Raw genomic sequence first — 115343 nt, forward strand, 5'->3', positions numbered from 1 at the left:
GCGGATTGCGCACCTGGTAGAGACGTCGATAAATACGCTGGAACGCCACGTCCTGGTCGGACGGCGTGCGATAAGTCTTGAGAAAGCGATCGATACTGGCCCGCAGCATCGAGGCATCCTGGCGCACAAACCAGTATTCATCACCCGGTGCGCTGATGACCACCTGCCGATCAAAACGTAACTTGGGCAGGATTTTCGACCAGCGCTCGGCAATCGGTTTTTCAACGATGGTGAGGTGGAAGATCCCGGCCTGGACCATCTCCAATACGTCCTCGACGGCCAGCGTCGGGTCCACCCACTCCACCTTCACGGGCGGGCGCTTGTGCAGCGCCAGTTGCTGGTTGACCTGACTGATCGCATCCGCCGCCGCACTGCCGGTGGTCAACGCCAGGGTGCGCCCGGACAATTGCTCCAGCTTGGTAAACCGCCGCTCACCCTTCACGCCCACCAGCCATAGCGGCACACCACTGGCAATCGGGTCGCTGGTGCTGATCTTGTGCGTGGCCTTCACATCGAGCAATTCACCCGGCGCCACCAGGTCGCCTTCGCCACGGGCCAACGCGCCGAGCAATTGGTCCTTGGCCTTGGGAATGATCTTGAGGTTGATGGCTTCTCCATCCCGGGCGTGGCCGTTCAGGTATTGCTCGAAGGCTCGCAGGCGATGGTATTCGACCCCGATGGCCTGGCCCTGGACCTCACCGGAACTGTTACGGCTCTGGTTGACCAGCACACGCAGGGTGCGGCTGGAGCGGATCTGCGCCAAATCACGGACCTTGCCGGGCTTGGTCACCTCCAGCGGCCCGTCGAGACGCGCGACCGCCGCCGTGGGCAGCAGTAACGTGAGGCACAACATAAGCAACGCCGAGGGTCGGATCATCCGCTCTCCGGAAAGAATACTGGCCAGCCCTCTCGTGAAAGACGAGAAGCTGGAGGTCAGAAACAGAGCGCTTCAAGCGCTGGCAAGGCACGCAACGGTGGCGTCGGGGCAGGCAGTCAGCCAACCACAATGTCACTTGCGACGTTCAAAGACAGCTATAACGCGTTGTAGTTCTTAGTTTTTCTTATAAATCTACAGCTCTGATATGCTTTCCGGCCGCAGGCGGAGCTAGCACCATGCAACTCATTGATATCGGCGTCAACCTGACCAACCCCAGTTTCGACGAGAGGCACCAGGCCGTTCTCGACCGAGCCTACGCCGCCGGCGTGCAACAATTGGTGCTCACCGGCACCAGCGTCGACGGCAGCGAACAGGCTCTGGAACTGTGCGTAAAACTCGATGACAGCGGCCAACGCCTGTTCAGCACCGCCGGCATTCACCCGCACTCGGCCAGTGACTGGAACGGCGACAGCGCCCAGCGTTTGCGCGGGTTGCTCAACGAAAGCCGCGTGCGTGCGGTGGGCGAATGCGGGCTGGACTTCAACCGGGACTTTTCCCCGCGCCCGCAGCAGGAAAAAGTCCTCGAAGAGCACCTGGCACTGGCGGTCGAGCTGAAACTGCCGGTGTTCCTGCACGAACGTGACGCCAACCAGCGCCTGCTGGAGATTCTCAAGGATTACCGCGATCACCTGACCGCCGCCGTGGTGCATTGCTTTACTGGCGAGCAACAGGCGCTGTTCAGCTACCTCGACCTCGACTTGCATATCGGCATCACCGGCTGGATCTGCGACGAGCGCCGTGGCACACACCTGCATCCACTGGTCAGGGAAATTCCCCGTGGCCGCCTGATGCTGGAAAGCGATGCGCCGTACTTGCTACCGCGCACCCTGCGGCCGAAGCCGAAAAATGGCCGCAATGAACCGGCTTATTTGCCCGAAGTGCTGCGTGAAGTGGCCCTGCATCGCAATGAAACGCCGGAAGACCTGGCCGAGCACAGCACCGCCTGCTCCCGTGCGTTTTTTGGGCTGCCCCCAGTGGATTGATGCGGCGCATTGACCCATGTCAAAAACGCTTTCCTGAGTAGCGGCACAATAATGGCACCTTGCCAATGCTGTTTCCGCTATCAGAGAAAACCTTCCATGGGTGCCTGGCTTAGCAATATCTCGCTGAAATACAAATTCTGGGCCGTGAATGCGGTCGCCTTCATCACCACCCTGCTGCTGGTGCTGTACGCCGTGCAGCTCGAGCAACAGGCCCGCAGCGATGCGTCCCGGGCCTCGGCGCAGGCCCAGGCGCGACTACTGGGTGCCTGGCCGGCCGACACGCCATTACCCAAAGATGAACATTGGCTGACCTTTGCCCGCGGCCAAACCCCAGCGCTGGCTGATCGGGATCTGTCCGCCTTGAGTACCGCCAGCGGTTGGGTCGAACTCAATCACATGCCCTTGTTCGGGGATAACCCACTGATCGGTGCCGACGTCCTCACACGGGCCAATGGCCAACAGATCGCCGTGCTGGCCTACGGCCGCAGCCTCAGCCAAGTCTTCGGCGAACGCTTCGCCAACTACGCCGTGGCCGTGTTGATCCTGATGCTGGCGATGCTCGGGGCCTCGCAGTTGCTGATCCGCTTCCTGCTCAGCCAACTCAACACCCTCAAGGACGTGATGCTGCACGTGGAGAAGACCGGCGACCTGGCGGCCCGCGTGCCCCTGGCGTGCAAGGACGAGGTGGGCCAGATGGCCAGCGCCTTCAACGCCATGCAAGCCGGTTATCAGCGCGTGGTCAGTACCGTGGCGCGCACCGCCCAGCAACTCGACGATGGCGCCGCACGCCTGGCCAGCAGCATGAACGAGGTGCAGCACGGCATGCTCGGCCAGCAAAGCGAAACCGACCAGGCGGCCACCGCCATCAATGAGATGACCGCCACCGTCTACCATATCGCCCAGCATGCCGGCGCTACCCGCGACCTGTCCCAGACCGCCGACACCCTCGCCGGCAGCGGCCAGGAAGTAGTCACCCGGGTGCAACGCTCTATCGCAGGCCTGTCCACCGGCGTGCAGCAGACGGCCGAAATGATCCAGAAACTCGCCGAAGACAGTCAGAAAATCAACGGTGTGGTCGGCGTGATCCACAGCATCGCCGAACAAACCAACCTGCTCGCCCTCAACGCCGCCATCGAAGCCGCCCGCGCCGGCGAAATGGGCCGTGGTTTTGCCGTGGTCGCCGACGAAGTACGCAACCTGGCCAAGCGCGTGCAAAGCTCCACCGACGAAATCACCCGCATGGTCTCGGCGCTGCAAGCCGGCACCCGCGACGCGGTGGACTTCATGCAGGAAAGCTCGTTCAAGGCCGACGACTGTGTGCAACAGGCCCAGGATGCCGGTGCCGCACTGGCCGAAATCACCAGCGCCGTGGCCCAGATGCGCGAAAGCAACACCCAGATTGCCGTGGCCGCCGAACAGCAGAGCCATGTTGCCGAAGAGATGAACCGCGCGGTGGTGAGCATTCGCGATGTGACCGAGAACACCGTGCAGCAGACGGTAGAGTCGGCCACCACCAGCAATCAGCTGGCGACCTTGGCCGGGGAATTGAGCAAGGCGATCGGGCAATTGAAGCTATAAGCCAAACAAGGCTGGCTATGGCCTCCATAGCGAGCCTTGATTCGCCGTCCCAGGTGCCTGCGACCTAAACTTTGTCCATGTTGTTTCAACGGACAGAGGATTGATCATCATGGGCAAACGTCACCCCAACTTCCCCGCCTGGCAATGGCGCACTCAGCCACAGGCTCACCAGCACCCCACCAACCTGGGCCTGCAACTGCTTGCCGTGCCTTTGCTGATCATTGGTTTTCTGTTGATGGTCTCAGGCGTGTTCAGCTTCAGCCTGGCCAGTGTTGCCATCGGCGTCGTCGGCCTGTTGGCGGGCGTGGCACTGCAACGCCACGGCCGCACGCTGGAAGCCCAGGGCAGCCAGCACTTCTGAGGCTCAGGCGAAGACCACCACAGTCTGGCGGCTGATGGCGATCAACTCGCCGCTCGGGCTCCACAGCGCGGCAGCGGCATGGCCGTAGCCGTCGCGGGCGTGCTCGATGTTGACGTAGTACTGGCACCAGTCGAGGGTGGTCAGGTTTTGCAGCGGCTGGATAAACTCGATGGTCCAGGTCAGGGTGCTGCCCGGCGCGGGCTTGGTCAGGTGTGGCAGCAAGGCCGGTGGCCAGGCGTCGACCAGGGCAAGAATATGCGACTCGGTCAGCGGTTCTTCCTTCACGTCCCCACGCAAACGCACCCAACCGCCCATGTCGCGGGATTTATTACCGGTAAACGGCAGGCCGCCGACACTCCAGCGCATCGCCAGGTGGCGCATGAATTCGGGGGTAACCCCTTTGATATAGGGCAGCTCCTGGCACTCATCCCAGTGTTTGAACACCGGCGGCGGCTCGCTCGCCACCTCAATGACCGACTCGCGGGCTGCGCCAAAGCTGGCTTGTACCAAGGTCGCCACTTCGCCGTTCTGCACCACACGGCCGAGTAACTGGCTGACTGCTTTGCCTTCGCGCAGCACTTCGACCTGATAACTGGCGGGTACATCCGGGGCGACCGGGCCGACAAAGGTGATGGCCAGTGAGCGCAAAGGCCGCTCCGAAGGCACTTTGGCGCGCAAGGCTTCGTGTTGCAACGCAGCCACCAGGCCACCAAACGTCGCGCGGCCCTGGGCCCATTCGGCGGGGATGGTCACTTCCAGCGGGTTGTTACGGGCGGCATCGAGCAAATCACTAAAGCGCATGGCAACCTCACATCCAGAAAACCGATGCCGGGATCTTAACCAGCAGGCTGGCCAGGCACAGCGCCTATTCCGGCCAAAAGCCGGACCGGTTCAGAAACAATCCGCGCCGAGCTTGTCCAGCACCCGATCCGCCTGGCCTTCAGCCTTGGCCATGGTGCGCTGCCAAACCGCAACGCACGGCTGCAGGTCGGGTTGATGTTCAGCCTGGGCCAGCCATTGCCAGCAATCGTGCCAATCGCCGAGGGCGCCTTGCGCTTGCTTGAGGCGTTGCATCGCCTTGGCAGGCAGTTTGTCCAGTTCGGGGTAGGCTTCGGCCGCGTAACGCACGCGCTTGATCAGCAGGCGCAGACGGTGGCGGTCATGATCGGGGTCTTTGAGGGCGTCATCGAGCTTCTGCCATTGCTTGGCCAAGCGCTTCTCGATGCGCGGGCGCAGGCCCTTGAGCAGTTTCTGGTGTTGGGAGGCGCGGATAAACCGCGGGAAGGCATCCAGGATCAGCAGCAAATGCGCGAGTTCCGGGCTTTGCGCCACCTGGCGATAAGCATCGGCCTGCAAGCGCAGGCGCCGGTCGGCCGCCGCGTGATGGCCGTGCTGGTGCAGGTATGCCGCCAGCACCTCGCGGTCGCGCAGCGGCGTGGTCAATTGGCCGACCGTGCTGGCGGCCAATTCAAGCTGCTCGACACCCGGCAGCCCGCGCAAGGGGCGCAACAAACTGCGCAGGCGTCGCACGGTGGTGCGCAGGTCGTGCAAGGCTTCATCGTCGGTGACGGCGGCAAGGCGAGCCTGGCAGCTCAGTAACCCTACTTCCAGGCCAATGACCTGAGCGACTAACTGATCAACCAGCGCTGACATCCCTTCCCCCTTAACGATAAAACCCTAGGCTCCGCTAACCGATCAACGCCCAGCGCGCGATTCACGAATGTAGAAGCGCGCTTTCTCGGCCTTGTTGGAACAGCCTTCAAACGCTTCGAATTGCTGCTGGGTCTTGGCGCCGGTCAACAGCGACAAAGCCTTAGAGTAGCTCACGGTGCCGGCAAAGCCTTCGGCCTTGGCCAAATCCAACTCGTGCCAGGCCGCATCCAATTGCGTGCCACAGCTGTCACGGTATGCGGTTTTGCCGGCACAACCGGCCAGGGCCAACACGATCACAGGCACACACATCCAGGCTTTCATCAATGACACCTCAAATATAGAAAAACAGTCGTAGGCTGTAGACGTTGCCTCCAAGGAAAAGTGCCTTGTGGGCCGCCTGAAATCAGAAGTGTCCATTCAAACGTGCTTTCAGAAGTGCCTGCTCGGAAATGCCTACCGCCAGAGCATACCCGAGCGTTATGGCTATTCTGGAAAAATATTTTGATGCCCTCGGCCGGTAAGCGCATTGTGGGCCACTGTTTTACGAAGGATCAGCTCATGAAAAAACGTGTTGCCTTGGTGCTCGGTTCCGGCGGCGCCCGCGGTTACGCCCACATCGGCGTGATCGAGGAAATCGAACGGCGCGGCTACGACATCGCCTGTATCGCCGGCTGCTCCATGGGCGCCGTTGTCGGCGGCATCTACGCCGCCGGCAAGCTCGACGAATACCGCAACTGGATCGAGAGCCTCGACTACCTGGACGTGCTGCGCCTGGTGGACGTGAGCTTTCGACTGGGGGCGATTCGTGGCGAAAAAGTCTTCGGGCAAATCCGCAAGATCGTCGGCGAGATCAATATCGAAGAACTGCGGATTCCCTACACCGCCGTGGCCACTGACCTCACCAACCAACAGGAAATCTGGTTCCAGGAAGGCTGCCTGCACCAGGCCATGCGCGCTTCGGCGGCGATTCCCAGCCTGTTCACGCCGGTGATGCAAGGCAACCGCATGCTGGTGGACGGCGGCCTGCTCAACCCGCTGCCGATCGTGCCGGTGGTGTCGAGCCATTGCGACTTGATCATCGCGGTCAACCTCAACGCCACCAACCAGAAGCACTACCACCTGCCAGTGATCCAGCGCCCGCCGGCGTTCAAGAGCCGCTTTAACAGCCTGGCCAAATCACTGGGTTCGCACCTGCCGTTTCGGCGCAAACAGGCCGAGCAACTGATGAAGCTGGAGCAGGAAGCCTTGCAGTCCCAGGCCGCCGACATCAACCCGTGGCTGGAGTCGGCCGAACCCGAGGCCCAACAACCTGCGGCCGCCCCTGAAAAACAAGGTGCGCCGAAGTCCGCCACCGGCTCGTTCATCATCGATAACGTCGGGCCCGCGTCACTGCTGGACCTGATCAACCAGAGTTTCGAAGTGATGCAGACCTCGTTGGCGCAGTACAAGATCGCCGGTTACCCGCCGGACGTACTGATCAACGTGCCGAAGCGGGTGTGTCGGTTTTTCGAGTTTTACAAGGCGCCGGAGTTGATCGCGTTGGGGCGGGAAATTGCCAGTGATACGTTGGATCGGTATGAGAGTGAGCAACACTAAGATAGGCGGTGTGGTTGATGGCCCTATCGCAGGCAAGCCAGCTCCCACCTTTGAATGTATTCACAAATCAAAAGGTGGGAGCTGGCTTGCCTGCGATAGGGCCGGTTCAGGCACCGATAAATTCAGGCATTCAACAACCGATACCCCACACCCGCCTCGGTCACGATAAACCGTGGCTGCGTCGGATCATCCGCCAGTTTCTGTCGCAGATGGCCCACCACAATGCGCAGGTAATGGCTGTCTTCGGTATGGGTCGGCCCCCAGATATCCTTGAGCAATTGCTGCTGGGTGATCACCCGCCCAGGATGCCGCGCCAGTTGCGCCAGCACCGCATATTCCTTGCGGGTCAGGGCCACCTCGACACCGTCCAGCAGCACCCGGCGATAGGCCAGGTCCACCGTCAACGGGCCGAAACTCAGCGCCGCTTCCTGAGCCTCTCCCGCCGGCGCCTGGCGCAGCAAGGCGCGTACACGGGCGAGAAACTCCTGGATGCCAAAGGGCTTGGTCACGTAGTCATTGGCGCCGCTGTCCAGGGCTTCGACTTTTTGCACTTCGCTGGCGCGCACCGACAGCACCAACACCGGCACCGTCGACCACTCGCGAAACTCGCGCAACACTTGCTGGCCGTCCATGTCAGGCAAGCCAAGGTCGAGCACCAGCAAGTCCGGTTTGCTCAATGCCGCTTGGGCCAGGCCTTCGTTGCCGGTGCCGGCCTCGATCACCTTGTAGCCCTGGGAGGCCAGGCTGATACGCAGGAATTTGCGGATCTGCGGTTCGTCATCAATGACTAGAATCGTCGCGGTCTGGCTCATGGTGTCCAATCAAAATCCGTGGAGAAAAGAGGGTAGCTCAAGGCTCGCGCTCCGGGCCAGGTTGCGTCGGTAACGGCAGGAACAAGCTGATGCAGGTGCCTCGCCCTTCTATACCATCCTCGACGCGGATATGCCCGCCGTGTGCGCCCACCATGCCCTGGCAGATCGCCAGGCCAAGGCCTGTGCCCTGTCCGCCGCGATCACCACGGGCGGCGGTGTAGAACATATCGAAAATCTTCGCACGCTCGTCCTCGGGGATCCCCGGCCCCTCGTCGGCCACTGCAAAAAACAGCTGCTCATCCACCACGCCGGCACTCACCTGCAAACGGCCGTGGGGCGGTGAAAACCGCGCGGCGTTTTCCAGCACATTGACCAAGGCCTGCTCGATCAACGCCGCGTGTACATACAGCAGCGGCAGCTGCGCCGGCACGTCGGTGTGTACCTGCAACGGCGCCAGCACTGCGCGCAAACGGCCCAGGGCGCTGCCGACGATATCACCCGGCGACACCCAGTCGCGCGCCAGTTTCAGCGCGCCGTGGCCCAGGCGTGTCATGTCCAGCAGGTTCTGTATATAGCGGTCCAGGCGCTCGGCCTCATCGCGGGTGCCTTCCAGCAATTCGCGGCGGTCCTCCAGCGGGATGGCTTCGCCAAGCGCCAGCAGGCTGTCGATGCTGCCGCGCATCGAGGTCAACGGCGTGCGCAAATCGTGGGACACCGAGGCCAGCAAGGCGCTGCGCAGTTGTTCGGTTTCGCCGTGCAGGCGCGCCGATTCCAGTTCCTGCGCCAGTTGCGCGCGCGCCAGAGCTTGCGCCAATGGCTGGCTCAATGCGGTGAGCAGACGACGGCGCTGGCCGCTCAATTCCAGGCCGGGTTTGGGGCTTACGCCGAGCAGGCCCAATGGCCCCTCCTCCCCCGACAGCGGCCACCACCACCAACGCCCAAACGGCAAGGTGCCGGTGCCCATGCCGGCCGGTTGATCATGCTGCCAGGCCCAATCGGCGGCAGCTCGCTCGGCTTCGGTAAGGTTAAGCGCGGCGCCGGTTTCAACCTTCCAGCCGCCCTGGCCGTCGCGGTTCAGCAGACACAGCTCCAGATCACTCCAGCCTTGCAGATGATGGGCCGCCGCACTGATCACCGCCTGGCGATCAGTGGCCGCCGTGAGCTTGCGCGACAGGTCGAGCAGTTCGCTGGTTTCTTCCTGGGTGTCGCGCAAGGCCTGCAACTGCCGACGCTGACGCGCCGCGAGGTTGCCGGTCAACGCCGCCATCAGCAAGAAAAACAACAGGGTCAGCACGTCTTCTTCGCGCTGGATGGAAAAGGAAAAATTCGGCGGGATAAACAGGAAATCATAAGTCAGGAACGACAGCGCCGCGCACACCAGCGACGGTCCCAGGCTGCTGCGCACGCCGACCAGCAGCACTGCGGCGAGAAACACCAACGAGATATTCGGCAGCGGCAACACACTGGCTACCGCCCAGGCCAACGCAGCTGCGACGATGGTCGCCACCACCGCCAGGCCATAGTCGAACCACACCAGCCCGCGTACATCCGGCAGGCGCGGCGGCGCGGGCATGTCGTCGCTGTCGAGCACGTTGATCTCCAGACCCCGGGCATTGCGCAGCAAGCGTGCCGCCAAGCCACCCCCGAACAACCGGCGCCGCCAGCGCATCCGCGACTGCCCCACCAGTACCAGGCTGGCGCGGCGTTCGGCGGCATGCTGGATCAGCGTCTTGGCCACTTCACCGGCGCGCAGCAACACCACTTCGCCGCCCAGCCGTTCGGCCAGTTGCTGGGCATTTTGCAGGCGCAGGCGCGATTGCTCATCGCGCGCACGGCCGTTATCGATATGCACCAGGCTCCACGGCAAATGCCGGCGCTGGGCCACGCGGCTGGCGTGACGCACCAGGCGTTCGGCCTGCGCATCACCGTCCACGCCCACCAGCAAACGTCCGCGCACTGCCGGGGCAGCCTGGCCGAGCTGGCGGTAGCCTTGGGCCAGATCGTCATCGACATGGGCAGCGGCGGTTTGCATGGCCAGCTCGCGCAAGGCCATCAGGTTGGTCTGGGTGAAGAATGCGTCGATGGCGGCGCGCGCCTGTTCCGGCACATACACCTTGCCGTCGCGCAGGCGCTCCAGCAGTTCGCGGGACGGCAGGTCGATCAGCAGCAGTTCGTCGGCCTCTTGCAGCACCCAGTCCGGCAGGGTTTCGCGCACGTGCACGCCAGTGATGCCGCGCACCTGATCGTTCAAACTTTCCAGGTGCTGGACGTTGACCGTGGTGAACACGTTGATGCCGGCGGCGAGCAGTTCCTGGATGTCTTGCCAGCGTTTTTCATGGCGGCTGCCGGGGGCGTTGCTGTGGGCCAGCTCATCCACCAGTACCAGCTTGGGCTTGGCGGCGAGCAGGCCGTCGAGGTCCATTTCTTCGAGCATCACGCCACGGTATTCGCTGCGCAACAAGGGTTGCTGCGGCAGGCCGCTGAGCAAGGCTTCGGTCTCGGCGCGGCCGTGGGTTTCCACCACGCCTGCGATCAGGCGCACACCCTGGCGCAGTTGGGTGTGGGCGGCCTGGAGCATGGCGTAGGTCTTGCCCACTCCGGGCGCGGCGCCGAGGAAGACTTTGAGCCGTCCACGGCCGTCCCGTGGCAGATCGGCTAGCAGGGCATCGGCGCGGCCGGAGTCGCTCATGCTTTAGAGTTCCTTCAGGTGTTTATTTGGAATCCTTCAGGCCGTCATCGCGGGCAAGCCCGCTCCCACATTTGGAATGCATTTCCCTGTGGGAGCGGGCTTGCCCGCGATGACGGCACCACGGCTTACAACTTTTCCAGCGCCATGTTCAGCGCCAGCACATTCACCACCGGCGGCCCCACCAGCGGGCTTTCGATGTGCTCATCGAGCAAGCGCTGCAGTGTAGACACCGGCACATTTCGCGCCGCCGCCACTCGCGCCAGTTGATAGGCAATCGCCGCCGGTGGCAAGTGTGGATCAAGACCGCTGCCGGAGGTCGTCAGGGAGGCCAAAGGCACCGGCCCCTGGCCTGGCACCAACTGTTTATTCGCGTCATCAAAAATACGCGTGGCCAATGCCGGGTTGCTTGGGGCCAGGTTGCTGGCGCTGCTGGAGACCGTGGCAAACGCGCCGGCCGATGGCCGTGGGTGGAACCAGCTGTCACCGGTAAAATCCTGAGCGATCAGGCTGGAACCGCGCACTTTACCGTCGGCGTCACGCACCAGGCTGCCGTTGGCCTGGTCGGGGAACGCAACTTGGGCAACGCCGGTGACCACCAGTGGGTAGGCGACGCCGGTGATCAGGGTCATGAGGACCAGCAGGCTCAGGGCCGGGCGGATCAGGGTGGACATTTCAAATTCCTCGATTCGTTTTCAGCGCAGGACGCGGAGCGTCCGGGGCGGCGTTCCCACGCTGAGCATGGGAACGATCCAAAAAGTGCGATCCAGTTACACCAGGTGCAGCGCGGTCAGGAGCATGTCGATCGCCTTGATGCCCACGAACGGCACCAAAAGCCCGCCCAGCCCGTAGATCAGCAGGTTGCGGCGCAGCAACGCCGCCGCACTCGCCGCCTGTACGCGCACACCGCGCAGTGCCAGGGGAATCAACACCACAATGATCAGCGCGTTGAAGACGATGGCCGAGAGAATCGCGCTCTGCGGGCTCTGCAAATGCATCACGTTGAGCACGCCCAGTTGCGGGTAGATCGCGGCAAACAGCGCCGGCAAAATCGCGAAGTATTTGGCCACGTCGTTGGCAATGGAAAAGGTCGTCAACGCGCCGCGAGTCACCAGCAGTTCCTTGCCGATCTGCACCACGTCCAGCAGCTTGGTCGGGTCGCTGTCGAGGTCGACCATGTTGGCGGCTTCGCGAGCAGCCTGAGTGCCGTCGTTCATCGCCATGCCGACATCGGCCTGGGCCAGTGCCGGGGCGTCGTTGGCGCCGTCGCCGCACATGGCAACCAGGCGACCGTCGTTCTGCTCGTGGCGGATGCGTGCGAGTTTTTTCTCTGGCGTGGCTTCGGCCAGCACGTCGTCCACACCGGCTTCTGCGGCAATTGCGGCGGCGGTCAACGGGTTGTCGCCGGTGACCATCACGGTGCGAATCCCGAGCTTGCGCAACTCTGCAAAACGTTCGCGGATGCCGGGCTTGACCACGTCCTTGAGGTGGATCGCGCCGAGCAGTTTGCCGTCGGCGCATACCAGCAATGGCGTGCCGCCGCTTTGGGCGATCTTGTCGATTTCCCGCGAGAGTGCCGGTTGCAGGTCACCGCGTTGTTGGCCGATAAACGCCAGCAGGGAATCGACCGCGCCTTTGCGGAACACACGGCCTTGGTAGTCGACACCGGACAAGCGCGTTTCGGCACTGAACGGCACGGAGGTCAGCTCATCCAGGGTTGGCTCGGCCTGAGGGTGCAGCGTGCGCAGGTATTCGACGATGGATTTGCCTTCCGCCGTGTCGTCCGCCAGGGACGCCAGCAGGGCGCCTTCGGCCAGGTCGCGACCGCTGACGCCTGGTGCTGCGATCACGGCGGCACAGCGACGGTTGCCGAAGGTGATGGTGCCGGTCTTGTCCAGCAGCAACACATGCACGTCACCCGCCGCTTCCACGGCACGCCCGGATTTAGCGATGACGTTGAGGCGTACCAGGCGATCCATACCGGCAATACCGATGGCCGACAACAGGCCGCCAATGGTGGTCGGGATCAACGTCACCAGCAGCGCGACCAGGAACACCAGCGGCAAGCTGCCATTGGCGAAGTGGGCGAACGGCTGCAGGGTCACCACCACCAGCAGGAAGATCAGCGTAAGACCGATCAGCAGGATATCCAGCGCCACTTCGTTGGGGGTTTTCTGGCGTTTGGCGCCTTCCACCAGCGCGATCATGCGGTCCAGGGTGGACTCGCCGGGGTTGACGGTGATACGCACCAGCAACCAGTCCGACACCAGCCGCGTGTTACCGGTGACGGCCGAACGGTCGCCGCCGGATTCACGAATGACCGGCGCGGATTCACCGGTGATCGCCGCCTCGTTGACCGCCGCAATACCTTCGATGACCTCGCCGTCACCGGGGATCATTTCCCCGGCGGTGACGCGCACCACGTCACCTTTGCGCAGGCTGGTGGCGGGCACGACTTTGAAGCTGCCGTCGGCCTCTTTGCGGCGTGCACTGAGGCCTTCGCTGCCGGCTTTGAGGCTGTCGGCGCGGGCCTTGCCGCGACCTTCGGCCAAGGCTTCGGCGAAGTTGGCGAACAGCACGGTGAACCACAGCCACACGGCGATTTGTACGGCGACAAAAGTCGGCACGTTGATGTCCGGCACAAAGCACAGCACGGTGGTGAGGATCGCGGTCAACTCGACCACCAGCATCACCGGCGAGCGTTGCAGTTGGCGTGGGTCGAGCTTGACGAACGCCTGGACCAGCGCCGGACGCCACAAGGCGGAGATCGCAGTTTTTGGCGGTTCCTGGGTGTTCACAGGAGCGGCGTTTTTTGCAGGCATATTCATTGTCATATCCCCTTTAGCTCTTTATTTAGGAGCAGCCATGCTCAGGTGTTCAGCAATGGGGCCCAGCGCCAGCGTTGGCAGGAAAGTCAGGCCGCCCACCAGCAAAATGGTCACGGTCAACAGGGTCACGAACAGCGGGCCATGGGTGGGGAAGCTGTTCTGGCCAATCGGTGCGGTTTTCTTCATCGCCAGGCTGCCGGCCAGGGCCAGTACCGGGAGGATGTAGCCGAAGCGGCCGAGCAGCATGCCCAGGCCCAGCATCAGGTTGTGGAACGGCGTGTTGGCGCTGAAACCGCCGAATGCCGAGCCGTTGTTGGCACTGGCCGAGGTGTAGGCATAGAGCAACTGGCTGAACCCGTGGGGGCCAGGGTTACTGATGGCACCGGCCGGGCCGGGCAGGCTGGCGGCAATGGCGCCGAGCACCAGCACGCCAACCGGCATGACCAGGAGAGTCACGACCAGCAATTGCACTTCCTTGGCCTGCAGCTTCTTGCCCAGGTATTCCGGGGTACGGCCGATCATCAGGCCGGCGAGGAACACCGCGATCAACACGTTGAGCAACATGCCGTACATACCGGCGCCGACGCCGCCGAAGATCACTTCGCCGACCATCATGTTGACCAGCGAGACCATCCCGGCCAGCGGGTTGAGGCTGTCTTGCATGCCATTGACCGAACCGTTGGACGCCGCCGTGGTGGTCACCGACCACAACACCGTGCCGGTGGTGCCAAAGCGCGCTTCCTTGCCTTCCAGCGGTGCGGTTTGCTCGACCGCCGGGTTGTTCAGGGTCGGGTTGGGCTGGTATTCGGCCCACAGCGACGTCGCGCCGCCGATCAGGAACAGCGCCAGCATGCAGCCGAGAATCGCGCGGCTCTGACGCAGGTCCTTCACGTAGTGGCCGAAGGTAAACACCAACGCCACCGGAATCAGGATGATTGCCGACACCTCGAACAGGTTGGCCCAGGCCGTCGGGTCTTCAAACGGGTGCGCCGAGTTGACGCCAAAGAAGCCGCCGCCATTGGTGCCCAGTTGCTTGATCGCAATCTGGCTGGCAGCCGGGCCGAGTGGGATCACTTGGTCCACGCCCTGCATCGTCACGGCATTCACATAGTGCGCGAAGGTTTGCGGCACGCCCTGCCACACCAGGAACAACGCGAACACCAGGCACAACGGCAGCAGGCCGTAGAGGGTGGCGCGGGTCATGTCGACCCAGAAGTTGCCCAGGGTCTTGGTGGACTTGCGCCCGATACCACGGCACAGCGCGACCAGTACAGCCAGGCCGGTGGCAGCGCTGACGAAGTTCTGCACGGTGAGGCCGATCATCTGGCTGAGGTAGCTCAGGGAAGCTTCACCGCTGTAGTTCTGCCAGTTGGTGTTGGTCATGAAACTGACCGCGGTGTTGAAGGCCAGCGTCCATTCCTGCCCCGGCAATTTCTGCGGGTTGAGTGGCAGATATTCCTGGAACAACAGCACGGCGAACAGCAACACGAAACCGGCCAGGTTAAACGCCAGCAGCGCCAGCGTGTACTTCTGCCAGCTCTGTTCCTGGTGCTCGTCCACCCCGGACAGGCGATAACAGGCGCGCTCGACCGGGCCAAGCACCGGCGAGAGCCAGGTGCGCTGACCTTCCATCACCTTGTAGTAGAACCGCCCCAGGAACGGTGCCGGCACCAGCACCATGGCAAAGAAGGCGATGATCAGCCAATAGTCATAACTGTGCATAGCCTGCTCCTAGTTCCGATCCGCGCGTAACAGCGCAACCAGCAGATAAATGAACAGCGCCACGGCCAATAGCAGTGACACCCCGTCCAGAACGCTCATGGAAGTCTCTCCGTTTTGCGGCGATTGCCGCGTGTGGGGCAATTGTCGGCAGGAGTGGTGTAAAGGAACGAGAGCGAAGGTTTGGGCGGGGCGTAAAGACGGCGTAAAGAGTGGGTTTATGCGGGGTTTACAGAGGGATTAGTGGTGGCTTTGCGGGCCTCTTCGCGAGCAAGCCCGCTCCCACACTTAACCGCGTACCTCCTGCTCAAACGCAGTCGAGTGTGGGAGCGGGCTTGCTCGCGAAAGCGTCAGGCCGGGCACCGCCGCTTTATTCTTGTGCACCAAATGAAGCATTCAAACGCAAAACCGTTCCCCTCACGACACTGTCTGCGCTTTACGACACGCTTCTATGGGCTGGCATGGCCACTGCAACACCCAGAACCATTCCAACCAGTTCAGGGAGCGCCACACGATGAACACACAACTCAAACCCACCTTGGGCACCCTGCATTTATGGGGCATTGCCGTCGGGCTGGTGATTTCCGGCGAATACTTCGGCTGGAGCTATGGCTGGGGCGTCGCCGGAACGCTGGGTTTTCTGGTGACCTCGTTGATGGTCGCCGCCATGTACACCTGCTTTATATTCAGTTTTACCGAACTGACCACCGCGATTCCTCACGCGGGCGGGCCGTTTGCCTACAGCCGTCGCGCCTTCGGCGAAAAAGGCGGCTTGATCGCGGGCCTGGCGACATTGATCGAATTTGTCTTCGCACCGCCCGCGATTGCCTTGGCCATCGGCGCTTACCTGAACGTGCAGTTCCCGGCACTCGACCCGAAGCACGCCGCCGTGGGGGCTTACATCGTATTCATGGGCCTGAATATCCTCGGGGTGAAGCTCGCCGCGACCTTTGAACTGGTGGTGTGCGTGCTCGCCGTCGCTGAGTTGCTGGTATTTATGGGCGTGGTCGCGCCAGCGTTCAGCTTCAGCAACTTCGCCCTGAACGGCTGGGCAGGTTCCGACACCTTCGGCGCGCCGGCGATTGCCGGGATGTTTGCGGCCATTCCTTTCGCCATCTGGTTCTTCCTCGCCATCGAAGGCGCAGCCATGGCGGCTGAAGAGGCGAAAGACCCCAAGCGCACCATTCCAAAAGCCTATATCAGTGGCATCCTGACCTTGGTGATCCTGGCCATGGGCGTGATGTTCTTCGCCGGTGGCGTGGGCGACTGGCGCACCCTGTCGAACATCAACGACCCGTTACCCCAGGCGATGAAAAGCGTGGTGGGCACCGGCTCCGGCTGGCTGCACATGCTGGTGTGGATCGGTTTGTTTGGCCTGGTAGCGAGCTTTCACGGGATCATCCTTGGCTATTCGCGCCAGTTCTTTGCCCTGGCCCGTGCCGGTTACTTGCCGCCGTTCCTGGCCAAACTCTCGCGTTTTCAAACACCGCACCGGGCAATCATCGCCGGCGGTGTGGTCGGTATCGCCGCGATCTACAGCGATGGCCTGATCAACCTGGGTGGCATGACGCTGACCGCAGCGATGATCACCATGGCGGTGTTCGGCGCCATCGTGATGTACATCATGAGCATGCTCAGCCTGTTCAAGCTGCGTAAGACCGAACCACTGCTGGAGCGCACATTCCGCGCGCCGGGTTATCCGGTCGTGCCCGCTATCGCGCTGGTACTGGCGCTGGTGTGCCTGGTGGCCATGGCCTGGTTCAATGCGCTGATCGGCCTGATATTCCTGGGCTTTATGCTGGCGGGGTTCATCTACTTCCAGCTGACCGCCCAAGACCGTGCCGATGCACCGGCTGACGCGATGTTGACCGGGCGCTAAGGTTATCGAGGCGGAACAGGCCTACAATGAACTACTCAGAAAGCCTGTTACTCAAAGCCGTTATTAGCGTGGGAACATTCTCCGACGCTGGTCCGCCTCAAGGAGAGCCTTATGCCGTGGTATGCGTGGTTGATTTTAGTGGTAGCGATCGGGTCGATCGTCGGTGGGCTGCTGATGCTGCGTGACAGCGCCAACAAGGTGGAACTCACCGACGAACAACGCAAACGCGTGGTCGAGCGCAACGCCCAGGCAGATGCCAAGGATGCGCAGGACCGCTGAGGCGGGTTACTCGCGCCGTTTATTCCCAGTCTGCCCTGGCAATATGCAAGCCGTGCTGTCCCTTGTAGGCAGCACGCTCAGGCTGGCTCCAGCCGTTGAGCAACGCCTCCTCCAAACGATAGATCTCTACGCCCAGCGGGCGGCACACGGTCAAGGGGTCTTGTGCGTCCGGCCCCCACATCGGCAGCGACAGATCCCCGCCCGGGCACGTCGACAAGGCACAAAGCAAATCAATCTCGGCAAAAAATTCCAGGTAATCGCCCTTCTGCGCCGGACAGGCTTTCATGAAGTACATGTCGTCATGATTAAGGCCGGTGCACTGGAAAATATTCAACACGTCGTGCACATCAAACTCGGTCAGGCCATGGGGCAGCACGGCGCGGGTCAAGTTGGAATGGCAGTGGTGGTGGAAGTCTTCGCCGGTGAGCATGCGGTTCACATACGGGTCACAGCGGGTGCCGAGCAAATCGTGCAGGCGCCCGCCGTGTTCATCGATGCCATAGCTCGCCAGGCTGTCATCGGTGATGGTCACCAGGGGGCGCAGAAACGGCAGGTTCGACCATAGCCGGTCATGGGTGCTGACATGGGCGCCCTGCAACTGCCGCGTGCGTGCCGCCCACAGGCGTTCGCGCGGGTCATTGGCGTTCCACACGTTGAAATCGCCGACCTGTGGGCCTACCGGCGTCGTCACGCGAAACACATGCCCAGCCGGCACTTTCCACGCCCTGCCCGTGCGAATCGGCACTTCGAATTGCTCGATCAATGTGCGTTTATCCGCCTGGTCGCGAATACGCGCGTAGAAGGCGGTGTCCACTTGCAGCGCCGAGCCTTTGCTGACCTGATAGGCAGCCGGATAGTCTTTGTACATGGGTGCAATCCTCCATCAAGGGTAATCAAACAGCGCCAGGGACAGGCGTTCGGAATCGTGCAGGTAAAGGCTCATCGCCTCCTGCGCAGCTGATTTATTGCCGTTCGCCAGCAAGCTGTAGATCTCACGGTCACGCTCCAGCCAGGGCGATTGAAAGCGTTGTTCATCGGGCGCCGCGCAAAACACCAGGCGCAATTGAGCGATCACTTGGGCGAAGAACTCGTCGAATAATGGGCTGCGCATCAACCCGACAATGTGCTGGTGGAACACCAGGCTGTGAGTGGCCACGGCGCGCCAATCTTCACGCTCGCGCGCCAGCGTGGTGGCTTCGATGGCATGTTGCATGCGCACGTCGTGATCGCCCGCCAGCGTGCCGCTCTGGGCGATGGCCTGCAGTTCAAGGGTACGGCGTACCACGAACAGGTCACGCACTTCATCGCGTGCCACGCGCCGGACCATCACGCCTTTGTTGCGCACATAACGGGTGAGCCCCTCCTGCCCCAAACGGTGTAACGCTTCGCGAATGGTATTGCGCGAGGCGCTGTAGCGTTTGACCAGGTCCACTTCGACCAGCGCCATCCCCGGTAACAGCCGCCCACCCATGATGTCGGCGCGCAGCTCAAGGGCAATCTGATCGGCTAAAGACAAACTGAGCGTCATCACCGCGCCTCGATTGTTGAACAATGCCTGAGCCAGATGTAATCACTTTTCATGCCAGGCCTGCTCGAGGCTGTCGCTATGGGTAAAAAGGATTTAACTTCGCTAAAATGCGCACTCGTTCCAGAGGCTGCCCTATGCGTTATTCAACAGATCACAAAGCCCAGACTCACCAGCGCATCATCAAGGAAGCCTCCGTACGGTTTCGCCGCGACGGTATTGGCGCCACCGGCCTGCAGCCCTTGATGAAAGCGTTGAACCTGACACACGGCGGGTTCTATGCGCATTTCAAGTCCAAGAATGAGCTGGTGGACAAGGCCCTGCTGGCCGCCGCTGCGGAACTCGATGCCCATTGCGCAACGTTATTCAGCCAGGAACGGCCACTAGATGCGTTTATCGACAGCTACCTGTCGCCATGGCACCAGACCTCGCCGGGTGAAGGCTGCCCGCTGCCCACAATGTCGTCGGAGTTGGGCCTGCGAGGGCAGCATAGCCCGGTAACGGATGCGGTACTTGAAGCCAGGCTGACCCAGATCGACTCGGCATTGGAGCACCCGAAGGGTGACCACGAGAGCCTGGTACTGATGTCGACATTGGTGGGCGCCCTGGTATTGGCCAGAAGCGTCGAAAGCCAGGAAATGGCAGCCCGCATCATGGAAGTGGTAAGCGGGTGCTTGAAAGAACAGGTCTCGGACAAACAGAAGGCCGGTCAGTGACCGGCCTTCCGCCCAGGGTTCACACCCTTAGTTGATTGCCAGCCTGTCGCGGTTTTTCTCCAGCAACGCCTTGCCGATGCCTTTGACTTCCAGCAACTCGTCGACCGCCGTAAAAGGCCCGTTGCTGTCACGATAGGCGATGATCGCCTTGGCCTTGGCGGCGCCAATACCGAACAGGTCGCGGCGCAGGACTTCAGCGTCGGCGGTGTTGAGATTGACCTTGGTGGATTGCTCGACGTTGGCCATCTGGGCCGTAATAGCCGCTGGGGCTTCGGCTTTGATGGAAGGGGCTGCGGTGGTTGCTACGGAAAGGCTGGTGAGGACGGCAAAGATCAGGGAAGAGATATAGGCGTTTTGCATTGGTGACACTCCATGACATCGGAAGAAGAAAAGCAGCTTTCCAAAAGCTGCTTTTCTAACTTAGGCGATGTGGCGAGAGAGTCAAAAACGGGTGAGTAACAGGGTGTTAACTCACGGCTCCAAACGGCGCTGCTGGTAGATCCAATCGACGATTTCGCCGTCGGGCGAGTAGCCACTGACTGTTTCGCGCAGGATCTGACGCACACGGGTGTAGTCGTCCTCACTCACCGCGCCAAGCAATTCGCTCAGTTTGCTTTTGAGTACGTCCCACGCCAGGTGGTCCTCGTTGGCGCTCATAATCATCGGGTGCTGGGTAGCGACGACGTTGTTGCCGATCAGTAACTCCTCGTAAAGCTTTTCGCCTGGGCGCAATCCGGTGAACTCGATCGCGATATCCCCGTGAGGGTTTTTATCCGTGCGCACGCTCAGCCCGGATAAATGAATCATCTTTTCCGCAAGCTCTACAATTTTTACGGGTTCACCCATGTCCAGAACGAACACGTCCCCGCCCTGCCCCATGGAACCGGCCTGGATCACCAGCTGGGCCGCTTCGGGGATGGTCATGAAATACCGCGTAATTTTTGGGTGTGTGACGGTCAATGGGCCGCCGGCCTTGATCTGCCGGTGAAACAGCGGAATCACTGAGCCGGAAGAACCCAGAACATTGCCGAACCTGACCATCGTGAAGCGCGTTTTGTTGACGCGCGCCACGCCAGACTTGTCGCCAAACATCACCGGCGCTTTTTCCACGCTCAGGGCTTGCAGGGCTAATTCTGCAAGGCGCTTGGTACTGCCCATCACATTGGTGGGACGAACAGCCTTGTCGGTGGAAATCAGCACAAAGTTCACCACGCCGGCCTTCAAGGCTGCCTGGGCGGTATTCAAAGTACCGATGATGTTATTCAAGACACCTTCGGCGATGTTGTGCTCGACAATCGGCACATGTTTGTACGCAGCCGCATGATAAACCGTGTCGACGTGCCAGCTTTTCATGACATCAAGTAATTTATTCTCGTCGCGTACCGACCCCAGAATAGGCAATAACTTAATGGGCATCGACTCATGCGCAACGCGGTGCTCAAGTTCGGACAGGATACTGTAGAGGTTGAATTCGCTGTGTTCGAACAAAAGTAAGGTCTTGGGTTTCTGCGTCAAAATCTGCCGGCATAGTTCAGACCCAATCGACCCCCCTGCGCCAGTGACCAAAACTGACTGGCCAGCGATACAACGCGCAAGCAGGTCTTCCTGGGCTGGCACTGCATCACGCCCCAGCAAGTCGGCAATATCGACTTCTTGAATATCGTCGACCTTGACGCGACCACTGGCCAAATCCATAAAATCAGGCACGCTGCGTACATGCAGCGGAAAACGCTCAAGGTTAGAGAGAATCTCACGCCTGCGCCCGCGGCCCGCAGAAGGCACTGCAAGCAATATCTGCTGAGCGCCCGTTGTGTCGATCATCTGCTGAATATGCTTGGGCTTGAACACCTGCAGCCCGGAGATGACACGACCGGCGATACTCCCGTCGTCATCGATGAAGGCAACCGGGCGCATGACACGCCCCATGCGCAACGCAGCGACCAATTGATTACCCGCCGAGCCGGCTCCGTAAATGGCAACTTTCGTCAATCCATCATCACGATTGGTAAAGGGAACATGCTGCGCCGCGGAGAACCAATCGCCCATGAAGTACTGGCGCATCGCTAGTCTCAATCCGCCTACGGTCACCAGGCACAACCACCAATAATTGAAAATAACCGAGCGTGGAACAACGTATTGATGGTTGCTGTAAAGATAGACAGCCAAGCCAAGAATAAGTGAAGAAAGGCTCACCGCTTTGATAATAGTAATAAGTGCATCGTTACCAAAGTAACGCATGACGGCGCGGTACATGCCAAAGCGGACAAACAGGGGAATGGCGATCACCGGAGCGCTCACGAACAGCCATAAGTATCGCTGAATCGGCTGTTCCATCTCGGCAATCCCAAGTCGTACGACGAAGGCCATCCATAATGAAATCCACACCAATATAATATCAACAAGCACCTGAAGAATGCGCTTGTGGCGGCGCGGGAGATTTAATAAAAAAACTCTCATCTTATCCATGCCCTTCTCCAACACTTTTCCACGCTCCTAGAATCAAAACCGTGCCCGCGAATAGACGAAAATAGCGATCCATAATGAATAACCAGCACTGAACAAAAATCGTACAGGCGCGGCTACTGCATCAAAATCTTCCTTCAGAAAAATCGCATTCCTTTGACGACCTTTCCTTGGGTTAATAACCCCTATTCTGTACTGAAAATACCACGGTGTTACCCGACACCTACAGTAAACACCCTGAATCGGATGATACCCTTGTTGTGTGGGAAATCCTTTGAAATCCTTTGTCAGCCCCAAAAAAACCGGGACGGGTGAGCGTTGGCCCCTACGAAACCGCGGGGTTCGAGCGCTTACGAACAAAAAATGGCGAACACCTGACAAGCTGCTAGGCTTGGCCCGAGACGTTGAGTTGCAGTCGATTCATTAGCTAGCATAGCAACAGTCCCGTACAGCGAAATGTAACAAAAGTGGTCACCTTTAAAACAATGCAAGAGAGGCTGATATCACTGTCGATGTTCACTAAAGGTATAAGTCTCGCCCTCTAGAACGTCTGGCAAAAGCCCTTGGAGAGCCAAGCCGAACAGCTGTTCCATTTCAATCTTGGAAAAAACACGTCTAAAGAGGCTATACTCCGCAACGCGTTCACCTGTGCCGCTACAGCGGATACAGCGGAAAGCATTGTAGGAAAAGTCTGAAAGAATCCGTCGCAACAAAAATAACTGGATCACCAGCACTTGATGCATGACCTTAATGATAAAAATGCTAACCAGCCATCCTGCTTTAACGAAACCAAACAGCCCCAACGCGAGCGAATTGTGCCTTGGAGCCGCAAGACAGGGATACTTTAGAGTATGCGCACTACTTGCTGAGTGATCATCGCAGGTGTACATACGCACTGCCAAACTGGACGAAAGGAGGCCGCCCAAGAATCGTCACTAGCCCCAGGCAAATGGCCTGGAATTCGCACGAACCTAAACACACGGGCATGCAACTGCCTGCGAGTGGAATTCCAGAAAATAACGCATGCACTACTATCAGATGTCATGTTTCCACTATCTGATTGTGCTGTCCCGCGGCCCTGTGCCCTGGCATAGCGTGTGCAAAAACGTATCACAACTGACGGCACCCTAATCCGCGGATTATGACGTAAGCGTGCATTGATTTTTACTTTAAGTAGCGGTGTTGCGATGACTTTAAGAACCCTGTGTGTATTCGGCACACGACCTGAAGCAATCAAAATGGCTCCATTGGCGTTGAGCCTTGCAGCCGATGAGCGCTTCAATGCCAAGGTTTGCGTGACTGGACAGCACCGAGAAATGCTCGACCAGGTGCTCAATCTCTTTGAAATCAAGCCTGATTTCGATTTGAACATCATGAAGTCCGGCCAGGATCTGACCGATGTCACGAGTGCCATCTTGCAGGGAATGAAAACTGTCTTCGCAACATTCAAACCGGATATCGTCCTGGTCCATGGCGACACAGCGACGACGTTCGCCACCACATTGGCCGCTTACTATCACCAAATTCCCGTGGCTCACGTCGAAGCCGGCCTGCGCACCGGAAATCTCTATTCTCCGTGGCCTGAAGAGGCAAACCGCAAGCTGACTGGCGCTCTTGCGGCATTGCACTTCGCGCCGACTGAAACGTCCAGGCAGAATCTGCTGAGAGAGGGGGTCGCAAGCCAAAGCGTCCATGTGACCGGCAACACTGTCATTGACGCATTGCTGGATGTGGTGGGCCGAATCAAGACCCGTCCGGCCCTGCAACAGCAATTTCACCAGCAGTTCTCATTCCTGGGTGATTGCCGACGCGTGATTTTGGTCACGGGGCATCGCCGCGAGAGTTTCGGCGGCGGCTTCGAGAATATCTGCCAGGCCTTGATCAATATCGCCAGGGAGTTCCCCGATGTCGAGATTGTGTACCCCGTTCACCTGAATCCGAATGTACGCGAGCCAGTCAATCGACTGCTCAGCGACATCCAGAATATCCACCTGATCGAACCCCTGGATTATCTGCCCTTCGTATATTTGATGGATCGGTCTTATCTGATTTTGAGTGATTCAGGTGGCATTCAGGAAGAAGCCCCGTCTTTAGGCAAACCTGTGCTGGTGATGCGTGACACCACTGAGCGTCCAGAGGCGGTCGACGCAGGCACAGTAAAACTTGTCGGCACCGAAATTGAGGCCATTACCTCTAACTTGAGAGTCCTGCTGACGGATGTTGAAGCCTACGGCCAGATGAGCTTCGCTCATAACCCCTATGGTGACGGAAAAGCATCCGCACGAATTCTCGACGCACTTTCACGAATTAAAAAGGCCAATTCATGAGCTTTGAAACTGTTTCTGTAGTCGGCCTCGGCTATATAGGGCTTCCAACGGCAGCCGTTTTCGCTGCACGCAAGAAAAAAGTCATCGGCGTCGACGTAAACCCGAACACAGTTGCAACCATCAACCGCGGCGACATCCATATTATCGAACCGGATCTGGACATCGTCGTACGCGCCGCCGTCACCGAAGGCTATTTGCGAGCAACTGTAACCGCAGAGCCGGCCGACGCCTTCCTGATTGCCGTCCCGACTCCCTTCAAGGGCGATCACGAACCCGATCTTTCCTATATCGAATCAGCCAGCCGAGCCATTGCCCCCGTCCTGAAAAAAGGTGATTTGGTCGTACTGGAATCAACCTCTCCAGTCGGCGCTACCGAGCAAATATCCGCATGGCTGGCCGAAGCCCGTCCGGACCTGACCTTCCCGCAAACCCATGGCGCGGAGTCCGACATCCGCATAGCGCATTGCCCGGAGCGTGTGCTGCCGGGTCATGTACTGCGCGAGCTGATTGAAAACGATCGCATCATCGGCGGGCTTACCAGCAAATGTTCAGAGGCTGCGCGGTCTCTGTATAAAACCTTCGTTGAGGGTGAATGCATCATCACCGACGCGCGCACTGCCGAAATGTGCAAACTCACAGAAAACAGCTTTCGCGACGTGAATATCGCGTTTGCCAATGAACTGTCGATGATTTGCGACGAACTCAACATCAACGTATGGGAGCTGATCCGCCTTGCGAATCACCACCCTCGCGTAAATATCCTGCAACCTGGCCCCGGTGTGGGCGGCCACTGCATCGCTGTCGACCCCTGGTTCATTGTCAGCAAAACACCCGCCCGGGCGCGCCTGATCCGCACCGCGAGGGAAGTCAATGACAGCAAGCCAAAGTGGGTATTGGAGCAGGTTCAACTGGCCATCGGTCAATTCCTGCAGGAACACCCGTCGAAAACGGCCAAGGACGTCACGGTTGCCTGCCTCGGGCTGGCCTTCAAGCCGGACATCGACGACTTGCGTGAGAGTCCATCTGTGGAGATCACCGCGCACATTGCCCAGTCCCATCCCGGTACTGTGCTGACGGTTGAACCGAACATCGCGCACTTACCGGCTCGCCTTGAAGGTATTGCAACACTGAGCGGAATCGATCAGGCGCTGTCATCTGCGCAGGTGATTGTTCTGCTGGTCGATCACAGCGCATTCAAGAAGATCCCGGGCTCACGCCTGTCCTCGCTCAAAGTCATCGACACACGCGGTGTGTGGGCTTGATAAAAGCCTGATGAATCCCGCCTGGAAATCGACGCAAGCCGTTAGTATTGCGTCGGTTTCCGAGCACCGCGATGGGCATGTTTGTTAAATGATCATGCCATTGCATTTGTCATGATGAGGTTCAAGAGGTTCTGGCATGGTCAACCTATTGATCCAGGTGCTGACACTGATAAGTGGCCTGGTTGTTAACTTTGTGATTCCCGGACTTTACGGCCTGGAAGCGTACGGCGCATTCATCAAGGCCAACGTGCTGGTATTTTTATTTCAAAAACTCTTGGATATCGTCAATGAGCAACTGATTGCCACCGTGGAGGCCGAGTACATTCTGGTGACTTCATTATTTATGGCCGTCCTGATTTTTGTACTGTTCAGCGCTGTGAACCTGTTTGACCACATCGGCAACCCCCTCCTGCTTGGGGTGATGCTCTTGAGCTCGGCTTGCCTGTTATCGCTGTTCGGGCTGCGCCTGCAGCGCTGGATTGTGGCCTACCTGGTGCTATTTCTTGGCGTGTTTTTCACGCTCCTGTTTATCAGCTACCAACAGATAGTGCCGCTGACTATCGTCGACATACTGATTCTGACCAATTTGATTCCGTGCGTATTTGCCGTAGCGGTGCTGTTTTTCAAAGGTGCGAAACTGCCGGTCGGCAAACAGCTGTTGCAGACCTGCCAAGGTGTGCTGTTGTTATTACCCAGAATGATATCCATCACCCTGGTGTTCAACCTGTTCACCAACATCCTGCCCTTCATTCTTTCCAAGAGCCTGCCCGTGCGCGACCTTGGATTGTTCAGGGTCATCGTCTCGATCATTCAATCCGCCACCAGCCTGTTCCCCATCAACGTCAGGGCAGTCTTTGTCGCCTTCGTCTCGGGCGGGCAACGTCAAGCGCACTATAGAATCATCACGTCAGTCGCGATTTTCTACTTCGCGTTGGTGGGCTTGTCGGGGTACGCGGCGGTTTGGCTGTTCCCTCAATACTCGAACTATCTGGTGATGCTGCCCTGCCTGCCAGTGCTGTACTGGGCAGTGGTGACAGAGCGCTATCTGGTCGCCTCCGGCCTGCACCGCAAAGTCATCGTGGCAAACCTTGTCATTGCCCCACTGGCCATTACGAGCATGATTGTGTTTGTCAAAGACTTGAACCAGGCGCAGTTGTTCTACGCTATCGGGTTCTCGGCCTACTTGCTGTTCCTGCACATAAGCTGCCGCCCAGGCATTCGCTTGCCGGTGGTTTTTTGGGTCGCGTTACTTTCACCCCTGGCTATCTTTTTGACACACATAAGCTTGGTCTGGGCCGTGCTGTATATGTGCTCACTCATGATCATCGCAGTGGGCGTACTCCAGCTTCGACCCGCCGATCTTCGCACGCTGAGGTTTTAACCGTGAACGCAGTAAAACTTTATCGAGTTGGAAACTGGCTGCACCGGCATCGAGTGCCGTTATTACCAGGCCTTGTTCGAAATGTGATTTTCCTACTGTTCAACTCTTACATTCCAATCACCGCGACGATCGGAAGGGGCACGATATTCGCCTATGGCGCGATCGGCGTCGTACTGCACGCGAATGCCAAGGTTGGCGACGGCTGCGTGCTGGGCCAGGGCATCACCATCGGCGCCGCAGAGGGTTATGTCACCAGCGAGATCAATCGCTGCCCCGTCATCGGTGACAACTGCTACATAGGGGCCGGGGCAAAGATCATTGGCGACATCGTCATCGGAAACAACTGTCAAATTGGCGCTTCGGCGGTCGTATTGAAAGACGTGCCTGATAATTCAATCGTTGTGGGAATACCTGCAAAGGTGATTGGACAAACAGCCAGCGACTATAAAGCCATACGCCCTTGAACAATGGAGTGCCGCAATGAGTCAACCTGACTGCGTAAAAAATTCTATGGCGATCACGGCAGCAGCGCTCATTGCCATTTTATTTATGCTGGATCCTGGCGTGCTTTTCTACACGGCCATTATCGGCAGCGCTTTACTGGTATTGATCGCCATCCTGTCGCCTTGGCTGGGTTTATTGGCGCTGTTCCCAATGGCCTTTGCTCTTCACCCCGCGCCTACTTCGTTGGGCGCCCAGGAAATAGCGTTTGCTGCCCTGCTGATGGCGGTATTTCTCAGCGCGTTGATCAAACTGCTCCGTACTCTGGGTTTTACATCGGTCCTGCGCCTGTTCGCCGCCCCATTGCTAATAGGCCTGGGGTTTCTGGTGCTGAACCTGGTTGTAGCGATGTACCACCCTGTTCCGATGGCTGATTGGATCAGAGGGGTGGTGCCCTTTCTGTTTATCTACGCACTGATCCCGATCTGCGCACTGGTAGGCCGCGAAGAAAACAACGTTCGTTGGCTCGGCGCTTCGGTGGGAACCCTGATTTTACTGACCGCAGGCTACATCGTTGTCTATTACTTCCATCACGGCTTGTGGCAGCCGTACTGGACCCTTCAGGTCAACGGGGAGATGGTAAAAATCCCTTATGAAGAAGCGCTGCGCAACGTTAACGCACAGGGCCCCATGCGTGATCGCATTACCATGGTGCTGGCGCAAGCAACAGACGCGATCCTGCCGCTGGGCATGGTGCTCGGGTATGTCGTCGGCACGTTGACGCCTGACCGAAGGGTTGCATGGATCAGTGGCCTGATATCGTTGCTTTGCGCGGCCGCGGTGCTGATTACATTCACACGAAGCATGCTGATCAGTGCGCTTCTCGTTATTGGCTTGTTCGCGCTCTATACCTTTTTCGCGCACAAGCATTTACGGCTGAAAGTAGTATCCGGCATTGTCGTTCAAGCGCTGTTTAGCCTTGTGTTTATTTTTGCCACCGGCATGCAAGACGTATGGCTGGGGCGCATGAACTCCCTGGCGAATACTGCACTGCCTATCGCAACCTCTTCCATTGCGTCCATGGGAGAGAAACACACGCAACCTGACGCTGCGGCGCCTGTAGTCTCGGAGTCCAAGCCCGCTGCCAACGAGAAGCAGGACTTCAACGTCTCTTCCCGGGTACAGGAATATAAAATCGCCTGGCGCATGTTTCAGGACCACCCCGTGCTGGGCAATGGTATCGGGATCAAACACGAGATGCGCTGGGAGAGACCCGGCGGTGATTCATTCACGGAGTCAGTTGGCTATATCCATAACTGGCCACTGTACATGCTGATGGTCGGCGGCATCCTGGGGCTGCTGATGTACATCACTGTCCTCGGCGCTCCTGTCGTCTATCGGTTGACCTCTCTGAAGTGCGATCCCGTTCACCTCACCGTGATTCGCACGGCGGTCATAACGCTGGCGATCTACGGGTTGTTCTTCGCGGTGTTTCGCCTGATTTCCTTCAACTTACTGCTCGCAGCAGCTTGGGGCGTAATGCTGGCGCACAAACATTCAAATCAAATCATGGGTACCGCCTTGCCTGACGGGCATCCAGCGTCACTCTCCAACACCCGGCCGGTCACGGTCGTCAAAGACACCAGGGAGACGTCGGTATAATGTGTGGCCTCAGCTTTTTTGCAGTCAAAGACGGCGTACCCGAGACCCAGGCCCAGATGGAAAAAAGCCTGGCGGTTACACGGCACCGTGGCCCGGATGCATCCGGCACCTATTTCGCCAGTGTCGCGGGCTATCAGGTAGGCCTGGGACACAACAGGCTGAGCATTCTGGATTTGTCACCGACTGGCAGCCAGCCGATGTTTGCCGACAATCATGGTGTAAGCATCGTGTTCAATGGCGAGGTGTTTAACCATCACGAGTTGCGCCGGCAACTGATCGAAAAAGGCTATACCTTCAAAGGCACCTCCGATACCGAAGTTATCCTGCAATTGTACGTAGAACATCAAGAGCAGGCCTTTGCACGGCTTGAAGGCATGTTCACATTTGTCATATTGGATGAACCGCGCAAAAAAACGTTTCTGGTCAGGGACGTCGTGGGCATCAAGCCGGTGTATTGCTATACCGGCACCGACGGTTTCTACGCCTGCTCAGAAATCCGCGGCCTCAAATGTTTCTCGCAGGTAAACACCGACATCGATGCGGATGATGTCTTTGAGTTTTTCAACAACGGCTTTCTCTACGAACCCAACACTGGCTACACATCCATCAAGAAACTGATGCCCGGCACTTACTTGGCGTTCGACCTGGCAACCGGCAAGCTGACAACCCAGCGTTACCAGAGCGCGATGAACTTCAAGACCGAGCAAAGCCTCGAGCAGGATGTGCGCTCTGCCGTGACGCGCCAATTGGAAGCAGACGTACCGGTCGGGGTATTTTTCAGTGGTGGCGCAGACTCCAGCATCCTGGCAAGTTTCACCGGTGATGCTGATTTATTTTTCGCACAGTACGACGCAACGGACGACTCCACTGTCGATACGAAGTTTTCCGCCAGGATCGCCGAACACCTTGGCAAAAAGCTGGTGGTCACCGAGATTCTCGACTCAAATACAGACCCGTTCGAGTCCATCGACTTCGTGGCTGCCAACACCGAAGAACTGGTATCCGACTATACGTTCTGGGCAACCTACCGCTTGTCCACCGAAGCCAGGAAAAGTGGATATACCGTCATGCTCGGTGGCATGGGCGGAGATGAGGCGTTTGCAGGTTACCCACGCTACACAGTCCTCAAGCATCACACACTCATCAGGTGGCTGTATCCCGTATTAAGTGCACTGCTAAAGCTCAAGTTATTTCCAAAGCGGCTCGACAAAAAGTTTGAACGGTTGGTGTCCTACGCTCAGGAAAGCTATTGGCCCCTGGCGTATTCGCGCATGCTGGGGTACTTCTCCCGCCAAGAGTTGCAGGGCTTTTTTCGTGATTACAGCGAGCTTGAACGACACTACAAGCAACGCCTGTCCGGCGTAATGGATCAGTACACCGGCGCCGTTGAGGACAAAGTCAAATGTGCACAGCATTTTGACCAGACAGGCTTCTTGAGCCATAACCTGAGTGTCTCGGACAAGGCCAGTATGCTGGCCAGCATCGAACTGCGCGTCCCCTTGCTGGACGAGCGCGTGGTGGCCAGCGGTCTTGCAACCTCAAGTGCGGATTTGCTTAAAGGCGGAGCGCCAAAGGCCCCACTCAAGACGCTGCTGAAAAGTCTGCTTCCCGCCTCATTGGTTGATCGCCCCAAAACAGGCTTCAACCCACCTCTGGATGGCATTATTCAACGCATAGGCCAACAACGCCTGCTCACCGAGTTCGAGCGCATCTACGCCTACGTAGCCCGAGAGGAAGTGCAAAAGTTAGTGAACAATCATTTTTCAGGCAGCGCAAACAACACCTACAAGCTCTGGCAGATGGTGTACTTCGAGCGTTGGCTGAAAATCAATTTCCCTTAACGGGCGTCAGGCAGTACTCACTACTTTAACTTTCAAGTGATTGACCTAAGCAGGACGTTGATGCAACGAATAATCAAGCTCTACCACACCGTTAAAATGCTGCGATTGAAGCAGATCGTTTACCGTCTTTACTATCGCTTCGCTAAAGTCCGGCCTTTTTCGGCGCAAGGCTTTACCCGGCGCCCTGGAATTAACCTGGCGAAGGCTCCTCATTGGTGTGCCTCACGCTTCGGTGCCGATGAGCAGTTTGAATTCATGGGGCTGACAGCGCCGATTGATTGGCACGATCAGACACGGCCGAAAATTTGGCAGTACAACCTGCATTATCTGGATCATCTGGCAGCTTCAGGCGAGGAGCGAAGAGACTTCGACACGCGCCTGGTCAACAGTTGGATCACAAACAACGCCCCCTTTCACGGATGCGGCTGGGAACCCTATACGCTCTCTTTGCGCATCGTAAATCTGATCAAGTGGCTGCAACAACAACCGACCCTGGAACCGCACTGGCTGGACAGTTTGGCTACACAGGCCCACGCGCTGTCCGAACAGATCGAATATCACATTCTCGCCAACCATTTGTTCGTGAATGGCAAGGCACTGGTGTTTGCCGGGAGCTTTCTGAACGGCGATCGGGCAGACAGCTGGCTGTCCAAGGGGTTGAAGATCCTTGATGAGGAAATCGAGGAACAGTTTCTTGCTGACGGTGCGCACTTCGAACTTTCACCCATGTACCACGCGTATCTTCTTTGGGACATCTGCGACCTGCTGAACTTGGCCACTCACTCCGAACTGCCGGAACTTAACACTCGCAAAAACCGTTGGAAGCAGCAGATTGAGCAAGGCCTGGTCTGGTTACGCAGCCTCCAGCACCCGGATGGTGGCATTCCGTTCTTCAATGACTCGGCATTCGGCATTGCCCCCACGCTGCTGGATATAGAGGCGTACGCGTTTGAATTGGGGTGCCGTGCACGCAATGACACGTCCACCGCTACGCTTGCAGCTGTACACCAGGCTGAAAGTGGCTACGTGGCGATCGATTTTGGCGATCGGTGCAAAGCGCTGTTGAACCTGGCGCAGGTTGCGCCTGATTACCAGCCAGGTCACACCCATGCGGACACCCTGAGCTTCGAACTCAGCCTGTTTGGACAGCGCGTGTTCGTCAACTCTGGAACTTCTCAATACGGCGAAGGCGCAGAGCGTCAACGGCAACGCAGCACGGCAGCGCACAACACAATAGAAGTGAACGGTGAAAACTCATCTGAAGTCTGGGCCGGATTCAGGGTCGCACGACGCGCACGCACCACCGTGGGTGAGCTGGAACAAACAGTCGATACCGTGCGTGTCAGTGGCAGCCATGACGGCTACCTGCGCCTACCGGGGAAAAACCTGCACGTTCGCGAGTGGGTTGCGATGGCCGGTGAATTACAGGTGATCGATTGCGTATCCGGCACATTCGATCAAGCTGTCTCAAGGCTATTTTTACACCCGGATATCCGCACCACTCAACAAGGCAACAAGGTAACGATCACCCTGCCCGGCGGTCAGGTCGCTGTCGCGACACTAGAGGGCGCAACCCGGATCAATGTGGTGTCTTCCACATGGCATCCGGAATTCGGCAAGTCTGTTCCCAATCAGTGCATCGTCGCTGAAATGTCGACAGACAAACTGACCACCCGCATAACCTGGTGAGGCTTACGTGAAACTTTTGATTTTGAGCTTTTACTACCAGCCTGATCTGTCAGCCGGTTCATTCCGCACGACGGCACTGGTGGATGCACTTCTGGAACAACTGCCCGCAGACGCCCATATCGAGTTGATCACAACCCTGCCGAATCGCTACAGCTCCTTCAGCAGTCAAGCCCCGGAACTGGAGACGCACCCACGGCTCACCATCCGCCGAGTGGCCCTGCCTGGCCACAAGAGCGGGATGGTCGATCAAGCAAGAGCGTTTCTGGTGTATGCCAACGCTGCACGCAAGATTGTGCGAAACCAGGACTACGATCTTATCTATGCGACTTCTTCACGCCTGATGACCGCCACGCTGGGAGCGGTGATCGCACGCACAAAACGAACGCCGCTCTACCTGGACATACGCGATATCTTTGTCGACACGATCAAGGATGTGCTGGCCAAAGAAAAAGTCTGGTTGCTTAAACCCTTATTATCGCTGGTTGAACACTTTACCATTCATTCGGCGCAAAAGGTCAACCTGGTCTCTGAAGGTTTTCTTCCTTACTTCAAATCACGCTATCCCGATCAACGCTACTCCACCTATACGAATGGCATCGATGGCGAATTCCTGGATGCGCAACCGGTGGCTGAAGAAAAGGTGCCCAACCCGATTCTGGACATTGTCTATGCGGGAAATATCGGTGAAGGCCAGGGGCTGCACAACATTATCCCCCAACTGGCCAAACAGCTTGAAGGGAAGGTGCGATTCCGAGTGATCGGCGACGGAGGCCGGATCGGGCTGTTAAAACAAGCCCTTGTCACTCACGCCTGTACTAACGTTGAACTCTTGAAACCGGTCAAGCGCGAACAGTTGATCGAGGCTTATCAGTCGGCGGATGTGCTTTTCCTGCATTTGAACGACCACGACGCCTTCCGCAAGGTCTTGCCATCGAAAGTGTTTGAATACGCGGCACTGGGCAAACCGATCTGGGCGGGCATCTCGGGTTACGCAGCCGGTTTTGTCTCTGAACATATTGAAAACGCTGCCGTGTTTGCACCGTGTGACGCTGCCGCAGGGATCCAGTCCTTCGAGACGCTCAATATTATGACGCGCCCGCGCCATGCCTTCGTCGAGCGTTTCGCACGCGGGCGCATCATGCGCGAAATGGCGAAAGATGTTCTTTCACTCACAGGAACTCGTTGATTATGCAAATCCTCCTGACGGGAGCGAGCGGCTTTGTCGGTAGCGGGTTAATCGCACCACTGCTTAAACGCCAGCACTCGATTACCGCTGCTGTACGCGGGCTCAAGGCCGATCTCGATCCGCGCATCAACCAGCGCCTTATCGGCGGGCTGTCCGACGATCAGGATTGGCAGGTGTTGCTCAAAAGCCAGGATACGGTGATCCACCTGGCCGCCCGGGTCCATGTCATGAGTGACGCGTCCACCGATCCACTTGCCGAATACCGGCGGGTCAACGTCGAAGGCACCCTGAACCTGGCCCGCCAGGCGGCGGCTGCCGGGGTTAAACGCTTTATATTTATCAGCTCGATCAAGGTCAATGGCGAGGGCACGGCGACCGGCGCGCCGTATACGGCTGACGGTCCCACAGCCCCTACCGACCCCTACGGCATCTCCAAACAGGAAGCAGAGCAAGGCCTGCGAACACTGGCTTCTGAAACTGGCATGGAGGTGGTGATCATTCGTCCGGTATTGGTCTACGGACCCGGCGTTCAAGCGAACTTCCTGAGCATGATGCGCTGGTTGCATAAAGGCCTGCCCTTGCCCTTCGGCGCCGTGAACAATCGACGCAGCCTGGTAGCCCTGGACAACCTGGTTGATTTGATTGTGACGTGCACCGAGCACCCCGCTGCCGCCAATCAAACCTTTCTGGTCAGTGACGGCGAGGACCTCTCGACCACCGCGCTTTTGCGTCGAATGGGAACGGCCCTGAACAAGCCCGCACGCTTGCTACCTGTGCCGAGCTGGTTGCTGCAAACCGGCGCCACGGCGCTGGGTCGCCGGGCACTCGCTCAAAGGCTATGCGGCTCCCTGCAGGTCGATATTGGCAAGACTCGCGAACTACTGGGCTGGACACCGCCGAGCAGTGTTGATCAGGCACTGAGTCAAACAGGAAAACATTTTTTGGAACTGCAAACTAAATGAATATGTGGTGGTTATTACCGGCTGTGACGATTGCCGCACTCCTTTTAACCGGGGCCTTGCGTCATTACGCCCTGGCGCGAAGCCTGATCGACATCCCGAATGCGCGCAGCTCGCACGTTGTGCCTACGCCCAGGGGCGGCGGTGTCTCGATCGTCGTCAGCTTTCTGTTAGCGCTATTGCTGACCGCCAGCCTTGGCCTGATTGCATGGCCACTCACGTACGCATTGTTCGGCGCCGGGACCGGCATCGCGGTATTGGGCTTTTTAGACGACCATGGTCATATCAGCGCACGTTGGCGCCTGCTAGGGCACTTTATAGCCGCGGCATGGGCACTGTTCTGGATCGGTGGCCTGCCGCCGTTGGTGGTGGCGGGGTTCGCCGTCGACTTGGGCTGGATCGGCCATGTGCTGGCAGCGGTCTACCTGGTATGGCTGCTGAACTTGTATAACTTCATGGATGGAATTGATGGAATAGCCAGCGTCGAGGCTATTTGCGTATGCCTTGGCAGTGCGCTGCTCTATTGGCTTACAGGTCACGAGCTGATCGCGTTTACGCCGTTGTTACTGGCGTTTGCAGTCGTTGGCTTCCTGTACTGGAACTTCCCAAAAGCCCGTATCTTCATGGGCGATGCGGGCAGCGGGTTCCTGGGCATCACGCTGGGGGTGTTGTCGCTGCAGGCGGCCTGGGTCACGCCGCAGCTACTGTGGAGCTGGCTGATCCTGCTGGGTGTGTTTATCACTGACGCGACATGGACCTTGCTGCGCCGCCTGCTCAGAGGCGACAAAGTCTATGAGGCCCACCGCAGCCACGCCTACCAGTTCGCTTCTCGTCGGTTCGGTAAACATGCGCCAGTCACCCTGGCGGTAGCGGCAATCAACATTGGATGGCTGTTACCTGTGGCGCTGCTCGTGGGCAACGGCACGGTGGATGGCTTTTTGGGACTGCTGGTGGCCTATCTGCCGCTGATAGCGCTGGCCGTAAAGTTCAGGGCCGGAGAGAAAGAACCGAATTGAATACGTCCACAGGGGCGGCGATCGCCTCCCCTCCCTGCCGCCCATGAAACAGTGGCCAGGATCAAACCCGAGTCTTGCGCCGCGCCCTGGCAACCCACGCCATCAGTGGGCCAATAACCATTCCGACCAATAGAGCGAGCACTACGAAAACAGAAATTGGCAACTGCGGGGCTGCCCAACTCAGGAACTGAAGGGAAACCGACTGTTGATTTTCCAGCACAAATGCCACGATGCACAGCAGCAGCACCAACACTACCAGCAGTGCAATAACACGCTTCAATCTACTCATGCCGCCTCCCTCACGAGTATCAAACCTCGTCTTCATCCTCATTAACTCGATCGCGCAATTCCTTGCCCGGCTTGAAGTGAGGCACAAACTTGCCGTCAAGGCTGACGGATTGCCCGGTTTTCGGGTTGCGACCTACTCGCGGTGCGCGGTAGTGCAGAGAGAAACTGCCAAAACCACGGATCTCAATGCGGTCCCCGGTAGCCAGGCACTGGGACATCTGTTCAAGCATAGTCTTGATAGCCAGCTCTACATCCTTGGATGAAAGCAGCCCTTGATGGGTGACAATTCGTTCGATCAACTCCGACTTCGTCATATTTTTCCCTTCTTTTTCAAGCAGCTAGGAAAAGCGCTTCGAAGGTTTTAGCATGACTTGGTGAATTTGAACAGCCCACCTGCCAACTTATCTGCAGCATCAACGGATACCCGGAACTCATGCTTGACCCCCCTCAATTACAGATCACCAACATGGTACGAGTGACAGCGCCGGCAGGGTTCCAGCCGAACAGATAGTCACCCTCCTCGTCCTTGGCATCACTGGATCGGGTGATGACCTTGTAGCCCTGCATCTTGCACTCTCGGGCAGCGCGCTTCTCACACTTGTCCCAATTGCTGCCAAGGCCCGAGCAATCGATCTCGATGCCGCTGACGCCGCGCTTGGCGTGGGTTTTGGCACTGGTGGCAGTGCAGCCAGCCAACAGCACCACTGCGAATAAAACGATAAGCCTGTTCATTCAAATCCTTATTGAAACAACAACACGGCGTTGCATTTGTTAAGAACTATAGTCAGCTCTGACACTGGGCTGCACGCCTTGGTTCTAACTTGTTGATTCAACGAATTTCAGGCACAAAAAAGGGCGACCGAAGTCGCCCTTTTTCTATGGTCTGACAGAACTTAGTTCTGTTTTTCCATTTGTGCACGCAGCAGGTCGCCCAGAGTGGTCGGACCCGAAGCGATGTCAGAGGTAGCTGGCTTGTCGCGCAGGCTCTGGATTGCTTCTTTCTCTTCGATCTCGTCCTTGGACTTGATGGAGAGTTGGATCACGCGGCTCTTGCGGTCAACGCTGATGATCTTGGCTTCTACTTCCTGGCCTTCTTTCAGAACGTTGCGCGCGTCTTCAACGCGGTCACGGCTGATTTCGGAGGCTTTCAGAGTCGCTTCGATATCGTCGGCCAGAACGATGATGGCGCCTTTGGCGTCAACTTCTTTCACAGTGCCTTTAACGATTGCGCCTTTGTCGTTCTCTTGAACGTACTCGGAGAACGGATCGCTTTCCAGTTGCTTGATACCTAGGGAGATGCGCTCGCGCTCTGGGTCAACCGACAGGATAACGGTGTCCAGCTCGTCGCCCTTCTTGAAACGACGAACAGCTTCTTCGCCCACTTCGTTCCAGGAGATGTCGGACAGGTGAACCAGGCCGTCGATGCCGCCGTCCAGACCAATGAAGATACCGAAATCGGTGATCGACTTGATGGTGCCGGAGATTTTATCGCCCTTGTTGAACTGGCCAGAGAAATCTTCCCATGGGTTAGATTTGCACTGCTTGATGCCCAGGGAGATACGACGACGCTCTTCGTCGATGTCCAGAACCATAACTTCCACTTCGTCGCCGACTTGTACGACTTTCGAAGGGTGGATGTTCTTGTTGGTCCAGTCCATTTCGGAAACGTGTACCAGGCCTTCCACGCCTTCTTCCAGCTCTGCGAAGCAGCCGTAGTCGGTCAGGTTGGTAACACGCGCGGTTACGCGAGTGCTTTCCGGGTAACGAGCCTTGATAGCAACCCATGGATCTTCGCCCAGCTGCTTCAAGCCCAGGGAAACGCGGTTACGCTCACGATCGTACTTCAGAACCTTGACATCGATCTCGTCGCCAACGTTGACGATTTCGGAAGGATGCTTGATACGCTTCCAAGCCATGTCGGTAATGTGCAGCAGGCCATCGACGCCACCCAGATCGACGAATGCGCCGTAATCGGTGAGGTTCTTGACGATACCTTTGACTTGTTGGCCTTCCTGCAGGGATTCCAGCAGAGCTTCACGCTCGGCGGAGTTCTCTGCTTCCAGGACGCTGCGACGGGAAACGACAACGTTGTTGCGCTTCTGGTCGAGTTTGATGACCTTGAATTCGAGTTCTTTGCCTTCCAGGTGCGTGGTGTCGCGCACAGGACGAACGTCGACCAAAGAACCTGGCAGGAACGCACGGATGCCGTTAACGTCGACAGTGAAGCCGCCTTTAACCTTACCGTTGATAACGCCCTTGACCACTTCTTCAGCTGCGAAGGCTGCTTCGAGAACAATCCAGCATTCAGCGCGCTTGGCTTTTTCACGGGACAGCTTGGTTTCACCGAAACCGTCTTCAACCGAGTCCAGAGCAACGTGAACTTCGTCACCGACATTGATAGTCAGATCGCCAGCATCGTTGTAGAACTGTTCCAGCGGGATCAGAGCTTCAGACTTCAGACCAGCGTGAACGGTTACCCAGCGAGCTTGGTAATCGATATCAACGATAACACCGGTGATGATGGAGCCTGCCTGAAGGTTCAGGGTTTTTAGGCTTTCTTCAAAGAGTTCCGCAAAGCTTTCGCTCATTTTAATTCCTGTTGATAAGGGCGAAGAATACGCCCATCTCCACACCCCAGACGGTGTGGGTCAGTTTCAGTTAAAAGAAGCCACCGCAGGACTATGACTGGTCCCCTGCGGCCTTCTTGATCACCCGGCGATATCGCGAATGGCGATTTCACTCAAGATGCGTTCCAGCACCTGCTCGATGGACAACTCCGTGGAATCCAGCTGTATGGCGTCAGCCGCCGGCTTTAGCGGGGCTACCGCACGCTGGGTATCACGCTCATCGCGTGCACGGATCTCATCTAGCAGACTCGACAGACTAACACCATCGACTTTGCCCTTCAACTGCAAGTAACGGCGGCGAGCACGCTCCTCGGCGCTGGCGGTCAGGAAAATCTTCAGCGGCGCCTCGGGAAACACCACGGTGCCCATGTCACGGCCATCAGCCACCAGGCCCGGCGGCTCCTGAAACGCCCGCTGGCGCTGCAGCAATGCGTCGCGCACGGCCGGCAGCGCGGCAACCTGGGAGGCCCAGGAGCCGACTTGTTCGTTGCGCAGATCATCGGTCACGTCATCACCTTCGAGGATGATGCGTTGCGGATGACCTTCCGTCGCGCCGACGAACTGCACATCAAGGTGCGCCGCCAGCAGCTTCAGGGATTCTTCGTTGGTCAGGTCGACGCCATGGTTGCGTGCGGCAAAGGCCAGCAGGCGGTACAGCGCGCCGGAATCGAGCAGGCACCAGCCCAGGCGCTTGGCCAGAATGCCGGCGATCGTGCCTTTGCCCGAGCCGCTCGGCCCGTCGATGGTAATCACCGGTGCTTTGATATTCACAATTGAGCCTCTTGGGCAACACGGATGCCGACATGGGCACACAGTGTAAGAAAGTTCGGAAAAGACGTAGCTACATTGGCGCAGTCACGGATACGAATCGGCGCCGCCGCCCGCAAGGAGGCCACGCTGAACGCCATGGCAATGCGGTGATCACCCTGGGATTGCACTTCGCCACCGCCCATTGGGCCACCGTCAATGATAATCCCATCAGGTGTCGGTTCACACTTCACGCCAAGGGCCAACAGACCATCGGCCATGACCTGGATGCGGTCGGACTCCTTGACCCGCAGTTCTTCGGCGCCACGCAGCACGGTGCGCCCTTCGGCGCAGGCCGCCGCCACGAACAACACCGGGAATTCGTCGATCGCCAGCGGCACCAGGGCTTCGGGAATCTCGATGCCTTTTAGCGCAGCGGCGCGCACGCGCAGGTCGGCAACCGGTTCGCCACCCACTTCACGCGGGTTTTCCAGGGTGATATCCGCGCCCATCAGCCGCAGGATATCGATCACACCGGTGCGGGTCGGGTTGACGCCAACGTGCTCCAGCAACAACTCGGAGCCCTCGGCAATCGAAGCCGCCACCAGGAAAAACGCCGAAGAGGAAATATCCCCCGGCACTTCTATCTGTGTAGCGGTCAATGCATGGCCCGGTTCGACCGAGGCTGTAGCGCCCTCCACCGCCACCGGGTAACCAAACCCACGCAACATCCGCTCGGTATGGTCACGGGTCGGCGCAGGCTCGGTCACCGAGGTTTTGCCCTCGGCATACAACCCGGCCAGCAACAGGCAGGATTTCACCTGCGCACTGGCCATCGGCATCGAATAGTCCAGGCCCTTGAGCGCCTGGCCACCGCGAATCGTCAGCGGCGGATGCCCGTCCGGCCCGGTCTCGATCACCGCACCCATTTCTCGCAGCGGCTTGGCCACGCGGTTCATCGGGCGCTTGGACAGCGATGCATCACCGGTCAACACACTGTCAAAGCGCTGCCCCGCGAGCAACCCGGACAGCAAGCGCATCGACGTGCCGGAATTCCCCAGGTAGATCGGCCCCGGTGCCGGCTGCAAACCGTGCAAACCCACACCATGAATCGTCACGCGCCCGTGGTGCGGCCCTTCAATGACCACGCCCATGTCACGAAACGCCTGCAAGGTTGCCAGGGCATCTTCGCCCTCGAGGAAACCTTCGACTTCGGTCACGCCGTCGGCCAATGAACCCAGCATGATCGAGCGATGGGAGATCGACTTGTCGCCCGGCACCCGGATCTGCCCGCTCAAGCGGCCGCCCGGGTTGGCGAGAAAGGTCTGCTCATCGGCGTTCACAGCGGTTTCCATGTAGGCCCGGCGCGCCAGGATCTTGCTGAAATGTTCGCGCGCTACCCGCGCACGGGTGAACACGCCCAATAATTGGTGGCCATCACCCGCATCAACCGCATCGCGCAAGGCGTCGAGGTCGCTGCGAAAGGTGTCCAGGGTGCGCAACACCGCTTCGCGATTGGCGAGGAAGATGTCGTGCCACATCACCGGGTCACTGCCGGCAATCCGCGTGAAATCGCGAAAGCCGCCGGCGGCGTAACGGAAAATCTCAAGGTTTTCGTTGCGCTTGGCCAGAGAATCCACCAAGCCAAAGGCCAGCAAGTGCGGCAAATGGCTGGTCGCCGCCAACACTTCGTCGTGGCGCTCAACCTGCATATGCTCGACATCCGCGCCCAACTCGCGCCACAGGCGATCCACCACCGCCAAGGCCGCCGGATCGGTCTGCTCAAGCGGCGTCAGAATCACCTTGTGGCGACGGAACAACTGCGCATTGGATGCCTCGACACCGCTCTGCTCGGAACCGGCAATCGGATGGCCCGGTACAAAACGCGCCGGCATGCCACCAAACGCGAGTTTGGCGGCGCGCACCACATTGCCTTTGGCACTGCCGACGTCCGTGAGGATCGCCTGCCCGAGGTCCATGTCGGCCAGCAAGGCCAGCAACTTCTCCATCGCCAGGATCGGCACGGCGAGCTGGATCACATCCGCGCCCTGGCACGCCAGCGCCAGGTCGGCCTCACAGCGATCCACCACACCCAGCTCCACCGCCAGCTTGCGTGATTGCGGGTCCAGGTCCACACCGACCACTTCGCCGCACAGCCCGCTTTCACGCAGGCCCTTGGCGAAGGAACCACCAATCAACCCCAGGCCGACCACCACCAGGCGACCGATCATAGGCACAGCAGGTTGCAATACAGTGACATCAACCACGAGCCAGAACCTTGGCCAACGCCTCCAGGAAGCGACTGTTTTCAGCCGGCAAGCCAATGGTGATACGCAGGTGGTTCGGCATGCCATAGTTGGCCACCGGGCGCACGATCACGCCCTCACGCAGCAGGCCCTGGAACACCGGCGCAGCGACTTGGCCGAGGTCCACACAAATGAAGTTGCCCTTGGAAGGGATCCAGCCCAGGCCCAACTCACGGAAACCATCCTGCAGCTGCTGCATGCCGCTTTCGTTGATGCGACGACCTTCTTCCAGGTACTCGGCATCCTTGACCGCCGCACACGCCGCCGCCAGGGCGAGACTGTTGACGTTGAACGGCTGGCGCACGCGATTGAGCACATCGGCCACCACAGCAGTGGACAAGCCGTAACCCACGCGCAGCGACGCCAGGCCGTAAGCCTTGGAGAAGGTGCGCGACACCAGCAGGTTCGGGTAAGCCGCCAGGAAATCCAGGCCATCCGGCAGGTCACTGCCTTCGGCGTATTCGATGTAGGCCTCGTCCAGCACCACCAGCACGTGCTCGGGCACGTCCTGCAGGAAGTCGTTCAGCGCCTGAGCGTCGAACCAGGTGCCGGTCGGGTTGTTCGGGTTGGCGATAAACACCACGCGGGTTTGCGCGTCGATGGCCGCCAGCATGGCCGGCAGGTCATGGCCCCAATCCTTGGCAGGAATGACGCGGGCATCAGCGCCCACGGCCTGGGTCACGATCGGGTAGACGGCGAACGCGTGCTCACTGAACACCGCATTCAGGCCTGGGGCCAGGTACGCACGGCCGACCAGCTCAAGAATGTCGTTGGAACCGTTGCCCAGGGTGACCTGGTTCAGCTCAACGCGGCAGTTCTCGGCCAGCAGCGACTTGAGGGCGAAGCCATTGCCGTCCGGGTAGCGGGTCAGCTCAGTCAATTCTTCACGAATCGCCGCCAACACTTTTGGGCTTGGGCCCAGCGGGTTTTCGTTACTGGCCAGCTTTACGATCTTCGACGGGTCCAGATTCAACTCACGCGCCAGCTCGTCCACAGGCTTGCCTGGAACGTAAGGCGACAGTTGTTGCACGCCCGGCTGAGCCAGGGCGAGGAAGTTGCCACTCATGTTAAAGCCTCACAAAACCGCTTTCGGGTAAGAGCCCAGCACCTTGAGTGCCACGGCTTCCTGACTGATTTTCTCCAGCACACCTTTAACCAGCGGGTCGCGGTGGTGGCCGATGAAGTCGATAAAGAACACATACGTCCATTTACCGCTGCGCGAAGGGCGAGTTTCGATGCGCGTCAGGTCAATCCCGTTATCGTGGAACGGCACCAGCAATTCATGCAGCGCGCCGGGCTTGTTGCTCATGGAGACGATGATCGAGGTCTTGTCGTCGCCGGTGGGCGGCACTTCCTGGCTGCCGATCATCAAAAAGCGCGTGGAGTTATCCGGGCGGTCTTCGATTTTTTCGGCCAGGCGCGTCAGGCCGTACAGCCCCGCAGCCATGTCACCTGCGATAGCCGCCGAGTTCCACTCACCCTTGACCCGCTTGGCCGCTTCGGCGTTGCTGGACACCGCCACGCGCTCGACATTCGGGTAATGCGCGTCCAGCCACTTGCGGCACTGGGCCAGGGATTGGGCGTGGGAGTAGATACGGCTGATGCTGTCGGTCTTGGTGCTCTCGCCCACCAGCAGGTGGTGGTGAATGCGCAGTTCGACTTCGCCGCAGATCACCATGTCGTGCTCAAGGAAGCTGTCCAGCGTGTGGTTGACCGCGCCTTCGGTGGAGTTTTCCACCGGCACCACGCCAAAGTTCACCGCACCGGCCGCCACTTCGCGGAACACTTCGTCGATGGCCGCCATCGGCTTGCTGATCACCGCGTGGCCGAAATGCTTCATGGCCGCGGCTTGGGTGAAGGTGCCTTCCGGGCCGAGGTACGCCACTTTCAGCGGCTGCTCCAGCGCCAGGCACGACGACATGATTTCACGGAACAACCGCGCCATCTCTTCGTTGCCCAGCGGGCCCTTGTTGCGTTCCATCACGCGCTTGAGCACCTGGGCTTCGCGCTCAGGCCGGTAGAACACCGGCACTTCGCCTTCAGCCAGGGACGCCATCTTCACGCGGGCGACTTCCTGGGCGCAGCGCGCACGTTCACTGATCAGCTCCAGGACTTTCTCGTCCAGGCTGTCGATGCGTACACGCAGGGCCTTGAGTTCTTGCTCAGACATTAGCCGTGTTCCTTTTCGAACTCTGCCATGTAGGCAACCAGCGCGTTGATCGCGTGGATGTCGACAGCGTTGTAGATGGAGGCGCGCATGCCACCGACCGAACGGTGGCCCTTGAGGTTCAGCAGGCCACGTGCGTCGGCACCGGCCAGGAATGGCTTGTCCAGGCGGTCATCGGCCAGGCGGAACGGTACGTTCATCCACGAGCGGTCGGTGAGGTTGATCGGGTTGCTGTACAGGCCGCTGGCGTCGATGAAGTCGTACAGGGTGCGCTTCTTCTCTTCGTTGAGCTTGCCCATGGCGGCGACACCGCCCTGCTCTTTCAGCCACTCGAACACCAGGCCGGAAAGGTACCAGGCAAACGCCGGCGGGGTGTTGTACATCGAGCCGTTATCGGCCGCGACCTTGTAGTTGAGCATGGTCGGGCACAGCGAACGCGCGCGGCCCAGCAGGTCTTCGCGGATGATGTTGACCAGGATGCCGCTCGGGCCGATGTTCTTCTGCGCACCGGCGTAGATCATGCCGTATTTGGACACATCGATCGGGCGCGACAGGATGTCCGAAGACATGTCGCACACCAACGGCACGTCGCCCACTTCCGGCACCCAGTCAAACTCCAGGCCGCCGATGGTTTCGTTGGCAACGTAGTGCACGTAGGCCGCGTCTTTGGACAGCTTCCACTCGTTCTGACCGGGAATGGCGAAGTAGTCGTAAGGCTTGGCGGTGCCTGCCACGTTGACGTGACCGTAGCGCGAAGCCTCTTCAATCGCCTTCTGGCCCCAGATACCGGTGTCGATATAGTCGGCAGTGCCGTCTTCGGGCAACAGGTTCAGCGGAATCTGCGCGAACTGCTGACTCGCGCCGCCTTGCAGGAACAGCACTTTGTAGTTGGATGGGATGCCCAGCAAGTCGCGCAGATCCTGCTCGGCCTTGGTGGCGATGGACACGAACTCATCGCTGCGATGGCTCATTTCCATCACGGAGAGGCCTTTTCCATGCCAGTCGAGGAGTTCACCCTGCGCACGCTGCAGGACTGCTTCAGGAAGCGCCGCGGGACCGGCACAGAAGTTATAGGCTCTCTTGCTCACATCCAATCTCACTCTGATCTGGTTGGGGCTGCAATCATGTTCGGCAACGGCCTTGCGCTGGAGCGAGCCCATGTGGGAGCTGGCTTGCCTGCGATACAGGCACCGCGGTAGTTGCAGTGATACCGCGGTGATGCTATCGCAGGCAAGCCAGCTCCCACAGGGATCGAAGCCAGACCAAAGACCTGTATTTCAAAGGGGACACAAACAACAAGGGGGCGAATCTTCATCCGCCCCCTGTGTGTCCGCTTATTCCTGCGGTTCTTCTTCGTCTGCGGCAGCATCGAGGGTTGGCTCGTCGACGTTGTCATCGCCGGTTGCGATCACCTCGCCATCGAATACCGCACCGTCTTCGCCTTCCAGCTCTTCGCCTTCGACTTCCGATGGTTCCTGGACGCGCTCCAGGCCTACCAGCGTTTCGTCGCTGGCCAGCTTGATCAGCGTCACGCCCTGGGTGTTACGGCCCAGGCTCGAGACTTCGGCCACACGGGTACGCACCAGAGTGCCCTGGTCGGAAATCAGCATGATTTCCTCGCCATCGAGCACCTGCACCGCGCCGACCAGACGGCCGTTGCGGTCGTTGCTGACCATGGCGATCACGCCCTGGCCGCCACGCTTGTACTCCGGGAACTCGCTGATGGCGGTGCGCTTGCCGTAACCACGCGCCGAAGCGGTGAGGATCTGGCTGCCTTCTTCCGGGATCAGCATCGAAATCAGCTTCTGCCCTTCCGGCAGACGCATGCCGCGCACACCGCGGGCGGTACGGCCCATGGCGCGAACGTCGGATTCCTTGAAGCGTGTCACTTTACCGCCGTCGGAGAACAGCATGACTTCACGCTCGCCGTCGGTGATGGCCGCAGAGATCAGTACGTCGCCTTCGTCCAGCTCCAGGGCGATCAGGCCCACGCTGCGCTGACGGCTGAAGGATTCCAGCGGGGTCTTCTTCACGGTGCCTTTGGCGGTGGCCATGAAGATGAAGTGACCTTCGGTGTATTCCTCGACCGGCAACATGGTGGTGATGTATTCATCACTGTCCAGCGGCAGCAGGTTGACCAGCGGACGACCACGGGCAGCGCGGGAGGCTTCCGGGATTTCGTAGGTCTTGAGCCAGTACACCTTGCCTTTGCTGGAGAACAGCAGCAGCGTGGTGTGGCTGTTGGCAACCAGCAGGTGAGCGATGTAGTCCTCATCCTTCACGCCGGTAGCCGATTTGCCTTTACCGCCACGACGCTGAGCCTGGTATGCAGCCAATGGCTGGGTCTTGGCGTAGCCACCGTGGGAGATGGTCACCACACGCTCTTCTTCCGGGATCATGTCACCCAGGGTCAGGTCGAGGCGCGCATCGAGGATTTCGGTGCGGCGCACGTCGCCGTATTCGGCACGGATCACTTCCAGCTCTTCGCGGATCACTTCCATCAGGCGCACAGCGCTGTTGAGGATGCGGATCAGCTCGCCGATCTGGTTGAGAATCTCCTGGTATTCGGCCAGCAGTTTCTCGTGCTCCAGGCCGGTCAGGCGGTGCAAACGCAGTTCCAGGATGGCCTGGGCCTGTTCCGGCGACAGGAAGTACTTGCCGTCGCGCAGGCCGTATTGCGGGTCCAGGGTTTCCGGACGGCACGAATCGGCACCGGCACGTTCAACCATCGCCACGACGGCGCTGGATTCCCACGGCATCTTGATCAGGGCTTCCTTGGCTTCCGACGGCGTCGGCGAAGCCTTGATCAGCGCGATCACCGGGTCGATGTTCGACAGCGCTACCGCCTGGCCTTCCAGGATGTGGCCGCGCTCGCGGGCCTTGCGCAGTTCGAACACGGTGCGGCGGGTGACCACTTCGCGGCGGTGACGCACGAAGGCTTCGAGCAGGTCCTTGAGGTTCAGGATGCGCGGGCGGCCGTCGATCAGGGCCACCACGTTGATACCAAACACGCTTTGCAGCTGGGTCTGGGCGTAGAGGTTGTTGAGGATCACCTCAGGCACTTCGCCACGACGCAGCTCGATCACCACGCGCATACCGTCTTTGTCGGACTCGTCGCGCAGTTCGGTGATGCCTTCGAGCTTCTTCTCTTTAACCAGCTCGGCGATCTTCTCGATCAGACGCGCCTTGTTCAGCTGGTAAGGCAGTTCGGTGATAACGATCTGCTGGCGGCCACCGACCTTGTCGATGTCTTCGATCATCGAGCGGGCGCGCATGTAAATGCGGCCACGGCCGGTGCGGTAGGCTTCGATGATGCCGGCACGACCGTTGATGATCGCGGCGGTCGGGAAGTCCGGACCGGGGATGTATTGCATCAGCTCATCGACGGTCAGCTCAGGGTTGTCGATGAGGGCCAGGCAACCGTCGATGACTTCACCGAGGTTGTGCGGCGGGATGTTGGTGGCCATGCCCACGGCGATACCGCTGGAGCCGTTGACCAGCAGGTTGGGAATACGGGTTGGCATGACGGCCGGGATCATTTCGGTGCCGTCGTAGTTCGGCACCCAGTCCACGGTTTCTTTGTGCAGGTCGGCCAGCAGTTCGTGCGCCAGCTTGGTCATGCGCACTTCGGTGTATCGCATGGCCGCAGCATTGTCGCCGTCGACCGAACCGAAGTTGCCCTGGCCGTCTACCAGCAGGTAGCGCAGGGAAAACGGCTGGGCCATCCGAACGATGGTGTCGTACACCGCAGTGTCGCCGTGAGGGTGATACTTACCGATCACGTCACCGACAACACGGGCAGATTTCTTGTACGGCTTGTTCCAGTCGTTACCCAGCTCGCTCATCGCGAACAGCACACGCCGGTGCACGGGCTTCAAGCCATCGCGCGCATCAGGCAGTGCCCGCCCGACAATTACGCTCATCGCGTAGTCGAGGTAGGACTGTTTCAGCTCGTCTTCGATATTGACCGGGAGGATTTCTTTGGCCAGTTCGCCCATGAGAAGCCTGATTCCTTTTTCGGGTGAAACCTCGTCACATCCATATGGGACGAACGAAGCTCGCCGTTGCTGGCAGAGTGCCTGACAACGACTTACGACAAATCAACGAGTTATGACACGGATCTGCACGTTATGGGCAACCCCTCGGGGCGGCCCTGGAAACCGCCGGATGTTATCACAATCGCCGCCACGCACCTATCCCCCTGATGCGCATGGAGGCTAGTAATTTGACGGATGACAGGCTTGAGGGGGACGAGAGAGGCTCAGAGCGGGGTGGGTGCTGTTTTTTGAGGCTGGATCCAAGGGTTTTATTGACTTACAGGGCCAATCGCGGGCAAGCCCGCTCCCACATTTTGAATGTATTCACAAAACAAAGGTGGGAGCTGGCTTGCCTGCGATAGCGATCCAACAGCCACCAAAGTCCTCAATGCAGGCGCTTACGGCACATCAACTTGGCCAGCTTGGCAGTATCAGGCCGTTCGACGATGCCTTTTTCGGTCACGATCACATCAATCAGATCCGCCGGCGTCACATCGAAGACCGGATTAAACGCCGCAACCTTCAATCGCTGACCGTTAACCGCCAGCAACTCCGCCGCATCACGCTCTTCCAGGCTGACATCATCACCGGTGGCCATCATCAAATCGAGGGTCGAACTGGGCGCCACCACCATAAAACGCACGCCGTGGTGCATGGCACACACCGCCAATTGATAAGTGCCGATCGGGCCGATCACATCACCATTGGCCGCAATGCAGTCGGCGCCGACCACGACCCAGGTCACGCCTTTGGTCTTGAGGATATGCGCACCGGCCGAGTCGGCATTCACCGTGGCCGGGATACCCTCGCCCGCCAACTCCCAGGCCGTCAGCCGCGAGCCTTGCAGCCACGGGCGGGTTTCATTGACGTAGACATGTTCGACCAAACCCTCCAGGAACGCCGCGCGGATAACCCCAAGGGCGGTGCCCACACCGCCGGTGGCGAGGGCGCCCGCATTGCCATGGGTAAGGATCGCCTGGGCGTTGCCCTGGTGCTTGCGAATGCGCTCCAGGCCCAATTGGGCCATGACCAGGTTGGCTTCGCGGTCGCTTTCGTGGATCGCAATGGCTTCGGCTTCCAGCACCGCCAGCGGGTCTGCGTGCTTTTTGACCCGATCGAGGCGGTCACGCATGCGCTTCAAGGCCCAGAACAGGTTCGCGGCGGTCGGACGGCTATCGGCCAGCAGCGCGTAGTCTTCTTCCCACGCTGCCTGCCAGTCACCGCCCTCGGCGATCCGCTCGCGGGCGGCCAGCACCAGGCCGTAGGCGGCACTGATGCCGATGGCCGGCGCGCCGCGCACCGTCATGTTGCGAATGGCCTGGGCGACGTCAGCCACCGTAGTGCAGGCCACCCAGGTTTCCCGCGAGGGCAAGGCACGCTGATCGAGCAGGTGCAGTGCGCCATCACGCCAATCGATGGCCTTCACTTTCTCTGCAGCTAACAGTCGGTCGCGCATCCCTTACCCCGCACTCATGAACAAAAGCCGCCGATTATAGCGATCCGCCAGCCAAGACGCTCGGGTATACTTCGCCCTTCTTTTATAGCTGCCTGGGAAGAAGCCTGCGATGACCTCCACTGCCGCCCCGCTCGACTTATTGCTGCTGCCAACCTGGCTGGTACCTGTCGAACCCGCTGGCGTGGTGCTCAAGGAGCACGGCCTGGGCATCCGTGACGGGCGCATTGCGTTTATCGGGCCACGGGCGGCGGCCTTGAAGCTTGCGGCCAGCGAGGTTCGCGAACTGCCGGGCATGCTGCTCAGCCCCGGCTTGATCAACGCCCACGGCCACGCGGCGATGAGCCTGTTTCGCGGCCTGGCCGACGATCTGCCGCTGATGACCTGGCTGGAAAAACACATCTGGCCCGCCGAAGCCAAATGGGTCGATGAAGCCTTCGTGCGCGACGGCACCGACCTGGCCATCGCCGAGCAGCTCAAGGGCGGCATCACCTGCTTCTCGGACATGTACTTCTACCCCAAGGTCGCCAGCGACTGCGTACACAACAGCGGCATGCGCGCGCAGATCGCGCTGCCGATCCTCGACTTCCCGATTCCCGGCGCCAGCAGCGCCGATGAGGCGATCCGTCAGGGCGTGGAGCTGTTCGGCGACCTCAAGCACCACACACGCATCAAGATCACCTTCGGCCCCCACGCGCCCTACACCGTAAGCGATGAGAACCTGGAAAAAATCCGCGTGATCGCCGAAGAGCTGGACGCCGCCATCCATATGCATGTGCACGAAACCGCCTTCGAAGTGCAACAAGCCGTGGACAAGACCGGCGAACGACCGCTGGCGCGCCTGGGCCGTCTGGGCCTGCTCGGCCCACGCTTCCAGGCCGTTCATATGACCCAAATCAGCGAGGACGACCTGGCTTTGCTGGTAGAAAGTAACACCAGCGTCATCCATTGCCCGGAATCGAACCTGAAACTGGTCAGCGGCTTTTGCCCGGTGGAGCGTCTGTGGCAGGCTGGGGTGAACGTGGCTATCGGCACCGACGGCGCGGCCAGCAACAATGACCTCGACCTGCTGGGCGAAACCCGCACGGCGGCGATGCTGGCCAAGGCCGTCGCCGGCTCGGCCACCGCCCTGGACGCCCATCGCGCCCTGCGCATGGCTACGCTCAATGGGGCACGTGCCATGGGCCTGGACAGCGAGATTGGCTCGCTGGAAGTCGGCAAGGCGGCGGATATCGTCGCCTTTGATCTTTCGGGGCTGGCGCAACAACCGATCTACGACCCGGTCTCAACGCTTATATATGCCACCGGGCGCGAGTGTGTGAAACACCTTTGGGTCGCCGGCAAGCAGTTGCTCGACGACCGGCGATTGACCCGCATGGATGAACAGCAGTTGACCGCCACGGCCATCGCCTGGGGCCAACGGATCAGCGGGCACAGCGAATAACGAAGGTCTTGAACCCAGCGTTCAGGGCTGAATAACCGATTTATCAGATTTAGAGGATTCACCATGAGCAACGTCGACCACGCCGAAATCGCCAAGTTTGAAGCCCTGGCCCACCGCTGGTGGGACCGCGAAAGCGAGTTCAAACCGCTGCACGACATCAACCCGCTGCGCGTCAACTGGATTGACGAGCGCGTCAGCCTGGCCGGCAAGAAGGTGCTGGACGTCGGTTGCGGCGGCGGCATCCTCAGCGAAGCCATGGCCCAGCGCGGCGCTACCGTGATGGGCATCGACATGGGCGAAGCGCCGCTGGCCGTGGCCCAACTGCACCAGCTGGAATCCGGCGTGAGCGTCGAATACCGCCAGATCACCGCCGAAGCCCTGGCCGAAGAGATGCCCGAGCAGTTCGACGTGGTCACTTGCCTGGAGATGCTCGAGCACGTGCCAGACCCGTCTTCGGTGATCCGCGCGTGCTTCCGTATGGTCAAGCCCGGCGGCCAGGTGTTCTTCTCCACCATCAACCGCAACCCCAAGGCTTATCTGTTCGCGATCATCGGCGCCGAATACATCATGAAGTTGCTGCCGCGCGGCACCCACGACTTCAAGAAATTCATCCGCCCAAGCGAGCTGGGCGCCTGGAGCCGTCAGGCCGGGCTGACCGTCAAGGACATCATCGGCCTGACCTACAACCCGCTGACCAAGCACTACAAGCTGGCGAGCGACGTTGACGTCAATTACATGATCCAGACCCTGCGCGAGGAGTAAGCCTGTGAAGTTGCGAGCAGTTCTCTTCGACATGGACGGCACCTTGCTGGACACCGCGCCGGACTTTATCGCGATCTGCCAGGCCATGCGCGCCGACCGAGGCCTGGAGCCGATCAACCCACAGCATATCCGCGATGAAATTTCCGGCGGTGCGCGGGCGATGGTCGCCGTGACCTTCTCGATGGACCCCGAATCGCCAGGCTTTGAAGAGTTGCGCCAGGAGTTTCTGGAGCGTTACCTCAAAGGCTGCGCGATCCACAGCAAACTGTTCGACGGCATGGAAGAACTGCTGCAGGACATCGAGAAGTCCCACCTGGTGTGGGGCGTGGTCACCAACAAGCCGCTGCGTTTTGCCGAGCCGATCATGCAGCAACTGGGCCTGGCCGAACGTTCGGCGCTGCTGATCTGCCCTGACCACGTGAAGCACAGCAAGCCCGACCCCGAGCCGCTGATCCTGGCGTGCAAGATGCTCGACCTGGACCCGGCCAGCGTGCTGTTCGTGGGCGATGACCTGCGCGATATCGAGTCTGGCCGCGACGCCGGCACCCGCACCGCAGCGGTCACCTTCGGCTACATCCACCCGGACGACAACCCACGCAACTGGGGCGCCGACGTGGTGGTGGACCATCCGCTGGAACTGCGCAAGGTGCTGGATAACGCACTGTGCAGTTGCTGATTGTTCGAGCACTGAGATCACTGTGGGAGCTGGCTTGCCTGCGATAGCGGTCTGCCAGCCAGCACTAGCGGTGACTGATACTCCGCCATCGCAGGCAAGCCAGCTCCCACCTGAAATGGATTCCACTTCAAGGCCTGTATCAGCTTGAATTCTGTCGAGGTTTTTTATGTTTGATTACTCCGCACGTCCAGAACTGCTCAAAGACCGGGTAATCCTGGTGACCGGTGCCGGTCGCGGGATCGGCGCGGCGGCGGCAAAAACCTATGCCGCCCATGGCGCCACCGTGCTGTTGCTGGGCAAGACCGAAGCCAACCTGGCCCAGGTGTATGACGAGATCGAAGCGGCCGGCCAGCCGCAGCCGGTGGTGATTCCGTTCAACCTGGAAACCGCCCTGCCCCATCAATACGATGAGCTGGCAGCGATGATCGAAAAAGCATTCGGCCGTCTCGACGGCCTGCTGCACAACGCCTCGATCATCGGCCCACGCACGCCGATCGAGCAGTTGTCCGGTGAGAACTTCATGCGCGTGATGCACGTGAACGTCAACGCGATGTTCATGCTGACCAGCACACTCTTGCCACTGCTCAAGCTGTCCCAGGATGCGTCGGTGGTGTTCACCTCCAGCAGCGTCGGGCGCAAGGGTCGGGCGTATTGGGGGGCTTATGGCGTGTCGAAGTTTGCCACCGAAGGTTTGATGCAAACCCTGGCCGATGAGCTGGAAGACGTGGCATCGGTACGCGCCAACAGCATCAACCCGGGCGGTACACGCACCAGCATGCGCGCCCAGGCGTACCCGGGGGAAAACCCGATGGAAAGGCCTGCACCGGAAGACATCATGCCGGTGTACCTGTACCTGATGGGGCCGGACAGCGCGGGGATCAATGGGCAGGCGTTTGATGCGCAGTAACACCTGACACTGCACAAACCCAAAATGTGAACTGAGTTCATGTGGGAGCTGGCTTGCCTGCGATGCGGGCAACTCGGTCTATCTGTTAAACCGAGTTGATACCATCGCAGGCAAGCCAGCTCCCACACAAGCCAGCTCCCACATTTGCTTAGCGGTGACCGTTAGTTCTTCACCACTTCCTCAAGGGTAAAACGCCCCAGCGGATTCTGCAGGAAGTTGCTCACGTTCTTGCGTGAGATGTTGATGTACGGGCTGTAGTACAGGTCAATCCAGTTCACATCCTGCTTCGCCAGTTTCTGCAATTCCACGTACATTTGCTCACGCTTGACCGGGTCGGCCTCGATTCGTGCCTGCGCCACCAGTTCCTTGACCTTGTCGTTCTTGTAGCGGGTCATGTAGTTCTGGTTGGTGTCGTGGCCGAGCACGAAGGTGGTCTTCTGGTCCGGGTCGAGGATGTCGTTGGTCCAGTACATCACCGAAATATCGTACTCACCGTCCACCAGCATCTGCCAGCTTTGGGTCGGGTCGACCTTTTGCAGGTTGGCGGTCACGCCCACCTTGGCCAACTGGTCCTTGATGATCACCGCAATCTGCTCGTCGGCTTCGTTGCCGGCGTTGACCACGTAGTTGAGTTTCAAGTCCTTGGCGCCGGCTTCTTCCAGCAGTTTCTTGGCGGCGGTTGGGTCATACGGGCGTTGCAGGTTATTGGCGTAGTGGTACAGCGAGCCTTTGGGGATGTAGGAATAGGCCACGGTGCCTTGGCCGTAAGTGGCGGTCTTGACCAGCGACTGTTTGTCGATGGCCATGTCCAGCGCCTCGCGCACCTGTGGCTTGGCCAGCAGGCCGTGGGCGTGGTTGATCAGCAGGTGATCTTCGCGGGTCGACGGGTCGGCGTGGATCACCACGTTTTTGTCTTTCTTCAGCTCTTCCACGCGGGAGAACGGTACGAAGATCGCCGTGTCCAGCTCGTTGTTCTGCACCATGCGCATGCGCGTGTTGTCGTCGGTGACCGAGACCCACTCCACGCCATCCAGGCTCACATTCCTGGCCTGCCAGAAGTTCGGGTTCTTCTTGAGGATCACGCGGTCGCCCTTGCGCCATTCCTCCACGGTAAACGCGCCGGAGGTCACCGGGTTTTCCGAGTAGGCGTCTTCGCCCATCGTGGTCATGGCCTTTTCCGACAGGATCGACACCGTCGGCGAGGCCAGTTGCGAGAGGAAGGCCACAGCCGGGGTTTTCAGGGTGACCACCAGGGTCTGCGGGTCGCTGGCCTTGGCCGTGTTGATCAGGTTGAACGGATCCGCCCACAGCGACGCCTTGTTGTCGCGGATGCGCAACAGGCTGAACGCGGCGTCAGCGGCGGTGATCGCCGAGCCATCGGAGAACTTGGCGTCACGCAGCTTGAAGGTGTAGGTCAGGCCGTCCCTGGAAATCTCCCAGCTTTCGGCCAGGCCCGGCTCCATCTTGGTGCCCAGGTTATCCACGCGCACCAGGGTGTCGTAGACGTTGGCGAACACCCACGTATCGCGGTTCTGTGCGCTTTTGATCGGGTCGAACGTGGTGCTGTCTTCACGGCAGCCGATGGTCAGCACACCGGCGGCATGAGCCAGCCCGGCGGTGAGGGACCAGGCGGTCAGTGTCGCGGCGGCGAGCAACTTCAAGTGACGGGTTTGCATGTCATAACTCCTTGTCTATGAATGGCAGGAAAGGCTCAGCGGTTCTTCAAGCACGCAACTGTACCGATGCTCGTGCAGGTAATGGGTCGGCGGCAATACCACGGAACACATCGTCCGGGCGTGCCGGCAGCGCGGGTGAAAGGCGCAGCCGGTGGGCAACTTCAGCGGGCTTGGCGGCTCACCGGGCAACGGCTCTGCCGGCAACGGCCGGTGCGGATCGATCTCGGGAATCGCCTCGATCAACGCCGCCGTATACGGGTGGCGCGGCGCCGTAAACACCGCCTCCACCGGCCCTTTTTCGACGATCTTGCCCAGGTACATCACCGCCACGCGGTCGCACAGGCGCCGCACAATGGCCAGGTCATGGGCAATAAACAGGATCGCCAGGTTCATGCGCTGTTGCAGTTCCAGCAACAGGTTGATGATCTGGCCCTGGATCGACACATCCAGGGCCGCCACGCACTCATCGGCAATGATCAGGCGCGGCTCCACCGCCAGGGCGCGGGCGATGCCGACGCGCTGGCACTGGCCACCACTGAGGGAGCCGGGTTTGCGGCTGGCAAGTTCAGGGCGCAGGCCCACCAGCTCAAGCAGCTCGACCACGCGAGCCGGTATCTGCTGCGGGGCGACCTTGCGCTGCACCCGCAGCACTTCGGCGAGGGTTTCGCCAATGCTGTGGCGTGGGTTCAGGGCGGCGTAAGGGTCCTGGAAAATCATCGCGGTTTCATGCCGCAGACGGGCGATGTCGATCGCGCTGCCTCGCGCCATGTCGACGCCGTCAAATAACACCTGCCCGGCGCTGATCGGGTTGAGGTGCAAAATGGCTCGCCCCAGCGTGCTTTTGCCACTGCCGGACTCGCCCACCAACCCCAGGGTTTCGCCTGCGGCCAGGTTCAGCGACACACCATTGACCGCCCTCACCCACTGTTTATTAAGGCCCAACATCCCCGTGCCGGACGCGGCAAACCGCACCTCCAGGTCCTTGATCTGCAACAGACTCATGGGCGCTCTCCGAGCGGATAGTGGCAGGCCACGCGCGCACCTTCGGGCAGCACCTCAGTGCACAACGCCGCCGCTTGCGGGCAGCGCGGGTTGAAGCGGCAACCGTTGGGCAAGGCATCCAGTAACGGCGGCTGGCCGGGGATGGTGCGCAGCAAGGCGTGGCCGCTGCTGTGGGCGGGTTGGCAATCGATAAGGCCGGCGGTGTACGGGTGTTGTGGATGGGCCAGCACGTCGTATTTGCTCGCGTGTTCGCACAAGCGCCCGGCGTACATCACCGCGATGGAATCACAGGTCTGCGCCACCACGCCGAGGTCATGGGTGATCATGATGATCGCCAGGCCACGCTGGTCACGCAGCTCCAGTAACAGGCGCAGGATCTGCGCCTGCACCGTCACATCCAGCGCCGTGGTCGGCTCGTCGGCAATCAGCACTTGCGGGTTGCAGCCCAGGGCCACGGCGATCATCGCGCGCTGGCGCATGCCGCCGGAGAACTCATGGGGGTAGTTGTCGACCCGCGCCTTGGGATCGGGAATACCGACCTGGCGCAACACCTCGATGGCTTGCAGGCGCGCGTCTTTTTTCGACGCGCCCTGATGCAAACGGATACCTTCGGCGATCTGCTCGCCGATGCGCATCAACGGGTCCAGGTGACTGCTGGGGTTCTGGAAAATCATGCCCAGTTGCCCACCGCGTACGGCGCGCATGCCAGCCTCATCGAGTTGCAACAGGTCGCGACCAGCCAGGCGCACAGCGCCGCCTTGCACCCGCAGGTTGGGCGACGGCAACAACCGCATCAGGCCGCGACAGGCCAGGGTCTTGCCCGAGCCGCTTTCACCCACCAGGCCGAGGATTTCTCCTTCGGCCAAATCAAAGGACACACGATCAACCAGCGTGACCTCACGCCCGCCATTGTTGGCGATCACGCTGAGGTCCTGCACCTGAAGCAGGCTCATGAACGATCCCCCAACACTTGCGCCACACCATCGGCGAGCAGGCTGAAACCCATGGCCAGGGTCACAATGGCCAGGCCCGGGAAGGTGCAAAGCCACCAGGCGGTGGTGATAAACGCCTGCCCTTCGGCGACCATCGTGCCCCACTCCGCCGTCGGCGGTTGCACGCCCAGGCCCAGGTAGCTCACGGCAGCGCCGTTGAGCAGCACCAGCACGGCGTCGGACATCGAAAACACAATCGAGCCAAACATCGCATTGGGCAGCAAATGCCGGAACAGAATGCGCCCATGGCCAAAGCCCAGGCTCTTGGCGGCCAGGGCAAAGTCACTTTCCTTGAGCACCAGGATCTGTGAGCGGATCAACCGCGCATACGACACCCAGCCCACCAGCGCCATGGCGATATAAAAACTCTGCAAGCCCGGCCCGAGAATCGCCATGATCGCCAGCATCAGCACCAGGAACGGGAACGCCAGCACCACGTCGATCACGCGCATGCACAGGCTGTCGAAGCGCCCGCCGATGTAGCCGGAAACAGCGCCGATAAAAGTGCCGATCAGGAACGGGAAGATTACGCCGATGACGGCCAGTTGCAGGTCAATCCGCGCGCCCCAAATTACCCTCGAAAGGATGTCTCTACCGTAGTTATCCGTGCCAAATGGATGGGAAAGGCTGGGCGCCAACAAACTCAGATCGGTGTTCTGCGCAATCGGGTCATACGGCGCGATCCACGGCGCGAACAACGCCAGCGCCAGCCACATAAACAGGATCAGCAAGCCCCATGCGGCGGTCAGCCGGCCGTTGCGAAAACCAAACCGCAGGCGCAAACGCCACGGCGCAATCAGTGGGCGGCTGCTCATTGCATCTTCACCCGTGGGTCGAGGGCCACGGTCGCCACGTCCGCGACGAAGTTGACCACCACCGTCGCACACGCCAGCACCATGGCCACGCCCTGCACCACCATGTAGTCGCGGGTAAAAATACCGCGCACCAATAATTGGCCGATGCCGGGAATCGCGAACAGGCTTTCGATCACCACCGTGCCGCTGATCAGCCAGCCGATATTCACCGCCAGCAGGTTGACCGCCGGCACCAGGGAATTGGGTAACACATGCCGACGAAACACCGCCGCCTCCGATAACCCACGGGCGCGGGCGGCGGTGACATGGTCGGCCTGCAACTCCATCAGCATGCTCGCCCGCAGGTTGCGTACCAGCACTGCCGCCAGCGCCAGCGCAATGGTCAAACACGGCAGGACCATGTGATGGGCTTTATCTGTAAACGTGCGACCGTAGCCCGATACCGGGAACAAGCCCCACTTCACACTGAGCAACAGAATCAGCATCAAGCCCAGCCAGAAGGCCGGCATGCCCAGGCCGACCGTGGTGAACACGCGAATCAGGTTATCCGCCCAGCCGCCTTTGTTGCGCGCCGCCACGGTGGCCAGCGGCACCGCGATCAACAGCGCCAGCAGCACACTGCCGAGCACCAGCACCAGCGTCGGCTCGATACGGGTGACGATCAGTTTCAACGCGTCGACCTTATACAGCAGCGACTGGCCGAGATCGCCCTTGAACAGGTTCTTGAGGAAGTAGAAATATTGCAGCCACAAGGGCTGGTCCAGGCCGTATTGGGCGCGGATTTTCAGCAGCGCGTCCGGCGTGCTGCGCGAGCCCAGCAAGGCGCGCGCCGGGTCGCCGGGGATCGAGCGCACCAGCACAAAGGTGATCAGGCTGATGCCAAACAACACCGGCAGCAATTGCAGCGGCCGGGACAGCACGAAGCGGTAACGCGCAAGATTCATCCGTCAGCCTCGGTGGCGAGCGAGAAAGTCCAGCAGCACCGGAAAGTACGCCTGGGGCTCTTCATAAAACGGCATATGGCTGCTGTTGGGGAATACATGCAGTTCGGCGTGTGTGGCCGCAAGTTTCATGCGGTGAGCACAGGCGGGAGTAAGTTCGTCGTGCTGGCCGGTGGTGATCAGGATCGGCATCTTGAACTCGGCCATCTCCGGGATGCGGTTCCAGTCCTTCAGGTTGCCGATATAGAGGAATTCGTTGGGGCCTTGCATGGTTTCGTAAGGGCCCATGTTCCAGTCGCCGAGGGAGCGCTTGACCGGCTCCGGCCATTCATCCAGGCGGCAGACGTGGCGGTAGTTGAGCAAGGTGATGGCGGCCTGGTATTGCGGATGATCGAGGGTGCCCATGGCCTCATGGCGCTGCATCATGGCCACGGTTTCGCTGCCGAGGGCGCCGCGCAGGCGTTCAAGCTCCTGGGACAGGTGCGGAATATCGCCGACGGTGTTTTCCAGGATCAGGCTTTTCAGGGCGTCGGGATAGTGGATGGCGTACTCGATGCCCAACCAGCCGCCCCACGAATGCCCGAGCAGATGCACGCGGCCCAGGCCCAGGGCCTGGCGTACGGTTTCGACTTCTTCGACATAACGGCCAATTTCCCACAGGGAAACATCTGATGGTCTGGCTGATGCGCCCGTGCCAAGCTGATCGAATGCAACCACTCGCAGGTTATGGTCTTTGAGCCAGCCATGGGCGTCGCGCAAGTAGTCACACGGCAGGCCCGGGCCGCCGTTGAGACACAAAAGCACCTCATCGCCGTCGCCAAAGCTGTAGGCCACGAGGTTATGGCCATCGACTTGCACGTTGTACTGCTGGTCGGGGGCAATTTCACGCCACATGCATACATTCCTTGTGTTGTATCGGCCTGGCAGGTAGCGGCCGTTGATCTGGCCAACACTACCGAGGATGCCGCGTGTCCATAACCTAGTAGTTCTTATAGGTTTGGCCTGGCAGTCCTTCGCCGGGGCGTGGCATTCTACTTGCAGCAAGTCGAGATTCAAATGAATTCGGGAGCAGAACGGATGCTGTCCAAACTTACCGCCTTCAACAACCGCCTCATGCCCGGCAGGAGCCTGGATGAACAGATCGACAACACGTTTATCCTCGCCCAGCAGTTGGGCTTTGATGCGTTGGTGTATGACTACACGCCGGTGCCCATCGACCAGGACGGTTCGCTGATCACGCCTTCGGTGCTGGAGTCGCGCAACACACCGTCGGACTGGCACGCGTTATGGTGCAGCGAAGGGTTCTACCAGATCGACCCGGTGCAGCATCTGGCCTTGAGCACGGTGTCGCCGTTCGTGTGGTCCTATGAGGCCAAAGCCGACACGGCGCTGCAAAAGATCATCGACCCGTGCCATGCGCCCGTGTCCTCTTACCTGCATGAACGCCAACTCACCTGCGGCGTCACCGTGCCGATCCACCTGCCGCGTGGCGGCTTCGCGTCGCTGACCGGCCTGCGCACCGGCAAGGCCGGCACGGTGCTGGAAGATGCCCAGCAGACCTTGGCGGACTTCAGCTTGATCACCCACGCTTTGCAGGAAGCGGCCTACCCGTTGCTCAGCAAAGAGCTGCGCACCTACCCGCATATCCATCTGACCAAGCGCGAGCGCGAGTGCCTGAAATGGGCGGCCGAGGGCCTGACCGCCGCCGAGATCGCCACGCAATTGAGCCGCTCACTGGCGGTGGTCACCCTGCACCTGGCCTCGGCCATGCACAAACTGGGCGCCAAGAACCGCGTACAGGCGGTGGTGCGCGCGACCCATTACCGCCTGCTGGAAGATTGAACCGTCGGTAAAACCTAGCTGTTTTGCTAGTTACTTAAACGCCACGTGCCGACTATCGTAGCCCTGATCCTTTTTTTCAGAGCAGGGTACGAAATGGAATTCATCGAGAAAGTCCGCGAAGGTTACGCGGCGTTCGGCGCCTACCAGACCTGGTACCGCGTCACCGGCGACCTGGGCACCGGCCGCACGCCTTTGGTGATCCTCCATGGCGGCCCCGGTTGCACCCATGACTATGTAGACGCGTTCAAGGACGTCGCCGCCAGCGGCCATGCGGTGATTCACTACGACCAGATCGGCAATGGCCGCTCCACGCACTTGCCGGACAAAGACCCGTCGTTCTGGACCATCGAGCTGTTCCTCGACGAGCTGAACAACCTGCTGGACCACCTGCAGATCAGTGACAACTACGCGATCCTGGGGCAATCCTGGGGCGGCATGCTCGGTAGCGAGCACGCGATTTTGCGACCCAAGGGCCTGCGCGCGTTCATCCCGGCCAACTCGCCCACCTGCATGCGCACCTGGGTCAGCGAAGCCAACCGCCTGCGCCAGTTGTTGCCCGAAGGCGTGCACCAAACCCTGCTCAAACACGAACAGGCCGGCACTTACCAAGACCCGGACTACCTGGCAGCGGCGCGGGTTTTCTATGACCAGCACGTGTGCCGAGTAAACCCATGGCCGGAAGAAGTGGCCCGCACCTTTGCAGCCGTGGACGCCGACCCGACGGTGTACCACGCCATGAGCGGCCCGACCGAATTTCACATCATCGGCAGCTTGAAGGACTGGAGCGTGATGGGGCGCCTGTCGGCGATCAATGTGCCGACGCTGGTGATATCCGGGCGCCACGACGAGGCCACGCCCTTGGTGGTCAAGCCGTTCCTGGATGAAATCACCGACGTGCGCTGGGCGTTGTTTGAAGACTCCAGCCACATGCCCCACGTGGAAGAACGCCAGGCATGCATGGGGACGGTGGTGAAGTTTCTGGACGAGGCGTGTTCGCTGCCGCACCAAGCACTCAAGGCTGGCTGAGTGTGATCGTTCCCACGCTCCGCGTGGGAATGCCGCCCTGGACGCTCTGCGTCCGCTCTTAAGATCGTGACGCGGAGCGTCACAGGAAGCATTCCCACGCGGAGCGTGGGAACGATCATTTAAACCGTCTCGGCTTTTTGGGCCTTTCTTGGCACCTCAGCCACCACCGGAATCTCCTTCCCTTCAGCATCAAACAACTTACCGCCACTGAAGTAATCGCCATCGCGCAACGCCGCCACGTCGTGGAAGCACAAACTGCGCTCGGTCCCTGCCACAAACACCGATTGCTGGTCCGAGTTACCGGCGGTGAAGTGGTTGAAGGCCAGGTTCAGCAGAATCGCCATGATTGCCGACGAGCTGATGCCCGAATGGAAAATGGTCGCGAACCAGGTGGGGAAGTGATCGTAGAAGTTCGGCGCGGCAATCGGGATCATGCCGAAACCGATGCTCGTTGCCACGATAATCAGGTTCATGTTGTTGCGGTAGTCCACCTTGGAGAGCGTGCGAATCCCACTGGCCGCCACGGTGCCGAACAACACGATACCAGCGCCGCCCAGCACCGAAGTCGGCACGGCGGCAATCACCCGCCCCATAAACGGCAACAAGCCCAACACCACCAGGAACACGCCGCCGGTGGCCACCACAAACCGGCTTTTCACGCCAGTGACCGCCACCAGGCCGACGTTCTGGGCAAATGCGCTTTGGGTGAAGGAACCGAAGATCGGCGCAAACATGCTCGACAGCATGTCGGCACGCAGGCCATTACCCAGGCGCTTGGAGTCAACTTTGGTGTCGATAATCTCGCCGACCGCGAGGATGTCCGCCGAGGTTTCCACCAACGTCACCATCACCACGATGCACATGGAAATGATCGCCGCCACATGGAAGGTCGGCATGCCGAAATGGAAAGGTGTGGGAAAGCCGAACATCGGCCCTTGGGCGACGCCGGAGAAGTCCGCCATGCCGAGGAACACTGCGATCACGGTGCCGATCACCATGGCCAGCAGAATCGACAGGCGCGAGATGGTCGCGCTGCCGATCTTGCTCAGCAGCAACACCAGCACCAGGGTCAGCGCCGCCAGGCCAATATTCGACATGCTGCCGAAATCCGCAGCGCGGCTATTGCCGCCCATGGCCCAGCGCGCCGCCACCGGCATCAGCGTCAGGCCGATGGTGGTGATCACGATGCCAGTGACCAGCGGCGGGAAAAACTGGGTGATCCGTGAGAACACCGGCGTGATCAATAAGCCGATAAACGACGCGGCCATCACCGCCCCGAGAATCGCCGGCACCCCGCCCGCGCCATCACTGCCGACGATGGCCACCATGGTTGCCACACCGGCAAACGACACGCCCTGCACCAGCGGCAACTGGCAGCCAAAAAACGGCAGACCGAGGGTTTGCAGCAACGTGGCCAGGCCACCGGCAAACAGCGAGGCGGCGATCAGCAGGCCGATATCCGCCGGCGACAACCCGGCTGCCTGGCCGACGATCAACGGTACGGCAACGATGCCGCCATACATGGTGAGCACATGCTGCAGGCCGTAAGCCATGTTGGCCGCGACGCCGAGATTCTCATCTTCTGGCCGCTGCGGTGACGCCTTCGGGATAGTCATGGTGAGGGGTTCTCTGTTTTTGTTGTGCGAACACTGTATGCAATGTTTGGACTGGATGTCCATAGAGTTGTATACAATCAATCGAACAAGATACCCTCCATCGGCGTTACAAAAACAATCCGGCCGTCATGAGCCAGAACGCCAAAGGACCTAGAACAATGAAAAAGGCATTACAGGGCGCTACCGTTGCATTGACCCTTCTCGGCGGTGGGGAGGCCGTCGCGCTGGAATGGATGAACAACAGCGCAGGGTTTCGCTACGGCCAGCACTTCACCAACCCCAACAACCCCGACGACTTCAGCAAGCGCATCTACAGCTTCACCCACGCCAGCGGCTACCAGTACGGCAGCAACTACCTGAACCTTGATGTGTTTTTGTCCGACAGCAGCGACCCGCGCAAGGGCACCGACCACGGTGGCAGTGAGGTCTACGCCGTGTACCGACACCAGCTGTACGCTTCACGGGTATTGGATGTGCCGTTGGGTACTGGGCTGATCAAGGATTACGCCCTGACCCTGGGCTTCGACGCCAACCGCAACAACAACTTCGCCTCAGCCAAAAAGCGCGCGCTGGTGATCGGCCCGACGTTGAAGTTCAACACCGTCGGCGTGCTGGATTTGAGCCTGATGTACTACAAGGAGAAGAACCACACCGGCATCCCCGGCGCGAAAGAGTCAAACCACACCTTCGACGACACCTACATGCTCAACCTGACCTGGATGCGCCCGTTCGACATCGCCAACCACGCGGCGAAGTTTCAGGGGTTTATCAATTACGTCGGGGAAAAGGGCGAGGATTATCACGGCCGCGACACCGCGCCGGAAACCCTGATGCGTACCGCGCTGATGGTGGCGGTGCGGCCAGGTAAAAGCGTGAAGCCGAACCTGTACCTAGGGGTGGGTTACGAGTACTGGCATAACAAGTTCGGGGTGGATGGAGGCATGGGCACCCGGACCTCCACGCCTACGCTGAATATGGAAGTGACGTTCTAACTGAAGAAACCCAATCAACTGTGAGAGCTGGCTTGTGTGGGAGCTGGCTTGCCTGCGATGCAGACAACTCGGTACATCAGGTGCACCCAGTTGATGCCATCGCAGGCAAGCCAGCTCCCACAGTTTGATCGCATTCCAGCTTCAGGCGTTTGCCAGTTCCGACTTTTCGGCTTTCGGCCGCGCCAGCCAGTAACCCAGCACCGCCAGCGGCGCAGTCGCCAGCATCACAATCACGGTGATCAACAGCGGCTGGTCGATCATCGACGACACCAGCAGGCTGCTCAGAAAACAAAGACCCAATTGCAGGGTGTTCTGCAGCGCCGCCGCCTTGCCGGAATTTTCCGCAAAGGGCATCAGCGCATTCGCCACCACGATCGGGTAACTCGCGCCGTTGACCAACGCCATCAGGCAGAACGGAATCAACAAGGTGGTCAGGGTTGGCACCGTCAAGGTCGCAACCAGGTACAACGCGACCATGCTGATGCAATAAGCCACCAGCAACCACGGCAGCAGGGTTTTGCCCTGGTAATGCTGCAAGGCACTGCGACAGCTGTAACCGCCGACCAGAAAGGACAAGGTCGGCAGCACGTAACTCAAGCCGATGTCATTCGGGCTGTAACCCATGTCGCCAAGGATGAACGGCGACGCGGTGAGCCAGGCGAAGAAGCTGGCCGAACAGGCGGCGAAGATCATCACATTGCCGGTAAACACGCGGGAGGTCAGCAACTGCCCATAGCCCAGACGCGAAGGTTCGCCCTTCTCGGCCAGACGTTTCGGCATTTTGCGCAGGAACAACGTCGGCAACAGCAACAGCACTGACACCACCAGCAACACCGCGAAAATCGCCTGCCAGCCAAAGTGGTTCAGCACCATCGCGCCCAGCAGCGGCGCCAACGCCGGTGACAGCGACATCAGCGGCATGATGCTGGCGAACACGCGGTGGGCCTTGTCGGCCGGGTACCGGTCAATCACCAGCGCCTGCCAACTCACGGCGGCGGAACACACACCAATCGCCTGGATAAAGCGCAACGCCAACAACTGCGGCGCCGTCTCGACCCAGAACATCCCGGCGCAGCCCAGCACAAACAGGCTCAGCCCGGCGAGCAGCACCGGCTTGCGCCCCAGGCGGTCGGACAACGGCCCCCACAGCAACTGCCCGAGCGCAAAGCCGGCGAGGAAAATACTCAAGCTGGCGCCGACCGCGCCCGCACTGATCTGCAACTGCTCGCCCATGGCGCCAAACGCCGGCAAGTACATGTCCATGGCCAGATAACCGAGCATGCTCAGCCCCGCCAGATACCAGGTGAAACCAAAAGAATTTTTCATTGAAGCCTTGTAAGTGCTGCCATCAAACTATTTGCTGACTGGCGCCCATTATGAAGCTGACAGGCTGTGTGTGAAGCGATAATAATTGGACACTTGAATCAAATATTTTGAAGGCAGCCGCTATGTGGTCCGAATACTCACTGGATGTGGTCGATGCCGTGGCACGCCATGGCAGCTTCAGCGCCGCCGCCCAGGAATTGCACCGCGTGCCGTCAGCCATCAGCTATACGGTGCGCCAGCTGGAAGAGTGGCTGGCGGTGCCGCTGTTTGTGCGCCGACACCGCGACGTGGAGCTGACGCCCGCCGGCCGTCTATTTATAGACGAAGCGCGCGGGGTGATGAAAAAAATGCTCGGCACCCGGCGTTTGTGCCAGCAGGTGGCGAATGGCTGGAGCGGCCAGTTGAAGGTCGCGGTGGACTCCATCGTCAAACCCCAGCGCTGCCGGCAACTGGTGCTGGATTTTTATCGGCAGTTCCCCGAGGTGGAATTGCTGCTCGAATACGAGGTGTACAACGGCGTGTGGGATGCCCTGGCCGACGAGCGCACCGATATTGTGATCGGTGCCACCAGCGCCGTGCCGGTGGCCAGCCGCTTCACGTTTCGGGACATGGGCCTGCTCAACTGGCTGTGTGTGGTCAGCGCCCAGCACCCGCTGGCGAGCGTCAACGGCTTGCTCAGTGACGACCAACTGCGCCCGTTCGCCTCGCTGTGCATGACCGACACCTCGCGCAACCTGCCCAAGCGTGACACCTGGACCCTGGATAACCAGCGCCGTTTGGTCGTGCCCAACTGGGCCTCGGCACTCGACTGCCTGCGCGATGGGCTGTGCGTGGGCATGGCGCCAGCCCATCAGGTACTGCCGTGGGTCGAGCGTGGCGAGCTGGTGGCGCTGCAACTGAGCCGACCGTTTCCGGCCAGCCCGTCGTGTGTGGCGTGGGCGCAGGATAAGTTGTCACCGGCGATGAGCTGGTTGTTGGAGTACCTGGGCGATACCGAGACACTGAACCAGGAATGGCTCAATGGCCCCGATCTCTGAATTTCACGCCGATCCAATGTGGGAGCTGGCTTGCCTGCGATAGCGGTGTGTCAGCCACTGTAGTTGGCACAGACAGTCCGCTATCGCAGGCAAGCCAGCTCCCACAGTTTTATCCGGTTTCAGTCCAACAGGCGGGTGATCGCCCGCACGATCATCTCGACCTCTTTGGCATCCAGCGTCAGCGGCGGCAACAGGCGGATGATTTTGCCCCGCGTCACATTGATCAGCAGCCCATGCTCCTGGGCCGCACGCTGGGCCAGGTCACGGTAAGGCCTGGCCAGCTCGATGCCGACCATCAAGCCTTGCCCGCGAATCGCCAGCACCTGCGGGTGCTCACTCAACTCCACCCGCAAGCGCGCCAGCAGGCGCTCGCCCTGCAGCGCGGCGTTGTGCAGCAAGCCTTGTTCTTCAATGATGCCCAACACCGTGCAACCCACGCGACAGGCCAGCGGGTTACCGCCAAACGTGCTGCCATGGCTGCCTGGCGTGAACAATTGGGCCACGGCGTCCCGGGCCAGGCAGGCACCGATGGGCACGCCGTTGCCGAGGCCTTTGGCCAGGGTTATCACGTCGGGGACGATGCCTTCATGCTGGAACGCAAACCAGCGACCGGTGCGGCCGATGCCGGTCTGAATTTCATCGAGCATCATCAACCAGCCGTGGCGCGTGCAGTGGTCGCGCAGCGCCTTCAGGTAACCGGGCGGCGCGGGCAGCACGCCGCTTTCACCCTGGATCGGCTCGAGCAAGACCGCCGCGATACGCGTGCCGAATTGTTCGGTAATGGCCGCCAATGCGGCCAAGTCGCCAAAGCGCACTTTGAGAAAATCCCCCGGCAGGCGCTGGAAACCCAGGCGCACCGAAGGCCCGTCACTGGCGGCCATGGTGCCGAGGGTGCGCCCGTGAAATGCGTTCTCCATCACCACCACCAGCGGCTCTTCGATGCCTTTTTTCCAGCCATGCAGCCGCGCCAGCTTCAGCGCGGTCTCGTTGGCTTCGGCGCCGGAGTTATTGAAGAACGCACGGTCCAGGCCGGATAACTGCGCCAGCCGCTCGGCCAGGCGCTGCTGCCAGTCGATGCTGTAGAGGTTCGACGTGTGCAGCAACAGGCCCGCCTGCTCGCTGATCGCCGTGACCAATTTGGGGTGGGAGTGCCCGACATTGGTTACCGCCACACCGGCCACGGCGTCGAGGTATTCACGGCCCTGCTGGTCCCACAGGCGCGTGCCCAGGCCCCGGGTAAAGCTCAGTGCCATGGGTTGATAGGTGGTCATCAGGCAGGCGGCGGTCATGGTGGCAGGCTCCAGTGCATCGTTGTGAGGCTGCCAGTATCGTTAGCCACCTGAGCTGGATAAACTGCGCATTCCTGCAATGACTTTAAACCAGGGCTTGATAATGGATCTGTTCCAGTCGATGTCGGTGTACGTGAAAGTGGTCGAGGCCGGCAGCATGACCGCCGCCGCGCAGGAATGCGGGATGTCGACCACCATGGTCGGTAACCACTTGCGCGCGCTGGAGCAACGGCTGGGGGTCAGCTTGCTGAAGCGCACCACGCGCAAACAGAGCCTCACCGAATTTGGCGGGCAGTATTACCAGCGATGCCTGGAAGTGCTGGGGCTGGTGGCCGACTCTGAGCTATTGGCGGAGCAGATCCACAGCGAAACCCCCAAAGGCAGCCTGCGCATCACCGCGCCACCGGTGTTCGGCACCGAACGCCTCACACCGGCCTTGAGCGAATTTGCCCAGCGCTACCCGCAGATCAATCTGTATGTCGAACTCAGCAATGAGCGCATGGACCTGGTCGACAGCGGCTTCGACGTTGCGATCCGCCTGGGCGAGATGGAAACCTCAAGCCTGATCGCCCGGCCCATGCAGGCCTACACCCTGACGCTCTGCGCGTCACCGGCATACCTGGCGCGACGTGGCATTCCACAGACGCCCGACGACTTGCGCCAGCACGACTGCCTGGCGTTTGCCTACCCGGCGAACGACAACTGGCGCGACACCAGCAAACTGTGGCGCATGACCGGCGATGAGGGCGAGGTAGAGGTGCCGGTGGCCGGAGCATTGACCATCAACAGCTCCCAAGGCTTGCGCCAGGCAGCCGTGAACGGCATGGGCATCATCATGCTGGCCGATGCCCTGGTGCAACCGGACCTGGAGAGCGGCAAGCTGGTGGCGTTGCTGACCACCTATCAACTGCCCAGCCGCCCCATGCACCTGCTCTACCGACAGGACCGCTACCGCTTGCCCAAACTGCGCGCCTTCGTGGATTTCGCCATGGAAAAGTGGGCGCGCTAAAAGTTCACGCCCAACGCGCGCAAACGCGCCGCAGTGCGCTCGGCCGACACATGGTGAATGCCCTGCCAGCCGAGGGCTTCAGCGGCCTCGATATTGCCGGCAACGTCGTCGATAAAGACCACTTCACTGGGCTGGATATCCGGCAAGTGAGCGCGTACCTGGGCAAGGCTGGCGTGATAGATCGCGGGATCGGGCTTGATCAACTTCAACTCGCCGGACACGACGATATCGCGCAAGTGCTGCAGGAACGGATAGTTGGCCCGTGCGTAAGGGAAGGTTTCCGCCGACCAGTTGGTGAGCCCGAACAGCGGCATATCGGCCTTGTGCAGCGCCTCAAGAATCGCCACGCCTTCGGGCAGCGTGCCCCGCAGCATTTCGTGCCAGCGGTCGTAATAGGCCTGGATCAAGGGTTCGTGCTGCGGGTGTTGCTCGATAAGGTGGCGGGTGCCTTCGGCGAGGCTGCGGCCCGCGTCTTGCTCGGTGTTCCAGGCTTGGGTGCAGATGGTGTCGAGAAAGTGTTGCCGTTCGGCGTCGTCGGCAATCAGCTGGCGGTAAAGGTGCTGCGGGTTCCAATCGAACAGGACACCGCCAAAATCAAAAACTACTGCACGAATCGTCATCAGATCCTCCGTTAGCGTGGCTTGATAGCCGAGGGAGTCTGGCAGATTGTGAGGGTGGGTGGGAGCGCGAGAGAATGTAGGAGGGTTCTGAATTAACCCAAGGCAAATGTGGGAGCAGGCTTGTGTGGGAGCTGGCTTGCCTGCGATAGCATCGCCTCGGTGTAACTGATAGACCGAGGTGACTGTATCGCAGGCAAGCCAGCTCCCACATAAGCCAGGCTCCCACATTTTTTTTGACCGTGTTTAGGCCTGGATCAGGCCCTTGATCTTCACAGTCGGGTTCACATCCGCTTCATAGTCCACGCCGTCGATTTCAAAGCCGAACAAACGCAGGAATTCCGCCTTGTAGCCGGCGAAATCGCTGATCTCGTTGACGTTGTCGTCGGTCACCTGGTTCCACAGTGCAGCCACGGCGTCCTGAACCTTCGGTTCCAGCTCAGCCAGGTCGGCGCGCAGGCGGCCGTCGGCGTCCAGCTTCGGCTCGCTGCCGTACAGGCTGTCTTTGAACAGGCCGTAAACCTGCTCGATGCAACCTTCGTGGGTGCCCTGCTCTTTCATCACTTTAAACAGCAGCGACAGGTACAGCGGCATGATCGGGATGGCCGAGCTTGCCTGGGTAACCACGGCCTTAAGCACCGACACACGAGCGTCGCCCTTCAGCGCAGCGAGGTTGTCGCGCAGGGTCAGGACTTTTTTGTCGAGGTCTTTCTTGGCTTCGCCGATGGAACCGTTCCAGTAGATGTCCTGGGTCAGCTTCTCGCCGAGGTAGGTGAACGCGGTGGTCTTGGCGCCTTCGGCCAACACATCGGCGTCACGCAAGGCGTCGATCCACAGCTGCCAGTCTTCGCCGCCCATGACTTTCACGGTGCCGTCGATTTCTTCCTGGGTTGCAGGCTCAAGGGTGGTGTCGACCACCACGCCTTTGTCGGTGTTGATACCGCGCAGGGTCACGGCCTTGCCGATCGGCTTGAGGGTGGAGGTGTGCACCACGCCTTGCGGGTCGGTACGGCGTGGGGCGGCCAGGCTGTAAACCACCAGGTCGATCTTGCCCAGGTCTTTCTTGATGGTTTCGATGGTCAGGCGCTTGATCTCGTCAGAGAACGCGTCGCCGTTGATGCTCTTGGCGTACAGGCCTTTTTCCACGGCAAACTTCTCGAACGCCGCGCTGTTGTACCAGCCGGCGGAGCTCAGCTTGCCTTCTTCGCCTTCTTTCTCAAAAAACACGCCCAGGGTGTCGGCGCCGCAGCCAAACGCAGCACTGATGCGCGCGGCCAGGCCATAACCGGTGGAAGCGCCGAGGACCAGCACCTTCTTTGGGCCGCCTTCGATGGCGCCATGCTGGGTTACGTAGTTGATCTGCTCTTTGACGTTCGCTTCACAGCCAACAGGGTGAGCGGTCACACAGATAAAGCCACGAACCCGCGGTTTGATGATCATAAAATTTCTGCCTCTTCCAAGGGGTCGACGGCCAGTGGTGGCCATTCAACTTCAATCGTACCGGTCTATGACGCGCGAAAAACCGAAGCGTCACGATAGACGTAAATCTTCTGTTTACAAAATCCAATCGGCAAAACCGTGGGCGCACCGCACCGCCTGGTTAAAAACTGTGTCCGGCTTTCACAAATTCGCAATATTTAAAACGCCCGGCACCTTGATAACCCACTATCATGGCGGGATTGTTTCGCTTTGTTTCAGGTCCGGAGCCTCGCTTCATGAGTAAAAGTGCTGTGCAAAAAAAATTGGTCTCAGTCGCCTGGGTGCTCGGTGTACTGCTGTTCATCTATTGCTTCCCACGTACCAGCCTGGTGTTTCTGCTGCTGGTGCTGTTCTGCGGCATTTATGACTTCCTGCGCAACGGCCTGTACGACCGCGACACCATCAAGAAATACTTCGTCGGCAACGGCCGCAACACCTGGATATTGGCGCCGTTCAATACCCTGTTCGACCTGTTGAGCCTGCGCAACCGCCACGTCTACACCATGCGCGACCTGCCGCCGGCCTGGCGCGAAGACCTGCAACAAGTCATCGACGACGCCATGGCCAACAAGGACGAAATCATCAGCTACCTGGACGAGCGCATGGCCGAGAAAAAGCGCGGCATGCTGTTCTTCCAATGGTACGGCCGCCCGATCGAAACCACCCTGGACATCCCGCAACTGCGCAAGAAACTGCCGTTTGTGAAGACCATCGGCGTGTCGGTGTTCAACGAAAACCGCTCCACGTCCTTCCACTTCGGCCCGCTGCGCATGATGTTCCGCGTGCTCTACAACATGGCGCCGGCGCCGCATCACGACGGTGTCTACATCCAGGTCGGCAAGCACAAGCACTACTGGCACGATGACCCGCTGTTCATCTTCGATGACACGCTGATGCATGCCTCCTTCAACAAAAACGACGCAAAGCGTTACTGCCTGTTCATTGACATCGTGCGGCCGACCTTGCTGCCCTCGGTGCTGAATGCCGTGATTTCGGGTTTTGCCGGGCTGGTGTTTACCCTGCGTCGGGTTTTCTACAAAAACTGGAAGCTGATTCAGTAAGTTCTGCGGCATGATGGTGTTGACGGTATTTGCGCCCTGCCCCTGCGGCGGCCAAACTAACCGTCTAGTGCGACCGAGTTCGGCGCTCACCATTCTCCAGCCATCGCCGCCCCTGGCGGCTGCGATGGCTGTGCTTTCAAGGAATCAAAATGCCCCAACGTCAAGTCATCAATGCCTCCGTCAGCCCCAAGGGTAGCCTCGAAACCCTGTCCCAACGTGAAGTCCAGCAACTGAGTGAAGCCGGTACCGGCAGCATCTACACGTTGTTCCGCCAGTGCGCCCTGGCCATCCTCAACACCGGCGCGCATATCGACAACGCCAAGACCATCCTCGACGCCTACAAAGACTTTGAAGTGCGTATCCACCAGCAAGACCGTGGCGTGCGCCTGGAACTGTTGAATGCGCCCGCCGACGCCTTCGTCGATGGCGAGATGATCGCCAGCACCCGCGAAATGCTCTTCAGCGCCCTGCGCGATATCGTCTACACCGAAAACGAGCTGGACAGCCAGCGCATCGACCTGAGCAACTCCCAGGGCATCACCGACTACGTGTTCCACCTGCTGCGCAACGCCCGTACCTTGCGCCCGGGTGTCGAGCCGAAAATCGTGGTGTGCTGGGGCGGGCACTCGATCAACACCGAAGAATACAAATACACCAAGAAGGTCGGCCACGAACTGGGCCTGCGCAGCCTCGACGTGTGCACCGGCTGCGGCCCCGGCGTGATGAAAGGCCCGATGAAAGGCGCGACCATTTCCCACGCCAAGCAACGCATTACCAACGGCCGTTACCTGGGCCTGACCGAGCCGGGCATCATCGCCGCCGAAGCGCCAAACCCTATCGTTAACGAGCTGGTGATTCTGCCGGACATCGAAAAACGCCTGGAAGCCTTTGTGCGCGTGGGCCACGGCATCATCATCTTCCCGGGCGGCGCCGGCACGGCCGAAGAATTCCTGTACCTGCTGGGCATCCTGATGCACCCGGACAACCGCGACGTGCCGTTCCCGGTCATCCTCACCGGGCCGAAACAGGCCGCGCCGTACCTGCAACAGCTGCACGCGTTTGTGGGCGCCACCCTTGGCGAAGCGGCCCAGGCGCACTACCAGATCATCATTGACGACCCGGCCGAAGTGGCGCGCCAGATGACCGCCGGGCTCAAGGCCGTGAAGCAGTTCCGTCGTGAGCGCAATGACGCGTTCCACTTCAACTGGCTGCTGAAGATCGACGAAGGCTTCCAGCGCCCGTTCGACCCCACCCACGAAAACATGGCCAGCCTGCAACTGAGCCACGCGCTGCCGCCCCATGAACTGGCGGCCAACCTGCGCCGTGCGTTCTCGGGGATTGTGGCCGGTAACGTCAAGGACAAGGGCATTCGCCTGATCGAGCAGCACGGGCCGTATGAGATTCACGGTGACCCGGCGATCATGAAGCCGTTGGACGAGCTGCTGCAGGCGTTTGTCGCCCAGCACCGCATGAAGTTGCCGGGCGGCGCAGCCTATGTGCCGTGCTATCGCGTGGTGCAGTAACTAGCGCTGCACCGCCACACATTTGATTTCCACCAATAGGCCGGGGTGTGCCAGTTCGGACACCCCGATCGTGGTCCAGGCGCAATGGCCGCGTGGGAACAGGCGGTTTTTCACCTCACGGAAAACCGCCATGTGCTGGCGCATGTTCACGTGATAGGTGGTCATGTCCACCACGTCATCGAAGCTGCAACCGCCCTCCTCCAAGACGTGCCGCAGGTTTTCCCAGGCCGCGATGAATTGCGCCTCGGGATCTTCGATCACAGCCAATTGCGGCGTACGGCCGACCTGGCCTGCGCAGTAAAGAGTGTTGCCAACTTTTACCGCAGGCACGTAGCCGGCGCGTTCGACAATGGGTTGCATGGCGGCGGGAATAATGAGCTGACGTTCGGTCATAGCTTGTATCTCTTTGGGTCGCAGGCGGGCGTGTAGCGCGCAAAATTCGAGCTAGGGTTTTACCTGTTCCCACTCACTCACACCAGCCGAGCACCCTATGGACCAACGGATCTTGTCCTTCATCAATCCTTACCTTACGGTAAGGAATATCACGATGGAGATCTTCGCTATGGCCACCGCCACACTCACCTCGAAAGGGCAAATCACTATCCCCGTGCAAGTGCGCACCGCGCTTGGCCTGGAAACCGGCGACCGGGTTGAATTTGTCGAAACGGAAGACGGCAAGTTTTCCATTATCGCCGCGAGCAAAACCGTGCAGGACCTCAAGGGGCTGATCCGCAAGCCCGCACAAGCCGTGTCGATCGAAGACATGAACCGCGCCATTGCCGCGCAAGGAGCGAACGCCGGATGATCGGGCTCGATACCAATGTGCTGGTGCGCTACGTCACCCAGGATGACCCCGTGCAATCCCCCAAGGCCTCGGCGCTGATCGAGTCGCTCACCAGCGTGTCGCCGGGCTTTGTCAGCCTGGTGTCGGTGGTGGAATTGGTCTGGGTGCTGCAAAGCTGCTACCAATCGGCCAAAAGCGACGTGGTGACCGTGCTGGAAACGCTGCTGCGCACCCGTGAGCTGACCGTCGAGCACGCCGAGATCATCTGGCAGGCACTGCGTCGATTCACGGCCGGCAAAGCCGATTTCGCCGACTACCTGATCGAACGCTGCGCCCATGCAGCCGGCTGTGAATACACCGCCACCTTCGACCTTGATGCGGCAAAAGCCACGGGAATGAAGCGCCTGGCTTGAGCCGCAGCATTGCGACGAATGCCGGGCTTTGGTAAAAAACGCCACCGCCCTTGATCAAGAGAACTCACCACATGCGCACGTTGCTGCTTGTTGCCATGGCCATGGCCATGGCGCCCACCCTCGCGTTGGCCGACACCATCACCTGGCCCGACCTGCCGACAACCTGTTTCGTCAGCGGCCGCTCCGCGACGAGCGTGGACATCGACAGCGGCTGCGCGGCGTTTACGCTGAATGTGCAAGGCAAGCCAGCGGGTTCACCGATCAACGTGGATGTGCCGCAGTACGCCCTGCATGTGGATGAAGCCACCGGCAAGGAAACACCGGTGATCATCATCCAGGCCGAAGAACAAGGCGCGACCCAGATAGTCGGCTATCAGGAACTGGGCAGCGATCAACTCGGTGCCGCGTTGCTGCGCGAGGTCAAGCTGCTAGGTACCCAAAAGCCGATCTAGTCGTTTTGTAAGGTGCCAGGTTCAGCGCACCCAACCACCACCCTGCCAGTGGTAACCGTCATTGCGCTGCACCCAGTGCGGGTGTACGTAACGGTAGCCTTCGCGCACTGCCTCCCAATGGCCGTGCACCGCTACATAGCGCCCACCTTCCCAACGCCAGTAACCGCGTGACCACACATAGCCATAGCGTGCCGGCGGCTCGACTTCGATCACCTGCACCGGCGGTGGCTGTGGCGCCACCACCTCGACATACTCACGATGCACTGGCCCGCGCTCATGCACCACGCGCTCTTGTACACACCCGGACGCCGCGACGACAATCGCCGCCAATGCCGCATAACGTAGCAACATACACACCCCTCGGGCGCCAGCGCCCAACGAATACACCAGAAAAAAAATGCCCCCTTGCTGCAGCCTTGCTCCTGCTTGGCACTGGGTTATTTGTAACAGGTGGTGTCTGTCAGGTTGCTGAACCTGAGGTATTCGCACCCCAGGGCCGGTATTTGAGCGCTCAAGCAGGTCCGAATCGCCCCAGCACCGTCTCGACAAAGCGCCGCAACTTGGCCGTGCGCTGGCGGTTCGCCGTGTAGACCAGGTGCATCGAGCGGCTCGGCGCCTCAAAGCCTGGCAGCACCCGCACCAACTCGCCCTTGGCCAGTGCCGTGCGCAAGAAGTCTTCAGGGCCAAGCACGATGCCGAAACCATCCAGTGCAGCCATCATCAACGCCCGGCTTTCGTTGACCTGTAAACGGCTGGCAACCTGCACCTTGTGCACAGTGGTGCCTTGGTAAAAGACCCATTCACGCTCTGCCGGGCGTGACCAGAACGCATAGCCCAGGCATTCGTGATGCTCAAGGTCTAACGGCAGCAAAGGCACGCCCCGTGCGGCCAGGTAGGCAGGCGCGGCGCAGGCCACTAGGCGATAAGGTGCCAGCGGCCGCGCCGTAAGGCCCGTCGTGGCCAGGGGACCGATGCGAAAAGCCGCTTCATAACCCTCCTCCACCAGGTCGACAAAACGGTCGGTCAGGTGCAAGTCGATTTCCACATCCGGGTTGTCACGCAAAAACCCGGTAATCAGCGGCATCAGGCTGTAGGAGCCGAACGTCACCGGGGCGGTGACCTTCAACTTGCCGCGCGGGGTGTCATTCATGATCTGGGCGAGCGAATCAGCCGCCTCAGCCTCCGTCAGGATATGTTTGCAGCGTTCGTAGTACGCGTTACCCAACTCCGTCAGGCTTTGCCGGCGCGTGGTGCGATTGAGCAAGCGGGCACCCAGATGTTGTTCCAGTGCGGTGACATGCTTGGCCACCATCTGCGGCGACATGTTCAAGCGCTCGGAGGCGCGGGCATAAGAGCCCAACTCGGCGGCCGTGACAAACGCACTCATGCTGGTTAGACGGTCCACGATTGACTACTCCCAGTAACTACATCGACTACAAACCACCCATTTATCACCCAATGGTTGCCAATCATCATAGTCACTTCCCCACTTCGCAGGAGCAAAGCCATGAAGATCGGCGTGATTGGAGCAGGTTTCATCGGGCGCGCCGTGGCCCAACTGGCCCTGACGGCCGGGCACGCGGTGATGCTGAGCAACTCCCGTGGCCCGCAGACCATGAGCAGCGTGCGCAGCGGCATCCCCGGCGTGCAAGTGGGCAGCGCGCAGGAAGCCGCGCAGTTTGGCGACGTGGTGCTGGTGGCGATTCCCCTTGAACACTACCGCAGCGTGCCCGCGCAGTGGCTGGAAGGCAAAACGGTGCTGGACGCCAACAATTACTACCCTGAGCGCGATGGGCATATCGCGGTGCTGGATCGTTTTGAAACCACCACCAGCCGCTTGTTGGCCGAGCACTTTGCCCATTCACAGGTGGTCAAAGTGTTTAATGCGATCTTTGCCTCAGACATCAACCGCGATGCCCGGCCACACGGCGCACCTGACCGCCGCGCCCTGCCGGTGGCCGCCGATGATGCGACGGCAAAGGCGCAGGTGATTGCGCTGCTCGACGAGCTGGGTTTCGACGCCGTGGACGCGGGAACGCTGGATGACAGCTGGCGCTTTGAGCGGGCCAAGCCTGCGTACTGCGTGCCGCTGGATAAAGCCGGTTTAAAGGCCGCATTGGCCGCCGCCGAGCGCACGGTGGAACTGCCGCCAGCCGAACGCTCCCGCACCTGACCACACGCCCACAAAAAAGCCCGCTGACCGTTACCGGTTCAGCGGGCTTTTTAACATCAGGCTTGGCTTACAGCGCCAGGTCCGACGCCGGCTTGCTCGGCTCAGCCGCAGGCTTGGCAGCCTCGGTGGCTTCGGTTGCCTTTGGAGCGTTCAGCTGCGGAATGGCAGGCGGTGGGGTCAGTTGCAGGACGCCGGCCGTGTAGGCCCACTCCTTCGCAACAGCCTCAGGGCTGTCATTCAGCTTGGTGCCGTAGCTCGGTACGATCTGGTGCAGCTTGGCTTGCCACTCTGGGGTCGCCACCTTGTCCTTGAACACTTTTTGCAGCACGGTCAGCATGATCGGAGCCGCGGTGGACGCGCCTGGCGATGCACCCAACAGGCCGGCGATGGTGTTGTCGGCGGAGCTGACCACTTCGGTGCCGAGTTTCAGGACGCCGCCCTGCTCTTCGTCACGCTTGATGATCTGCACGCGCTGACCGGCTTGCCACAGGCGCCAGTCGGACTGCTTGGCGTTCGGGAAGTACTCTTGCAGCGCCTTGAAGCGGTCGTCATCGGACAGCATCAGTTGGCCGGCGAGGTACTCAACCAGTGGGTATTCACGAATACCGACTTTGGTCATTGGCCAGATGTTGTGGGTGGTGGTGCTGGTCAGCAGGTCCAGGTACGAGCCTTCTTTGAGGAACTTGGTCGAGAAGGTTGCGAATGGGCCAAACAGAATCACACGCTTGCCATCCAGCACGCGGGTGTCCAGGTGCGGAACCGACATCGGTGGCGCGCCAACCGAAGCCTTACCGTAGGCCTTGGCCATGTGCTGCTCGGCGATGGCCGGGTTATCGGTCACCAGGAACGAACCGCCAACCGGGAAGCCAGCGTATTCCTTGGCTTCAGGAATGCCCGACTTTTGCAGCAGGTGCAGTGCACCGCCGCCCGCGCCGATGAACACGAACTTGGCGTCGGTTTCGGTCTTGGTGCCGTCTTTCAGGTTTTTGTAGCTCACACGCCACGAACCGTCGGCGTTCTTGGTGATGTCCTGCACTTCGCTCGACAGTTTCAGGTCAAACTTCGGCGTGGTTTGCAGGTGCGCGACGAACTGGCGGGTGATCTCGCCAAAGTTCACGTCGGTGCCGATCGGGGTCCAGGTGGCGGCGATCTTCTGCTTCGGATCACGGCCTTCCATCATCAATGGAACCCATTTGGCGATCTGCGCCGGGTCTTCGGAGTACTGCATGCCGGCGAACAGCGGGCTGGCTTGCAGGGCTTCGTAGCGCTTTTTCAGGAACTTGATGTTGTCATCGCCCCACACAAAGCTCATGTGCGGTGTGGAGTTGATGAACGAACGCGGGTTCTTCAGCACGCCCTGCTGTACCTGCCAGGACCAGAACTGACGGGAAATCTGGAACGCTTCGTTGATCTCGACCGCTTTCGGGATCTCAACGGTGCCGTCCTTGTTTTCCGGGGTGTAGTTCAGCTCAGCCAAAGCCGAGTGACCGGTACCGGCGTTGTTCCAGCCGTTGGAGCTTTCTTCGGCCACGCCATCAAGACGCTCGACCATCTCCATCGACCAGTCCGGCTGCAGCTCGTTGAGCCAAACACCCAGGGTCGCACTCATGATGCCGCCGCCGATCAGCAGCACATCGACTTTCTTTGCCTCTTCCGCCTGAACGGACGTGATCCCCATCGACAAAGCCAGCCCCAGCAGGGCAGTGTTTACTTTCTTAAACATCAGTAGCACCTATGATAAAACGCCATCCGCCCTACCGCCCCTGACTCTGCAGGCCGTAGGGTGGGCACACAAGGCCGACGTAGCGACCTCACTGTTTTTGTCCCTTCTGCGCTGACTTCTTATCATTATTGGCTTCAGCTACCTGGGCGACAGCCAACCGCCGGGACGTATACGGGTGTACGCACCGGGGAAAGACTAGACCAAGACGGCGCGCAGAATATCACGCTGAACCGCATTTATGCGCCGTTTGGCCAATTGACAGCGCTAAATCGCGGCTTTTAACGCGCAGGTGTCAAGCGTCACAGCCGCGACCTGGGGTCACAGGGTGTTTAATCAAACTGAACGCTCGCGCAAAACGCTGTTCTAGACACTTTCGTGGCGGCTTGCGTAGCATCGGCCACTGACCTTCGTGCACTTTTTTCCTACAGAGTTACCCATGACTACCCAGCAAACACCCGGGCACGTACTGCCCGCGCGCAGCGCCGCCAAAATGGAAGCGGCCATGGCCGTGGGCGCCTTCGCGATCGGCACCGGCGAATTCGCCATCATGGGCCTGATGCCCGACATCGCCCAGAACCTGGGCTTGAGCGAACCCCAAGTCGGCCACGCCATCAGCGCCTACGCCCTCGGCGTGATGGTCGGCGCGCCACTGCTGGCGATCCTCGGCGCCAAACTGCTGCGCAAACACATGCTCTTACTGCTGATGGGCCTCTACGCCCTGGGCAACCTCGCCACCGCCTTCACCCCGACCTTCGGCTCGCTGGTGGCCTTCCGCTTTATCAGCGGCCTGCCCCACGGCGCCTACTTCGGCATCGCCGCCGTCGTCGCCTCCAGCATGGTGCCCAACGACAAACGCGCCGGCGCCGTGGCCCGCGTGATGATGGGCCTCACCTTGGCCATGCTGCTCGGCAACCCCATCGCCACCTTCCTCGGCCAACACCTGGGCTGGCGCTCGGCGTTCGCGCTGGTCAGCGCCATCGCCCTGTGCACCATCGCCCTGGTCTGGCAATTCGTCCCCGACCGCCACGACGAACCGCGCAGCGACCCGCGCAAAGAACTGCGCGCCTTCACCAAACCCCAAGTGTGGATGGCCCTGTCCATCGGCGCGATTGGCTTTGCCGGCATGTTCTGCGTGTTCAGCTACCTCGCCCCGACCATGCTCGAAGTGACCAAAGTCTCGCCCCAATGGATCCCCTTCGGCCTCGCCGCCTTTGGCGTGGGCGGCATCATCGGCAACATCGCCGGCGGCAAACTGTTCGACCGCCTGCAATTTCGCGCCGTGGGCTGGATCATGGTGTGGTCGATGGCCGTACTGATCTTCTTCACCTTCGCCGCCAGTTCGCTGTGGAGCGTACTGCTGGGCATCGGTTTGGTCGGCACCATGATTGCCATGGCCGCGCCGCTGCAAATCCGCCTGATGGACATCGCCCACGAAGCCCCGAGCCTCGCAGCAGCGTCCAACCACGCAGCGTTCAACCTCGCAAACGCGCTGGGCCCATGGTTGGGCGGAATGGCAATTACAGCGGGATATGGCTGGACCAGCACCGGCTACATCGGCGCCGCCACAGCGCTGGTCGGCCTGGGCATCTACCTCATCGCCCGCCGCATGCAAGGCGGCCACTGACATTTTACAGGCCACCCCCGCTCCAATGTGGGAGCGAGCTTGCCCGCGATAGCGGTGGGTCAGTCACCAAATCAACGACTGCCCCACCACTCCATCAATCATCATGCAACAACCCCGACCCATACTCCCCATAACTACTGCCCAACCCACTCCCGCCAAAATTCATCTTGGCCGCCTTACTCGGGCTATGGTCCCCAAACGCCTGGCATCCGCCAGTAAAACAAGGGTCACCACTCCCGCCCGACGACCCCGTCGAACAAGCGCCCAACAGCAACGTGCCAGCAATCAGCGCGACTTTAACCAGGTTCGAGATCATGTTTTCAGTTCCCTATGGGCAGGAGGCGCTGGGGTCCTCTCTTGAAGAGGATCGTAGACCTCAAAGGCGCTGGGGATTATGAAATTTTGCGCGGTGACAGCAGGGGTTCAGGTTGCCGCCTTGGGGTAAGGCGGCGGGGTTGGGGTCAGGCGGTGGCTGGGTTGGCAGCAGGCGCGACTTGCTCTTGGGCGCGGGCGACGAGTAGAACGCTTAGGTCGATGAGTTGCTGGATGCCCAGGATGATGGCGCGGTGTGGGTCTTCGAGGTCGAAGGCCAGGGTGGCGGTTATTTGGTTGGCGGAATCGAGGTGCTCGGCGGCGTTGGCTAGGAGGGTTTCGGTGTCGATGTTGGGGCTGACGGAGAATAGGTTGCCGGGTGGCTGGTCGGCGGGGGCGGCGTTGTCGTCAGATGGCGGCAAGTAATGATGAATAGCGCGCTGAGCCGCAGCGTGAAGCTTGGCATCAGTGGGTTCAGCGTTTGAGGCATGAGGCGGATTCGGTGTGACCTTGTACATGGCGAAGCTCCTTAACTGTTCAGGAACTGCCAATCTCACTTCCACATGAGGGTGGCAGCCGTACGCAGGTGTGGAAGACCAGGGCTAAGGACCCGGCGCACCGAAGTGCCCCGCGCACAGCCGCCGAAACACATGATACAGACGTAAAAAAACGTCGGTAGGTGTTTGTGACGATTGCGTCTTAGCTTGGTACGGACTTCCACATCCGGCCGCTGGGTTTCCAGCGGTTTGGGGAGGTTAGCTAGGGGTGGTCTGAGGGGCAAGCTGAGAAAAGCGTGGGAAATTTCCTATAGCATTAGGCTTATTCTCTGGATCACCCTATCTCTCCCGCGTCGTACCGTTGGTGGACTGGAGAAAGCTCCTCTGCGCCTCCCGAATTTAAAGCCGCTCAGGCCAAGATCACAAATCATGTACTAATTTGTACCAACCCGCCTGTATTGATTTCGCTAGGGAGAGTGGGGAGTCGTGAGCCTGCGATTGTGGTCTGACTTCAAAATCCGATCGAATGGAAAGCTAATGAGGCCGGTTGAGCGACCTCATTCACTTTCGACTTCCGGCTCTACCCATTACGCACGTAAGGTGGCTGAATTTGTAACCAGCTACCTAAATGCTTGACTAACGGTTGTCTAAGCCGGCATAAATGCGACCAATAAAATACTGCATGTTGAGTACTACATATGGATAGAGTTGACTACCAAGCCCTGATTATCCAGGACATCATCAACCTTGAGAGCCGAGGAGAATTAAACTTATCCCCCTGGTACCAAAGGCGCTCAGTTTGGAGCACTCCACAAAAATCATATCTAGTCAACACACTACTTGAACAAAAGCCAATACCCGCGATATATGTCAGACATTATCTTGATCTTGAAAATTCAAAAAGCATTAAAGAAATTGTTGATGGACAACAACGAACGCGAGCAATACTAAGCTACTGCAAAAACGAATTCACCGCCCGACACCCGAACTACAGCAAAAAACTTTTTTACTCCCAACTAAAGCGAGAGGAGCAACAAACACTTTTACTCACATCAATTCCAGTAGGTTACCTATTGGGAGCCACTGACGCGGATGTTATTGATATTTTCGGACGAATCAATTCGATCAGCAAAACGCTTAACCCCCAAGAAAAGAGAAATGCTGCGTTCAGCGGAGAGATGAAGCAGTTCTGTTTAGCTCAGGCCTCCTCTAGAACTCCATTTTGGAGGCAATACGAGATCTTTTCAGCTACTGACATATCTCGGATGTCCGAAGTCTTATTCATTTCAGACCTTGTTTACAACCTTATGAACGGGCTTTCAGACTATAGTCCTACCGCACTCAATAAAATGTACACTGAGTATGATGACGAGTTTGACGATCGAGATACGATAGCAGCCAAGTTAGATCGAATCTTTGATATAATTGGAGCGCTAAGCCCGGAAAAAATTACAGACACTATTTTTAACAGGCAGCCTATATTTTTCTCGCTTGTGATGGTCCTCAACGAAATCCCTAGAATTTCCACAAAACGCTTATCCACAATTATTAACGACATTGATGAAAGATTTCTTTCAGAAGAAAACAGATCGCCATCAGATGATACTTTCAAGGAAGCCTGCGCCTCTACAACACAACGTATTTCGCAACGGCGCATTCGTCACGATTACATAAAAGGCTTCTTTTAAATGGCCCTGCCGAGTCTGAGGATAACCATTCAGAATTCAGCACAGCAGATAGATAAATTGCACGCACATCAAATTGATTGCGAGAAGCTTGAGGCCAAATACCAGCACTTTATAGGTGAAATGATAATGCTACGACTATTCTCGATCTTTGAAGATACCGTAGCCGAACTCGCTTACAAAGTCGCAGCAGGGGGACTCTACCTTGATGGCTCCAGTGCAAACCTAATAAAACGTGCGGGCCGAACTCAAGACGCCAGGTATTTATTTTTAACCTATAACCGACCAAAAGCAAAAGACAACCTAAAATGGACCAAGGCAAAATTCATACGAGAAAGCATTAATAATATCATCCCAAATAATGAATCATTCATAATAAATACTCAAGCTCACGGACAGATAATCGATGAAATGCGCAAAGTAAGAAACGCACTAGCCCACAACAGCCCGTCTGCCAAGTCGGAATTTAAAGACGTACTAAGGGTGATTTATGGCTTCAATAAAAATATTTCACCTGGCGTTTTTTTGATTTCAAAAAGACATCATAACATTTGCAATCTAACCAGATACATCAGCTCTACGAAAATCGTTCTACAAACAATCGCGGGAGGAGTATGACCCCTCCACACCGACTAATTTAACCAATCAATTTGCAAACACTCCTCCCAACCATGCACCAACTTTTCAGACCTATCTTTCTCTTTTACGGAAAATAAAGGGGACGGATTCATTTGGCCCTAGTCACTTCGACTTAAGGTCTGAGCTATCAAACTCGAAGCCCCTGCGTCCTTCTTGGTAAACCCGGCCTCAAAAAAACAAGGGGACGAAGAAATAAATCTGTCCCGTTTACGCAGATGCTCCAAACCGCGCGCACAACCCTACTCACCGTACATGGAAACCTCTGCTCGCAAACTATTTGCTGTTACGAACCCGGCCAACTGCACACACACCACGACAATAACACTTAAAAAACAAGCACCACGAACAGACTGCATCCCCCATATCAAATATGATGAAAAACTCAATCTGTATAAAAAATCCATCTCCCCAACTGCACCAGCAAAAAATGCTACCAACAACAAGACAACAACCAAAAGCACATTACTAATAACCTCCCTTTTTAGATCAGTCAACGAACCAACAACAAGCGAGTATAGCTCGAAGTTCTGAACCTTTAATTTTTTCGGAACATCCTTCATAACGCCCTCAACATAATTGAAGAACGCCAAAGATAAAGCCCCAAACATCGCCCCCAAAACAAACAGGACCGAATTTATACTACCAAACACCGGACTAGCTTCTCCACCAGTCCCCCACAACAACAGATAAGAAAGGCTAAAGGATGTTAAAAAAACGAATAACAAACGAAGCATATTAACGCCTCAATAAGCCGCCTATAGCTGAATAGACTTCAGATACCATCCGAACATCATTCCCTGTACGCCCCGGAGCAGGAAGACCAGTCTCAAGCTCTAACTGCCCCTCATGCATCACTACTTCATCCGAAGGAACGTCCAGATCAATTTTTACTATAGCAGATATGCTTTTATGAATTTTTTTACCGCCGTTCTTGCCTTCAGTAGTAACACTCCACTTCCCTTCACCTTCCTCAATATAGTCCAAATAGTCATCAAGCGGAGTTTTTGGAGCCTTTAGATCCCCATACTCATTAATCAGGGTAATCTTAACCTCTTCCTGACCAAATAGCTTTTTCATCGCTGCGAGCGCATCACGGGCTTTGACATTAGTCTCTAGTATATTAGGAGAAATAAGTTCTAACTCAATCTCAAAAACCTTGTCATGAGAATTAACCACACTCCAAAACTCCCCCCTTGCTGTTTTAGGCTCAATAAATATCGAATAATTATACTCATCAAAAATAGCATTTTTTAACCCAGTATGAATGGCATTAACTATCTGCTCCTCAGTGCCAAATCGCCAATCATGCTGTACAAAAACATACTGATCAACAGTATCAACAATTGTTATTACAGGAACCCAATCATCGGCATCATGAGGAACGATGTCCCCAGGAATTTTATCGCCTACTTTGGTTATTTTATGTTTAGCAGTTTTCCCCACCAAAAACCTTCCCTTGGGAAACTCTGTACTTACCGGTTCAACATAAGAAAAACCAACAAAACTATAACGCACCTTATTTTTAACAAACTCACGGCCGTCGTCCTGGAGGGCCGAAACTACGGCTGCCCCTTTGGGGCTTGGAAGAGGCTTAGATACAAGAGCAGCTTGCTTATTTTCGATGAGCATGTACCGCAGCACCAAGAATGGCTTGATTCCTTTCACAAAAAAATCCTTGAAATGTAAATTTAGGATGGGACAGAGCGAGAAACGTACCTGTTTTACAAAGTGATCTCAATATGCAATCACAACGCCCCATGAAAGCTTACTCATACGGCTGGAAAAACCAGCCAGGCTAGCCCCTCGCCGTTCCTGTTAAACTCCAGCCCTCTGCCTCATCTACTTAGATTTTCCTCATGCCCGTAAACACGACCATACCCATTCCCCTCTCCCGCCGCTTCTCCGTCGCCCCGATGATGGATTGGACCGACCGCCACTGCCGGTACTTCCTGCGCCTGCTCTCCAAGCATGCCCTGCTCTACACCGAGATGGTCACCACTGGCGCGATCCTCCACGGCGACCACGAGCGCTTCCTGCGTCACAACGAAGCCGAGCACCCGCTTGCGCTGCAATTGGGCGGCAGCGTGCCCGCTGACCTGGCTGCCTGCGCACGTATGGCTGAGGCTGCCGGTTACGATGAAGTGAACTTGAACGTCGGCTGCCCGAGTGATCGGGTGCAGAACAATATGATCGGCGCGATCTTGATGGCGCACCCTGCCCTGGTGGCGGAGTGTGTGAAGGCGATGCGGGATGCGGTGTCGATTCCGGTGACGGTGAAGCATCGTATCGGGATTAATGGGCGCGACAGTTATGCCGAGTTGTGTGATTTCGTTGGCACGGTGAGGGATGCGGGGTGTACGAGTTTTACCGTGCATGCGCGGATCGCGATTCTGGAGGGGTTGTCGCCGAAGGAGAATCGGGATATTCCGCCGTTGCGGTATGACGTGGCGGCGCAGTTGAAGCAGGATTTCCCGGAGTTGGAGATTGTGTTGAACGGCGGGATCAAGACGCTGGAGCAGTGCCAAGAGCATTTGCAGGTGTTTGATGGGGTGATGTTGGGGCGGGAGGCTTATCACAATCCGTATGTGTTGGCGCAGGTGGATCAGCAGCTGTTTGGCAGTGCGGCGCCGGTGGTGAGTCGGGCGCAGGTGTTGGCGCAGTTGCGGCCGTATATTGCGGAGCATTTGGCCAGTGGTGGGGCGATGCATCACATTACTCGGCATGTGTTGGGGTTGGGGACTGGGTTTCCGGGGGCTCGTCGGTTCAGGCAGTTGTTGTCGGTGGATATTCATAAGGCGAGTGATCCGTTGGCGTTGCTGGATCAGGCTGGGGAGCTGTTGGAGGGTCGGTGATTTGGCAGGTTGGGTGTCAGTGGGTGGATTTGGTGGCTGACAGGCCGCTTTCGCGAGCAAGCCCGCTCCCACAGTTTTGAGTGCAGGGTGTCAGGGAGTGGTAGGTGGCTGGGCTGTTGTGGCGAGCAGGCTTGCCCTGCGTTGGGGCGCGCAGCGGCCCTGATAACTATGACGGGTTCTCATTGAAAAACTCCATCGCCTTACTGGGGCTGCTTCGCAGCCCAACGCAGGGCAAGCCTGCTCGCCACAGCAAGCCTGCTCGCCACAGGAAGCCAGCTTTCACACGGGAGCTGCGGTGGCTCGGGGAACTTGGGTTGAACCTGTCGGGGGTTTTGGTCTCCTATTCAGCAGTATGGCCGGTGATTCAAACGGCTGTTTTCAGGTTGTTGCCCGCGCAAACGACCGAATGTATTTGCGCCCTTGAGCGCTTGCCGGCGCTCGGGTAATGTCATCAGACCCACAGGACAGAGCACGCCCATGACTTCCAAGCTGGAACAACTCAAGCAATTCACCACTGTCGTAGCCGATACCGGCGATTTTTCTACCCTCGCCAAGCTCAAGCCACAAGACGCCACTACCAACCCTTCCCTGCTGCTCAAGGCCGCTTCGATCTCAGGCTATGCCAAGCTGCTGGATGAGGCTGTGAAGGACTGCAACGGCGACGTGGGCCTGGCCAGTGACCGTTTTGCGGTGGCGGTGGGTCAAGAGATTCTCAAAGTCGTACCTGGGCGTATTTCCACTGAGGTGGATGCGCGTTTGTCGTTCGATGAGGCCGCGATTCTCAAGCGTGCGCACCGTCTGATCGACCTGTACGACAAAGCTGGCGTAGGCCGTGACCGCGTGCTGATCAAGATCGCCTCCACCTGGGAAGGCATCCGCGCGGCGGAGAAGCTGGAAAAAGAAGGCATTCAGACCAACCTGACGCTGCTGTTCTCGTTTGCCCAGGCCGTGGCCTGCGCCGAAGCCGGTGTGTTCCTGATTTCGCCGTTCGTGGGCCGTATCTACGACTGGTACAAGAAGGCTAACGGCAACGACTACGCCGGCGCTGAAGACCCAGGCGTAGTGTCGGTAACGCGCATCTACAACTACTACAAGGCCAATGGCTACAAAACCGTAGTGATGGGTGCGAGCTTCCGTAACCTCAGCCAGATTGAAGAGCTGGCCGGCTGTGATCGCCTGACCATCAGCCCGGACCTGCTGGAGAAGCTGGCGGCCGATGAAGGCAAGCTGGAGCGCAAGTTGGCGCCAGGCCATGCCGGTGAAGCGCGGGTGCATTTGACTGAAGCGCAGTTCCGTTGGGAGTCCAACGAGGATGCGATGGCGACTGAGAAGCTGGCAGAGGGGATTCGTCAGTTTGCTCGCGACCAGGAGAAGCTGGAGGCGTTGTTGACTGCCAAGCTGTAAGGCAGGCGGCGACAAAAAGGGCGGCACCTGTAAGGGTGCCGCCCTTTTTTGTGGTTCGCAGTTCTCAAACCAGTCACCGTTCAAACTGTGGGAGCTGGCTTGCCTGCGATAGCGGTGGGTCAGCAATGAATAGGTGGCTGACATACCGCTATCGCAGGCAAGCCAGCTCCCACATTGGATTGGGTTTCAACTGAAGGTCAGTGGCGCTCTAGGGCGTTGACCAGGTCGTGGAAGGCTTCGCGGTTGGACTCGTTCAAGCCCATCAGGATCTTGTGCGCTTCCAGCACCTTGACCCGTACGATTTCTTCGGACTGGTCTTGCGAAGGCAGGTCGGTCAGGCATTCCGGGCACGGGATCGGGCGGTCAACGATGTTGAACACTTGATCAAAGCCCATGGACTGCAACAGCCGGGTGATGTCTTCGTGGGTGGTGACCACAGTCGGCAACAGGCCGACCTTCTGCCGAGACAGAATGGACAACTTGGCCAGCAAGCCAAGGGTGGTGCTATCGATGCTGCGGGTTTCGGTCAGATCGATCACGATCGCTGAGAAGTTCAGCGCGGTGAAGATCCGCTCAATCGTCGCATCCAGCGCCGAACACAAGGTCAGGCGCACTTCACCCACAAACTTCAGGACGAAGGTCCCGTCTTGCTCGGCGAATTGGATTCTTCCGGTACTCATCAAAGATTCCTGCTCAACACCAATAGGGCGATATCATCCGGCATCTCCCCTAGCGTGGCCAATCCAAAAACTTGCCGCAGACCATCCAGGCTGCCGCCCGCCGACTTGACCTTTTGGGGCAAGGCGGCTTCTTTCTCTTTGAGTGTAGGCTCTGGAAGCAGGTCCAGGATGCCGTCGGACATCAGCGTAAGGCTGAACGTCGGCGGCAGTTCCAGGATGTGGTCTTCGTAGGTGGCTTCGTTAAACAAGCCCACCGGCAGACCACGGCCTTCCAGGTAACGCACACTGTCGGGAGTGTATAAAACCGGCATCGGCAGGTGACCGCCGATGCTGTAGGTCAAAAGACCGGTTTCTTCATCAATAACGCCGCCGACCATCGTCACGTGCTTGCCCAGCTTGCAGCTGATCAGGCCCCGGTTGATGTGGCCCAGCACCTCGGAGGGGGTGAACTCCGGCAAGGTGCCATTGCGCTTGGATTCGAACAACAGCCGTGTGGTCATGAACTTCAACAACACGGTAACAAAAGCGGAAGAAGCGCCGTGGCCGGACACGTCGGCCAGGTAGAACGCCACACGTCGCTCATCGACGCGGAAGTAGTCGACGAAATCACCCGACAGGTACAGCGACGGGATGATCTGGTGCGCAAAATTGAATTCGTCGATGGTCCACGGGCTCACCGGCAGCATGTTCATCTGCACCTGGCGACCGGCGTTCTGGTCTTCCTGGAGCAGATTGAGGCTGGCTTCGAGTTCGCGGTTGGCGGTTTCGAGCTTTTCGCGGTAGCGCTGGTTTTCCAGCAGCAGGCGGGCACGGTCCAGCGCGCGGCGCACCGAATGCTCCAGCACCGCCAGGTCTTCCAGGGGCTTGATCAGGTAGTCGGCAGCGCCCAGGCGCAGGGCTTCGACAGCATCGTTCATCACGCCGGCACCGGACACAACAATCACTGGCGTCTGCGGCGCACGCTCGGTTACCTGGCGAATCAGCTCAAGGCCGCCCATCTGGGGCATGCGCAGGTCGCAGATCACGAGGTCGGGCTTGTCGCGCTCGAACACCTGGAGACCCTGTTGGCCATTGCTGGCCTGCAGGACGCTGAAGCCACTGTCTTCCAAATAGGCCGCGAGGCTCGCGCGCACTACTTCGTCGTCATCGATTATCAGCAGCGTGGCACTGGTTTTTTGCATGTGGGCAAACGGCGCCAGAATTAGGTTGGCGTAGGCGGCTCGGCAATGGCCGGGCTCACGTACTGGATTCGCTTTCTAGCCTCTCTGTCCTACAAAGCATTGGGATTTCTCCCATGCACAACGGTAAAGCAGAGGTGCCCTTCTAAGGCGCAGACGGTACTCCCATCCGTCAGGGGTTTCAAGCTCATGCCGATGGTCGCCGGGCGTCTTTACACCGCAAATCACCGGGAGTTATAAGAACAGTCACCACCACAACACAAAGTAAGGATGGAACCCGTGAGCGAACATGAGCGCGGCTACGAAGAAAAACGCGATTTCATCCGCATGCGCGTGGATGCCGATGTGTCTTTGATCCACGCCGGGCAAGAGATTGCCGGGGTTTGCGTGGACCTTTCCAGCACCGGCATGCAGGTTGAGGCCCCTCGCCAGTTTCAGGTCGGGGACAACCTGACCGTGCGCATCGATTCGGAGCACGCCGCCCTTGCGGGCCTGGAAGCGGACACCGAGGTGGTGTGGGCCAAAAGCGACGGCGAGCGCCAGCACCTGGGCCTCAGGATCTTGAAAATGCGTTGAAAACCGCGCACAAAAAAGGCGACCTATAGAGGTCGCCTTTTTTTCATTTCAAAACGTCACGGCTTAAAAGTCGTCGACGACCTTGCCGTCTTTTACCTTGAACTCACGGTTCTGCAGGTAAGCGTTACGGATAAAGGTGTACTTGTCGCCAGTGATCAGCTTCTCGCTGTCGAGCAGGCTGGCACGGGTATCAACGATGTTCAGGCCGAAGGTGCTGTTACGCCAGCCGATATCGTTCATGTAACGGTACGGTTGGGTGTAGCTGTCGACGTATTTGGACGGCGCATCACGCAGGGTGCTTGGGCCCAGCAGCGGCAGCATCACGTAAGGACCGCTGCCGACGCCCCAGTAGCCGAGGGTCTGGCCGAAGTCTTCATCGCTGCGTTGCAGCCCCATTTTGGTGCCGACATCAACAAAGCCGAGCACGCCGAAAGTGGTGTTCATCAACAGGCGGGCGGTGTCTACACCGGCGGCGTGCGGCTTGAGTTGCAGCACGTTGTTGGCCAGGTTGCCGACATCGCCGATGTTGCGAAAGAAGTTGTGGACGCCGTCTTGCACGAATTGCGGGGTTACAAATTGATAACCCTGGGCAATCGGCTTGAGGGCGTAGGTATCAATGGTGTCGTTGAAGGTGAAGATCGGGCGGTTGACGCTTTCCCATGGATCGTCTTCCGACGCAGCCTGGGCCGCAAACGGGGCGAGCAGGATGGTTGCACACACAGATAGCTGAGCGAAGTACTGGCTCCAGCGCATAGCTTTGGCTCCTTGAATGGTCTGTCATGGGCGCTATGCCCTGAATAAGACTGTCAGTATATGACGGATGGGTGGATTTAGGCAGTAACGAGGAATCGACAGACGCAAAATGCACAAAATTCCTACAAACAGGTGAAGTGTCATCCGCTTGTCATACAGCGCGGATAGCGTCGTAGCTATTTCAGGATAGTTATTTCAGGGAAGTCGAAATGCCTCACGCCGAAATTGCCGTAGCCAGCGCCCCCACCTTGACTGCCGTGCTGTTTGGCCTGAGTGGCTGCCTGGTGGATTTCGGTTCCCAAGCCCGCACCGACTCGCCCTGCCCCGACTCCCAGGCCACGCCCGGCGCGCTGAAGATTTTGCGCAGCCTCAAGGACCAGGGCGTGCCCTGCGCCTGGCTGGATGAACTGCCCGCCTCGGTCACCACCCTGCTGGCGGTTGCCCTACCCGCTTGGCTCAAAGCCACGCCACCCTCCTCGATCCGCTGGCCGGCGCCGCACGCCTGCTGGCAAGCCTTGATGGAACTGAATATCCAACGCCTCGAAGGTTGTGTGCTGGTCAGCGGCGAGCCGCGTTTGCTGCAATCGGGCCTCAATGCCGGGTTGTGGACCATCGGCCTGGCGTCCTGCGGCTCGCTGTGCGGCCTGTCGCCGGAACAATGGCAGGCGCTGACCGAGCAGCAACGCGAGCACAAGCGCGGCAAAGCCACGGTGGCGTTGTATGGGCTGGGGGTGCATTCGGTGATTGATCACCTTGGCGAGCTGGGCACGTGCCTGGCGGATATCAGCCTGCGCCAGCTTAAAGGCGAGAAGCCCTGATAGAGATCATGCACTCAAGGCGCCGGTGGATTAATCTACAGGTCAGCCCGTAGACCTTTCACGGCGTGCCGCGGTCTATGCCAGTGCCTATCGATAAAAGGAAGAACGTCATGCCTGACCGCATAAAGCTTGAAGAACAGGTCAACATCCTGCGCGGGCAGTTGGAACAGCAACCGCCGCTGTCTGAAGAAAAACGTGAAGCGCTGGAAGCCTTGATTGCCAAGTTCGAATTACAACTCGAACTTGAACCGGCCACCCAAACACCCAGTATTTCCGACGATGTGAATCAAGCAGCCATAGAGTTCGATGCTGAACACCCGGTCATTTCCGGGACATTGCGCAATATCATGATCACCTTGGGAAACATCGGGATCTAATACGATCCTATGCCCAACACAGAACCAAAATGTGGGAGCTGGCTTGCCTGCGATGGCGGTCTATCAGTCACCCGATGTATGACTGATAGACCGCCATCGCAGGCAAGCCAGCTCCCACATTTAGTTTTGTGTGGTGGCTACTGACGAGCCAGGCGCACGTTCTGGAACTGCACATTCTCGGTGCTGCGATACGGGTTGATATCCAACCCTCCGCGCCGCACATAGCGCGCATACACCGTCAATTTCTCCGGCTTGAGCAACCGCTGCAAGTCCAGAAAGATGCGCTCTACGCACTGCTCATGAAAGTCCGAGTGCTGGCGGAAGCTCACGATATATTCCAGCAAACTGGCGTGATCCAGCGCGTGACCACGGTATTCCACCACCACGCTGCCCCAATCCGGCTGGCTGGTGACCGGGCAGTTGGATTTGAGCAGGTGGCTGTGCACGCTCTCCTCGACGATGCGCGAATCGTCGCAACGCAGCAGTTCCGGGCGCGGGTGTTCGTAGTTACTGACGCTGATGTCCAGGTCGTCAATGCACGCGCCCGGCAACGCCATCACGCCTTCAGCCTCAATCTCGGCCAGGCTGCGGATGCGTACACTCACAGGCAGGCCGGCGGCGGCGCTGAGGTCGGTGCGCAAGGTGGCTTCAAGGCTTTGCGTGTCGGCAAACGCGGTCTGGTTCAGCGAGTTGAGGTACAACTTGAACGACTTGGACTCGATGATGTTCGGCGACTCGGCCGGGATGCTGAATTCACCGATGGCCACCACCGGCTTGCCGGATGGCAGCAACCACGACAGTTCAAAGCAGTTCCAGAAATCCACGCCTTTATAAGGTAGCGTTTCGGCAGTCAGCCCCAACTCGGCCCATTTGGCGGCGCGAGGGATCGGGAACAGCAGCGATGGCGTGTAGGTGGAGATGTATTCACTGGACTTGCCCAGCGGCGAATGTTCGGCTGCGGGATGCATGGCGGAAACCTGGCTAAATAAACCGCGCCAGTCTACCAGCCTTTGCTCCCGCCCTTAAGAATCGCCTCACTCAACGGTCAGTTTGCCGACCATGCCCGCCTGATAGTGCCCCGGAATGTTGCAGGCAAACTCAAGGCCGGTGGCCTTGGTGAAGGTCCAGGTCAGCTCGGCGGTCTTGCCCGGCTCCACCAGCACACTGTTGGGATCGTCATGCTTCATGCCGCCCATCTCGCCCATATCGCCATGCCCCATGGCGGCGTGGTCCATCTTGCCCATGCCGGTGGCCGTGAGCATGCCGCTGGCCTGCATCTTGAGCATTTCCTTCTGGTGTTCGGCGTGCATCGCCGCATCGCCCAGGTTGAACTCGTGCAGCAACTGGCCTTTGTTGACCAGCACAAAGCGCACCGTCTCACCGGCTTTTACGTCCAGAGCCTTGGGCGAAAAGGAAATGTCCTGCAGGGTTACTTCCACAGTGCGCGTGGCTTTATCGGCCGGTGCCGGGTGGCCAAACGCATAGGTGTGGGCCTCGTCGGCCATTGCATTAACGCTCAATGCCAACAAACAGCCCGCCATAAACAAAGGTGTGCGCAACGCCATGACGCTTCTCCAAAAAAGTGTGTCCAGCTTGCTCAGCACTTTAAGATGGCCCGGCTGCCAACCAGCTGACTGCTAGATTACAACTTTGTCAGGTTGCGCCCTGAGGCTGCCACCCACGGTATAAAGCCCATCGTCACCTGTTGCCAAGAGTCGCCCATGAAACTGCTGATCGTTGAAGACCAACCGAAAACCGGCCACTACCTGCGCCAGGGCCTGACCGAGGCTGGCTTTACCACCGAGTTGGTGGCCGACGGCACGAGCGGGCAGCATTTGGCATTGACCGGCGATTACGACCTGCTGATCCTCGACGTGATGCTGCCCGGCCGCGACGGCTGGCAAATACTGCACGCGGTGCGCAGTGCCGGCCTGGAAATCCCGGTGTTGTTCCTCACCGCCCGCGACGCCGTGGAAGACCGCGTGCATGGCCTTGAGCTGGGCGCCGACGACTACCTGGTCAAGCCTTTCGCCTTCTCCGAACTGCTGGCGCGGGTGCGCAGCCTGTTGCGCCGTGGCAGCAGCACGCCGCAGGAAACCGCCCTGCAACTGGCCGACCTGCGCCTGGACCTGATTCGCCGCCGCGTCGAGCGCGACGGCCAGCGTATCGACCTCACCGCCAAGGAGTTCGCCTTGCTCGAACTGCTGCTGCGCCGCCAGGGCGAAGTGCTGCCCAAGCGCCTGATTGCCTCCCAGGTGTGGGACATGAATTTCGACAGCGACACCAATATCATCGAAGTGGCGATCCGCCGCTTGCGCCTTAAAGTCGATGACAACTTCCCCACCAAGCTGATCCACACCGTGCGCGGTATGGGCTATGTGCTGGAGGAACGGTGCAATTGATTGCGCGCCTGTCCCTGGCCAGCCGCCTGGCCCTGTTATTTGCTGGCTGTACGGCGGTGGTCTCGCTCATCGCTGGCGTATTGTTCAACCAGGCCAGCGAAGCGCACTTTATCGAACTGGACCAGCAGCAACTCGACGGCAAACTGATCGCGCTGCGCAGCACCTTGCAGGGTGTCGACTCACGGGCGGCCTTTACTCAGCGAGAAGCGCAACTGCGTGCCGAACTCAGCCGCCAGCCGGACCTTGCCTTGCGCATCAGCGCCGCCGGCCAACGCTGGTTTGATGGCGCGCCGAGCGTCACGCTGCCCGCAACGCCGGGCCTGCACAGCCTGCAAAATGCCGGCACCGATTATCGCGTCTACAACGCGCCGTTGCTGGCGGGCCAAGCCAGCTCGCCGCAACTGTCGCTGATCCTCGACATCACGCACCACCAGCACTTTCTGCAACGCATGCAGCGGTTGATCTGGCTCACGGTCGGCTTGTCCGCCCTGGCCACCGCGCTGCTCGGTGCGTGGGCTGCGCGCAGCGGGCTGCGGCCATTGCGGCGCATGAGTGAAGTGGCGGCCGGCGTGTCGGCCCACTCCCTGACCCAACGCTTGCCACAGACGCACATGCCGGTGGAGTTGGCCGAACTCGCCCAGGCGTTTAACGCGATGCTGGGGCGGCTCGACGATGCGTTCCAGCGCCTTTCGGCCTTCTCCGCCGATATCGCCCATGAACTGCGCACGCCGCTGTCGAACCTGCTGACCCACACCCAGGTGATCCTCACCCAGCCGCGCCCGCTGGAGGACTACCGCGAGGCGCTGCACAGCAACCTGGAGGAGTTGCAGTGGATGGCGCAATTGGTGAATGACATGTTGTACCTGGCCAAAGCCGACCATGGCCTGCTGATGCCCAAGCGCGAAGCGCTGGCGCTGCACGATGAAGTGGAGGCGTTGCTGGAGTTTTTTGCGCTGTTGGCCGAAGACGCGCAGGTCAATCTGGTGTGCGAGGGCACGGCTCAAACGGCGGGCGATCGCGGCATGTTGCGCCGGGCCGTGTCGAACTTGCTGGATAACGGGCTGCGGTTTACCCCGGTGGGTGGCGAGGTGCGGGTGCGGATTATGGAAAGCGCACAGGCTGTGACGCTGACTGTCGCCAATACCGGGGAAGGTATTCCAGCGGCCTTGTTACCTAAATTGTTTGATCGGTTCTATCGGGCAGACCCGGCGCGCCGTGAAGGCAGCAGTGAGCATGCGGGGCTGGGTTTGGCGATTACCCAGTCGATTGTGCGGGCGCATGGGGGGAGGATTTATTGTGAATCTGAAGCGGGCTGGACCAGGTTTGTGATTGAGTTGCCCAAGGGGCACGGATGATCGTTCCCACGCTCCGCGTGGGAACGCCTCGCTGGACGCTCTGCGTCCGCTCTTAGTGACGCGGAGCGTCACGGGCTGCATTCCCACGCGGAGCGTGGGAACGATCGATATTACGAATATCTCAACGCATGCGCCGGCTCAATCTTCGCCGCCCGATACGCCGGGTAAATCGTGGCCATAAAGCTCAACACAAACCCGGCCGTGCAAATCAGCAGCACATCGCCGCCTTGCAGCTCGGAAGGCAGGTTGCTGACGAAGTACACGTCCGAACTGAAGATATGCTGCCCGGTCACGCGCTCCAGCCAGCCCACCAGTTCACTCACGTTCAGCGCCGCAATCACGCCCAGCACGCCGCCGATCAGGGTGCCGACAATACCAATCACTGTGCCCTGCACCATGAAGATCGCCATGATCTGCCGTGGCGTGGCGCCGATGGTGCGCAAAATCGCGATATCCGCGCCTTTGTCGTTCACCACCATGATCAGCGTGGCGATGATGTTGAACGCAGCGACGGCGACGATCATCAGCAACAGCAGGCCGATCATGGTCTTTTCCATCTTCATGGCGCTGAACAGGCTGCCCTGGGTGTGGGTCCAGTCATCCGGCTTGTAGTCGGCGCCCAGGCTCGCAGCAATGTCCGCCGAAACCTTGGGTGCTGCGTACAAATCCTTCACCGCCAGGCGCACGCTTTGCACCTGGTTCGGCTGCCAATGCTGGATCTCGGCGGCGTCGGCCATGTTGATCAGGGCCATGGAGCCATCCAGCTCGGCGCCGACCTTGAAGATACCGACCACGTTCAAGCGCTGCATGCGCGGGGTGATGCCACCCGGTGCGGCCGTGCTGATTTCCGGCACGATCAGGGTGAGCTTGTCGCCCACATTCAGGCGAAAGCGCCGTGCGGTGATGTCGCCGATCACTACGCCGAACTCGCCGGCTTTGAGGTCTTCGAGTTTGCCGCGCACGATATGCTGGGCCACGATCGACACCTTGCCTTCCTGGGCCGGGTCAACGCCGCTGATCTCGATCGGCTGCATCGCGCCCTTGTAGGAGAACATGCCGTCCATTTGTGTGAACGGCACCGCAGCCGTGACCTCGGGGTTCTTCAGCGCGGCGGCGGCCACGGGCTGCCAGTTGTCAATCGGGTTCACACCGACGATGGTGGCGTGGGGCACCATGCCGAGAATGCGCGTGCTCATTTCACGCTGAAAGCCGTTCATCACCGACAGCACCACGATCATCGCCAGCACGCCCAGGGCGAGGCCGATCATCGAGGTCATCGAGATAAACGAGACAAAACGGTTGCGGCGCTTGGCGCGGGTATAGCGCGTGCCGATAAAAATCGATAACGGTCTGAACATTCGCGGGCACCGTTTAAAAAAATGAAAAAGCCTGGCTTAAAAAAGCCAGGCTTGAAACGGGTCAGATGGCGACCAGATGACCTTCCTGCAGGTGCAACACGCGGTCCATCTGGCGGGCCATGCTCATGTCATGGGTCACCACCAGGAACGCGGTGCGCATCTGGGTGCTCAACTCCAGCATCAAGTCCTTGATGCCTTGCGCGGTGTGCGAGTCGAGGTTGCCGGTCGGCTCATCGAGCATCACCAGGCCGGGGTTGTTCACCAGGGCACGGGCAATGGCCACACGCTGGCGCTCGCCGCCGGACAGTTCAGCCGGTTTGTGCTCCAGGCGATGGCCGAGGCCAACGCGCTCCAGCAATGCCTTGGCGCGCTGGCGGGCTTCGGGGATCGCGGTCTTGCCGATCAGCAGCGGCATGCACACGTTTTCCAGTGCGGTGAATTCCGGCAGCAGGTGGTGGAACTGGTACACAAAACCGAGCGAACGGTTGCGCAGTTGGCCACGGGCTTTTTCACCGAGTGCCGACAGTTCTTCGCCGGCCAGCCACACGCTGCCTTCGGAAGGCGTATCCAGGCCGCCCAACAGGTTGAGCAAGGTACTTTTGCCGGAACCGGAACTGCCGACGATCGCCACGCGCTCGCCCGGGTGCAGTTCCAGCTGCAGGTTGGACAACACCACCACCGACTCCGGGCCTTCCTCGTAGGATTTGCCCAGGTTGCGGCAGCTCAAGATAGCTTTTTCACTCATGCCCGATTCACTCATAACGTAAGGCCTGTGCTGGCTGGGTGCGTGCCGCGCGCCAGGCTGGATACAGGGTGGCAAGGAAACTCAATAGCAACGCGGCGCCGCCCACCATCAACACGTCCTGGGCCTGAACCTGGGACGGCAAGTAGTCGATGAAGTAGACGTCGGCGTTGAGAAACTTGTGGCCGATGACTTTTTCCAGCGCGGCGATGGCGGCGCTGACGTTCAGCGCGGCCAGAATGCCAACGGCGGTGCCGATCAAGGTGCCGACCACGCCGATCACGGTGCCCTGCACCATGAAGATCGCCATGATCTGCCCCGGCGTGGCGCCAAGGGTACGCAGGATGGCAATGTCGCCCTTCTTGTCGTTCACCACCATTACCAGGGTAGAGATGATGTTGAACGCGGCCACGGCGACGATCAGCAGCAACAGCAGGCCGATCATGGCTTTTTCCATGCGGATGGCCTGGTACAGGTTGCCGTGGGTGCGGGTCCAGTCACGGGCGTAGTACTGCGAGTCGCCCAGGTGCTGGGCGATTTCCCAGGCGCCGCGCGGTGCGTCGAACAGGTCGTTGAACTTGAGGCGCAGGCCCTGCACCTGATCCGGCTGCCAGCGATGCAGGCGCGCCAGGTCGGTAAGGTTGGTGAGCCCCAGGTAGCCGTCGATTTCGCCGGCGCCGACGTGGAAGGTGCCGACCACGGTAAAGCGCTTCATGCGCGGGAACATGCCCGCCGGGGTCACGGTAACTTCCGGCGCGACGAAGGTCAGCTTGTCGCCGATGCCCACGCCGAGCTTGGCCGCCGCCTTGTCGCCGATCACGATGCCGAAGCTGCCGGGCGCCAGGTCGTCGAGCTTGCCCTGCAACATGAACTTGTCGATGATCGACACGTTACGTTCCTGGGCCGGGTCGACGCCATTGAGCAGGATCTTCTGCACCTTGCCGTCGTTGGTCAGCAGGCCCTGCATCTGGGTAAAGGGCGCAACGGCCACCACCTTGGGGTTCTGCTTGACCTTGGCGGCCAGGCTTTGCCAGTCGTTGATGGGTTCATCGGACTCGATGGTCGCGTGGGGCACCATGCCCAGCACGCGGGTGCGCATCTCATGATCGAAGCCGTTCATCACCGACAGCACCACGATCATCACGACCACGCCCAAGGCGAGCCCGATCATCGAGGTCAGGGAAATGAACGACACAAAATGATTGCGGCGCTTTGCACGGGTATAACGCGTGCCGATAAATACGAAGAGAGGTCTGAACATGTCGGGGCTTGTTCGGAGGAAAAGAAGACGTCCCGGTGGCGGGGTCAGGTAAGCAGCTTTACACTCAGACCATTACCGCTACTTTGGGTTCGCCATGTCGACATTAGATGAAGAAGAACGCCGCGAATACTACCGTATCGACGACATGATCGCACTTCAAATCAGCACACTGTCTGCCCCGGAAGCGGCGAGCAAGGAAGTGTTGCTGGATGATTCCCCGCTGTTCAATCTGCTCAGCGAACTGCACCTCAGCGAATTCGAAGCCCAGCACCTGCTGCGCCAGATCAGCGAGAAAGATCGCAGCCTGGCCGCCTTCCTCAAAGTCCAGAACAAACGCGTGGATCTGCTCAGCCAGATCATGGCCCGTGGTCTGCTGGACGAGGTCGGCGCACCGCAGCCGGTGATCATCTCCGAAGGCGGCATCGACTTCCAGCACCCCACGCCCCTGGCGCCCGCCGCGCATCTGGCGGTCAAGCTGGTGCTGATGCCCCAGGCGCTCGGCCTGTTGCTGCGCGCACGCGTGACGCATTGCGACCCCAAGGGCGATGGTTTTGACGTGGGCACGGAGTTCGAATCCATGACCGACGCCCAACGCCAGTTGCTGGCGCGCTATATCCTGCAGAAACAGGCCCAGGAACGCCGTCTGGCGCGGGAACAAAGCGACGACCTCTGAATACGTATTGACTACGCCAGGTTACCTGGCGCAAAGGAGCAACTGTGACCCTGATTTACGGCCACCGCGGTGCCAAAGGCGAAGCACCGGAAAACACCCTGACCAGCTTTCAGGAGTGCCTCAAGCACGGTGTACGCCGTTGCGAACTGGACTTGCACCTGTCCATGGACGGCGAGTTGATGGTGATCCACGACCCGACCCTCAAGCGCACCGCCGACCGGCGCGGCAAGGTCGTCGAGTATTCGGCGGCGGACCTGGTAAAGATGGACGCGCGCAAAGGTGGCCCAGGCTGGGTCAAACCGTGCCCGATTCCGCGTCTGGAAGAACTGTTCGAACAGTGCGACTTCGATCACTGGCAGTTGGAAGTCAAAAGCGCCTCACGCACCCGCGCCGCGACCACCGTGTTGGCGATCCGCGAGATGGCGGTGCGGCATGGCCTGATGGACAAGGTCACCGTCACTTCAAGTTCGCGGGAAGTATTAAAAGCAGCGGTGGAACTCACCCCGGACCTGTCACGCGGTCTGGTGGCCGAATACGCCTGGCTCGACCCGTTGAAGGTCGCGCAGAACTACGGCTGTGAATACCTGGCATTGAACTGGACGCTGTGCACCCCCGAGCGTCTGGAAAAAGCCCAGCGTCAGGGTTTGCACGTGTCCGTGTGGACGGTCAACGAACCTGCGCTGATGCGCAGGCTCGCCGACTTCGGCGTAGATAGCCTGATTACAGACTTTCCCGGTTTGGCCACTGCCACCCTCGAGAATTACTGAAATCGGTCTCCCCGGCCGGCTCAGGCCACCGGCCGGAGCCGCTCAAAAAAGCCGGTTGAGGCCGTCGTAGGCCGCTACCCGATAGGCTTCGGCCATGGTCGGGTAGTTGAACGTGGTGTTTACAAAGTACTTGAGGGTATTTTGCTCACCCGGCTGGTTCATGATTGCCTGACCGATGTGCACGATCTCCGAGGCCTGGTAGCCGAAGCAATGCACGCCGAGAACCTCAAGGGTTTCACGGTGGAACAGAATCTTCAGCATGCCTTGCGGCTCACCGGCGATCTGTGCACGCGCCATGCTCTTGAAGAACGCCTTGCCCACTTCGTAAGGCACCTTGGCCTTGGTCAGTTCGTGCTCGTTCTTGCCGATCGAGCTGATCTCTGGAATCGTGTAGATCCCGGTCGGCACGTCGTTCACATAACGCCAGCTGCCGTTGTCGACGATGCTGCCAGCGGCCGAACGGCCCTGGTCATGGGCAGCACTGGCCAGGCTCGGCCAGCCGATCACGTCACCGGCACCGTAGATGTTCGGTACGCAGGTGCGGTAGTTCTCATCCACTTCGATCTGGCCACGGCTATTGACCTTGACCCCGATGTTTTCCATGCCCAGCTTGTCGGTGTTGCCGGTTCGGCCGTTGCACCACAGCAAGGCGTCGGCCTTGATCTTCTTGCCCGACTTGAGGTGCAGAATCACGCCGTTATCCAGGCCTTCGACCCGCTCGTACTCTTCGTTGTGGCGCACGGTGATGTTGTTGTTGCTGAAGTGGTAGCTCAACGCCTGGGAGATTTCCGAGTCGAGGAAGCTCAGCAACTGGTCGCGGTTGTCGACCAGTTCCACCAACACGCCCAGGCCGCTGAAGATCGAGGCGTATTCACAGCCGATCACGCCGGCGCCATAGATGATCAATTTGCGCGGGGTGTGGCCCAGGCTAAGGATGGTGTCGCTATCGTAGATACGCGGGTGATGGAAATCGATATCCGCCGGGCGATACGGGCGCGAACCGGTGGCGATAATGATGTGCTTGGCCACCAGCTTTTCGACCACACCGTTGGCGCAGACCACTTCGACGGTTTGCTCGTCGGCAAAGCTGCCGGTGCCGAAGAACAGGTCGACGCGGTTACGGGCGTAGTAGCCGGTACGCGAAGCGACTTGCTTGGAGATAACTTTTTCAGCGCTTTTCAATACGTCCGGGAACGAGAACCAGCGCGGCTCACCAATGGCCCGGAACATCGGGTTGGTGTTGAACTGCATGATCTGGCGCACCGAGTGACGCAAGGCCTTGGACGGGATGGTACCCAGGTGGGTGCAGTTACCGCCGACCTGGCGACGGCTATCGACCATCGCCACCTTGCGCCCCGCTTTGGCGGCGTTCATTGCCGCACCTTCTCCAGCCGGGCCGGAACCCAGTACCACTACGTCGTAGTTGTAGACAGCCATGCGTACTCCTCAGAACAGGCCAGGCGTACGGTTGGACGCCTGGCTAAATCATGCCGCGGCCAGCGGGCATGAAGGAAATTTTTGGCTCAAGTGTGTGAGCCGGGGCACAGTCTATATAAGGCTCAACGCCGCGCACATTAACCCTTGGTCGCGTCGTAGGCCAGTCTTGCCTTAACTACAGGAACTGCAAACTGGCATTACACTGCTGACACGCACCTTCACAGGCGGGGCCATTATGCGGCATGTGGTTTTGTGTTTAATGATGATTTTTTCGTTTGCGGTGCATGCCAATGAGGCGGACCGGCTCAAACAGGCTGGCTTCCCGGCGCAGTCTCATGAACTGGCGCTGAAAAACCAGGCGGTGCTGGTGTATCTCTGGGCGGATGTGTACGCAGCCGCGCTGTACGCTCCAGCGGATATCAGCGCCAAACAGGCCTGGACCCAGCGAAACGATGTGCGCCTGGCGCTGTATTACTTTCGCGACATCGACCGCAATGATGTGATCAAGGCCGCTACGGCCACCCTCGAACGCCAGCAATCCGCTGCAACCCTCGCCCGCCTGAAGCCAGAGCTGGACCAACTGCACGCCAGTTTCCGCAACATCCGCACGGGCGATCGTTATGCCCTGGATTTTCGCCCTGGGCGCGGGCTGAACCTGGAGATCAATGAGCAGGTGGTGTTCAGCAGTCGTGACGAGGCGTTAGCAAAAGCCTACCTCGGTATCTGGCTGGCGCCGAAAGGCCTGTCGGACAGCCTGCGCAACGCCCTCCTGAACTAATCACCAATTCCCTGTGGGAGCGGGCTTGCTCGCGAATGCGGTGTATCAGTGACTCATATGCTGACTGACACACCGCATTCGCGAGCAAGCCCGCTCCCACATTTGATTTTCATCGCCCCCGACAACTGCGCATTTAGTCAGCTAGCTATCAATTTTGATTGCCGGTAGTGGCTAATACACATATTGTTACAAAACTGCAGCAAGGACGAATGATGACCAGGGATCACTAATAAGATAGCCAAAATGAGTGCATGACATGTCCACTACCACGGGCAAGGGCAAAGCGATTTTTCGCGTTGTCAGCGGCAACTTCCTCGAGATGTTCGACTTCATGGTCTACGGTTTCTACGCCACGGCCATTGCCAAAACCTTCTTTCCCAGCGACAGCGCCTTCGCCTCGCTGATGCTGTCGCTTGCGACTTTCGGCGCAGGCTTCCTGATGCGGCCACTGGGCGCAATCTTCCTCGGCGCCTATATCGACCGCCACGGCCGTAAAAAGGGTCTGGTCATCACCCTGGCCTTGATGGCTGCGGGCACCATCCTGATTGCCTGCGTGCCCGGCTACGCCACCCTGGGCGTTGCGGCGCCGTTGCTGGTGCTGTTTGGCCGGTTGCTGCAAGGCTTCTCCGCCGGCGTCGAGCTGGGCGGTGTGTCGGTGTACCTGGCGGAAATCGCCACGCCGGGCCGCAAAGGCTTTTTCGTCAGTTGGCAGTCCGCCAGCCAGCAGGCTGCGGTGGTGTTCGCCGGTTTGCTCGGCGTGGGCCTCAACCACTGGCTCAGCCCCGAAGAGATGGGCGACTGGGGCTGGCGCGTACCGTTCCTGATCGGCTGCCTGATTGTGCCGGTGATCTTCGTGATTCGCCGTTCGCTGGAAGAAACCCCTGAGTTCCAGGCGCGTAAACACCGCCCTACCCTGCAGGAAATCGTGCGTTCGATCGGCCAGAACTTCGGCATTGTCATTGCCGGCATGGCGCTGGTGGTGATGACCACCGTGTCGTTCTACCTGATTACCGCCTACACCCCGACCTTCGGCAAGGCCGAACTGCACTTGTCCGACTTCGATGCGTTGCTGGTCACGGTGTGCGTGGGCATTTCCAACTTTATCTGGCTGCCGGTGATGGGCGCGGTGTCCGACAGGATCGGGCGTAAACCCTTACTGCTAGGGGCGACGATTCTGGCGATTCTCACGGCGTACCCGGCGCTGTCGTGGCTGGTGGCGAATCCGAGTTTCAGCCATCTGCTGATCGTGCTGTTGTGGTTGTCGTTCCTGTATGGCTCGTACAACGGGGCGATGGTGGTGGCGCTTACCGAGATCATGCCGATTGAAGTGCGCACCACCGGGTTTTCGCTGGCTTACAGCCTGGCGACGGCGACCTTTGGTGGGTTTACGCCGGCGGCCTGTACTTATCTGATCCATGTGCTGGATAACAAGGCGGCGCCGGGGATTTGGCTGAGTGGCGCGGCGGTGCTGGGGTTGATTGCGACGCTGGTGCTGTTTAAAGGCAATCGGCATGAATTGCGGACGGCGCAGGCTTCGGTGGTTGGCGGCGCCTGATAGACCGCTATCGCAGGCAAGCCAGCTCCACATTTGACGGTGTTCACAAGTCGAAATGTGGGAGCTGGCTTGCCTGCGATGAGGCCCTGATATTCACCACAAAACCAACAGCCACAAAAAAGCCCCGAACCAGTCGGGGCTTTTTCATTTACCGCAAAGGCTTAGCGCGGGAATGCTGGCGGGTTAACCCCAGCCATGTCTTCCATCACACGAACCACCTGGCAGCTGTAGCCGAACTCGTTGTCGTACCACACGTACAGCACAACGCGGTTGTCCTGGGTAATGGTCGCTTCAGCGTCCACCACACCGGCGTGGCGCGAGCCAACGAAGTCAGTGGAAACCACTTCCTGCGAGTTAACGAAGTCGATCTGTTTATGCAGGTCGGAGTGCAGCGCCATGTAGCGCAGGTACTCGTTCATCTCTTCACGGGTGGCGGCTTTCTCAAGGTTCAGGTTGAGAATCGCCATCGACACGTTCGGCGTCGGTACGCGGATCGCGTTACCGGTCAGCTTGCCGGCCAGCTCAGGCAGGGCCTTGGCAGCAGCGGTGGCGGCACCGGTCTCGGTGATCACCATGTTCAGCGCGGCGCTACGGCCACGGCGATCGCCCTTGTGGAAGTTGTCGATCAGGTTCTGGTCGTTGGTGTACGAGTGAACCGTTTCAACGTGACCGTTAACGATGCCGAACTTGTCATTCACAGCCTTCAGCACCGGCACGATGGCGTTGGTGGTGCAGGAAGCGGCGGACACGATCTTGTCGTCAGCGGTGATTTCACCGTGGTTGATACCGTGCACGATGTTCTTGAGCTTGCCCTTGCCAGGCGCAGTCAGCACAACGCGGTCGATACCTGGGCAGGCCAGGTGCTGGCCCAGGCCTTCGGCATCCCGCCATACACCGGTGTTGTCCACCAGCAGCGCGTCTTTGATGCCGTACTGGGTGTAATCCACCTCGGCCGGGTTCTTCGCGTAGATCACCTGGATCAGGTTACCGTTGGCGGTGATGGTGTTGTTTTCTTCGTCGATGACGATGGTGCCGTTGAACGGGCCGTGTACCGAGTCGCGGCGCAGCAGGCTGGCGCGCTTGGTCAGGTCGTTCTCGGCACCTTTGCGCACCACGATGGCCCGCAGGCGCAGGCCGTCGCCGCCACCGGTTTTTTCGATCAGGATGCGCGCCAGCAGGCGGCCGATACGACCGAAGCCGTACAACACCACGTCGGTGCCTTTGCGGGCAGCGGCGTTTTGCTGGCCAACCACATCGGCCATTTCTTCACGCACGAACTGCTCGGCGCTGCGGCCGGCACCTTCCTTGCGGAACTTGTAAGCCAACTTGCCCAGGTCTACCGAAGCCGCGCCGAGCTTGAGCTCGCTCATGGCTTTGAGCAGTGGGAATGTTTCGTGGACGGAGAGTTCGCTGTCGTCGGCGGAACGGTGACGCGCAAAGCGGTGCGCTTTGAGAATCGCGATGACAGACTGGTTGATCAGGCTGCGGCCATAGATCGAGCTCACCACATTGTTATTGCGGTACAGCTGACCGATAAGCGGAATCATCGCTTCAGCGAGTGCTTCACGGTCGATCCATTCACCAAGACACTGGTCGGGCTTCTGAGTCACGGGAACCTTCCACATGTAGGGGCAGAAAAAAGGGGCTACATTATGTCGTCCGACTGCCCGTTGAGCAATGCGCCGAGCACAACAAAAAGCCCTTGCAAAAAAATACCACCCCGCTACAAGCCAGTAAACACGCGGGTTCCAGCAGGCCACCCATACCGCGATAGTGCCAACTTGTCCGTAACCCTCCGAAACATCCGCGCAAAATGGCACTACATATTGAGTCAAAACCCGCCATTGTTTGTCTTAGCCACTACATTTCCTGCAAACCGTAATAGGCTCAGTCAGCAACTGACAGGCGGCACCTTGGACCGCTACAATTACCGACTTTGTCGCAACGCTTGGAGCTCAACCTTCCGTGCCCGTTCTGCGTCTACCGCTTCTCCCTGCCGCGGCAGGTAAACAGCACTGGGGCAACCTGCCCGGTGCCGCCCTGAGCCTGGCCATTGCCGAGGCTGCCAGCGCAGCCAAGCGCTTTACCCTGCTGCTCACCGCCGACAGCCAAAGCGCCGAGCGGCTGGAGCAGGAGCTGAGCTTCTTCGCCCCCGATTTGCCGGTGCTGCATTTCCCCGACTGGGAAACCCTGCCCTACGACCTGTTCTCGCCGCACCAGGACATCATTTCCCAGCGCATCGCCAGCCTGTACCGCCTGCCGGAACTGGCCCACGGCGTGCTGGTGGTGCCGATCACCACCGCCCTGCACCGTCTGGCGCCGACCAAGTTTCTGCTCGGCAGCAGCCTGGTGCTGGATGTCGGCCAGAAGCTCGATGTGGAGCAGATGCGTACGCGCCTGGAAGCCAGCGGTTACCGTTGCGTCGACACCGTGTACGAACACGGCGAGTTTGCGGTGCGTGGAGCCTTGATCGACCTGTTCCCGATGGGCAGCAAACTGCCGTACCGCATCGACCTGTTCGATGACGAAATCGAGACGCTGCGCACCTTCGACCCGGACAACCAGCGCTCCATCGACAAGGTAGAGTCGATCAAGCTGCTGCCGGCGCGTGAGTTCCCGCTGCAAAAAGACGCGGTCACGCGCTTCAAGGCGCGCTTTCGCGAACGCTTCGACGTCGACTTCCGCCGCTGCCCGATCTTTCAGGACTTAAGCAGCGGGATTACCCCGGCCGGTATCGAGTACTACCTGCCGCTGTTCTTCGATGAAACCTCCACCCTGTTCGATTACCTGCCCGCAGACACCCAAGTGTTCTCGCTGCCGGGCATCGAGCAGGCGGCGGAAAACTTCTGGAACGATGTGCGCAACCGCTACGAAGAGCGCCGCGTCGACCCGTCGCGGCCTTTATTGCCGCCCGCCGAACTGTTCCTGCCGGTGGAAGACTGCTTCGCCCGCCTGAAAAACTGGCCACGCGTAGTTGCCAGCCAGCAGGACGTGGACGCCGGCGGTGGCCGCGAGCGCTTCCCGGCGAGCACGCTGCCGGACCTGGCGATTCAGGCCAAAGCCACCCAGCCACTGGAAGCGCTGTCCAACTTCCTCGGTGATTTCCCTGGCCGTGTGCTGTTTACCGCCGAATCCGCCGGCCGTCGCGAAGTGCTGCTGGAGCTGCTGGAACGCCTGAAGCTGCGCCCGAAAACCGTCGACAGCTGGCCGGACTTTGTCAAAAGCAAAGAGCGCTTGGCGATCACCATTGCGCCGCTGGACGAAGGCTTGTTGCTGGACGACCCGGCCCTGGCACTGATCGCCGAAAGCCCGTTGTTCGGCCAGCGCGTGATGCAGCGCCGTCGCCGTGAAAAACGCGCCGACGCCAACAACGACGCGGTGATCAAGAACCTCACCGAACTGCGCGAAGGCGCGCCGGTGGTGCATATCGACCACGGTGTGGGCCGCTACCTGGGTCTGCAGACCCTGGAGATCGACAACCAGGCCGCCGAATTCCTCACCATGGAATACGCCGAGGGCGCCAAGCTCTACGTGCCGGTGGCCAGCCTGCACCTGATCGCACGCTATACCGGCAGCGACGACGCGCTGGCGCCGTTGCACCGCCTGGGCTCCGAGACCTGGCAGAAAGCCAAGCGCAAAGCCGCCGAACAGGTGCGCGACGTGGCCGCCGAGTTGCTCGACATTTATGCCCGCCGTGCCGCGCGCGAAGGCTATGCGTTCGCTGACCCGAAAGCCGACTACGCCACCTTCAGCGCCGGTTTTGCCTTCGAAGAAACCCCGGACCAGCAAACCACCATCGAAGCGGTGCGCGCCGACATGCTCGCGCCCAAGCCAATGGACCGCCTGGTGTGCGGCGACGTGGGCTTCGGCAAAACCGAAGTGGCCATGCGCGCAGCCTTTATTGCCGTGCACGGTGGCAAGCAAGTAGCGATTCTGGTGCCGACCACCCTGCTCGCCCAGCAGCACTACAACAGCTTCCGCGACCGTTTTGCCGACTGGCCGGTGAGCGTGGAAGTGATGAGCCGCTTCAAGTCCGCCAAGGAAGTGAACGCCGCCGTCGCCGACTTGGCCGAGGGCAAGATTGATATCGTGATCGGCACGCACAAGCTGCTGTCGGATGACGTGAAGATCAAGAACCTGGGCCTGGTGATCATCGACGAAGAGCACCGCTTTGGTGTGCGTCAAAAAGAACAGCTGAAAAACCTGCGCAGTGAAGTCGACATTCTGACGCTCACCGCGACGCCGATCCCACGCACGCTGAACATGGCCGTGTCGGGCATGCGCGACCTGTCGATCATTGCCACGCCGCCGGCGCGCCGCTTGTCGGTGCGCACCTTTGTGATGGAGCAGAACAAAAGCACGGTCAAGGAAGCGCTGCTGCGTGAACTGCTGCGGGGCGGGCAGGTTTACTACCTGCACAACGACGTAAAAACCATCGAGAAATGCGCCGCCGACCTCGCCGAACTGGTGCCGGAAGCGCGCATCGCCATCGGCCACGGGCAGATGCGCGAGCGTGAACTCGAACAAGTCATGAGCGACTTCTACCACAAGCGCTTCAACGTGCTGATCGCCTCGACCATCATCGAGACCGGCATCGACGTGCCGAGCGCCAACACCATCATCATCGAGCGCGCCGACAAGTTCGGCCTGGCGCAATTGCACCAGCTGCGTGGCCGTGTGGGCCGTAGCCACCACCAGGCCTATGCCTACCTGCTGACACCGCCGCGCCAACAGATCACCTCCGATGCCGAAAAACGTCTGGAAGCGATCGCCAACACCCAGGACCTCGGTGCCGGTTTTGTACTGGCCACCAACGACCTGGAAATCCGTGGCGCTGGTGAATTGCTCGGCGATGGCCAGAGCGGGCAGATCCAGGCGGTGGGTTTCACGCTGTATATGGAGATGCTCGAACGCGCGGTAAAGGCCATCCGCAAGGGCGAACAACCGAACCTCGACCAACCCTTGGGCGGCGGCCCGGAAATCAACCTGCGTTTGCCGGCGTTGATTCCCGAAGACTACCTGCCCGACGTGCATGCGCGGCTTATCCTGTACAAGCGCATCGCCTCGGCCACCGACGAAGAAGGCCTCAAGGACTTGCAAGTCGAGATGATCGACCGCTTCGGCCTGCTGCCCGAACCAACCAAGAACCTGGTGCGCCTGACGCTGCTGAAATTGCAGGCCGAACAGCTGGGTATCAAGAAGGTCGACGCCGGGCCGCTGGGTGGGCGCATCGAGTTCGAGGCGCAAACGCCGGTGGACCCATTGGTGCTGATCAAACTGATTCAGGGCCAACCCAACCGCTACAAGTTCGAAGGGGCTACGCTGTTCAAATTCATGGTGCCGATGGAGCGTGCCGAAGAGCGCTTTAATACCCTGGAGGCGCTGTTTGAGCGCCTCATCCCGAAATCTGCTTGAAGGACGCCCCCATGCGCCTGTTCCGCATTCTGAGCTTAGTGTTGGTGGTGGTCGCTCCTTCGGCATTTGCCGACAGCCCGTATTTGGTGGAAATGATCCTGGTGCGCCAGAACGCCGAGCCGGAGATCAATAGCCGCGCCGCGCCGGAAAACTGGGATGCCGGCGCGGCGCGGTTGCCGACCGACAAGCTCAGCCCACCGCGGCTGGGCAACATCGTCGACAAGCTGAGTGCGGACAACAGTTACACCGTATTGCTGCACCGCGCCTGGGATCAGAACCTCGGTGAGCAACCGGTGAAGCTGGCCATTACCGACGGCCAGGAGCAGTTCGGCCAGTTCCCCATCGAAGGCACGCTGAATCTGCAGCTGGGGCGCTTTACCGATATCGATGCGGACTTCTGGATCAACCGGTTCGACGCCAACGGCAGCGTGATTGCCAGCGAACACTTGAGCCAGCAAGACGTGCGCACCAAGAACAACCAACTCAATTACCTGGATGGCGGCCACTTGGCGCTGCTGATCAAGATCACGTCGCTGACCGCCAAACCACCCAGTGCGCCACCGCCCGACATTCAGGACTGATCCAGCGCCATGCCCCTGACGTCGTCGTTGACCAAACCCCTGGCCCCTTCGTGGGCCAATCGCTTTAAAGAGCAAAGCCTTGAGCGCGGGCGGCGCTATGCCCTGGAAAACCGCGTGCGCATCGTCGAGTCCGGCGACAGCACCATCATCGCCAGCTGCGAAGGCTCTGGCGGCAATGTTTACCGACAAACCATCTCGCTGCGCGAATCGGCCAAGGGCACGCTGATCCTGGTGGACAGCCGCTGCACCTGCCCGGTACACACCAACTGCAAACACATCGCGGCCGTGCTGCTCAAGGTCCAGGAAACCCTGGCTTACCCGGCCGCCGCGCAAGATGCCGAGCTGCTGGAAAAACTCCAGGCTGTGCTGGATAACCGTGTGGTGCTGCCACAAGTGGTGATGGAAGAAGTGCGGCCGGTGCCGCGCCTGTGGCTGGCCAGCGTGGAGTTCAGCGCGTTTGAACCGCGTAATGGCAAGATGCAGCGCTATATCCAGCACCGTGCGGCGCTGTCGTTCAATTACCTGGGCAACTATGTCAGCGGGCAGAAAAACGCCGACATCATCGTGCGCCAGGAAACCCAGAGCCTGCGCATCAAGCGCCATCCGGAGCTGGAGCAACCCTATCGCGAACAACTGCGCCTGCTCGGCTTCAAGATCGCCACGCGCCAGAGCAAAGCGTTGCCGGAGAGTGCCGGCGAGCTGTTCGAACTGGTCAATGACAGTGCGTGGCTGAACTTCACCCTCAACGCCTCGCCGACCTTGCGCGCCGAGGGTTGGGAGCTGCAAATAGAAGAAGATTTCGGTTTCGACCTTAGTGCCGTCGATGACTGGTACGCCACCGTCGATGAAGGCCCGGAACGCGACTGGTTCGACCTGGAGCTGGGGATTATCGTCAATGGCGAGCGCCTGAGCCTGTTGCCGATTTTGCTCAACTTGATGCGTTCCCACACCGAAATCCTCAACCCGGAGAAACTCGCCCGGCGCCGTGACGACGAGTTGATCCTGGTGAATATTCCCGGCCTGCCCAACGGCCATGGCCCGCTGCAAGTGGCATTGCCCTACGGCCGGCTCAAGCCGGTGCTGGCCACCCTTGGCGAGTTTTACCTGCAGGAAACCGGCACCACCAGCTTGCGCCTGGCCAAGGCCGATGCCATTCGCCTGAACCCGCTGGAAGACCTGCCGCTGCAATGGGAAGGCGGCGAGAAGATCCGCAACTTCGCCCAGCGCCTGCGCGACATCAAGGACTTCACCTGCGTGGCGCCCGAAGGCCTGAACGCGACCTTGCGCCCCTATCAGCTGGAAGGCTTGAGTTGGATGCAGTCGCTGCGTCAGCTCGATGTGGGCGGGATTCTTGCCGATGACATGGGCCTGGGCAAAACCCTGCAGACCCTGGCGCATATTCTCAGCGAAAAAGCCGCCGGACGCCTCGACCGGCCATGCATGGTGGTGATGCCCACCAGCCTGATTCCCAACTGGCTGGATGAGGCCGCGCACTTCACACCACAGCTGCGGGTGCAGGCGCTATACGGCGCGGGTCGCAAGAAACATTTCGCCAACCTGCAGGACTATGACCTGCTGCTGACCACCTACGCGCTGCTGCCCAAAGACATCGACACCCTCGCCGCCCAGCCCTTGCATGTGCTGATCCTCGATGAAGCCCAGTACATCAAGAACCCCAACAGTAAGGCTGCCCAGGCCGCGCGCGAGCTCAATGCGCGCCAGCGCCTGTGCCTGAGCGGTACGCCGCTGGAAAACCACCTGGGCGAGCTGTGGTCGCTGTTCCACTTCCTGCTGCCGGGCTGGCTGGGAGACGTCAAAAGCTTCAACCGCGATTACCGCGTGCCCATCGAAAAACGCGCCAGTGAGGTGCGCTTGCAGCACCTCAACGGTCGGATCAAACCCTTCCTGCTGCGCCGCACCAAAGAGCAGGTGGCCACCGAGCTGCCGCCCAAGACCGAGATCATCCACTGGGTCGACCTCAACGAGGCCCAGCGCGACGTGTACGAAACCATGCGCCTGGCCATGGACAAAAAGGTGCGCGACGAAATCACCCGTAAAGGCGTGGCGCGCAGCCAGATCATCATTCTTGAAGCACTGCTCAAGTTGCGCCAGGTGTGCTGCGACCTGCGCCTGGTCAACGATGCCACCCTGCCCGCCCGTGGCAGCAGCTCGGGCAAACTCGACAGCCTGCTGGAGATGCTCGAAGAGCTGTTTGCCGAAGGGCGCCGGATATTGTTGTTCTCGCAGTTCACCTCGATGCTGAGCCTGATCGAAGCCGAGCTGAAAAAACGCGGCGTGCCCTACGCATTACTCACCGGCCAGACCCGCGACCGGCGCACACCGGTGAAGGATTTCCAGAGCGGCAAGCTACAGATTTTTCTGATCAGCCTGAAGGCCGGCGGCGTCGGCTTGAACCTGACCGAGGCCGACACGGTGATCCACTATGACCCATGGTGGAACCCGGCGACGGAAAACCAGGCGACCGACCGTGCCTACCGCATCGGGCAGGAGAAGCCGGTGTTCGTCTACAAGATGATCGCGAGAGGCACGGTGGAGGAGAAAATCCAGCACCTGCAGAAGGAAAAGTCTGACCTGGCAGCGGGTGTGCTGGATGGGCGCACGACCGGGGATTGGCAGTTGGGTAATGAGGATATTGAGGCGTTGTTTGCGCCATTGCCCCATAAGCAAGAGAAGCGATGACGGTTGGATCGCTATCGCAGGCAAGCCAGCTCCCACCCTTGAATGCATTCACATATCAAAGGTGGGAGCTGGCTTGCCTGCGATGGCAGCAACGCGGTATTCAGTCGATCAACTGAGCATCGCGCAACGCGGTAAGCGCTGTCAGCCAACGCGGATCCTGCTTGTACTCTGTCGAAGCGATCGCCTGCCCGCGCATCCGCGCAATCCGCGCCGATGGTGTGACCTTCATGCGCTGCGCCGCCGTGAGTGCCAGCTCCGCAGCCGCCCGGTCATTGCAGACCAAGCCCATATCACAACCGGCCGTCAGCGCCGCTTCTATACGACTGGCCGCATCACCGACCACATGCGCCCCCGCCATGGACAGGTCATCGCTGAAAATCACCCCGTCAAATTGCAGCTCGCCGCGCAGAATGTCCTGCAACCAGCGACGCGAGAAGCCGGCGGGTTGGGCGTCCACTTGCGGATAAATGACGTGAGCCGGCATCACCGCCGCCAATTGCTTGCTCAGGCGTGCGAAAGGCACCAGGTCGTTCGCGCGAATCTGTTCCAGGCTGCGTTCGTCATTGGGAATCGCGACGTGGGAATCCGCCTCGGCCCAGCCATGGCCCGGGAAGTGTTTGCCGGTGGCCGCCATGCCGGCGCTGTTCATACCGCGAATGAAGGCACCCGCGAGCGCGGCAGCGCGCTCCGGGTCGCCTTCGAAGGAACGGGTGCCGACCACCGCGCTGCGCTGATAGTCGAGGTCGAGCACCGGGGCAAAGCTCAGGTCAAGGCCGACCGCCAGCACTTCAGTGGCCATGATCCAGCCGCACTGCTCGGCCAGGTATTCGGCATTCGGCTTATCCGCCAGCAGGCGCATGGCCGGCAGGCGTACAAAACCCTGACGCAGGCGCTGCACACGACCGCCTTCCTGATCGACCGCCAGCAGCAGGTCGGGCCGCAGTGCGCGAATCGCCGCGCTAAGCTCGCGCACCTGGCGTGGATGCTCGATATTGCGCGCAAAAATGATCAACCCGCCCACTTCAGGCTGGCGCAACAACTGGCGATCCTCGGCCGTCAGCCAAGTGCCGGCCACATCGACCATTAACGAACCTTGCAGGGCAGCAGTCATAAACCTTCCTTAAATAACGCACACAACCCGTTGCCCTCACCTGGCGCGAAAAGCGCGGTGAGCACAACGGGTTGCGAGTAAATAGCTGAAATCGGCATGGCGGCTAGCTTAGCCGCCGCGCACACCTGGGGCAATCACGCCTTGGCGACGGCCGGCGTCGACTTGCTGCGCGGGCGCAGTTGCGCGGAGGCCATGGCCGGGTCGGTCACGCCGGTTTCGGCGCGCATGCCGGCGGCAAGGAATGGCACCATCAGGCGCATCACTTGCTCGATGGAGGTGTTGACGCCGAAATCGGTCTCGGCAATCGCGCGCAAGGCCTTGATGCCGGACATGCTGAACGCGGCGGCGCCGAGCATGAAGTGCACACGCCAGAACAGTTCGATCGGCGGAATACGCGGCGCGGCCTCGTTAACCAGCAGCATGTAACGGCGGAACACCTTGCCGTACATGTCTTCCAGATAACGGCGCAAGTGGCCCTGGCTCTGGCTGAAGGCCAGCCCTAACAGGCGCATGAAGATCGACAGGTCATTGCCGCTGCGCGGTTGAACCACCAGCGCTTGCTCAACCAGGATTTCCAGCAGGTCCTCCAGGCTTGGCTTGTTTTCGGGCTTGGTCTGGCGACGCTCCAGCTCACGGTCGAGGCTGGCGCAGAACGGCCCCAGGAAGCGTGAGAACACCGCCTGGATCAGGGCTTTTTTCGAGCCGAAATGATAGTTCACGGCAGCGAGGTTAACCCCAGCCTTGCTGGTGATCAGCCGCAATGAAGTTTCAGCAAATCCTTTTTCCGCGAACAATTGCTCGGCAGCATCGAGAATGCGTTCAACGGTTTCCG

Annotated in this window: 105 protein-coding genes and 1 pseudogene (2 of these 106 only partly in view); 49 read left to right on the plus strand and 57 right to left on the minus strand. The window is 59.5% G+C overall.

Annotation, left to right across the window (positions count from 1 at the left end):
- On the minus strand, window positions 1–877 hold the 5' portion of the coding sequence (locus ASE80_RS00585) for a transglycosylase SLT domain-containing protein (RefSeq protein ID WP_056857203.1). It extends 545 nt beyond the left edge of the window; 877 of the gene's 1422 nt are visible here — the first part of the coding sequence; it begins with the start codon at window positions 875–877; its stop codon lies beyond the left edge, outside the window.
- 236 nt (window positions 878–1113) lie between these two features.
- On the opposite strand from ASE80_RS00585, the gene ASE80_RS00590 reads away from it, so the two are divergent.
- The 3 genes and pseudogenes from ASE80_RS00590 to ASE80_RS00600 form a co-directional block, all read left to right on the plus strand.
- On the plus strand, window positions 1114–1920 hold the full coding sequence (locus ASE80_RS00590; RefSeq protein WP_056857204.1) for a TatD family hydrolase: 807 nt from the start codon (window positions 1114–1116) through the stop codon (window positions 1918–1920).
- A 96-nt stretch (window positions 1921–2016) separates the two neighbouring features.
- Window positions 2017–3498, plus strand: a complete 1482-nt coding sequence (locus ASE80_RS00595; RefSeq protein WP_056857205.1) for a methyl-accepting chemotaxis protein — start codon at window positions 2017–2019, stop codon at window positions 3496–3498.
- 109 nt (window positions 3499–3607) lie between these two features.
- Window positions 3608–3856 (plus strand): annotated as a pseudogene (locus ASE80_RS00600) (terminase); the annotation flags it as partial.
- A 6-nt stretch (window positions 3857–3862) separates the two neighbouring features.
- Here the strand turns inward: ASE80_RS00600 and ASE80_RS00605 are convergent.
- From ASE80_RS00605 to ASE80_RS00615, 3 genes are all read right to left on the minus strand, one after another.
- A complete protein-coding gene (locus ASE80_RS00605; protein ID WP_056857206.1) occupies window positions 3863–4660 on the minus strand; it encodes an acyl-CoA thioesterase in 798 nt (265 codons plus the stop codon).
- A 90-nt stretch (window positions 4661–4750) separates the two neighbouring features.
- A complete protein-coding gene (locus ASE80_RS00610; RefSeq protein ID WP_056857207.1) occupies window positions 4751–5512 on the minus strand; it encodes a CHAD domain-containing protein in 762 nt (253 codons plus the stop codon).
- A gap of 42 nt (window positions 5513–5554) precedes the next feature.
- Window positions 5555–5833, minus strand: a complete 279-nt coding sequence (locus ASE80_RS00615) for a hypothetical protein (protein WP_010176194.1) — start codon at window positions 5831–5833, stop codon at window positions 5555–5557.
- 237 nt (window positions 5834–6070) lie between these two features.
- Between ASE80_RS00615 and ASE80_RS00620 the strand changes: the two genes are divergently transcribed.
- The gene (locus tag ASE80_RS00620) at window positions 6071–7108 is read left to right on the plus strand and encodes a patatin-like phospholipase family protein (protein WP_056857208.1); all 1038 of its coding nucleotides are present in this window, start codon (window positions 6071–6073) and stop codon (window positions 7106–7108) included.
- 122 nt (window positions 7109–7230) lie between these two features.
- Here the strand turns inward: ASE80_RS00620 and ASE80_RS00625 are convergent, their stop codons facing one another.
- The 6 genes from ASE80_RS00625 to kdpF form a co-directional block, all read right to left on the minus strand.
- On the minus strand, window positions 7231–7920 hold the full coding sequence (locus ASE80_RS00625; RefSeq protein ID WP_053255124.1) for a response regulator: 690 nt from the start codon (window positions 7918–7920) through the stop codon (window positions 7231–7233).
- A gap of 37 nt (window positions 7921–7957) precedes the next feature.
- Entirely contained in the window at window positions 7958–10609 is a 2652-nt protein-coding gene (locus ASE80_RS00630) for a sensor histidine kinase (protein WP_056857209.1), read from the minus strand.
- 125 nt (window positions 10610–10734) lie between these two features.
- Window positions 10735–11280 carry a potassium-transporting ATPase subunit KdpC gene (gene kdpC / locus ASE80_RS00635; RefSeq protein ID WP_056857210.1) on the minus strand — a complete coding sequence of 182 codons (546 nt, stop codon included), beginning with the start codon at window positions 11278–11280 and terminating at the stop codon, window positions 10735–10737.
- Between the two features lie 96 nt (window positions 11281–11376).
- A complete protein-coding gene (gene kdpB / locus ASE80_RS00640; protein WP_371920487.1) occupies window positions 11377–13434 on the minus strand; it encodes a potassium-transporting ATPase subunit KdpB in 2058 nt (685 codons plus the stop codon).
- A 21-nt stretch (window positions 13435–13455) separates the two neighbouring features.
- Window positions 13456–15156, minus strand: a complete 1701-nt coding sequence (gene kdpA / locus ASE80_RS00645; RefSeq protein ID WP_056857212.1) for a potassium-transporting ATPase subunit KdpA — start codon at window positions 15154–15156, stop codon at window positions 13456–13458.
- A gap of 9 nt (window positions 15157–15165) precedes the next feature.
- Window positions 15166–15255 (minus strand): K(+)-transporting ATPase subunit F, encoded by a 90-nt coding sequence (kdpF, locus tag ASE80_RS00650; RefSeq protein WP_003218754.1) that lies wholly within the window; start codon window positions 15253–15255, stop codon window positions 15166–15168.
- Between the two features lie 412 nt (window positions 15256–15667).
- Between kdpF and eat the strand changes: the two genes are divergently transcribed.
- Both eat and ASE80_RS29655 read left to right on the plus strand, forming a co-directional pair.
- On the plus strand, window positions 15668–17032 hold the full coding sequence (eat, locus tag ASE80_RS00655) for an ethanolamine permease (protein ID WP_056857636.1): 1365 nt from the start codon (window positions 15668–15670) through the stop codon (window positions 17030–17032).
- Window positions 17033–17143: 111 nt separating this feature from the next.
- Window positions 17144–17311: a DUF2897 family protein gene (locus ASE80_RS29655; RefSeq protein ID WP_017136085.1), complete on the plus strand. Its 168-nt coding sequence runs from the start codon at window positions 17144–17146 to the stop codon at window positions 17309–17311.
- Between the two features lie 19 nt (window positions 17312–17330).
- Here the strand turns inward: ASE80_RS29655 and ASE80_RS00660 are convergent, their stop codons facing one another.
- On the minus strand, window positions 17331–18179 hold the full coding sequence (locus tag ASE80_RS00660; protein WP_056857213.1) for an urea carboxylase-associated family protein: 849 nt from the start codon (window positions 18177–18179) through the stop codon (window positions 17331–17333).
- Between the two features lie 15 nt (window positions 18180–18194).
- Window positions 18195–18839, minus strand: a complete 645-nt coding sequence (locus tag ASE80_RS00665) for a GntR family transcriptional regulator (RefSeq protein WP_056857214.1) — start codon at window positions 18837–18839, stop codon at window positions 18195–18197.
- A gap of 134 nt (window positions 18840–18973) precedes the next feature.
- Here ASE80_RS00665 and ASE80_RS00670 point away from each other — a divergent pair, with 134 nt between their 5' ends.
- The gene (locus ASE80_RS00670; protein WP_056857215.1) at window positions 18974–19552 is read left to right on the plus strand and encodes a TetR/AcrR family transcriptional regulator; all 579 of its coding nucleotides are present in this window, start codon (window positions 18974–18976) and stop codon (window positions 19550–19552) included.
- Window positions 19553–19579: 27 nt separating this feature from the next.
- On the opposite strand, the gene ASE80_RS00675 is transcribed toward ASE80_RS00670, so the two are convergent.
- The 3 genes from ASE80_RS00675 to ASE80_RS00685 all read right to left on the minus strand — a co-directional run bounded on the left by ASE80_RS00675 (window position 19580) and on the right by ASE80_RS00685 (window position 22905).
- Window positions 19580–19912 (minus strand): ComEA family DNA-binding protein, encoded by a 333-nt coding sequence (locus ASE80_RS00675; RefSeq protein ID WP_056857216.1) that lies wholly within the window; start codon window positions 19910–19912, stop codon window positions 19580–19582.
- A gap of 111 nt (window positions 19913–20023) precedes the next feature.
- Entirely contained in the window at window positions 20024–22018 is a 1995-nt protein-coding gene (locus tag ASE80_RS00680; protein ID WP_056857637.1) for a polysaccharide biosynthesis protein, read from the minus strand.
- 500 nt (window positions 22019–22518) lie between these two features.
- Complete coding sequence (locus tag ASE80_RS00685) at window positions 22519–22905, minus strand: hypothetical protein (protein ID WP_133257297.1); 387 nt, start codon at window positions 22903–22905, stop codon at window positions 22519–22521.
- Between the two features lie 297 nt (window positions 22906–23202).
- Here ASE80_RS00685 and wecB point away from each other — a divergent pair, with 297 nt between their 5' ends.
- From wecB to ASE80_RS00735, 10 genes are all read left to right on the plus strand, one after another.
- Complete coding sequence (wecB, locus tag ASE80_RS00690) at window positions 23203–24342, plus strand: non-hydrolyzing UDP-N-acetylglucosamine 2-epimerase (protein ID WP_056857218.1); 1140 nt, start codon at window positions 23203–23205, stop codon at window positions 24340–24342.
- Window positions 24339–25604, plus strand: a complete 1266-nt coding sequence (gene wecC, locus ASE80_RS00695; RefSeq protein ID WP_056857219.1) for a UDP-N-acetyl-D-mannosamine dehydrogenase — start codon at window positions 24339–24341, stop codon at window positions 25602–25604. Before wecB ends, wecC begins: the two co-directional genes overlap by 4 nt.
- 136 nt (window positions 25605–25740) lie before the next feature.
- Complete coding sequence (locus tag ASE80_RS00700) at window positions 25741–26985, plus strand: hypothetical protein (protein WP_056857220.1); 1245 nt, start codon at window positions 25741–25743, stop codon at window positions 26983–26985.
- A 2-nt stretch (window positions 26986–26987) separates the two neighbouring features.
- On the plus strand, window positions 26988–27449 hold the full coding sequence (locus tag ASE80_RS00705; protein ID WP_056857221.1) for a serine O-acetyltransferase: 462 nt from the start codon (window positions 26988–26990) through the stop codon (window positions 27447–27449).
- Window positions 27450–27465: 16 nt separating this feature from the next.
- On the plus strand, window positions 27466–29088 hold the full coding sequence (locus tag ASE80_RS00710; protein ID WP_056857222.1) for an O-antigen ligase family protein: 1623 nt from the start codon (window positions 27466–27468) through the stop codon (window positions 29086–29088).
- Window positions 29088–30929, plus strand: coding sequence for an asparagine synthase (glutamine-hydrolyzing) (asnB, locus tag ASE80_RS00715; RefSeq protein ID WP_056857223.1), 1842 nt, complete (start codon window positions 29088–29090; stop codon window positions 30927–30929). Before ASE80_RS00710 ends, asnB begins: the two co-directional genes overlap by 1 nt.
- Window positions 30930–30989: 60 nt before the next feature.
- Window positions 30990–32618: a heparinase II/III family protein gene (locus tag ASE80_RS00720; protein WP_056857224.1), complete on the plus strand. Its 1629-nt coding sequence runs from the start codon at window positions 30990–30992 to the stop codon at window positions 32616–32618.
- A 7-nt stretch (window positions 32619–32625) separates the two neighbouring features.
- Window positions 32626–33804 (plus strand): glycosyltransferase family 4 protein, encoded by a 1179-nt coding sequence (locus ASE80_RS00725; protein ID WP_056857225.1) that lies wholly within the window; start codon window positions 32626–32628, stop codon window positions 33802–33804.
- A gap of 2 nt (window positions 33805–33806) precedes the next feature.
- Window positions 33807–34766, plus strand: coding sequence for a UDP-glucose 4-epimerase family protein (locus ASE80_RS00730; protein WP_056857226.1), 960 nt, complete (start codon window positions 33807–33809; stop codon window positions 34764–34766).
- Window positions 34763–35779: an MraY family glycosyltransferase gene (locus tag ASE80_RS00735; protein WP_056857227.1), complete on the plus strand. Its 1017-nt coding sequence runs from the start codon at window positions 34763–34765 to the stop codon at window positions 35777–35779. The genes ASE80_RS00730 and ASE80_RS00735 overlap by 4 nt, the downstream gene beginning before the upstream one ends.
- Window positions 35780–35840: 61 nt before the next feature.
- Here ASE80_RS00735 and ASE80_RS00740 read toward each other — a convergent pair whose 3' ends face one another.
- From ASE80_RS00740 to mtnA, 11 genes are all read right to left on the minus strand, one after another.
- Window positions 35841–36068, minus strand: coding sequence for a LapA family protein (locus ASE80_RS00740; protein ID WP_056857638.1), 228 nt, complete (start codon window positions 36066–36068; stop codon window positions 35841–35843).
- Window positions 36069–36087: 19 nt separating this feature from the next.
- A complete protein-coding gene (gene ihfB, locus ASE80_RS00745) occupies window positions 36088–36381 on the minus strand; it encodes an integration host factor subunit beta (RefSeq protein ID WP_003172657.1) in 294 nt (97 codons plus the stop codon).
- 133 nt (window positions 36382–36514) lie between these two features.
- Complete coding sequence (locus ASE80_RS00750) at window positions 36515–36799, minus strand: hypothetical protein (RefSeq protein ID WP_017136101.1); 285 nt, start codon at window positions 36797–36799, stop codon at window positions 36515–36517.
- Window positions 36800–36960: 161 nt separating this feature from the next.
- Window positions 36961–38655, minus strand: coding sequence for a 30S ribosomal protein S1 (gene rpsA / locus ASE80_RS00755; protein ID WP_017136102.1), 1695 nt, complete (start codon window positions 38653–38655; stop codon window positions 36961–36963).
- 120 nt (window positions 38656–38775) lie between these two features.
- Window positions 38776–39465 (minus strand): (d)CMP kinase, encoded by a 690-nt coding sequence (gene cmk / locus ASE80_RS00760; protein WP_003172653.1) that lies wholly within the window; start codon window positions 39463–39465, stop codon window positions 38776–38778.
- Window positions 39462–41672, minus strand: a complete 2211-nt coding sequence (locus ASE80_RS00765; protein WP_056857639.1) for a bifunctional prephenate dehydrogenase/3-phosphoshikimate 1-carboxyvinyltransferase — start codon at window positions 41670–41672, stop codon at window positions 39462–39464. The genes cmk and ASE80_RS00765 overlap by 4 nt, the downstream gene beginning before the upstream one ends.
- Window positions 41673–41700: 28 nt before the next feature.
- Window positions 41701–42813, minus strand: coding sequence for a histidinol-phosphate transaminase (gene hisC / locus ASE80_RS00770; protein ID WP_056857228.1), 1113 nt, complete (start codon window positions 42811–42813; stop codon window positions 41701–41703).
- A 9-nt stretch (window positions 42814–42822) separates the two neighbouring features.
- Window positions 42823–43917: a prephenate dehydratase gene (gene pheA / locus ASE80_RS00775; RefSeq protein ID WP_053132458.1), complete on the minus strand. Its 1095-nt coding sequence runs from the start codon at window positions 43915–43917 to the stop codon at window positions 42823–42825.
- Window positions 43917–45002, minus strand: coding sequence for a 3-phosphoserine/phosphohydroxythreonine transaminase (gene serC / locus ASE80_RS00780; protein WP_056857640.1), 1086 nt, complete (start codon window positions 45000–45002; stop codon window positions 43917–43919). Before serC ends, pheA begins: the two co-directional genes overlap by 1 nt.
- A gap of 246 nt (window positions 45003–45248) precedes the next feature.
- A complete protein-coding gene (gene gyrA / locus ASE80_RS00785) occupies window positions 45249–47912 on the minus strand; it encodes a DNA gyrase subunit A (RefSeq protein ID WP_017136106.1) in 2664 nt (887 codons plus the stop codon).
- A 424-nt stretch (window positions 47913–48336) separates the two neighbouring features.
- Window positions 48337–49407 carry an S-methyl-5-thioribose-1-phosphate isomerase gene (gene mtnA, locus ASE80_RS00790; RefSeq protein WP_056857229.1) on the minus strand — a complete coding sequence of 357 codons (1071 nt, stop codon included), beginning with the start codon at window positions 49405–49407 and terminating at the stop codon, window positions 48337–48339.
- Window positions 49408–49516: 109 nt separating this feature from the next.
- On the opposite strand from mtnA, the gene ASE80_RS00795 reads away from it, so the two are divergent.
- From ASE80_RS00795 to ASE80_RS00810, 4 genes are all read left to right on the plus strand, one after another.
- A complete protein-coding gene (locus ASE80_RS00795) occupies window positions 49517–50848 on the plus strand; it encodes a TRZ/ATZ family hydrolase (RefSeq protein ID WP_056857230.1) in 1332 nt (443 codons plus the stop codon).
- 63 nt (window positions 50849–50911) lie between these two features.
- Window positions 50912–51610 (plus strand): bifunctional 2-polyprenyl-6-hydroxyphenol methylase/3-demethylubiquinol 3-O-methyltransferase UbiG, encoded by a 699-nt coding sequence (gene ubiG, locus ASE80_RS00800; RefSeq protein WP_056857231.1) that lies wholly within the window; start codon window positions 50912–50914, stop codon window positions 51608–51610.
- A 4-nt stretch (window positions 51611–51614) separates the two neighbouring features.
- The gene (mupP, locus tag ASE80_RS00805) at window positions 51615–52286 is read left to right on the plus strand and encodes an N-acetylmuramic acid 6-phosphate phosphatase MupP (protein ID WP_056857232.1); all 672 of its coding nucleotides are present in this window, start codon (window positions 51615–51617) and stop codon (window positions 52284–52286) included.
- A 166-nt stretch (window positions 52287–52452) separates the two neighbouring features.
- Window positions 52453–53193: a YciK family oxidoreductase gene (locus tag ASE80_RS00810; RefSeq protein ID WP_056857233.1), complete on the plus strand. Its 741-nt coding sequence runs from the start codon at window positions 52453–52455 to the stop codon at window positions 53191–53193.
- 161 nt (window positions 53194–53354) lie between these two features.
- Here ASE80_RS00810 and ASE80_RS00815 read toward each other — a convergent pair whose 3' ends face one another.
- From ASE80_RS00815 to ASE80_RS00840, 6 genes are read right to left on the minus strand one after another with little or no spacing between them, the layout of a single operon-like run.
- Window positions 53355–54869 carry an ABC transporter substrate-binding protein gene (locus ASE80_RS00815; protein WP_056857234.1) on the minus strand — a complete coding sequence of 505 codons (1515 nt, stop codon included), beginning with the start codon at window positions 54867–54869 and terminating at the stop codon, window positions 53355–53357.
- A 15-nt stretch (window positions 54870–54884) separates the two neighbouring features.
- A complete protein-coding gene (locus ASE80_RS00820) occupies window positions 54885–55871 on the minus strand; it encodes an ABC transporter ATP-binding protein (RefSeq protein WP_056857235.1) in 987 nt (328 codons plus the stop codon).
- Window positions 55868–56824 (minus strand): ABC transporter ATP-binding protein, encoded by a 957-nt coding sequence (locus tag ASE80_RS00825; RefSeq protein WP_056857236.1) that lies wholly within the window; start codon window positions 56822–56824, stop codon window positions 55868–55870. Before ASE80_RS00825 ends, ASE80_RS00820 begins: the two co-directional genes overlap by 4 nt.
- Window positions 56821–57678 carry an ABC transporter permease gene (locus ASE80_RS00830; RefSeq protein WP_056857237.1) on the minus strand — a complete coding sequence of 286 codons (858 nt, stop codon included), beginning with the start codon at window positions 57676–57678 and terminating at the stop codon, window positions 56821–56823. The genes ASE80_RS00825 and ASE80_RS00830 overlap by 4 nt, the downstream gene beginning before the upstream one ends.
- A complete protein-coding gene (locus ASE80_RS00835; RefSeq protein ID WP_056857238.1) occupies window positions 57675–58622 on the minus strand; it encodes an ABC transporter permease in 948 nt (315 codons plus the stop codon). The genes ASE80_RS00830 and ASE80_RS00835 overlap by 4 nt, the downstream gene beginning before the upstream one ends.
- 3 nt (window positions 58623–58625) lie before the next feature.
- Window positions 58626–59513, minus strand: a complete 888-nt coding sequence (locus ASE80_RS00840) for a proline iminopeptidase-family hydrolase (RefSeq protein WP_056857239.1) — start codon at window positions 59511–59513, stop codon at window positions 58626–58628.
- 183 nt (window positions 59514–59696) lie between these two features.
- Between ASE80_RS00840 and ASE80_RS00845 the strand changes: the two genes are divergently transcribed.
- Together ASE80_RS00845 and ASE80_RS00850 are read left to right on the plus strand one after the other, a co-directional pair.
- Entirely contained in the window at window positions 59697–60461 is a 765-nt protein-coding gene (locus ASE80_RS00845; protein ID WP_056857240.1) for a LuxR family transcriptional regulator, read from the plus strand.
- A 93-nt stretch (window positions 60462–60554) separates the two neighbouring features.
- Complete coding sequence (locus ASE80_RS00850) at window positions 60555–61487, plus strand: proline iminopeptidase-family hydrolase (RefSeq protein ID WP_056857241.1); 933 nt, start codon at window positions 60555–60557, stop codon at window positions 61485–61487.
- Between the two features lie 119 nt (window positions 61488–61606).
- Here ASE80_RS00850 and ASE80_RS00855 read toward each other — a convergent pair whose 3' ends face one another.
- The gene (locus tag ASE80_RS00855) at window positions 61607–63103 is read right to left on the minus strand and encodes a nucleobase:cation symporter-2 family protein (RefSeq protein ID WP_056857242.1); all 1497 of its coding nucleotides are present in this window, start codon (window positions 63101–63103) and stop codon (window positions 61607–61609) included.
- A 158-nt stretch (window positions 63104–63261) separates the two neighbouring features.
- Between ASE80_RS00855 and ASE80_RS00860 the strand changes: the two genes are divergently transcribed.
- Window positions 63262–64095, plus strand: coding sequence for a nucleoside-binding protein (locus ASE80_RS00860; RefSeq protein ID WP_056857243.1), 834 nt, complete (start codon window positions 63262–63264; stop codon window positions 64093–64095).
- 141 nt (window positions 64096–64236) lie between these two features.
- On the opposite strand, the gene punC is transcribed toward ASE80_RS00860, so the two are convergent.
- Window positions 64237–65421, minus strand: a complete 1185-nt coding sequence (gene punC, locus ASE80_RS00865) for a purine nucleoside transporter PunC (RefSeq protein WP_056857244.1) — start codon at window positions 65419–65421, stop codon at window positions 64237–64239.
- A 122-nt stretch (window positions 65422–65543) separates the two neighbouring features.
- Between punC and punR the strand changes: the two genes are divergently transcribed.
- The gene (gene punR / locus ASE80_RS00870) at window positions 65544–66458 is read left to right on the plus strand and encodes a DNA-binding transcriptional activator PunR (RefSeq protein ID WP_056857245.1); all 915 of its coding nucleotides are present in this window, start codon (window positions 65544–65546) and stop codon (window positions 66456–66458) included.
- 119 nt (window positions 66459–66577) lie between these two features.
- Here punR and ASE80_RS00875 read toward each other — a convergent pair whose 3' ends face one another.
- Window positions 66578–67747, minus strand: coding sequence for an aspartate aminotransferase family protein (locus tag ASE80_RS00875; RefSeq protein WP_056857246.1), 1170 nt, complete (start codon window positions 67745–67747; stop codon window positions 66578–66580).
- Between the two features lie 103 nt (window positions 67748–67850).
- Between ASE80_RS00875 and ASE80_RS00880 the strand changes: the two genes are divergently transcribed.
- Entirely contained in the window at window positions 67851–68756 is a 906-nt protein-coding gene (locus ASE80_RS00880) for a LysR family transcriptional regulator (RefSeq protein ID WP_056857247.1), read from the plus strand.
- On the opposite strand, the gene ASE80_RS00885 is transcribed toward ASE80_RS00880, so the two are convergent.
- Both ASE80_RS00885 and fabV read right to left on the minus strand, forming a co-directional pair.
- Window positions 68753–69376 carry an HAD family hydrolase gene (locus ASE80_RS00885; RefSeq protein WP_056857248.1) on the minus strand — a complete coding sequence of 208 codons (624 nt, stop codon included), beginning with the start codon at window positions 69374–69376 and terminating at the stop codon, window positions 68753–68755. The genes ASE80_RS00880 and ASE80_RS00885 overlap by 4 nt on opposite strands.
- A 243-nt stretch (window positions 69377–69619) precedes the next feature.
- A complete protein-coding gene (gene fabV / locus ASE80_RS00890) occupies window positions 69620–70813 on the minus strand; it encodes an enoyl-ACP reductase FabV (protein ID WP_056857249.1) in 1194 nt (397 codons plus the stop codon).
- A gap of 275 nt (window positions 70814–71088) precedes the next feature.
- On the opposite strand from fabV, the gene ASE80_RS00895 reads away from it, so the two are divergent.
- Complete coding sequence (locus tag ASE80_RS00895; RefSeq protein WP_017137465.1) at window positions 71089–71913, plus strand: aspartyl/asparaginyl beta-hydroxylase domain-containing protein; 825 nt, start codon at window positions 71089–71091, stop codon at window positions 71911–71913.
- A 149-nt stretch (window positions 71914–72062) separates the two neighbouring features.
- On the plus strand, window positions 72063–73436 hold the full coding sequence (gene ppnN / locus ASE80_RS00900; RefSeq protein ID WP_056857250.1) for a nucleotide 5'-monophosphate nucleosidase PpnN: 1374 nt from the start codon (window positions 72063–72065) through the stop codon (window positions 73434–73436).
- Here the strand turns inward: ppnN and ASE80_RS00905 are convergent, their stop codons facing one another.
- Complete coding sequence (locus tag ASE80_RS00905; RefSeq protein WP_056857251.1) at window positions 73437–73829, minus strand: RidA family protein; 393 nt, start codon at window positions 73827–73829, stop codon at window positions 73437–73439. It lies immediately after the preceding gene.
- 154 nt (window positions 73830–73983) lie between these two features.
- Between ASE80_RS00905 and ASE80_RS00910 the strand changes: the two genes are divergently transcribed.
- From ASE80_RS00910 to ASE80_RS00920, 3 genes are all read left to right on the plus strand, one after another.
- The gene (locus ASE80_RS00910; protein ID WP_056857252.1) at window positions 73984–74241 is read left to right on the plus strand and encodes an AbrB/MazE/SpoVT family DNA-binding domain-containing protein; all 258 of its coding nucleotides are present in this window, start codon (window positions 73984–73986) and stop codon (window positions 74239–74241) included.
- Window positions 74238–74633, plus strand: coding sequence for a PIN domain-containing protein (locus ASE80_RS00915; protein ID WP_056857253.1), 396 nt, complete (start codon window positions 74238–74240; stop codon window positions 74631–74633). Before ASE80_RS00910 ends, ASE80_RS00915 begins: the two co-directional genes overlap by 4 nt.
- Before the next feature lie 71 nt (window positions 74634–74704).
- On the plus strand, window positions 74705–75085 hold the full coding sequence (locus tag ASE80_RS00920) for a hypothetical protein (protein ID WP_056857254.1): 381 nt from the start codon (window positions 74705–74707) through the stop codon (window positions 75083–75085).
- A gap of 21 nt (window positions 75086–75106) precedes the next feature.
- On the opposite strand, the gene ASE80_RS00925 is transcribed toward ASE80_RS00920, so the two are convergent.
- Together ASE80_RS00925 and ASE80_RS00930 are read right to left on the minus strand one after the other, a co-directional pair.
- Complete coding sequence (locus ASE80_RS00925; protein ID WP_056857255.1) at window positions 75107–75436, minus strand: YXWGXW repeat-containing protein; 330 nt, start codon at window positions 75434–75436, stop codon at window positions 75107–75109.
- Window positions 75437–75596: 160 nt separating this feature from the next.
- On the minus strand, window positions 75597–76472 hold the full coding sequence (locus ASE80_RS00930) for a LysR family transcriptional regulator (protein WP_056857256.1): 876 nt from the start codon (window positions 76470–76472) through the stop codon (window positions 75597–75599).
- Between the two features lie 120 nt (window positions 76473–76592).
- On the opposite strand from ASE80_RS00930, the gene ASE80_RS00935 reads away from it, so the two are divergent.
- A complete protein-coding gene (locus ASE80_RS00935) occupies window positions 76593–77258 on the plus strand; it encodes an NADPH-dependent F420 reductase (protein WP_056857257.1) in 666 nt (221 codons plus the stop codon).
- A 67-nt stretch (window positions 77259–77325) separates the two neighbouring features.
- Here ASE80_RS00935 and mqo read toward each other — a convergent pair whose 3' ends face one another.
- Entirely contained in the window at window positions 77326–78981 is a 1656-nt protein-coding gene (gene mqo, locus ASE80_RS00940; protein ID WP_056857258.1) for a malate dehydrogenase (quinone), read from the minus strand.
- A 436-nt stretch (window positions 78982–79417) separates the two neighbouring features.
- Between mqo and ASE80_RS00945 the strand changes: the two genes are divergently transcribed.
- Window positions 79418–80605, plus strand: a complete 1188-nt coding sequence (locus ASE80_RS00945; protein WP_056857259.1) for an MFS transporter — start codon at window positions 79418–79420, stop codon at window positions 80603–80605.
- Window positions 80606–80699: 94 nt separating this feature from the next.
- Here ASE80_RS00945 and ASE80_RS31270 read toward each other — a convergent pair whose 3' ends face one another.
- Window positions 80700–80921 carry a hypothetical protein gene (locus ASE80_RS31270; RefSeq protein WP_056857260.1) on the minus strand — a complete coding sequence of 74 codons (222 nt, stop codon included), beginning with the start codon at window positions 80919–80921 and terminating at the stop codon, window positions 80700–80702.
- A gap of 145 nt (window positions 80922–81066) precedes the next feature.
- The gene (locus ASE80_RS00955; RefSeq protein WP_056857261.1) at window positions 81067–81435 is read right to left on the minus strand and encodes a DUF6124 family protein; all 369 of its coding nucleotides are present in this window, start codon (window positions 81433–81435) and stop codon (window positions 81067–81069) included.
- Window positions 81436–82112: 677 nt separating this feature from the next.
- Here ASE80_RS00955 and ASE80_RS00960 point away from each other — a divergent pair.
- Together ASE80_RS00960 and ASE80_RS00965 are read left to right on the plus strand one after the other, a co-directional pair.
- On the plus strand, window positions 82113–83102 hold the full coding sequence (locus tag ASE80_RS00960) for a DUF262 domain-containing protein (protein ID WP_056857262.1): 990 nt from the start codon (window positions 82113–82115) through the stop codon (window positions 83100–83102).
- Window positions 83103–83717 (plus strand): hypothetical protein, encoded by a 615-nt coding sequence (locus tag ASE80_RS00965; protein ID WP_056857263.1) that lies wholly within the window; start codon window positions 83103–83105, stop codon window positions 83715–83717. It begins immediately after the preceding gene.
- A gap of 260 nt (window positions 83718–83977) precedes the next feature.
- On the opposite strand, the gene ASE80_RS00970 is transcribed toward ASE80_RS00965, so the two are convergent.
- Both ASE80_RS00970 and ASE80_RS00975 read right to left on the minus strand, forming a co-directional pair.
- Window positions 83978–84472, minus strand: coding sequence for a hypothetical protein (locus tag ASE80_RS00970; protein WP_056857264.1), 495 nt, complete (start codon window positions 84470–84472; stop codon window positions 83978–83980).
- Window position 84473: 1 nt separating this feature from the next.
- Window positions 84474–85403, minus strand: coding sequence for a hypothetical protein (locus ASE80_RS00975; RefSeq protein WP_056857265.1), 930 nt, complete (start codon window positions 85401–85403; stop codon window positions 84474–84476).
- A 191-nt stretch (window positions 85404–85594) separates the two neighbouring features.
- Here ASE80_RS00975 and dusA point away from each other — a divergent pair, with 191 nt between their 5' ends.
- Together dusA and tal are read left to right on the plus strand one after the other, a co-directional pair.
- A complete protein-coding gene (gene dusA / locus ASE80_RS00980) occupies window positions 85595–86590 on the plus strand; it encodes a tRNA dihydrouridine(20/20a) synthase DusA (protein ID WP_056857266.1) in 996 nt (331 codons plus the stop codon).
- A gap of 477 nt (window positions 86591–87067) precedes the next feature.
- Complete coding sequence (tal, locus tag ASE80_RS00985) at window positions 87068–87994, plus strand: transaldolase (protein ID WP_056857267.1); 927 nt, start codon at window positions 87068–87070, stop codon at window positions 87992–87994.
- Between the two features lie 197 nt (window positions 87995–88191).
- Here the strand turns inward: tal and rssC are convergent, their stop codons facing one another.
- A complete protein-coding gene (rssC, locus tag ASE80_RS00990; protein ID WP_010212025.1) occupies window positions 88192–88674 on the minus strand; it encodes an anti-sigma factor antagonist RssC in 483 nt (160 codons plus the stop codon).
- Entirely contained in the window at window positions 88674–89855 is a 1182-nt protein-coding gene (gene rssB / locus ASE80_RS00995) for a two-component system response regulator RssB (protein WP_056857268.1), read from the minus strand. Before rssB ends, rssC begins: the two co-directional genes overlap by 1 nt.
- A gap of 276 nt (window positions 89856–90131) precedes the next feature.
- On the opposite strand from rssB, the gene ASE80_RS01000 reads away from it, so the two are divergent.
- The gene (locus tag ASE80_RS01000; protein ID WP_056857269.1) at window positions 90132–90428 is read left to right on the plus strand and encodes a PilZ domain-containing protein; all 297 of its coding nucleotides are present in this window, start codon (window positions 90132–90134) and stop codon (window positions 90426–90428) included.
- 63 nt (window positions 90429–90491) lie between these two features.
- Here the strand turns inward: ASE80_RS01000 and ASE80_RS01005 are convergent, their stop codons facing one another.
- Window positions 90492–91181, minus strand: coding sequence for an MlaA family lipoprotein (locus ASE80_RS01005; RefSeq protein WP_056857270.1), 690 nt, complete (start codon window positions 91179–91181; stop codon window positions 90492–90494).
- A 209-nt stretch (window positions 91182–91390) separates the two neighbouring features.
- Between ASE80_RS01005 and ASE80_RS01010 the strand changes: the two genes are divergently transcribed.
- Window positions 91391–91999 (plus strand): hypothetical protein, encoded by a 609-nt coding sequence (locus tag ASE80_RS01010; protein WP_056857271.1) that lies wholly within the window; start codon window positions 91391–91393, stop codon window positions 91997–91999.
- A 110-nt stretch (window positions 92000–92109) separates the two neighbouring features.
- Window positions 92110–92376, plus strand: a complete 267-nt coding sequence (locus ASE80_RS01015; RefSeq protein WP_053255059.1) for a DUF4404 family protein — start codon at window positions 92110–92112, stop codon at window positions 92374–92376.
- Between the two features lie 137 nt (window positions 92377–92513).
- Here ASE80_RS01015 and queF read toward each other — a convergent pair whose 3' ends face one another.
- Complete coding sequence (gene queF / locus ASE80_RS01020) at window positions 92514–93344, minus strand: NADPH-dependent 7-cyano-7-deazaguanine reductase QueF (RefSeq protein ID WP_056857272.1); 831 nt, start codon at window positions 93342–93344, stop codon at window positions 92514–92516.
- Window positions 93345–93410: 66 nt separating this feature from the next.
- Window positions 93411–93941 (minus strand): copper-resistant cuproprotein CopI, encoded by a 531-nt coding sequence (gene copI, locus ASE80_RS01025; RefSeq protein WP_056857273.1) that lies wholly within the window; start codon window positions 93939–93941, stop codon window positions 93411–93413.
- A gap of 156 nt (window positions 93942–94097) precedes the next feature.
- Here copI and ASE80_RS01030 point away from each other — a divergent pair, with 156 nt between their 5' ends.
- Both ASE80_RS01030 and ASE80_RS01035 read left to right on the plus strand, forming a co-directional pair.
- Complete coding sequence (locus tag ASE80_RS01030; RefSeq protein WP_056857274.1) at window positions 94098–94778, plus strand: heavy metal response regulator transcription factor; 681 nt, start codon at window positions 94098–94100, stop codon at window positions 94776–94778.
- Window positions 94775–96133 (plus strand): heavy metal sensor histidine kinase, encoded by a 1359-nt coding sequence (locus ASE80_RS01035; RefSeq protein ID WP_056857641.1) that lies wholly within the window; start codon window positions 94775–94777, stop codon window positions 96131–96133. The genes ASE80_RS01030 and ASE80_RS01035 overlap by 4 nt, the downstream gene beginning before the upstream one ends.
- 110 nt (window positions 96134–96243) lie before the next feature.
- On the opposite strand, the gene ASE80_RS01040 is transcribed toward ASE80_RS01035, so the two are convergent.
- The 3 genes from ASE80_RS01040 to ASE80_RS01050 all read right to left on the minus strand — a co-directional run bounded on the left by ASE80_RS01040 (window position 96244) and on the right by ASE80_RS01050 (window position 99494).
- Entirely contained in the window at window positions 96244–97491 is a 1248-nt protein-coding gene (locus tag ASE80_RS01040; protein ID WP_056857275.1) for a lipoprotein-releasing ABC transporter permease subunit, read from the minus strand.
- A 61-nt stretch (window positions 97492–97552) separates the two neighbouring features.
- Window positions 97553–98236: a lipoprotein-releasing ABC transporter ATP-binding protein LolD gene (lolD, locus tag ASE80_RS01045; protein ID WP_020372695.1), complete on the minus strand. Its 684-nt coding sequence runs from the start codon at window positions 98234–98236 to the stop codon at window positions 97553–97555.
- A 7-nt stretch (window positions 98237–98243) separates the two neighbouring features.
- Entirely contained in the window at window positions 98244–99494 is a 1251-nt protein-coding gene (locus tag ASE80_RS01050) for a lipoprotein-releasing ABC transporter permease subunit (protein ID WP_017137435.1), read from the minus strand.
- Window positions 99495–99588: 94 nt separating this feature from the next.
- Here ASE80_RS01050 and ASE80_RS01055 point away from each other — a divergent pair, with 94 nt between their 5' ends.
- Window positions 99589–100167 carry a PilZ domain-containing protein gene (locus ASE80_RS01055; RefSeq protein ID WP_056857276.1) on the plus strand — a complete coding sequence of 193 codons (579 nt, stop codon included), beginning with the start codon at window positions 99589–99591 and terminating at the stop codon, window positions 100165–100167.
- A gap of 44 nt (window positions 100168–100211) precedes the next feature.
- A complete protein-coding gene (locus tag ASE80_RS01060; RefSeq protein WP_017137433.1) occupies window positions 100212–100934 on the plus strand; it encodes a glycerophosphodiester phosphodiesterase in 723 nt (240 codons plus the stop codon).
- 42 nt (window positions 100935–100976) lie between these two features.
- Here ASE80_RS01060 and sthA read toward each other — a convergent pair whose 3' ends face one another.
- A complete protein-coding gene (gene sthA, locus ASE80_RS01065; protein ID WP_003189670.1) occupies window positions 100977–102371 on the minus strand; it encodes a Si-specific NAD(P)(+) transhydrogenase in 1395 nt (464 codons plus the stop codon).
- Window positions 102372–102606: 235 nt separating this feature from the next.
- Between sthA and ASE80_RS01070 the strand changes: the two genes are divergently transcribed.
- Both ASE80_RS01070 and ASE80_RS01075 read left to right on the plus strand, forming a co-directional pair.
- Window positions 102607–103149: a chalcone isomerase family protein gene (locus tag ASE80_RS01070; protein WP_056857277.1), complete on the plus strand. Its 543-nt coding sequence runs from the start codon at window positions 102607–102609 to the stop codon at window positions 103147–103149.
- A 256-nt stretch (window positions 103150–103405) separates the two neighbouring features.
- On the plus strand, window positions 103406–104704 hold the full coding sequence (locus tag ASE80_RS01075) for an MFS transporter (RefSeq protein ID WP_056857278.1): 1299 nt from the start codon (window positions 103406–103408) through the stop codon (window positions 104702–104704).
- A gap of 161 nt (window positions 104705–104865) precedes the next feature.
- On the opposite strand, the gene ASE80_RS01080 is transcribed toward ASE80_RS01075, so the two are convergent.
- Window positions 104866–106329 (minus strand): glyceraldehyde-3-phosphate dehydrogenase, encoded by a 1464-nt coding sequence (locus ASE80_RS01080; RefSeq protein WP_017137429.1) that lies wholly within the window; start codon window positions 106327–106329, stop codon window positions 104866–104868.
- A 340-nt stretch (window positions 106330–106669) separates the two neighbouring features.
- Here ASE80_RS01080 and mfd point away from each other — a divergent pair, with 340 nt between their 5' ends.
- The 3 genes from mfd to ASE80_RS01095 are packed head-to-tail and all read left to right on the plus strand — an operon-like array spanning window position 106670 to window position 113400.
- Entirely contained in the window at window positions 106670–110119 is a 3450-nt protein-coding gene (gene mfd / locus ASE80_RS01085) for a transcription-repair coupling factor (protein WP_056857279.1), read from the plus strand.
- A gap of 11 nt (window positions 110120–110130) precedes the next feature.
- Window positions 110131–110700, plus strand: coding sequence for a CsiV family protein (locus tag ASE80_RS01090; protein ID WP_056857280.1), 570 nt, complete (start codon window positions 110131–110133; stop codon window positions 110698–110700).
- Window positions 110701–110709: 9 nt separating this feature from the next.
- On the plus strand, window positions 110710–113400 hold the full coding sequence (locus ASE80_RS01095; protein WP_056857281.1) for a DEAD/DEAH box helicase: 2691 nt from the start codon (window positions 110710–110712) through the stop codon (window positions 113398–113400).
- Window positions 113401–113500: 100 nt separating this feature from the next.
- On the opposite strand, the gene nagZ is transcribed toward ASE80_RS01095, so the two are convergent.
- Both nagZ and ASE80_RS01105 read right to left on the minus strand, forming a co-directional pair.
- Window positions 113501–114511, minus strand: a complete 1011-nt coding sequence (gene nagZ, locus ASE80_RS01100; protein ID WP_056857282.1) for a beta-N-acetylhexosaminidase — start codon at window positions 114509–114511, stop codon at window positions 113501–113503.
- A 134-nt stretch (window positions 114512–114645) separates the two neighbouring features.
- On the minus strand, window positions 114646–115343 hold the 3' portion of the coding sequence (locus ASE80_RS01105; protein WP_056857283.1) for a TetR/AcrR family transcriptional regulator. The gene runs 10 nt beyond the window's last position; the window shows 698 of its 708 coding nt (coding positions 11–708); the start codon falls outside the window, past its right edge; its stop codon occupies window positions 114646–114648.

Source organism: Pseudomonas sp. Leaf15 (assembly GCF_001421425.1).
Taxonomy (GTDB): Bacteria; Pseudomonadota; Gammaproteobacteria; order Pseudomonadales; family Pseudomonadaceae; genus Aquipseudomonas; species Aquipseudomonas salomonii.

Bases quoted from the DNA above. Each gene is read 5' to 3' on its own strand.
- asnB (WP_056857223.1), top strand. From the start codon at position 29,088: ATGTGTGGCCTCAGCTTTTTTGCAGTCAAAGACGGCGTACCCGAGACC.
- kdpA (WP_056857212.1), bottom strand. From the start codon at position 15,156: ATGCACAGTTATGACTATTGGCTGATCATCGCCTTCTTTGCCATGGTG.
- ASE80_RS01055 (WP_056857276.1), top strand. From the start codon at position 99,589: ATGTCGACATTAGATGAAGAAGAACGCCGCGAATACTACCGTATCGAC.
- copI (WP_056857273.1), bottom strand. From the start codon at position 93,941: ATGGCGTTGCGCACACCTTTGTTTATGGCGGGCTGTTTGTTGGCATTG.
- ASE80_RS00615 (WP_010176194.1), bottom strand. From the start codon at position 5,833: ATGAAAGCCTGGATGTGTGTGCCTGTGATCGTGTTGGCCCTGGCCGGT.
- ASE80_RS00620 (WP_056857208.1), top strand. From the start codon at position 6,071: ATGAAAAAACGTGTTGCCTTGGTGCTCGGTTCCGGCGGCGCCCGCGGT.
- ASE80_RS00750 (WP_017136101.1), bottom strand. From the start codon at position 36,799: ATGAACAGGCTTATCGTTTTATTCGCAGTGGTGCTGTTGGCTGGCTGC.
- mtnA (WP_056857229.1), bottom strand. From the start codon at position 49,407: ATGCGCGACCGACTGTTAGCTGCAGAGAAAGTGAAGGCCATCGATTGG.
- ASE80_RS00610 (WP_056857207.1), bottom strand. From the start codon at position 5,512: ATGTCAGCGCTGGTTGATCAGTTAGTCGCTCAGGTCATTGGCCTGGAA.
- queF (WP_056857272.1), bottom strand. From the start codon at position 93,344: ATGCATCCCGCAGCCGAACATTCGCCGCTGGGCAAGTCCAGTGAATAC.
- ASE80_RS01050 (WP_017137435.1), bottom strand. From the start codon at position 99,494: ATGTTCAGACCTCTCTTCGTATTTATCGGCACGCGTTATACCCGTGCA.
- ASE80_RS01015 (WP_053255059.1), top strand. From the start codon at position 92,110: ATGCCTGACCGCATAAAGCTTGAAGAACAGGTCAACATCCTGCGCGGG.
- wecB (WP_056857218.1), top strand. From the start codon at position 23,203: ATGACTTTAAGAACCCTGTGTGTATTCGGCACACGACCTGAAGCAATC.
- ASE80_RS00945 (WP_056857259.1), top strand. From the start codon at position 79,418: ATGACTACCCAGCAAACACCCGGGCACGTACTGCCCGCGCGCAGCGCC.
- ASE80_RS00590 (WP_056857204.1), top strand. From the start codon at position 1,114: ATGCAACTCATTGATATCGGCGTCAACCTGACCAACCCCAGTTTCGAC.
- ASE80_RS00830 (WP_056857237.1), bottom strand. From the start codon at position 57,678: ATGAGCAGCCGCCCACTGATTGCGCCGTGGCGTTTGCGCCTGCGGTTT.
- ASE80_RS00835 (WP_056857238.1), bottom strand. From the start codon at position 58,622: ATGAATCTTGCGCGTTACCGCTTCGTGCTGTCCCGGCCGCTGCAATTG.
- ASE80_RS00735 (WP_056857227.1), top strand. From the start codon at position 34,763: ATGAATATGTGGTGGTTATTACCGGCTGTGACGATTGCCGCACTCCTT.
- ihfB (WP_003172657.1), bottom strand. From the start codon at position 36,381: ATGACGAAGTCGGAGTTGATCGAACGAATTGTCACCCATCAAGGGCTG.
- ASE80_RS00965 (WP_056857263.1), top strand. From the start codon at position 83,103: ATGGCCCTGCCGAGTCTGAGGATAACCATTCAGAATTCAGCACAGCAG.
- pheA (WP_053132458.1), bottom strand. From the start codon at position 43,917: ATGTCTGAGCAAGAACTCAAGGCCCTGCGTGTACGCATCGACAGCCTG.
- ASE80_RS00845 (WP_056857240.1), top strand. From the start codon at position 59,697: ATGCTGTCCAAACTTACCGCCTTCAACAACCGCCTCATGCCCGGCAGG.
- ASE80_RS00840 (WP_056857239.1), bottom strand. From the start codon at position 59,513: ATGTGGCGTGAAATTGCCCCCGACCAGCAGTACAACGTGCAAGTCGAT.
- ASE80_RS01010 (WP_056857271.1), top strand. From the start codon at position 91,391: ATGCCTCACGCCGAAATTGCCGTAGCCAGCGCCCCCACCTTGACTGCC.
- ASE80_RS00885 (WP_056857248.1), bottom strand. From the start codon at position 69,376: ATGACGATTCGTGCAGTAGTTTTTGATTTTGGCGGTGTCCTGTTCGAT.
- nagZ (WP_056857282.1), bottom strand. From the start codon at position 114,511: ATGACTGCTGCCCTGCAAGGTTCGTTAATGGTCGATGTGGCCGGCACT.
- punR (WP_056857245.1), top strand. From the start codon at position 65,544: ATGTGGTCCGAATACTCACTGGATGTGGTCGATGCCGTGGCACGCCAT.
- ASE80_RS00930 (WP_056857256.1), bottom strand. From the start codon at position 76,472: ATGAGTGCGTTTGTCACGGCCGCCGAGTTGGGCTCTTATGCCCGCGCC.
- ASE80_RS00765 (WP_056857639.1), bottom strand. From the start codon at position 41,672: ATGATCGGTCGCCTGGTGGTGGTCGGCCTGGGGTTGATTGGTGGTTCC.
- ASE80_RS00910 (WP_056857252.1), top strand. From the start codon at position 73,984: ATGGAGATCTTCGCTATGGCCACCGCCACACTCACCTCGAAAGGGCAA.
- kdpC (WP_056857210.1), bottom strand. From the start codon at position 11,280: ATGTCCACCCTGATCCGCCCGGCCCTGAGCCTGCTGGTCCTCATGACC.
- ASE80_RS00675 (WP_056857216.1), bottom strand. From the start codon at position 19,912: ATGCAAAACGCCTATATCTCTTCCCTGATCTTTGCCGTCCTCACCAGC.
- ASE80_RS00710 (WP_056857222.1), top strand. From the start codon at position 27,466: ATGAGTCAACCTGACTGCGTAAAAAATTCTATGGCGATCACGGCAGCA.
- ASE80_RS00605 (WP_056857206.1), bottom strand. From the start codon at position 4,660: ATGCGCTTTAGTGATTTGCTCGATGCCGCCCGTAACAACCCGCTGGAA.
- tal (WP_056857267.1), top strand. From the start codon at position 87,068: ATGACTTCCAAGCTGGAACAACTCAAGCAATTCACCACTGTCGTAGCC.
- punC (WP_056857244.1), bottom strand. From the start codon at position 65,421: ATGAAAAATTCTTTTGGTTTCACCTGGTATCTGGCGGGGCTGAGCATG.
- ASE80_RS00960 (WP_056857262.1), top strand. From the start codon at position 82,113: ATGGATAGAGTTGACTACCAAGCCCTGATTATCCAGGACATCATCAAC.
- ASE80_RS00740 (WP_056857638.1), bottom strand. From the start codon at position 36,068: ATGAGTAGATTGAAGCGTGTTATTGCACTGCTGGTAGTGTTGGTGCTG.
- ASE80_RS00815 (WP_056857234.1), bottom strand. From the start codon at position 54,869: ATGCAAACCCGTCACTTGAAGTTGCTCGCCGCCGCGACACTGACCGCC.
- eat (WP_056857636.1), top strand. From the start codon at position 15,668: ATGAACACACAACTCAAACCCACCTTGGGCACCCTGCATTTATGGGGC.
- ASE80_RS00660 (WP_056857213.1), bottom strand. From the start codon at position 18,179: ATGTACAAAGACTATCCGGCTGCCTATCAGGTCAGCAAAGGCTCGGCG.
- ASE80_RS00955 (WP_056857261.1), bottom strand. From the start codon at position 81,435: ATGTACAAGGTCACACCGAATCCGCCTCATGCCTCAAACGCTGAACCC.
- rssC (WP_010212025.1), bottom strand. From the start codon at position 88,674: ATGAGTACCGGAAGAATCCAATTCGCCGAGCAAGACGGGACCTTCGTC.
- ASE80_RS01090 (WP_056857280.1), top strand. From the start codon at position 110,131: ATGCGCCTGTTCCGCATTCTGAGCTTAGTGTTGGTGGTGGTCGCTCCT.
- ASE80_RS00685 (WP_133257297.1), bottom strand. From the start codon at position 22,905: ATGTACACCTGCGATGATCACTCAGCAAGTAGTGCGCATACTCTAAAG.
- ASE80_RS00680 (WP_056857637.1), bottom strand. From the start codon at position 22,018: ATGGATAAGATGAGAGTTTTTTTATTAAATCTCCCGCGCCGCCACAAG.
- ASE80_RS00925 (WP_056857255.1), bottom strand. From the start codon at position 75,436: ATGTTGCTACGTTATGCGGCATTGGCGGCGATTGTCGTCGCGGCGTCC.
- rpsA (WP_017136102.1), bottom strand. From the start codon at position 38,655: ATGAGCGAAAGCTTTGCGGAACTCTTTGAAGAAAGCCTAAAAACCCTG.
- ASE80_RS00810 (WP_056857233.1), top strand. From the start codon at position 52,453: ATGTTTGATTACTCCGCACGTCCAGAACTGCTCAAAGACCGGGTAATC.
- ASE80_RS00920 (WP_056857254.1), top strand. From the start codon at position 74,705: ATGCGCACGTTGCTGCTTGTTGCCATGGCCATGGCCATGGCGCCCACC.
- ASE80_RS00850 (WP_056857241.1), top strand. From the start codon at position 60,555: ATGGAATTCATCGAGAAAGTCCGCGAAGGTTACGCGGCGTTCGGCGCC.
- ASE80_RS00670 (WP_056857215.1), top strand. From the start codon at position 18,974: ATGCGTTATTCAACAGATCACAAAGCCCAGACTCACCAGCGCATCATC.
- ASE80_RS01080 (WP_017137429.1), bottom strand. From the start codon at position 106,329: ATGTGGAAGGTTCCCGTGACTCAGAAGCCCGACCAGTGTCTTGGTGAA.
- rssB (WP_056857268.1), bottom strand. From the start codon at position 89,855: ATGCAAAAAACCAGTGCCACGCTGCTGATAATCGATGACGACGAAGTA.
- dusA (WP_056857266.1), top strand. From the start codon at position 85,595: ATGCCCGTAAACACGACCATACCCATTCCCCTCTCCCGCCGCTTCTCC.
- ASE80_RS00795 (WP_056857230.1), top strand. From the start codon at position 49,517: ATGACCTCCACTGCCGCCCCGCTCGACTTATTGCTGCTGCCAACCTGG.
- ASE80_RS00915 (WP_056857253.1), top strand. From the start codon at position 74,238: ATGATCGGGCTCGATACCAATGTGCTGGTGCGCTACGTCACCCAGGAT.
- ASE80_RS00860 (WP_056857243.1), top strand. From the start codon at position 63,262: ATGAAAAAGGCATTACAGGGCGCTACCGTTGCATTGACCCTTCTCGGC.
- ASE80_RS00880 (WP_056857247.1), top strand. From the start codon at position 67,851: ATGGATCTGTTCCAGTCGATGTCGGTGTACGTGAAAGTGGTCGAGGCC.
- ASE80_RS00665 (WP_056857214.1), bottom strand. From the start codon at position 18,839: ATGACGCTCAGTTTGTCTTTAGCCGATCAGATTGCCCTTGAGCTGCGC.
- ASE80_RS00875 (WP_056857246.1), bottom strand. From the start codon at position 67,747: ATGACCGCCGCCTGCCTGATGACCACCTATCAACCCATGGCACTGAGC.
- ASE80_RS00905 (WP_056857251.1), bottom strand. From the start codon at position 73,829: ATGACCGAACGTCAGCTCATTATTCCCGCCGCCATGCAACCCATTGTC.
- ASE80_RS00820 (WP_056857235.1), bottom strand. From the start codon at position 55,871: ATGAGTCTGTTGCAGATCAAGGACCTGGAGGTGCGGTTTGCCGCGTCC.
- ASE80_RS00720 (WP_056857224.1), top strand. From the start codon at position 30,990: ATGCAACGAATAATCAAGCTCTACCACACCGTTAAAATGCTGCGATTG.
- fabV (WP_056857249.1), bottom strand. From the start codon at position 70,813: ATGATCATCAAACCGCGGGTTCGTGGCTTTATCTGTGTGACCGCTCAC.
- ASE80_RS00595 (WP_056857205.1), top strand. From the start codon at position 2,017: ATGGGTGCCTGGCTTAGCAATATCTCGCTGAAATACAAATTCTGGGCC.
- ppnN (WP_056857250.1), top strand. From the start codon at position 72,063: ATGCCCCAACGTCAAGTCATCAATGCCTCCGTCAGCCCCAAGGGTAGC.
- ASE80_RS00825 (WP_056857236.1), bottom strand. From the start codon at position 56,824: ATGAGCCTGCTTCAGGTGCAGGACCTCAGCGTGATCGCCAACAATGGC.
- ASE80_RS00970 (WP_056857264.1), bottom strand. From the start codon at position 84,472: ATGCTTCGTTTGTTATTCGTTTTTTTAACATCCTTTAGCCTTTCTTAT.
- ASE80_RS01040 (WP_056857275.1), bottom strand. From the start codon at position 97,491: ATGTTCAGACCGTTATCGATTTTTATCGGCACGCGCTATACCCGCGCC.
- hisC (WP_056857228.1), bottom strand. From the start codon at position 42,813: ATGAGTGGCAACTTCCTCGCCCTGGCTCAGCCGGGCGTGCAACAACTG.
- ASE80_RS00895 (WP_017137465.1), top strand. From the start codon at position 71,089: ATGAGTAAAAGTGCTGTGCAAAAAAAATTGGTCTCAGTCGCCTGGGTG.
- ASE80_RS01030 (WP_056857274.1), top strand. From the start codon at position 94,098: ATGAAACTGCTGATCGTTGAAGACCAACCGAAAACCGGCCACTACCTG.
- ASE80_RS01095 (WP_056857281.1), top strand. From the start codon at position 110,710: ATGCCCCTGACGTCGTCGTTGACCAAACCCCTGGCCCCTTCGTGGGCC.
- ASE80_RS00730 (WP_056857226.1), top strand. From the start codon at position 33,807: ATGCAAATCCTCCTGACGGGAGCGAGCGGCTTTGTCGGTAGCGGGTTA.
- ASE80_RS29655 (WP_017136085.1), top strand. From the start codon at position 17,144: ATGCCGTGGTATGCGTGGTTGATTTTAGTGGTAGCGATCGGGTCGATC.
- ubiG (WP_056857231.1), top strand. From the start codon at position 50,912: ATGAGCAACGTCGACCACGCCGAAATCGCCAAGTTTGAAGCCCTGGCC.
- ASE80_RS00625 (WP_053255124.1), bottom strand. From the start codon at position 7,920: ATGAGCCAGACCGCGACGATTCTAGTCATTGATGACGAACCGCAGATC.
- gyrA (WP_017136106.1), bottom strand. From the start codon at position 47,912: ATGGGCGAACTGGCCAAAGAAATCCTCCCGGTCAATATCGAAGACGAG.
- ASE80_RS00855 (WP_056857242.1), bottom strand. From the start codon at position 63,103: ATGACTATCCCGAAGGCGTCACCGCAGCGGCCAGAAGATGAGAATCTC.
- kdpB (WP_371920487.1), bottom strand. From the start codon at position 13,434: ATGAATATGCCTGCAAAAAACGCCGCTCCTGTGAACACCCAGGAACCG.
- lolD (WP_020372695.1), bottom strand. From the start codon at position 98,236: ATGAGTGAAAAAGCTATCTTGAGCTGCCGCAACCTGGGCAAATCCTAC.
- sthA (WP_003189670.1), bottom strand. From the start codon at position 102,371: ATGGCTGTCTACAACTACGACGTAGTGGTACTGGGTTCCGGCCCGGCT.
- ASE80_RS00630 (WP_056857209.1), bottom strand. From the start codon at position 10,609: ATGAGCGACTCCGGCCGCGCCGATGCCCTGCTAGCCGATCTGCCACGG.
- wecC (WP_056857219.1), top strand. From the start codon at position 24,339: ATGAGCTTTGAAACTGTTTCTGTAGTCGGCCTCGGCTATATAGGGCTT.
- ASE80_RS00935 (WP_056857257.1), top strand. From the start codon at position 76,593: ATGAAGATCGGCGTGATTGGAGCAGGTTTCATCGGGCGCGCCGTGGCC.
- ASE80_RS31270 (WP_056857260.1), bottom strand. From the start codon at position 80,921: ATGATCTCGAACCTGGTTAAAGTCGCGCTGATTGCTGGCACGTTGCTG.
- kdpF (WP_003218754.1), bottom strand. From the start codon at position 15,255: ATGAGCGTTCTGGACGGGGTGTCACTGCTATTGGCCGTGGCGCTGTTC.
- ASE80_RS01005 (WP_056857270.1), bottom strand. From the start codon at position 91,181: ATGCGCTGGAGCCAGTACTTCGCTCAGCTATCTGTGTGTGCAACCATC.
- ASE80_RS00700 (WP_056857220.1), top strand. From the start codon at position 25,741: ATGGTCAACCTATTGATCCAGGTGCTGACACTGATAAGTGGCCTGGTT.
- ASE80_RS01075 (WP_056857278.1), top strand. From the start codon at position 103,406: ATGTCCACTACCACGGGCAAGGGCAAAGCGATTTTTCGCGTTGTCAGC.
- ASE80_RS01070 (WP_056857277.1), top strand. From the start codon at position 102,607: ATGCGGCATGTGGTTTTGTGTTTAATGATGATTTTTTCGTTTGCGGTG.
- mqo (WP_056857258.1), bottom strand. From the start codon at position 78,981: ATGTTTAAGAAAGTAAACACTGCCCTGCTGGGGCTGGCTTTGTCGATG.